This window comes from Streptomyces sp. PH9007, assembly GCF_059813725.1.
The window spans coordinates 5967155-6079441 of record NZ_CM187440.1; the positions used below are offsets into that span (position 1 = coordinate 5967155).

Annotated in this window: 106 protein-coding genes and 1 pseudogene (1 of these 107 running past the window's edge); 55 read left to right on the forward strand and 52 right to left on the reverse strand. The window is 72.0% G+C overall.

Annotated features, from left to right (window positions below; genetic code table 11):
* From ACTFAP_RS27220 to ACTFAP_RS27240, 5 genes are all read left to right on the forward strand, one after another.
* Window positions 1-82, forward strand: the 3' portion of a protein-coding gene (locus ACTFAP_RS27220; RefSeq protein WP_495682769.1) for an IclR family transcriptional regulator domain-containing protein. The gene continues 710 nt to the left of window position 1, outside the view; only the last 82 of its 792 coding nucleotides appear in the window; its start codon lies off the left edge, out of view; its stop codon occupies window positions 80-82.
* A gap of 23 nt (window positions 83-105) precedes the next feature.
* Window positions 106-687 (forward strand): RraA family protein, encoded by a 582-nt coding sequence (locus tag ACTFAP_RS27225; RefSeq protein ID WP_364241286.1) that lies wholly within the window; start codon window positions 106-108, stop codon window positions 685-687.
* Window positions 680-1597, forward strand: a complete 918-nt coding sequence (locus ACTFAP_RS27230; RefSeq protein ID WP_451750598.1) for an NAD(P)-dependent oxidoreductase — start codon at window positions 680-682, stop codon at window positions 1595-1597. Before ACTFAP_RS27225 ends, ACTFAP_RS27230 begins: the two co-directional genes overlap by 8 nt.
* Before the next feature lie 231 nt (window positions 1598-1828).
* Window positions 1829-2758 (forward strand): ABC-2 membrane transporter-related protein, encoded by a 930-nt coding sequence (locus tag ACTFAP_RS27235; RefSeq protein ID WP_500467672.1) that lies wholly within the window; start codon window positions 1829-1831, stop codon window positions 2756-2758.
* Window positions 2759-2871: 113 nt separating this feature from the next.
* Window positions 2872-3564 (forward strand): aspartate/glutamate racemase family protein, encoded by a 693-nt coding sequence (locus ACTFAP_RS27240; RefSeq protein ID WP_500467673.1) that lies wholly within the window; start codon window positions 2872-2874, stop codon window positions 3562-3564.
* Between the two features lie 182 nt (window positions 3565-3746).
* On the opposite strand, the gene ACTFAP_RS27245 is transcribed toward ACTFAP_RS27240, so the two are convergent.
* Window positions 3747-5144: a CLIPPER-2 domain-containing protein gene (locus tag ACTFAP_RS27245; protein ID WP_500467674.1), complete on the reverse strand. Its 1398-nt coding sequence runs from the start codon at window positions 5142-5144 to the stop codon at window positions 3747-3749.
* Between the two features lie 644 nt (window positions 5145-5788).
* Here ACTFAP_RS27245 and ACTFAP_RS27250 point away from each other — a divergent pair.
* The 9 genes from ACTFAP_RS27250 to ACTFAP_RS27290 all read left to right on the forward strand — a co-directional run bounded on the left by ACTFAP_RS27250 (window position 5789) and on the right by ACTFAP_RS27290 (window position 25266).
* Complete coding sequence (locus ACTFAP_RS27250; protein ID WP_500467675.1) at window positions 5789-6451, forward strand: helix-turn-helix transcriptional regulator; 663 nt, start codon at window positions 5789-5791, stop codon at window positions 6449-6451.
* Window positions 6452-6887: 436 nt separating this feature from the next.
* A complete protein-coding gene (locus ACTFAP_RS27255; RefSeq protein ID WP_500467676.1) occupies window positions 6888-8165 on the forward strand; it encodes an MFS transporter in 1278 nt (425 codons plus the stop codon).
* Entirely contained in the window at window positions 8162-11425 is a 3264-nt protein-coding gene (locus ACTFAP_RS27260) for a type I polyketide synthase (protein WP_500467677.1), read from the forward strand. Before ACTFAP_RS27255 ends, ACTFAP_RS27260 begins: the two co-directional genes overlap by 4 nt.
* Window positions 11422-18819, forward strand: coding sequence for a MupA/Atu3671 family FMN-dependent luciferase-like monooxygenase (locus tag ACTFAP_RS27265; RefSeq protein WP_500467678.1), 7398 nt, complete (start codon window positions 11422-11424; stop codon window positions 18817-18819). The genes ACTFAP_RS27260 and ACTFAP_RS27265 overlap by 4 nt, the downstream gene beginning before the upstream one ends.
* An 80-nt stretch (window positions 18820-18899) precedes the next feature.
* On the forward strand, window positions 18900-19775 hold the full coding sequence (locus tag ACTFAP_RS27270; RefSeq protein WP_500467679.1) for a helix-turn-helix domain-containing protein: 876 nt from the start codon (window positions 18900-18902) through the stop codon (window positions 19773-19775).
* Window positions 19776-19942: 167 nt separating this feature from the next.
* Window positions 19943-20806: an ABC transporter ATP-binding protein gene (locus ACTFAP_RS27275; RefSeq protein WP_500467680.1), complete on the forward strand. Its 864-nt coding sequence runs from the start codon at window positions 19943-19945 to the stop codon at window positions 20804-20806.
* 95 nt (window positions 20807-20901) lie between these two features.
* A complete protein-coding gene (locus tag ACTFAP_RS27280) occupies window positions 20902-21978 on the forward strand; it encodes an iron-siderophore ABC transporter substrate-binding protein (RefSeq protein WP_500467681.1) in 1077 nt (358 codons plus the stop codon).
* Window positions 21975-24077 carry an iron ABC transporter permease gene (locus ACTFAP_RS27285; RefSeq protein WP_436977667.1) on the forward strand — a complete coding sequence of 701 codons (2103 nt, stop codon included), beginning with the start codon at window positions 21975-21977 and terminating at the stop codon, window positions 24075-24077. The genes ACTFAP_RS27280 and ACTFAP_RS27285 overlap by 4 nt, the downstream gene beginning before the upstream one ends.
* A gap of 76 nt (window positions 24078-24153) precedes the next feature.
* Window positions 24154-25266, forward strand: coding sequence for a peptidase C39 family protein (locus ACTFAP_RS27290; RefSeq protein WP_500467682.1), 1113 nt, complete (start codon window positions 24154-24156; stop codon window positions 25264-25266).
* A gap of 34 nt (window positions 25267-25300) precedes the next feature.
* Here ACTFAP_RS27290 and ACTFAP_RS27295 read toward each other — a convergent pair whose 3' ends face one another.
* From ACTFAP_RS27295 to ACTFAP_RS27335, 9 genes are all read right to left on the reverse strand, one after another.
* On the reverse strand, window positions 25301-26491 hold the full coding sequence (locus tag ACTFAP_RS27295; protein ID WP_495682780.1) for an MFS transporter: 1191 nt from the start codon (window positions 26489-26491) through the stop codon (window positions 25301-25303).
* Window positions 26488-27552, reverse strand: coding sequence for a 4-oxalomesaconate tautomerase (locus ACTFAP_RS27300; protein ID WP_500467683.1), 1065 nt, complete (start codon window positions 27550-27552; stop codon window positions 26488-26490). The genes ACTFAP_RS27295 and ACTFAP_RS27300 overlap by 4 nt, the downstream gene beginning before the upstream one ends.
* On the reverse strand, window positions 27549-28190 hold the full coding sequence (locus ACTFAP_RS27305; RefSeq protein WP_030732035.1) for a GntR family transcriptional regulator: 642 nt from the start codon (window positions 28188-28190) through the stop codon (window positions 27549-27551). Before ACTFAP_RS27305 ends, ACTFAP_RS27300 begins: the two co-directional genes overlap by 4 nt.
* Window positions 28191-28274: 84 nt before the next feature.
* Window positions 28275-29369 carry an ABC transporter substrate-binding protein gene (locus tag ACTFAP_RS27310; protein ID WP_500467684.1) on the reverse strand — a complete coding sequence of 365 codons (1095 nt, stop codon included), beginning with the start codon at window positions 29367-29369 and terminating at the stop codon, window positions 28275-28277.
* Window positions 29366-31135: an ABC transporter permease gene (locus tag ACTFAP_RS27315; RefSeq protein WP_500467685.1), complete on the reverse strand. Its 1770-nt coding sequence runs from the start codon at window positions 31133-31135 to the stop codon at window positions 29366-29368. Before ACTFAP_RS27315 ends, ACTFAP_RS27310 begins: the two co-directional genes overlap by 4 nt.
* Window positions 31132-32211: an ABC transporter ATP-binding protein gene (locus ACTFAP_RS27320; RefSeq protein ID WP_500467686.1), complete on the reverse strand. Its 1080-nt coding sequence runs from the start codon at window positions 32209-32211 to the stop codon at window positions 31132-31134. Before ACTFAP_RS27320 ends, ACTFAP_RS27315 begins: the two co-directional genes overlap by 4 nt.
* A gap of 2 nt (window positions 32212-32213) precedes the next feature.
* On the reverse strand, window positions 32214-32849 hold the full coding sequence (locus tag ACTFAP_RS27325) for an RraA family protein (RefSeq protein WP_500467687.1): 636 nt from the start codon (window positions 32847-32849) through the stop codon (window positions 32214-32216).
* Window positions 32846-33562 carry a PIG-L deacetylase family protein gene (locus tag ACTFAP_RS27330; RefSeq protein ID WP_030732045.1) on the reverse strand — a complete coding sequence of 239 codons (717 nt, stop codon included), beginning with the start codon at window positions 33560-33562 and terminating at the stop codon, window positions 32846-32848. Before ACTFAP_RS27330 ends, ACTFAP_RS27325 begins: the two co-directional genes overlap by 4 nt.
* A 35-nt stretch (window positions 33563-33597) precedes the next feature.
* Complete coding sequence (locus tag ACTFAP_RS27335; protein WP_500467688.1) at window positions 33598-34374, reverse strand: NAD(P)-dependent oxidoreductase; 777 nt, start codon at window positions 34372-34374, stop codon at window positions 33598-33600.
* Between the two features lie 351 nt (window positions 34375-34725).
* Between ACTFAP_RS27335 and ACTFAP_RS27340 the strand changes: the two genes are divergently transcribed.
* Entirely contained in the window at window positions 34726-35484 is a 759-nt protein-coding gene (locus ACTFAP_RS27340; RefSeq protein ID WP_500467689.1) for a class I SAM-dependent DNA methyltransferase, read from the forward strand.
* A 10-nt stretch (window positions 35485-35494) separates the two neighbouring features.
* Here ACTFAP_RS27340 and ACTFAP_RS27345 read toward each other — a convergent pair whose 3' ends face one another.
* The 3 genes from ACTFAP_RS27345 to ACTFAP_RS27355 all read right to left on the reverse strand — a co-directional run bounded on the left by ACTFAP_RS27345 (window position 35495) and on the right by ACTFAP_RS27355 (window position 38317).
* Window positions 35495-36727 (reverse strand): MFS transporter, encoded by a 1233-nt coding sequence (locus ACTFAP_RS27345; protein ID WP_500467690.1) that lies wholly within the window; start codon window positions 36725-36727, stop codon window positions 35495-35497.
* Between the two features lie 265 nt (window positions 36728-36992).
* The gene (locus ACTFAP_RS27350; RefSeq protein ID WP_495682789.1) at window positions 36993-37637 is read right to left on the reverse strand and encodes a sigma-70 family RNA polymerase sigma factor; all 645 of its coding nucleotides are present in this window, start codon (window positions 37635-37637) and stop codon (window positions 36993-36995) included.
* A gap of 152 nt (window positions 37638-37789) precedes the next feature.
* Window positions 37790-38317: a hypothetical protein gene (locus ACTFAP_RS27355; protein WP_500467691.1), complete on the reverse strand. Its 528-nt coding sequence runs from the start codon at window positions 38315-38317 to the stop codon at window positions 37790-37792.
* Window positions 38318-38752: 435 nt separating this feature from the next.
* Here ACTFAP_RS27355 and ACTFAP_RS27360 point away from each other — a divergent pair, with 435 nt between their 5' ends.
* From ACTFAP_RS27360 to ACTFAP_RS27370, 3 genes are read left to right on the forward strand one after another with little or no spacing between them, the layout of a single operon-like run.
* Entirely contained in the window at window positions 38753-39499 is a 747-nt protein-coding gene (locus tag ACTFAP_RS27360) for a class I SAM-dependent methyltransferase (protein WP_500467692.1), read from the forward strand.
* A 5-nt stretch (window positions 39500-39504) separates the two neighbouring features.
* Window positions 39505-40566, forward strand: coding sequence for a pyridoxal-phosphate dependent enzyme (locus ACTFAP_RS27365; protein WP_500467693.1), 1062 nt, complete (start codon window positions 39505-39507; stop codon window positions 40564-40566).
* On the forward strand, window positions 40563-41813 hold the full coding sequence (locus tag ACTFAP_RS27370; protein ID WP_500467694.1) for an ATP-grasp domain-containing protein: 1251 nt from the start codon (window positions 40563-40565) through the stop codon (window positions 41811-41813). Before ACTFAP_RS27365 ends, ACTFAP_RS27370 begins: the two co-directional genes overlap by 4 nt.
* A 45-nt stretch (window positions 41814-41858) precedes the next feature.
* Here the strand turns inward: ACTFAP_RS27370 and ACTFAP_RS27375 are convergent, their stop codons facing one another.
* On the reverse strand, window positions 41859-42830 hold the full coding sequence (locus ACTFAP_RS27375) for an NAD(P)-dependent alcohol dehydrogenase (protein ID WP_500467695.1): 972 nt from the start codon (window positions 42828-42830) through the stop codon (window positions 41859-41861).
* A gap of 105 nt (window positions 42831-42935) precedes the next feature.
* Here ACTFAP_RS27375 and ACTFAP_RS27380 point away from each other — a divergent pair, with 105 nt between their 5' ends.
* A complete protein-coding gene (locus ACTFAP_RS27380; protein WP_500467696.1) occupies window positions 42936-43622 on the forward strand; it encodes a TetR/AcrR family transcriptional regulator in 687 nt (228 codons plus the stop codon).
* 151 nt (window positions 43623-43773) lie between these two features.
* Window positions 43774-44316 (forward strand): nuclear transport factor 2 family protein, encoded by a 543-nt coding sequence (locus tag ACTFAP_RS27385; protein WP_500467697.1) that lies wholly within the window; start codon window positions 43774-43776, stop codon window positions 44314-44316.
* A gap of 88 nt (window positions 44317-44404) precedes the next feature.
* On the opposite strand, the gene ACTFAP_RS27390 is transcribed toward ACTFAP_RS27385, so the two are convergent.
* Window positions 44405-45409 carry an NAD(P)/FAD-dependent oxidoreductase gene (locus tag ACTFAP_RS27390; protein ID WP_500467698.1) on the reverse strand — a complete coding sequence of 335 codons (1005 nt, stop codon included), beginning with the start codon at window positions 45407-45409 and terminating at the stop codon, window positions 44405-44407.
* Window positions 45410-45502: 93 nt separating this feature from the next.
* Here ACTFAP_RS27390 and ACTFAP_RS27395 point away from each other — a divergent pair, with 93 nt between their 5' ends.
* From ACTFAP_RS27395 to ACTFAP_RS27405, 3 genes are all read left to right on the forward strand, one after another.
* On the forward strand, window positions 45503-46111 hold the full coding sequence (locus ACTFAP_RS27395; RefSeq protein ID WP_436977647.1) for a helix-turn-helix domain-containing protein: 609 nt from the start codon (window positions 45503-45505) through the stop codon (window positions 46109-46111).
* A gap of 128 nt (window positions 46112-46239) precedes the next feature.
* A complete protein-coding gene (locus tag ACTFAP_RS27400; RefSeq protein WP_500467699.1) occupies window positions 46240-47121 on the forward strand; it encodes a class I SAM-dependent methyltransferase in 882 nt (293 codons plus the stop codon).
* A gap of 137 nt (window positions 47122-47258) precedes the next feature.
* Window positions 47259-47750 carry a hypothetical protein gene (locus ACTFAP_RS27405; RefSeq protein WP_500467700.1) on the forward strand — a complete coding sequence of 164 codons (492 nt, stop codon included), beginning with the start codon at window positions 47259-47261 and terminating at the stop codon, window positions 47748-47750.
* Window positions 47751-47822: 72 nt separating this feature from the next.
* Here the strand turns inward: ACTFAP_RS27405 and ACTFAP_RS27410 are convergent, their stop codons facing one another.
* Both ACTFAP_RS27410 and ACTFAP_RS27415 read right to left on the reverse strand, forming a co-directional pair.
* Window positions 47823-48104, reverse strand: coding sequence for a hypothetical protein (locus tag ACTFAP_RS27410; RefSeq protein ID WP_495685025.1), 282 nt, complete (start codon window positions 48102-48104; stop codon window positions 47823-47825).
* 56 nt (window positions 48105-48160) lie between these two features.
* Window positions 48161-48976 (reverse strand): phytanoyl-CoA dioxygenase family protein, encoded by an 816-nt coding sequence (locus ACTFAP_RS27415; RefSeq protein ID WP_500467701.1) that lies wholly within the window; start codon window positions 48974-48976, stop codon window positions 48161-48163.
* 130 nt (window positions 48977-49106) lie between these two features.
* Here ACTFAP_RS27415 and ACTFAP_RS27420 point away from each other — a divergent pair, with 130 nt between their 5' ends.
* Window positions 49107-49997, forward strand: coding sequence for a helix-turn-helix domain-containing protein (locus tag ACTFAP_RS27420; protein ID WP_500467702.1), 891 nt, complete (start codon window positions 49107-49109; stop codon window positions 49995-49997).
* A 77-nt stretch (window positions 49998-50074) separates the two neighbouring features.
* On the opposite strand, the gene ACTFAP_RS27425 is transcribed toward ACTFAP_RS27420, so the two are convergent.
* On the reverse strand, window positions 50075-50659 hold the full coding sequence (locus ACTFAP_RS27425; RefSeq protein WP_500467703.1) for a TetR/AcrR family transcriptional regulator: 585 nt from the start codon (window positions 50657-50659) through the stop codon (window positions 50075-50077).
* Between the two features lie 133 nt (window positions 50660-50792).
* On the opposite strand from ACTFAP_RS27425, the gene ACTFAP_RS27430 reads away from it, so the two are divergent.
* A complete protein-coding gene (locus ACTFAP_RS27430) occupies window positions 50793-51410 on the forward strand; it encodes a hypothetical protein (protein ID WP_500467704.1) in 618 nt (205 codons plus the stop codon).
* Window positions 51411-51502: 92 nt separating this feature from the next.
* On the opposite strand, the gene ACTFAP_RS27435 is transcribed toward ACTFAP_RS27430, so the two are convergent.
* Entirely contained in the window at window positions 51503-51943 is a 441-nt protein-coding gene (locus ACTFAP_RS27435; RefSeq protein WP_500467705.1) for a hypothetical protein, read from the reverse strand.
* A gap of 625 nt (window positions 51944-52568) precedes the next feature.
* Here ACTFAP_RS27435 and ACTFAP_RS27440 point away from each other — a divergent pair.
* The 11 genes from ACTFAP_RS27440 (at window position 52569) to ACTFAP_RS27490 (ending at window position 62569) form a co-directional block, all read left to right on the forward strand.
* Entirely contained in the window at window positions 52569-52895 is a 327-nt protein-coding gene (locus tag ACTFAP_RS27440) for a plasmid stabilization protein (RefSeq protein ID WP_495682806.1), read from the forward strand.
* A 55-nt stretch (window positions 52896-52950) separates the two neighbouring features.
* Window positions 52951-53451 carry a DUF5709 domain-containing protein gene (locus ACTFAP_RS27445; protein ID WP_495682807.1) on the forward strand — a complete coding sequence of 167 codons (501 nt, stop codon included), beginning with the start codon at window positions 52951-52953 and terminating at the stop codon, window positions 53449-53451.
* A gap of 61 nt (window positions 53452-53512) precedes the next feature.
* Window positions 53513-53992: a DUF4231 domain-containing protein gene (locus ACTFAP_RS27450; RefSeq protein ID WP_500467706.1), complete on the forward strand. Its 480-nt coding sequence runs from the start codon at window positions 53513-53515 to the stop codon at window positions 53990-53992.
* A gap of 64 nt (window positions 53993-54056) precedes the next feature.
* Window positions 54057-54842, forward strand: coding sequence for an FCD domain-containing protein (locus ACTFAP_RS27455; protein WP_495682809.1), 786 nt, complete (start codon window positions 54057-54059; stop codon window positions 54840-54842).
* 202 nt (window positions 54843-55044) lie between these two features.
* On the forward strand, window positions 55045-56367 hold the full coding sequence (locus ACTFAP_RS27460) for an extracellular solute-binding protein (RefSeq protein WP_495682810.1): 1323 nt from the start codon (window positions 55045-55047) through the stop codon (window positions 56365-56367).
* Window positions 56367-57317 carry a carbohydrate ABC transporter permease gene (locus ACTFAP_RS27465; RefSeq protein ID WP_436977626.1) on the forward strand — a complete coding sequence of 317 codons (951 nt, stop codon included), beginning with the start codon at window positions 56367-56369 and terminating at the stop codon, window positions 57315-57317. The genes ACTFAP_RS27460 and ACTFAP_RS27465 overlap by 1 nt, the downstream gene beginning before the upstream one ends.
* The gene (locus ACTFAP_RS27470) at window positions 57314-58147 is read left to right on the forward strand and encodes a carbohydrate ABC transporter permease (RefSeq protein ID WP_390121131.1); all 834 of its coding nucleotides are present in this window, start codon (window positions 57314-57316) and stop codon (window positions 58145-58147) included. Before ACTFAP_RS27465 ends, ACTFAP_RS27470 begins: the two co-directional genes overlap by 4 nt.
* 36 nt (window positions 58148-58183) lie before the next feature.
* A complete protein-coding gene (gene manD, locus ACTFAP_RS27475; RefSeq protein ID WP_500467707.1) occupies window positions 58184-59386 on the forward strand; it encodes a D-mannonate dehydratase ManD in 1203 nt (400 codons plus the stop codon).
* 101 nt (window positions 59387-59487) lie between these two features.
* Window positions 59488-60123 (forward strand): bifunctional 4-hydroxy-2-oxoglutarate aldolase/2-dehydro-3-deoxy-phosphogluconate aldolase, encoded by a 636-nt coding sequence (locus ACTFAP_RS27480; protein ID WP_500467708.1) that lies wholly within the window; start codon window positions 59488-59490, stop codon window positions 60121-60123.
* Complete coding sequence (locus tag ACTFAP_RS27485; RefSeq protein ID WP_500467709.1) at window positions 60120-61073, forward strand: PfkB family carbohydrate kinase; 954 nt, start codon at window positions 60120-60122, stop codon at window positions 61071-61073. Before ACTFAP_RS27480 ends, ACTFAP_RS27485 begins: the two co-directional genes overlap by 4 nt.
* Before the next feature lie 158 nt (window positions 61074-61231).
* Window positions 61232-62569: a cytochrome P450 gene (locus ACTFAP_RS27490; RefSeq protein WP_500467710.1), complete on the forward strand. Its 1338-nt coding sequence runs from the start codon at window positions 61232-61234 to the stop codon at window positions 62567-62569.
* A gap of 160 nt (window positions 62570-62729) precedes the next feature.
* On the opposite strand, the gene ACTFAP_RS27495 is transcribed toward ACTFAP_RS27490, so the two are convergent.
* The 10 genes from ACTFAP_RS27495 to ACTFAP_RS27540 all read right to left on the reverse strand — a co-directional run bounded on the left by ACTFAP_RS27495 (window position 62730) and on the right by ACTFAP_RS27540 (window position 71835).
* Window positions 62730-63683 (reverse strand): PfkB family carbohydrate kinase, encoded by a 954-nt coding sequence (locus ACTFAP_RS27495; protein ID WP_495682815.1) that lies wholly within the window; start codon window positions 63681-63683, stop codon window positions 62730-62732.
* A complete protein-coding gene (locus ACTFAP_RS27500) occupies window positions 63680-64330 on the reverse strand; it encodes a bifunctional 4-hydroxy-2-oxoglutarate aldolase/2-dehydro-3-deoxy-phosphogluconate aldolase (RefSeq protein WP_495682816.1) in 651 nt (216 codons plus the stop codon). The genes ACTFAP_RS27495 and ACTFAP_RS27500 overlap by 4 nt, the downstream gene beginning before the upstream one ends.
* A complete protein-coding gene (locus tag ACTFAP_RS27505; RefSeq protein ID WP_495682817.1) occupies window positions 64327-65346 on the reverse strand; it encodes a Gfo/Idh/MocA family protein in 1020 nt (339 codons plus the stop codon). The genes ACTFAP_RS27500 and ACTFAP_RS27505 overlap by 4 nt, the downstream gene beginning before the upstream one ends.
* Window positions 65347-65369: 23 nt before the next feature.
* Complete coding sequence (locus ACTFAP_RS27510; RefSeq protein WP_500467711.1) at window positions 65370-66320, reverse strand: aldo/keto reductase; 951 nt, start codon at window positions 66318-66320, stop codon at window positions 65370-65372.
* Window positions 66321-66323: 3 nt separating this feature from the next.
* Window positions 66324-67535 carry an enolase C-terminal domain-like protein gene (locus tag ACTFAP_RS27515; RefSeq protein ID WP_495682819.1) on the reverse strand — a complete coding sequence of 404 codons (1212 nt, stop codon included), beginning with the start codon at window positions 67533-67535 and terminating at the stop codon, window positions 66324-66326.
* The gene (locus ACTFAP_RS27520; protein WP_495682820.1) at window positions 67532-68371 is read right to left on the reverse strand and encodes an ABC transporter permease subunit; all 840 of its coding nucleotides are present in this window, start codon (window positions 68369-68371) and stop codon (window positions 67532-67534) included. The genes ACTFAP_RS27515 and ACTFAP_RS27520 overlap by 4 nt, the downstream gene beginning before the upstream one ends.
* On the reverse strand, window positions 68368-69249 hold the full coding sequence (locus ACTFAP_RS27525) for an ABC transporter permease subunit (protein ID WP_495682821.1): 882 nt from the start codon (window positions 69247-69249) through the stop codon (window positions 68368-68370). Before ACTFAP_RS27525 ends, ACTFAP_RS27520 begins: the two co-directional genes overlap by 4 nt.
* 6 nt (window positions 69250-69255) lie before the next feature.
* Window positions 69256-70497 (reverse strand): extracellular solute-binding protein, encoded by a 1242-nt coding sequence (locus ACTFAP_RS27530; RefSeq protein WP_495682822.1) that lies wholly within the window; start codon window positions 70495-70497, stop codon window positions 69256-69258.
* A gap of 73 nt (window positions 70498-70570) precedes the next feature.
* A complete protein-coding gene (locus tag ACTFAP_RS27535) occupies window positions 70571-71326 on the reverse strand; it encodes a UTRA domain-containing protein (RefSeq protein ID WP_495682823.1) in 756 nt (251 codons plus the stop codon).
* Entirely contained in the window at window positions 71326-71835 is a 510-nt protein-coding gene (locus tag ACTFAP_RS27540; protein WP_495682824.1) for a heme-binding protein, read from the reverse strand. The genes ACTFAP_RS27535 and ACTFAP_RS27540 overlap by 1 nt, the downstream gene beginning before the upstream one ends.
* Window positions 71836-72156: 321 nt before the next feature.
* Here ACTFAP_RS27540 and ACTFAP_RS27545 point away from each other — a divergent pair, with 321 nt between their 5' ends.
* The 5 genes from ACTFAP_RS27545 (at window position 72157) to ACTFAP_RS27565 (ending at window position 77651) form a co-directional block, all read left to right on the forward strand.
* Window positions 72157-72777 (forward strand): hypothetical protein, encoded by a 621-nt coding sequence (locus tag ACTFAP_RS27545; RefSeq protein ID WP_495682825.1) that lies wholly within the window; start codon window positions 72157-72159, stop codon window positions 72775-72777.
* A gap of 181 nt (window positions 72778-72958) precedes the next feature.
* Complete coding sequence (locus ACTFAP_RS27550; RefSeq protein ID WP_500467712.1) at window positions 72959-73729, forward strand: aminoglycoside phosphotransferase family protein; 771 nt, start codon at window positions 72959-72961, stop codon at window positions 73727-73729.
* Window positions 73730-73973: 244 nt separating this feature from the next.
* Window positions 73974-74519, forward strand: a complete 546-nt coding sequence (locus ACTFAP_RS27555; protein WP_390121157.1) for a TetR/AcrR family transcriptional regulator — start codon at window positions 73974-73976, stop codon at window positions 74517-74519.
* Window positions 74520-74545: 26 nt separating this feature from the next.
* Window positions 74546-76708 (forward strand): MMPL family transporter, encoded by a 2163-nt coding sequence (locus tag ACTFAP_RS27560; RefSeq protein ID WP_495682827.1) that lies wholly within the window; start codon window positions 74546-74548, stop codon window positions 76706-76708.
* A 694-nt stretch (window positions 76709-77402) separates the two neighbouring features.
* Window positions 77403-77651, forward strand: a complete 249-nt coding sequence (locus tag ACTFAP_RS27565; RefSeq protein WP_390121164.1) for a hypothetical protein — start codon at window positions 77403-77405, stop codon at window positions 77649-77651.
* Window positions 77652-77766: 115 nt separating this feature from the next.
* Here ACTFAP_RS27565 and ACTFAP_RS27570 read toward each other — a convergent pair whose 3' ends face one another.
* Window positions 77767-78501 (reverse strand): SDR family NAD(P)-dependent oxidoreductase, encoded by a 735-nt coding sequence (locus ACTFAP_RS27570; RefSeq protein WP_500467713.1) that lies wholly within the window; start codon window positions 78499-78501, stop codon window positions 77767-77769.
* 200 nt (window positions 78502-78701) lie between these two features.
* Here ACTFAP_RS27570 and ACTFAP_RS27575 point away from each other — a divergent pair, with 200 nt between their 5' ends.
* Complete coding sequence (locus ACTFAP_RS27575; protein WP_400008906.1) at window positions 78702-79334, forward strand: TetR/AcrR family transcriptional regulator; 633 nt, start codon at window positions 78702-78704, stop codon at window positions 79332-79334.
* A gap of 4 nt (window positions 79335-79338) precedes the next feature.
* On the opposite strand, the gene ACTFAP_RS27580 is transcribed toward ACTFAP_RS27575, so the two are convergent.
* Entirely contained in the window at window positions 79339-79677 is a 339-nt protein-coding gene (locus tag ACTFAP_RS27580) for an SDR family oxidoreductase (protein WP_500467714.1), read from the reverse strand.
* Between the two features lie 514 nt (window positions 79678-80191).
* Between ACTFAP_RS27580 and ACTFAP_RS27585 the strand changes: the two genes are divergently transcribed.
* Together ACTFAP_RS27585 and map are read left to right on the forward strand one after the other, a co-directional pair.
* A complete protein-coding gene (locus ACTFAP_RS27585) occupies window positions 80192-80716 on the forward strand; it encodes a nucleoside/nucleotide kinase family protein (RefSeq protein ID WP_500467715.1) in 525 nt (174 codons plus the stop codon).
* A 240-nt stretch (window positions 80717-80956) separates the two neighbouring features.
* Window positions 80957-81727, forward strand: coding sequence for a type I methionyl aminopeptidase (map, locus tag ACTFAP_RS27590; RefSeq protein ID WP_500467716.1), 771 nt, complete (start codon window positions 80957-80959; stop codon window positions 81725-81727).
* A gap of 72 nt (window positions 81728-81799) precedes the next feature.
* On the opposite strand, the gene ACTFAP_RS27595 is transcribed toward map, so the two are convergent.
* The 3 genes from ACTFAP_RS27595 to ACTFAP_RS27605 form a co-directional block, all read right to left on the reverse strand.
* Window positions 81800-82807 (reverse strand): hydroxyacid dehydrogenase, encoded by a 1008-nt coding sequence (locus tag ACTFAP_RS27595; protein WP_500467717.1) that lies wholly within the window; start codon window positions 82805-82807, stop codon window positions 81800-81802.
* A gap of 194 nt (window positions 82808-83001) precedes the next feature.
* Window positions 83002-84117, reverse strand: a complete 1116-nt coding sequence (locus ACTFAP_RS27600) for a LacI family DNA-binding transcriptional regulator (protein WP_500469580.1) — start codon at window positions 84115-84117, stop codon at window positions 83002-83004.
* Window positions 84118-84439: 322 nt separating this feature from the next.
* Window positions 84440-84589 (reverse strand): hypothetical protein, encoded by a 150-nt coding sequence (locus ACTFAP_RS27605; RefSeq protein ID WP_500467718.1) that lies wholly within the window; start codon window positions 84587-84589, stop codon window positions 84440-84442.
* A 189-nt stretch (window positions 84590-84778) separates the two neighbouring features.
* Here ACTFAP_RS27605 and ACTFAP_RS27610 point away from each other — a divergent pair, with 189 nt between their 5' ends.
* Together ACTFAP_RS27610 and ACTFAP_RS27615 are read left to right on the forward strand one after the other, a co-directional pair.
* The gene (locus ACTFAP_RS27610) at window positions 84779-87517 is read left to right on the forward strand and encodes an exo-rhamnogalacturonan lyase family protein (protein ID WP_500467719.1); all 2739 of its coding nucleotides are present in this window, start codon (window positions 84779-84781) and stop codon (window positions 87515-87517) included.
* Window positions 87518-87581: 64 nt separating this feature from the next.
* The gene (locus ACTFAP_RS27615) at window positions 87582-89477 is read left to right on the forward strand and encodes a rhamnogalacturonan lyase family protein (protein ID WP_500467720.1); all 1896 of its coding nucleotides are present in this window, start codon (window positions 87582-87584) and stop codon (window positions 89475-89477) included.
* Window positions 89478-89908: 431 nt separating this feature from the next.
* On the opposite strand, the gene ACTFAP_RS27620 is transcribed toward ACTFAP_RS27615, so the two are convergent.
* From ACTFAP_RS27620 to ACTFAP_RS27640, 5 genes are all read right to left on the reverse strand, one after another.
* Window positions 89909-92035, reverse strand: a complete 2127-nt coding sequence (locus ACTFAP_RS27620; RefSeq protein ID WP_500467721.1) for a xanthine dehydrogenase family protein molybdopterin-binding subunit — start codon at window positions 92033-92035, stop codon at window positions 89909-89911.
* Entirely contained in the window at window positions 92032-93036 is a 1005-nt protein-coding gene (locus ACTFAP_RS27625; RefSeq protein ID WP_500467722.1) for an FAD binding domain-containing protein, read from the reverse strand. The genes ACTFAP_RS27620 and ACTFAP_RS27625 overlap by 4 nt, the downstream gene beginning before the upstream one ends.
* Window positions 93033-93626 (reverse strand): (2Fe-2S)-binding protein, encoded by a 594-nt coding sequence (locus ACTFAP_RS27630; protein ID WP_500467723.1) that lies wholly within the window; start codon window positions 93624-93626, stop codon window positions 93033-93035. Before ACTFAP_RS27630 ends, ACTFAP_RS27625 begins: the two co-directional genes overlap by 4 nt.
* 205 nt (window positions 93627-93831) lie before the next feature.
* Window positions 93832-95259: a GntT/GntP/DsdX family permease gene (locus ACTFAP_RS27635; RefSeq protein WP_495682841.1), complete on the reverse strand. Its 1428-nt coding sequence runs from the start codon at window positions 95257-95259 to the stop codon at window positions 93832-93834.
* 200 nt (window positions 95260-95459) lie between these two features.
* Window positions 95460-95993, reverse strand: a complete 534-nt coding sequence (locus ACTFAP_RS27640; protein WP_500467724.1) for a GNAT family N-acetyltransferase — start codon at window positions 95991-95993, stop codon at window positions 95460-95462.
* Between the two features lie 129 nt (window positions 95994-96122).
* Here ACTFAP_RS27640 and ACTFAP_RS27645 point away from each other — a divergent pair, with 129 nt between their 5' ends.
* From ACTFAP_RS27645 to ACTFAP_RS27655, 3 genes are read left to right on the forward strand one after another with little or no spacing between them, the layout of a single operon-like run.
* Complete coding sequence (locus tag ACTFAP_RS27645; protein WP_500467725.1) at window positions 96123-96461, forward strand: LodA/GoxA family CTQ-dependent oxidase; 339 nt, start codon at window positions 96123-96125, stop codon at window positions 96459-96461.
* A complete protein-coding gene (locus tag ACTFAP_RS27650) occupies window positions 96377-96658 on the forward strand; it encodes a hypothetical protein (RefSeq protein WP_495682844.1) in 282 nt (93 codons plus the stop codon). The genes ACTFAP_RS27645 and ACTFAP_RS27650 overlap by 85 nt, the downstream gene beginning before the upstream one ends.
* Window positions 96655-96837: a LodA/GoxA family CTQ-dependent oxidase gene (locus tag ACTFAP_RS27655; protein ID WP_495682845.1), complete on the forward strand. Its 183-nt coding sequence runs from the start codon at window positions 96655-96657 to the stop codon at window positions 96835-96837. The genes ACTFAP_RS27650 and ACTFAP_RS27655 overlap by 4 nt, the downstream gene beginning before the upstream one ends.
* On the opposite strand, the gene ACTFAP_RS27660 is transcribed toward ACTFAP_RS27655, so the two are convergent.
* The 4 genes from ACTFAP_RS27660 to ACTFAP_RS27675 all read right to left on the reverse strand — a co-directional run bounded on the left by ACTFAP_RS27660 (window position 96789) and on the right by ACTFAP_RS27675 (window position 99937).
* The gene (locus tag ACTFAP_RS27660; RefSeq protein WP_500467726.1) at window positions 96789-97349 is read right to left on the reverse strand and encodes a pyridoxal-phosphate dependent enzyme; all 561 of its coding nucleotides are present in this window, start codon (window positions 97347-97349) and stop codon (window positions 96789-96791) included. The genes ACTFAP_RS27655 and ACTFAP_RS27660 overlap by 49 nt on opposite strands.
* Window positions 97350-97528: 179 nt before the next feature.
* Window positions 97529-98095 carry an ion channel gene (locus ACTFAP_RS27665; RefSeq protein ID WP_495682847.1) on the reverse strand — a complete coding sequence of 189 codons (567 nt, stop codon included), beginning with the start codon at window positions 98093-98095 and terminating at the stop codon, window positions 97529-97531.
* Window positions 98096-98560: 465 nt separating this feature from the next.
* A complete protein-coding gene (locus ACTFAP_RS27670; protein WP_495682848.1) occupies window positions 98561-99415 on the reverse strand; it encodes a hypothetical protein in 855 nt (284 codons plus the stop codon).
* A gap of 27 nt (window positions 99416-99442) precedes the next feature.
* A complete protein-coding gene (locus tag ACTFAP_RS27675) occupies window positions 99443-99937 on the reverse strand; it encodes a SigE family RNA polymerase sigma factor (RefSeq protein ID WP_436977575.1) in 495 nt (164 codons plus the stop codon).
* A gap of 757 nt (window positions 99938-100694) precedes the next feature.
* Here ACTFAP_RS27675 and ACTFAP_RS27680 point away from each other — a divergent pair.
* Together ACTFAP_RS27680 and ACTFAP_RS27685 are read left to right on the forward strand one after the other, a co-directional pair.
* Complete coding sequence (locus tag ACTFAP_RS27680; RefSeq protein ID WP_400008931.1) at window positions 100695-101303, forward strand: hypothetical protein; 609 nt, start codon at window positions 100695-100697, stop codon at window positions 101301-101303.
* Between the two features lie 281 nt (window positions 101304-101584).
* Entirely contained in the window at window positions 101585-101707 is a 123-nt protein-coding gene (locus ACTFAP_RS27685) for a hypothetical protein (RefSeq protein ID WP_495682849.1), read from the forward strand.
* 355 nt (window positions 101708-102062) lie between these two features.
* Here ACTFAP_RS27685 and ACTFAP_RS27690 read toward each other — a convergent pair whose 3' ends face one another.
* From ACTFAP_RS27690 to ACTFAP_RS27700, 3 genes are all read right to left on the reverse strand, one after another.
* Entirely contained in the window at window positions 102063-103367 is a 1305-nt protein-coding gene (locus ACTFAP_RS27690; RefSeq protein ID WP_500467727.1) for a replication-associated recombination protein A, read from the reverse strand.
* 90 nt (window positions 103368-103457) lie between these two features.
* The gene (locus ACTFAP_RS27695; protein WP_495682851.1) at window positions 103458-103826 is read right to left on the reverse strand and encodes an MmcQ/YjbR family DNA-binding protein; all 369 of its coding nucleotides are present in this window, start codon (window positions 103824-103826) and stop codon (window positions 103458-103460) included.
* Window positions 103823-104218 carry an MmcQ/YjbR family DNA-binding protein gene (locus ACTFAP_RS27700; RefSeq protein WP_500467728.1) on the reverse strand — a complete coding sequence of 132 codons (396 nt, stop codon included), beginning with the start codon at window positions 104216-104218 and terminating at the stop codon, window positions 103823-103825. The genes ACTFAP_RS27695 and ACTFAP_RS27700 overlap by 4 nt, the downstream gene beginning before the upstream one ends.
* Window positions 104219-104347: 129 nt before the next feature.
* On the opposite strand from ACTFAP_RS27700, the gene ACTFAP_RS27705 reads away from it, so the two are divergent.
* Window positions 104348-105301: a helix-turn-helix domain-containing protein gene (locus ACTFAP_RS27705; protein WP_500467729.1), complete on the forward strand. Its 954-nt coding sequence runs from the start codon at window positions 104348-104350 to the stop codon at window positions 105299-105301.
* 8 nt (window positions 105302-105309) lie between these two features.
* On the opposite strand, the gene ACTFAP_RS27710 is transcribed toward ACTFAP_RS27705, so the two are convergent.
* From ACTFAP_RS27710 to ACTFAP_RS27725, 4 genes and pseudogenes are all read right to left on the reverse strand, one after another.
* On the reverse strand, window positions 105310-106332 hold the full coding sequence (locus ACTFAP_RS27710; protein ID WP_500467730.1) for an alcohol dehydrogenase catalytic domain-containing protein: 1023 nt from the start codon (window positions 106330-106332) through the stop codon (window positions 105310-105312).
* A 114-nt stretch (window positions 106333-106446) separates the two neighbouring features.
* Window positions 106447-106731 carry a hypothetical protein gene (locus tag ACTFAP_RS27715; protein WP_495682854.1) on the reverse strand — a complete coding sequence of 95 codons (285 nt, stop codon included), beginning with the start codon at window positions 106729-106731 and terminating at the stop codon, window positions 106447-106449.
* Between the two features lie 72 nt (window positions 106732-106803).
* Entirely contained in the window at window positions 106804-107478 is a 675-nt protein-coding gene (locus ACTFAP_RS27720) for a nitroreductase (protein WP_500467731.1), read from the reverse strand.
* Window positions 107479-107640: 162 nt separating this feature from the next.
* Window positions 107641-108372, reverse strand: a pseudogene (locus ACTFAP_RS27725) (NADPH-dependent F420 reductase); the annotation flags it as partial.
* Window positions 108373-108570: 198 nt separating this feature from the next.
* Here ACTFAP_RS27725 and ACTFAP_RS27730 point away from each other — a divergent pair.
* Together ACTFAP_RS27730 and ACTFAP_RS27735 are read left to right on the forward strand one after the other, a co-directional pair.
* Window positions 108571-109209: a TetR family transcriptional regulator gene (locus ACTFAP_RS27730; RefSeq protein WP_495682856.1), complete on the forward strand. Its 639-nt coding sequence runs from the start codon at window positions 108571-108573 to the stop codon at window positions 109207-109209.
* A gap of 333 nt (window positions 109210-109542) precedes the next feature.
* A complete protein-coding gene (locus tag ACTFAP_RS27735) occupies window positions 109543-109761 on the forward strand; it encodes a hypothetical protein (protein WP_500467732.1) in 219 nt (72 codons plus the stop codon).
* 439 nt (window positions 109762-110200) lie between these two features.
* On the opposite strand, the gene ACTFAP_RS27740 is transcribed toward ACTFAP_RS27735, so the two are convergent.
* Complete coding sequence (locus tag ACTFAP_RS27740) at window positions 110201-111052, reverse strand: enoyl-CoA hydratase/isomerase family protein (protein WP_500467733.1); 852 nt, start codon at window positions 111050-111052, stop codon at window positions 110201-110203.
* Window positions 111053-111158: 106 nt separating this feature from the next.
* Between ACTFAP_RS27740 and ACTFAP_RS27745 the strand changes: the two genes are divergently transcribed.
* Complete coding sequence (locus tag ACTFAP_RS27745) at window positions 111159-111566, forward strand: winged helix-turn-helix transcriptional regulator (RefSeq protein ID WP_495682859.1); 408 nt, start codon at window positions 111159-111161, stop codon at window positions 111564-111566.
* Window positions 111567-111965: 399 nt separating this feature from the next.
* Here the strand turns inward: ACTFAP_RS27745 and ACTFAP_RS27750 are convergent, their stop codons facing one another.
* Window positions 111966-112277, reverse strand: coding sequence for an SDR family oxidoreductase (locus ACTFAP_RS27750; RefSeq protein WP_495682860.1), 312 nt, complete (start codon window positions 112275-112277; stop codon window positions 111966-111968).
* Between the last annotated feature and the right edge of the window lie 10 nt (window positions 112278-112287).

The following is a 112287-nucleotide window of genomic DNA, read 5'->3' on the forward strand; positions in this document are numbered from 1 at the left end:
CAAGATCCCCGAGTTCGTCCACGCCATCCACCGCTGCGCCGAGGACATCGCGCGCATCGGACTCCCGCCCGCCCTGTACTGAGGGACCACCACCCAAGGAGAACCGTGCACGACTACCCGCCCCCCGGCGCGCTCCCCGTCGCCACCGTCTCCGACGCGATGGAACGTTTCGGCGTCGCCGACGGCATACGCCCCCTGTGGCCGGGCGCCACCTTCTCCGGGCCGGCCTTCACCGTCTGGACCCGCCCCGGCGACAACAAGGGACTGCACGCCGCCTTCGAGACCATCCGGCGCGGCGAGATCCTCGTCGTCAACGGCGGCGGCGATACCACCCGGGCCCTGATCGGCGAACTCGTCGTGCAGAAGGCCAAGGCCCTGGAGATCGGCGGCATCGTCCTGGACGGCGCCGCCCGCGACCTCGCCGAACTGCCGGAGCTGGGCATTCCCGTCTTCGCCCGGGCCGTCACCCCCGCCGGCCCCTGGAAGACCGGCCCGTACCGCACCGGCGTCACCGTCGCCGTCGGCGGTGTCCCCGTCAGCCCCGGCGACTGGGTGCTCGGCGACCACGACGGTGTCGCCGTCGTCCCCCGGGCGGACATCGGCGAGGTCATCGACACCGCCCACCGGCTCATCGCGGGCGAGGCCGAACGCCGTGCCGCCAACCAGCGGCTGGTGCCACGTGACTGACGCCCCCGCGCCCCTGGTCTGGATCCCGCGCCCCGTGCACCCCGACGCGGTGGAGCGCCTCGCGCGGCACGCCGAGGTGCGCCTGGGTTACGGCGCCGATCCCGTCCCCTTCGACGCGGTCTGCCACCGCGTGGCCGGGATCCTGCTGCGGACCGAACGAGTCGACGGAGCCATGATGCGCCGGGCGCCCCGGCTGCGGATCATCGCCCGGCACGGTGTCGGCCTCGACACGGTCGACCTCGACCGGGCCCGCGCTCAGGGCATCACCGTCACCACCACGCCGACCGCCAACACCCAGTCGGTGGCCGAGCACACCATCGCCCTGCTGCTCGCCGTGCGGCGCGGTATCGGTCTCGCGGTGCGCGGCGAGGGCGACACCCGGACCGCCATCCGCGGACGTGAACTCAACGGCGCCACCCTCGGCCTGGTCGGATTCGGCCGCATCGCCCGCCGGGTGGCGGCCATCGCCGCCCTCGGCTTCGGCATGCGCGTCCTGGCCCACGACCCCATGGTCCCGGACGCGGACATCACCGCCGCCGGCGCCGAACCCGCCGCGCTGCCCGTCCTGCTGGCGGCGGCGGACCATCTCAGCCTGCACGTGCCGCTCACCCCCGGCACCCGCGGGCTGATCGGGGCGCCCGAACTGGCGGCGCTGCCGGCCGGCGCCGTCGTCGTCAACACCTCGCGCGGCGGCATCCTGGACGAGGAGGCGCTGTTGGCCTCCGTCCGCGCGGGCCACCTGGCGGGGGCCGGCCTGGACGTCACCACCGTCGAGCCGCTGCCGCAGGATCATCCGCTGCGTGCCGAGCCGGCCGTGGTCATCACCCCGCACACCGGGGCACAGACCGAGGAGGCCCTGTACCGGATGGCGGCCGAGGCCGCCGACCATCTCATCCGGCACCTGGGCTGACATTCTGGCAGCACCCGGGCACCTGGCCCCCGAGCGGCGCACCCGCACTCGGGGGCCGCGGTGTTCGCGGCACCGCGGGCGGGGCCCGGTCACGGCCCACCGAACGAGGCGTCCCGCCGTGCGCCCGCGCCGCGCCCTCTCGCGCCGGCCCCGGGGCGCGGCGGCTGCGAAACGGCTCGCGCCCCGCCCGCTCCCCGGCCGGCACCGGCCCGCCGGTTCGGGCCGCGCGGAATGCCCTGGCTGGTGTGGCGCCAGCACCGCGTCGCGTTCCTGCTGCTGTCCGCCGGCGCCGCCGCCATGACGGCGTATCTGCTGTGGCGGGCCGGCTCCGTCCACGACGCGATGCGCGCGCTGGAGGCCGGCACCGCGACCCCGCGGCAGAACGCGCTGATCGACGAGGCCTACCGCGACCTCGGCGGTCTCGGCAGCACGCTGTCCTTCCTCCCGCTGCTCATCGGTGTGTTCATCGGTGCCCCGCTCTTCGCCGGGGACCTGGAGAGCGGCACCGCGAAGCTGGTCGGAGTGCAGTCGCACAGCAGGGCAAGCTGGGTCATCTCGAAACTGGGCATGGCCGCCGTCTTCACCGCCGCCGCCGCGGTGTCCACCGGCCTCGCCCTGCGCGGCATGTGGTCCCCGCCGGCCGACCACTGGGCCGCCAACGCCGACTTCACCAGCGCGGAGGGCTTCGACACCACCGGGCCCACGGCCGTCGTCATGGGACTGCTGGGGCTCCTGATCGGCGCCACGGCCGGGCTGCTCGCCAAGCGCACCCTGCCCGCGATGGTGATCACCCTGCTCGGCGTACTGGCGGTGCAGCAGACCTGGGCATCGGTGCGGATGGAGTTCGCCGACACGGTCGTGAAGACGACCTCCGGAGGCGCGTTCACCTCGGACGACCTGCCGGAGGTCCCGAGCAGCGCGCTGGAGATCGACCACTCCTACCTCACCGCCGACGGCTCCCTCCTCGGCTGGAGCACCTGCTCGGACGCCACCGACGCGGACGCCTGCCTCGGCGAGCGCGGGGTGGTGGGCTGGGCCGTGGAGATCTTTCCGCACTCCCACCTGACGGGCATGCAGTGGTCGGCGGCCGCGGCCCTGTGCGCCGTGCTCGCGCTCACTGCCGCGGTGACGGTGTTCGCCGCCCGGCGGGCACTGCGCTGACACCGCCGACAGCCGGGGGCCCGTGGCCCTGCCAGCGCCCTGCCCGCAGGGCCGCAGGGCATGACGCGCCCCCGGTACGATCGGCGCATGCGGGGGAGCACAGGGAGGCGAACGTGAAGGTCATCGGCCTGATCGGCGGAATGAGCTGGGAATCCACGGCCGAGTACTACCGGCTGCTCAACGCGTCGACACGCGACCGGCTCGGAGGTCTGCACTCCGCCCGCTGCGTGCTGTACTCGGTGGACTTCGCGGAGATCGAGCAACTCCAGGTCCAGGGACGCTGGGAGGAGGCCGGGGAGATCCTGGCCGATGCGGCCCGCGCCCTGGAGAGGGCCGGCGCCGAGATGGTGCTGATCTGTACCAACACGATGCACAAGGTGGCGGATCAGGTGGCGGCGGCGGTGTCGGTCCCGCTGCTGCACCTGGCCGATGCCACGGCGGTCACCGTGCGGGCCGCGGGGGTGCGCACGGTCGGCCTGCTCGGAACGGCGTTCACCATGGAGCAGGATTTCTACCGCGGGCGCCTGGAAGCGGGTGGGCTGGAGGTGTGCGTGCCGAGCGCCGACGAGCGCGCCGCGGTGCACCGGATCATCTACGAGGAGCTGTGCCTCGGTGTGGTGCGGGACGCGTCGCGCGAGGAATTCCAGCGGGTGATCGGGCGGCTTGTCGAACGGGGCGCCGAGGGCGTCATCCTGGGCTGCACCGAGATCGAGCTGCTCATCGGGGAGCGGGACAGCCCCGTCCCGGTCTTCCCCACGGCACGGCTGCACGTGGAAGCGGCCCTCCAGGAGGCCCTGGCCCCGTGACGCCCTCGGCCCGGGGCGACCGCGATCAGCCGGTCGCCCCGCGTCCGCTCACGAAGCCGTCGTGCCGGCGGTGTTCTCCGGACAGGCGGCGGGTGCGTGGCCCACGGGCAGCGGCGTCGCCCCGTGATCGGCGGCGCCGCTCCCGTCATCGCCCTGCGCCCCTCGCCCCGGGGCCGGGCAGGCTACGTCTCGGAGGAACAGGGATCGCAGCAGGAGGGCGCCCGTTCGACGCAGAGGGTGACGGAATCCGTGTTGTCGCCCGTGTCGGGATCCGTTTCGTTGCCCAGGACCGTCGCCGTGTTGCGGATCCGGCCCGCCACGGTGGCCTTGGCCCGCAGGACGAGGGCGGCGGTGGCGGCGACGGCCAGGTCGCCCACCGACCAGAGGCCGGTGTCCGGGTCGTAATCCCCGGTGCCCTCGGCGGACAGGAAGACGAGACCGTCGGGGAGCCGGTCGGTGACCCGCACGCCGGTGGCGTCGTTCGGGCCGGCATTGCGCACGGTGATGCGGTAGGTGACGGTCTGGCCGACCGTGACGGTCGTCGCGTCGGCGGCCTTCACCACCGACAGGTCGGCGGCCGGTCTGACCTCGGTGACCGCCTCGTTGGAGAGGGCTGTCAGGGACTCGGGGGTCTCGCCGAGCCGGTTCTCATAGGAGGCGGTCGCGGTGTTGCTGATCAGCCCTCCCGCCGCGGCCCGTTCGATGCGAACCCGGTACTCCGCCGTCGTCCCGCCCGGCAGGGTCTCGGTGTTGAGCAGCGTGCCCCCGCCGGCGGCGGAGGCCCCGGCTCCGAGATGGAAGACGACCCGATCAGCGCCGGCGTCGTAGAAGCCCTGGTCATCGCCCGGCGCGTCGCTCTTCTCCCCGGTGTTCGGCCCGTCCACGATCCGCAGGGACCCCGGCACGTACGTCGTTCCCGGTGGGACGACATCGGTCAGGACGAGGGCCTCCGCCGCGCCGCCGCCCTCGTTCCTGGCGGTGACGCGGTACGTGATGACCTCGCCCACCTCCAGTGGTCCGGCCGGAATCGCCTCCTTGTGGAGCGTCACGTGGGGGGCCGTGCCGAAGAAGATGCCGTCCAGGAAGTTGCCGATGCCGCGGTTGCCGCCGGCGGCGGAGATGGAGCGGAAGGCGAAACGCGTCAGCGTCTGTCCCGCCGGAACGACGTAGGTTCCCCGGTACTGGCCCCAGGCGTCCTTGCCGTCGGAGAAGCGTCCCTGCTCCACCGTTGACCCGGGCGCGCCGATGTCCAGCGCCATGGTGTCCTCGCCCAGCCGGCCCCGGTGCTGGAGCCGCCAGTAGAGCGTGGTGCCCGGGGTGGTCGGCAGGTCCTGGTAGAGCGTGGACACCTCGTTGGCGTTCAGCTCGGCGAACTGGGCGCCGTCGGCGGACGGCACACCGAGAAAGCCGGTGTGCCACAGCTCCACCATGTGGTCGGAGGCGGTGGTGAGCCAGCCGGGGACCCGCTTGGGGGCCTGGGTCTGGGAGGCGTCGGGCAGGATCTCGTAGTCGGTGACGGTGGGTTCTTCGAAGCTGCCGTTGACGAGGGTGACCCGGAGCGGGGCGGGAGGTGTGGACATGCTGCATCCCCTCGGAGTTGACGCTGCTGGACGGCGTGCCGGCCGGCTCCGCGAGGGCTGCCGGGGCGTGACCGTGACGCTCAGTAGGGGAGCGCAGGGCGGGGGTTACGTACAGGGGCACGTCCCCGGGTCCGGCCAACCTGGCACCGCGGGTTTGCGCTCCCGTCGGCCGGGGCGGGGCCCCACCGCACCTCATCGCGACCCGGCCGGGGCGCCGCGGCCACCTCAGGTGTCCCCATGGCGTCTTCCGCCACCCCCGGTATGACCGGAAATGCCTCACACTCCGTGAAAACAGGACCCCCGAAAGGGTGAATGTACTGCCCTTGAGTTGACGTGCCGCGTGCGCAGTCGCGGGCCGTCGCGGGCACGACCGAGGGCCGGAACGGGCGCCCCTGGGGGCGCAGAGGGAAAGGCTTACTGTCACACGATTACCGTGGGGCGCGCGAGGAACTCTTCTGAACAGAGGCACCAGCGAACCGTGGCGCCCACGTGCGTCCGTGGCCCGGGGTGGAGGACCGGGCGGCTCCGACGACACGGGCGCGCCACGGTACGCGAGCCGCGCGGGCGTGAAGTGCTGTCCGCCGGAGCACGAGGAGGCCGTTCTTCCGTGCCGTCACGGCTTCCCAGGAACAAAGGAAACGATTGTGGAGAGCTCTCACCAACTCACGGACGACGTGCCGCTCGACGTCACCCTTCTCGTGGAGTCCGAAGTGCTCCGGCGGGGCGTCGGCTCCCTCCTCACGCAGATCCCGTGGGTGACACTCGTCGACCGGCCGGCGGGAAGGACCGAATCTCCCGACAGCGGGCCCGGCCGCGCCTCGTTAATCCTCGCCACGCTGCCCGAGTGGAGACAGCTGACGGGCGAGAACCTGCTGGGCCCCGGGACCCGGCCCTTCGTCCTGCTCATCGGCGACGACATCCACGCCAGGGACCTCTCGCTCCCCGTGGAGGTGCCCTGCGACGGCGTCATCTCGCTCCGCGAGGCGACGGTGCCACTCCTGGACACCACCTTGCGCCGCGTCGTCGAGGGCGACATGCCGCTGCCCGCGCCACTGGCACGCGAACTGCTCGCCGGCAGCAGGGGACCGGTGCGGCGTCACACCGGCCGACGCGCGGTCTCCTTCACCGACCGGGAGAGGGAGACGCTCGGCCTGCTGGCCCAGGGGTACAGCAACAAGCAGATCGCGAAGGCGCTCGGCATCTCGGCCCACGGGGTGAAACGCCTGGTGGGCGCCATACTGCTGAAGCTGGGCGCCCCCAACCGCACCACGGCGGCCGTCATGGCGATGAACGAGAGACTCCTCTAGCACACGGATCGGACCTCTCTCCCCGGATCGCGGACGTACCGGCGGTGGTCGGTACGGAGGTGACCGCAGCGCTGCCCCAACCCCTCCACCGAGCACCGTCGTTGCCGTCGGCGCAGGTGAACGGCCCGCCACCGCCATCCTCTCCCGCGCGTGGCGGCGAACCAGCCCCGACCGGGCGGCCGAAGGACATGGACCGACGGGCATACCCGATCGGGCAGATCCCCTCCCGTCTGACCTGCGGCTATGTTGACGGGCCATGGGTGAGGAAACGATCAACCAGCCGTGCGGCGCACCGGTGGCCGGGCGGCACCTGAGGCGGGCAGCGGGCAGCTCGACATGACGGCCGGCACCGGTCGTACCCGGAGAATCTGAGGGCCCTACTTCCTTCCCCGCAAGACCGCTCGGGCTGGTGACAGCCACTCAGGAGGCCGTGAAAGTGCGTTACTTCCGTCTGCTCGTCCTCAGCAACGGGGTCTCGGCATACGGCAGCTACCTCAACCTGGTGGCGCTGAACGTCTTCGTGTACCAGGTGACCGGCAGCCCCATGGCGGCGGGCATCTTCATGGCGGTGCGGCTGCTGACCAGCGTGGGCAGCGGCTTCGTCAGCGGGCGCCTGGTGTCGCGCTTCGACCGCAAATGGCTGATGGTCGGCTCCGACCTGGTCCGGGCCGTGATGCTGCTGGCGCTGCTGCCGCTCTCGGACGACAACCGCCTGCCCCTGCTGTTCGTGCTCGCGTTCACGACGGGTGCCTGTACGACGCTGCACCAGGTGGCCCTGCGCACCAGCGTCCCCGAGATCGTCGGGGCCGAACTGCGGGTCAAGGCGAACGGCCTGCTGGTCACCGGCCGTTCCCTCGCCATGATCGCCGGCTTCGCCTCCTCCGGCCTGGTCATCGCCCAGTTCGGCTACACGACGGCGTTCGCCCTGAACGCGGTGACCTTCCTGGTGTCCGCCCTGATCCTGTCCTCGCTGCCGATCCGGACCCGGGCGGCGGCCACCGAGGGGGACGGGGCGAGCGAGGACAGCGGGCGGGCGAGCCGGTGGGTGTCGTGGGTGCTGCTGCGGGCCGCGCCGGTGATGGCGGCCATGCTGGCCATCCGGGGCGCCGACGCGCTGGGCTCGTCCTCCCACAACGTCGCGCTGCCCATTTACTCCAGCGAGCTGGACCCCACCCATCCGGCGACCTTCATCAGCCAGTTCTGGGCCACCTGGGCCATCGGGCACATCATCGCGCTCCAACTGTGCTCGCGCTACGGCAAGACGGGGCGGACCTTCGGGGAGAAGGCCTTCGCGGCCGGCTCCGCCCTGATGTCGGTGGGCTTCATCCTCGTCTTCGTCGGACTGCCCACCGTCCCCGCCGTCATCGCCGCGCTGATCGCCGGGATGGCGGACGGATTCACCGAGATCGCCTACGTCAGCAAGCTCCAGGAAGCCCCCGACGAGCAGCGCGGCCGGCTGTTCGGCCTCGCTGCCGCCGTCGAGAACGGCGGATTCGGGCTCGGGATGCTCGTCAGCTCCGCCCTGCTGGAGGTCTACGCCCCGATCGTGGTGGTGGGCCTCTTCCACGGGCTCACGTTCCTCCTGTGCCTCGGCTTCCTCGTCGCGCTGGTGAGACGGGGCAGAAGACGCACCGGGCCTCCGCCGGAGGAGGGCGACACCGCCGGCACACCGGAGCCGGACGTGAAAACCTCCCACCAGGGCGGCGGTTCGTGACCCGCCCGCCGGAGGGCACGGCGGTGGCCGTCGTCGGGATGGCCTTCCGCTTCCCGGGAGCGGACAGCCCCGAGGCGTTCTGGCGGATCATCCACGCCGGCCAGGACCGCATCACCCGGTTCACCGAAGCGGAACTGCGGGCCGCCGGCGTCCCCGCCTCCCGGTACCGCGCGCCCGATTTCGTCGGCGCGAGCGGATTGCTGGAGGACATCGCCGGATTCGACGCCGAGTTCTTCGGCATGAGCGGCAGGGAAGCTGAGGGCACCGACCCGCAGCAGCGGATGTTCCTCGAATGCGCCCACCACGCGCTGGAGAACTCCGGCTACGGGCGGGAGCGGCGCGGCACCCGGGTGGGCGTGTTCGCCAGCACCGGCAACCATCTGTACTCGCTCCAGAACTATCTGCTCAACAACGTGCTGGCGAACGGCGTCGGCGACGACTGGCTCTCCCGCTTCCAGGCACTCATCGGCAACTACGCCGATTTCACCGCCACCCGCGCCGCCTTCCGGCTCGGCCTGACCGGGCCCGCCGTCGGTGTCCAGACCGCCTGCTCCTCCTCGCTGGTCGCCGTGCAACTCGCGGCCCAGTCGGTGCTGGTCGGGGACTGCGACATCGCCCTGGCGGGCGCCACCGCCGTCCACGTACCCCAAGTGCTCGGCTACCGCTATGTGAAGGGATCCATCCTCTCCAAGAGCGGGTATCTGCGGGCCTTCGACGCCGGCGCGGACGGAACGGTCGGCGGCGACGGTGTCGCCGCGATCGTCCTCAAACCCCTGGCCCGGGCGGTCGCCGACGGGGACACCGTCCACGGTGTCATCCGGGGCTGGGGGGTGACCAACGACGGGGCGAGCAAGACGATGTACACCGCCCCGAGCGCGCTCGGCCAGCGCCGTGCCATCCGGCAGGCCCTGGAACGCGCGCGGGTCGGCGCGGACTCCATCGGCTATCTGGAGACCCACGGCACCGGCACCTTCAAGGGAGACCCTATCGAGTTCGCGGGCGCGACCGCCGCGTTCCGGCACGATACCGACCGCACCGGGTACTGCGCACTCGGGTCGACGAAGGCCAACATCGGGCATCTCGACGTCTGTTCGGGCCTGGCGGGGCTGCTGAAGACGCTGCTCGTGCTGCGGCACGGAATCATCCCCCCGCTGGCGAACTTCACCCGCCCCAACCCGGCCCTCGACCTGGACCGCAGCCCCTTCTACATCCCGCGCACCGCCCGCCCCTGGCCGGCGGGCGACACCCCGCGCCGGGCCGGGCTCACCTCCCTGGGAGTCGGCGGCACCAATGTCCACCTCGTCCTGGAGGAGCCACCCCCCGTCGCTCCCCGCGGACCGAGGAGAAAACCACCGGGAGTGCTCGCGCTGTCCGGCCACACCGAGGCCGCCCTGTCCGCGAACGTCCGGGCCTTCCGCGACCATCTGCGCCGTCACCCCGACACCGACCCGGCCGACCTCCTCACGTCCACGGCCGGCCGGGTGGTCAGGCGGCACCGCATGGTCGCCCGGGGCGAGACGGCCACCGAACTGGCCGGCTCCCTGGAGCACTGGCTGACCGGTGGCCGGGACGGCGCCCCCACCGGACCGCCCCCGGACGCACGGCACGGCGACCCGCACACCGCCTTCCTTTTCACCGGCCAGGGCAGCGCCCGCCCCGGCGCCGCCCGGGCCCTGTACGAACGCCACGCGACCGTCCGCGAGGTCCTCGACCGGTGCGAGCGCCACTACCGGGAGCTGCACGGCGGTTCACTGCTGGGCCCGCTCCTCGACGAGCCGCCGGGGCCGCGCCGGGAATCCGCGCCGTGGCCCACCAGCACCGCCCAACCGGCCCTGTACGCGGTGCAGTGCGCGCTCGTCCAGCTGTGGCGGCAACTGGGCGTCGCACCGGACACCGTCGCCGGACACAGTGTCGGCGAGTACGCGGCGCTGACGGCGGCGGGCGCGCTGTCGGTCGAGGACGGTCTGCTGCTCACCGCGGAACGGGGGCGGCTCATGGAACATCTCAGCGCCCCCGGCGGCATGGTCGCCGTCCTGGCCGACCGGGCGACCGCGCTCTCGTTCACGGCGGAGCTGCCCGGCATCGAACTGGCCGCGGTCAACGGTGAGCATCACCACGTCCTCGCCGGGCCGCGGGCCGAGGTGGACAAGCTGAGCGCGCTGCTGGAGGAGCGCGGGGTCCGGGCGCGGGAGCTGCCGGTGGCCCGGGCCTTCCACACCGCGCTGGTCGACCCGGTCCTGGACGGCCTCGCGCAGGCGCTGGCCCGGGTGTCCTTCCGGCCCGTCACCGTGCCCTTCGTCTCCGGCCTGGACGGCACGACCCGGCCGCTGGGCTGGACCCCCGACCCCGGATACCTCCTGCGGCAGGCGCGCCGGCCCGTACTGTTCCACGAGGCTCTGCGCTCGGTCGCCGGCCGGGGCGCCACCGCCCTGGTCGAGATCGGCGCGGGCGCCGCCCTCGCCGGGCTCGCCCGGCGGGCCCTGCCCGAGGTGCCGGCCGTGCCGAGCCTGCGCGGCGGCACCGGAGCGGAAGCACTGTGGCACGCCGCCGCCGAGCTGTACCGAGGTGGCGCGCACATCGACTGGCAGGCACTGGCCGAGGACTGCGGAGGCCGGCGGATTCCGCTGCCCGGCTACCGCTTCCAGCACAGCACCTACTGGACGGGGCCGGCACTGACCGCCCCGCGAGCGGTGGACAACCCGAGGGAAGGAATGGACATGACGGCACGGACCGCGGTCGAGGAAGTGCTGACCAACGTCATCGAGGTGACCTCACAGGCGCTGGGCAACAGGTCGGGCGCGGTGGCCGAGGACGCCTCGTTCCTGGAACTCGGCGCGGACTCACTGCTGATGATCAACGTGCTGCGCGAACTGGAGCAGACGCACCGCGTCAAGGTGTCCATGCGCGAGCTGTTCGACGAGGCCGTCACCCCCCGTCAGCTGGCGGAACTCATAGCCGGCCGCAAGACCCCCGCCCCCGTGGACGCCCCGGCCCCGCCCGTGGCGCCGGCCCCGCCCGTGGCACCGGCCCCGGCCCCGCCCGCCCCCTCCCTCGCCCCGCCCCGCACCGAACCGCCGGCGTCCTCCGCCGCCCCTGTGCCACCACCGTCGGCCCCGTACGCCACCCGGGACGAAGTGGAGGAACTCGCCCGCCAGATCAAGCAGCTCTCCGGCATCCAGCTCCAGCTGATGTCACAGCTGTCCGAGCTGCTCTCCCGGCAGAGCCTGACCGCGGCCGGCGGCGGCAAGGAGGGACAGTGACCCGACCCGGTACGGAACTGAGCAGCCTCTCCGCCTCCACCGACGCCGATCTCGCGGCGATGGCCGGTCTGTCGGAGCGGATCGCCCGGCACATCGAGGGCCGGGCCCCCGCCCCGCAGCAGCCGGCCGACGCGGGTGGCGCCGCCGGGCGTGAGCCGGCTCCCGTCCACGGCCCACGGGTGAGCGTCTCCCGTTCCTCCGGCATGGTCCGGCGACCGGCCGGCGCGAGCGGCGCGGCCGTGAGCACCCAGGAGGCCCATCTCGATGACCTCGTGGACCGCTACACCCGCAGGACCCGCCGGTCCAAGGAGGCCGCGGCCCGCCATCGCCCGGTGCTGGCCGACAGCCGTGCCGTGGTCGGCTTCCGCAGCAGCACCAAGGAGATGCTGTACCCCATAGCGGGCCGGCGGGCCAAGGGCTCCGTGCTGGAGGACATCGACGGCAACCGGTACATCGACATCACCATGGGCTTCGGCGTCCTCCTGTTCGGCCACGAACCGGCGTTCGTGACCGAGGCCGTCGCCGAACATCTCTCCCGGGGCGTTCTGCTGGGGCCGCGCGACCTCGCCACGGGCGAGGCCGCCGAACTGCTGACCGGACTCACCGGCATGGACCGGGTCGCGTTCGCCTGCTCGGGCACGGAGGCGAACGCCGGCGCGATCCGTCTCGCCCGCGCCGCCACCGGGCGCGGCACGATCGTCACCTTCCACGGCGCCTACCACGGCCACGCCGACAGCGTCCTCGGCCGTTCCTCCGGCTCCGGCGCCGACCGGGTCACGGTGCCGGTCTCGCCCGGCATCCCGCCGAGCGCGGTCCAGGACCTGCTGGTGCTCGACTACGGCGACCCGGCGGCCCTGGAGACGATCGAGCACTTCGCGGACCGGATCGCCGCGGTGATCATCGAGCCCGTGCAGAGCCGGCACCCGTCCCTGCGCCCGGTCGAGTTCGTCCGCGCCCTGCGTGAGCTGACCCGCCGCCACGGCATCGTCCTGATGTTCGACGAGATGCTCACGGGGTTCCGGCCGGCACCGCGCGGCGCGCAGGAGTTGTACGGGGTCGCGCCCGATCTCGCGACGTACGGAAAGGTCCTCGGCGGGGGCTTCCCAGTGGGGGCCATCGCAGGCCGCTCCGACCTCATGGGCGGAGTCGACGGCGGCCTGTGGACGTACGGCGACGACAGCCACCCGCAGAGCGACACCACGTTCTTCGGCGGCACCTACCTCCAGCACCCGGTGTCGATGGTCGCGGCGCGGGCCGTGCTGTCCCACCTGAGCGAGCACAGCCCCGTCCTGCAGCAGCGCCTCAACGCCCGCACCGACGCGTTCGCTGCGACGCTGAACGACTTCTTCGAGAATGAGGAATTCCCGCTGCGGGTGAGCCACTTCGGCTCCCAGTTCCGCTTCGAGCACCGCGCCGACATGGAACTCCTGTACCACCATTTGATGCTGCGCGGGATCCATGTCTGGGAGTGGCGCAACTTCTTCCTGTCCACCGCGCACAGCGACGGTGACATCGAACGGATCATCGACGCGGTCAAGGAATCACTGCGAGAACTGCGCGGCGCGGGCTTCTTCCCGCGCACCGCCGCGCCCGGATCCGCTCCCGTGAGCACCCCCGCCCGGGCCACCGCCACCGCCCCGGTCACCGCCCCCGTACCGGCGGACGATCCCGTACCCGCCCCCGAGCCCGTGGCGCAGGACGCTCCGCCGCCGACCGTACCCGCCCTGGCCTGGAACACCCGGGCCACGCAGGCCACACGCCCCGCCGCGACGCCCCCGGCGACCCAACCCGCCGGCCGGCGACCCGACTTCAGCATCTACTTCTTCGGCGACTACCCCCAGGTCGACAACGGCTACGAACTCATCGCCGAGACCGCCCGGTTCGCCGACCAGCACGGATTCCACGCCCTGTGGATGCCCGAGCGGCACTTCCACTCCTTCGGCGGCCTCTTCCCCAACCCCGCCGTACTCGCCGCCGCCCTGGCCCGGGAGACCAGCCGAATCCGCCTCAACGCCGGCTCGGTCGTCCTCCCGCTCCACGACCCGGTCCGGGTCGCCGAGGAGTGGTCGATGGCCGACAACCTCTCCGGCGGACGGATCGGGATCGGCTGCGCCAGTGGCTGGCACGCCAACGACTTCGTCTTCTTCCCCGAACGCTTCGGCCGGCACAAGGAGCTGATGTACGAACAGCTCGCGGACATCCGGCGACTGTGGCGCGGGGAAGCGCTGACCCGCGCCGGCGGCGACGGTGAGGCCGCGATCCGGCTGTTCCCCCGCCCCGTCCAGCAGGACCCGCCGATGTTCACGGCCGTGGTCGGCAACCCCGCGTCCTACGAACGGGCCGCCCGGCACGACCTGGGCATCGTCACCAACCTCATGTCCCAGAGCGTCGGGGAACTCGCCGCGAACATCGCCCGCTACCGCCGCGCCCGGGCCGAGCACGGCCTGGACCCCGACGCGGGCCGGGTCGCCGTCCTGCTGCACACCTACCTCGCGGCCGACCACGACCGGGCCCGGGCCGACGCCTACGAACCGCTGGCCCGGTACATGCGGTCCTCCCTGTCGCTCTTCGGCGGCGTCGCCAACAGCCTCGGGTACCAGGTCGACCTGACGGGGCTCGACGAGGACGACCTGGACGCCCTGTTCCGCCGGGCGTACGACCGCTACTGCGACCAGCGCGCCCTGATCGGCACCGCCGAGAGCGTCTCACCGGTGGTGGAGGCGGTGAGCGCGGCCGGAGCGGACGAGATCGTCTCGCTCGTCGACTTCGGCGTGCCGCCCCAGGCGTTGCGATCGGGACTCGTGCATCTCGACGCCCTGCGCCGGGGCCCTCGCGGCACCGGGCCACACCGGCCGCAGACGCCGCAGGACCCCGGCACCCCGCTGTCACCCGGGCAGCAGCGCGTGTGGATGCTGCACCAGCTCTTCCCGGACAGCACCGCCTACAACGAGGTCAAGGCCATCCGGTTCGACGGCGCGCTGGACGCGGACGCCCTGCGGACGGCACTGCACGGCCTGGTGGCCCGGCACCCGGCCCTGCGCACCGTCTTCCGCGAAACGGACGGCGAGCCCCGCCAGTTCGTGCTGCCCACCGGCCGCCTCGATCACGAGCTGATCGACCGCGAGGCGGCCTCCGAAGCGGAACGGGAAGCCGCCGTGCGTGAGGTGCTGGCGGCCGAGAGCGCCCGGCACTTCGACCTGGAGAACGGCCCCCTGCTGGTCAGCCGGCTCATCAGGACCGGCCCCGAGCGCCACGTGCTGGTCCTGTCGCTGCACCACATCGTCTCGGACGCCGCGTCCGCCACGATCATGGCGCGGGACCTGTCCGAGCTCTACCGGGCCGCACGCGCCGGCACCGCTCCGCAACTGCCCGCGCTGGAACGGACCCCGCTCGACGCGGCCCGAGAACAACGGGACGCGCCGGACGGCGACACGGCGCGGCAGGACCTCGCGTACTGGCGCGAGAACCTCCGCGGCGAACTGCCCGTCTCCAGCCTCCCCCCGGACCGGCCGCGTGGCGCGGCCATGACCTCCCGAGGCCGCGCGGAGTTCCGCACCCTGGACCCCGAACTGTCGGACGCGCTGCGGCGGCTGAGCCGCGAGAACCGCACCACCCTGTTCATGACGCTGCTCACCGGGTACGCCGCCGCGCTGCACCGGATGACCGGCGAGCGGGACATCATCATCGGCACCCCGACGTCCAACCGCCCCCCGGAGTACCGGGATGTCATCGGGTTCTTCCTCAACACGGTCGCCCTGCGCGTCGACGTGTCCGGAGACCCGGCCTTCGACACCCTGCTGCGGGACGTCCGCTCCGTGGCGCTGGACGCCTACGACCACGCCACGGTCCCCTTCGACTCCGTGGTGCACGCCCTCGCGCCGCCGCGCACCACCGCGCACACCCCCGTCTTCCAGGTCATCGCCGAGTACGAGTCCGGCGAGCCGTTCCGCTTCGACCTGCCCGGCCTGCGGGCGGAACCGCTGGAAGCCGGACCGGACAAGTCCCTCACGGACCTGAGCGTGTACTTCACGGACCGGCCGACGGGCATCCTGTGCCAACTGGAGTACAACACCGACCTCTTCGACGCGGAAACCGTCGACCGGTTCTACGCCACCCTGCACCAGATCCTGCGCGGCGCCGTCCGCGACCCCGCACGGCCCCTGTCCGCCCTCGATGATCCACCCGCCGCGGCGGCCCACGACACGCCCGTACCGCAGGCGTGGCAGCACGGCGAGCAACACCCGGTGGAAGCCGTCACGGTGCACGAACGGGTGGCACGCCAGGCAGCGCTCGCCCCCCACCGCACCGCCGTGATCTGCGGCGACCGCGCACTGACCTACGGCGAACTGGACCGGCGCGCCGACCGCTTGGCGGCCACGATCCGCCGGCGGGACCCCGGCGCCGACCCCGCCGCCCCCGTCGCCGTCTGGCTTCCCCGTGGCCCCGACCTCGTCGTCGCCCTGCTGGCGGTCCTGAAGGCCGGACGCCCCTACCTCCCCCTGGACCCCTCGCTCGGCCGGCCGCGCGCCGGTACCGTGATCGCCCACTCCGGGGCCCCGATCCTGCTCGCCGCCCGCACGGACGCGGAGGACCTGCCACCCCTGCCGGCGGACACCAGGGTCGTGGGACTCGCCGATCCCCCCGGTGACGCCGCGCCCCCGCCCGCAGCCGCCGTGAGCCGGCCGCAGGACCCCTGCTACGTGATCTACACCTCAGGCAGCACCGGCGGTCCCAAGGGCGTGGTGGTGCCGCACCGGGCCGTGGTCAACCTCTGCCAGTGGCACCACCGCCGGTTCTCCTTCACCCCGGCCGACCGCAGCGCCCTGCTGTGCAGCCAGAGCTTCGACGCCTCGGTCCTGGAGATCTGGCCGGCGCTCACCGCCGGCGCCTCCCTCGCCGTCGCGGACGACACCGACCGGCGGGACGCCCGGGCACTGGCGCGCTGGTACGCCGACCGGCACGTCACCTTCAGCATCCTGCCCACCGCCCTCGCCGAGACCGTTCTCGAACTGCCGGCCCACGAACAGCCGCCACTGCGCCACCTCGCGGTGGGCGGAGACATCCTGCGCACCCGGCCCGGGCCCGGGAGCCGCTACGAGGTCGTCAACCTGTACGGCCCCACCGAGGTCACCGTGCTGTGCACCGCGTACGGCGTCACACCCGCCGGGCCCGGCGAGGACCCCGCCCCGATCCCGATCGGCCGGCCCATCGACAACGTCCGCCTCGCGGTCCTGGACGAGCACGGTGCCCCGGTCCCGGTGGGCACCGCGGGGGAGCTGTCCGTGGGCGGGCCGGGCATCGCCGACGGCTATCTGCACGAGCCCGCCCTGACCACGGACCGCTTCCGGCACGGGCCCCACCCGGACGGCGGGACCGGGCGGATGTACCGCACCGGCGACCTGGTGCGCTGGACGGCGGAGGGCGTCCTGGAGTTCCTCGGCCGCGGCGACGACCAGGTGAAGATCCGTGGCTTCCGGGTGGACCCCGAAGAGGTCTCCCGGGTCCTGGCCGGCCTTCCCGAGGTGCGGGAGGCCATCGTGCTGCCCCGCCCAGGCCCACGGGACGAGCCACGCCTGGTCGCCTTCGTGGCCCCCGCCCACCCCCTCACGGACGCGGGGGAGGGCGCGCGGGAGTTCGCCGACCGGCTGACGCGGCAACTCGCCGACCGGCTGCCGGAGTACCTCGTGCCACGGGCGTGGTCGGTCCTGGACCGGCTCCCGCTCTCCGGCACCGGCAAGGTGGACCGCGCGGCGCTGCCCGAGCCCGCGTACACCACGCGGCTGCCGGCTCCGGCGCGCGGCCCGGAGCCCGCCGCCCCCGCTCCCTCTCCCGGGACGGGCGGTTCGCCCGAGGAGTGGGAGGCGCGGCTGCGCCCGCTGTGGGCCGCCGAGTTCGGCCTGGAGCCGGACGCCGTCGACCCCGAGGTGTCCTTCTTCGACCTGGGCGGTCACTCCATCACCGCGATCCGGCTGGCCAACCGGATCCGCGCGGAGTTCGCCACCGACTTCTCCATGACCCGCTTCTACCAGGAGCCGACCCCACGGGCGGTGGCCCGCCATCTGGCCGGGCGGAATTCCAGCCCCGCCCGGGAGCCGGCGCACCGTGCGACGCCGACGCTCCAGCAGCAGGGCTTCATCACCGGACATCTCGAGCACCCGCTGCCCCAGGTGTACAACGTCGCCATGCGGATCACGCTCACCGGTGAGCTGGACCCGGAGGCACTGCGCACGGCACTCGGCCGGCTCGTCGCCCGCCACGAGTCACTGCGGCTGCGCTTCGTCGAGGAGAACGGCGCCTGGGCGCAGGAGGTGCTCCGGCCCCGGCCGGTCGACCTGCCCGTGGAGGATCTCGGCGCCCACCCGGCGGACGTGCGCGACGCCGAGGTCGATCGCGTCAGCGCCGAGCTGGCGCAGACCCCCTTCGACCTCACCGCCGGGGTGCAGCCGAGGTTCCGGCTGCTGCGCACCGGCCCCTCCACCTGGGTGCTGCTGTTCGTGCTGCACCACGCCTCGTGCGACGGGTGGGCGGTGAGTGTCCTGCTGCACGACTGGGCCGCCCTGTACGCGGCGGCCGTCAGTGGCATCCCCGATCAGCTCCCGGAGCCGCTCCAGTCCACGGACTACGCCCGGTGGCAGCAGCGCCATGCCCTGCCGGAGCGGGAGGCGGCGCGCAGGGCGGCGTACTGGGTGCCCCAGCTGACCGGTGCGCCCTTCCGCATGGAGCTGCCGCTGGACCGCCCGCGCCCGCCGAAGCCGAGCGGGAAGGGCCGGGCCGTGCTGTTCACGGTCCCGGCGGAGGTGCGCCGCGACGTGGAGCGCCTGGCCAGGGCGCGCGGCACGACGGCCTTCGCCGTCACCGGTGCCGCCCTGGGACTCCTGCTGTCCGGGCTCTCCGGGCAGCCCGACGTCCTGCTCAGCGTGCCCTACGCCAACCGGGACCGCGCCGAGTTCGAGTCGCTGGTCGCGTGCACGGCCGCGACGTACGTGCTGCGGGTACGGGCGGGGGAGGCCAGGGACTTCGGCGCGCTCGTGGACGGGGTGACCCGCGCGGCGACCGAGGGGGTCGATCACGTCCTGCCGATACGGAAGGTCGTCGCGGCGCTCCGGGAGGAACACGGACCGGAGGGCATACCGGACCGCGTCACCATCGGGTTCCAGTACCAGAGCTCGCTGCGTACGGACATCAAGCTCCCCGGTCTCGACACGGCCGTCGAGGACCTGATCGTGCCGGCCGCCCGTGCGGAGTCGGCGTTCGGGCTGGTCCCCGCCGGGGACGTACTGACCGGGTACATCGCGTACGCCACCGATCTGTGGGACCACGGCACGGTCCAGGGCTGGGCCGACGCCTATGTCCGGCTGCTCACCGAGAAGGTCCGGGAGGAGTTGCACAAGTGAACCCACCGGCCGTCCCCGGGGCACCGGGGACGGCCGGGGCGGCACCGGTGCCGGTGCGGGCCCCGGATAGACTCCGGCGCATGGTCAGGTCCTCCCGTGGTGAAGCGAACCCCGGGATGTGGCGGCGTGAGGCGGGCACCGCGGTACGCGCGACGGTGGCGCTCCCGGAGCGCGCGGTGGCCTCGATGGCCATCATCGCCGGGTTCCGGATCCCCCGGGTGCCCACGGAGTGGGCGCCGCACTCGCATGCCTTGCACGAGCTGGTCTGGGTGCGCGGGGGCACGCTGACCTCCCGGGTGGAGGACCGCGTCTTCACCGTGTCCGAGGGGCACGGGCTGTGGATGCCCGCCGGAACGGTGCACGGCGGCCGGGCGACGGCGGGCGCGGAGTTCCACGACGCCTTCTTCGCACCGGACCGTACACCGTTCGCGTTCGCGGAACCGAAGACCATCGCCATGACCCCGCTGCTGGAGTCGCTGCTGGCCCATCTGTCCCGTGCGGATCTCGACGCGGCGGCGCGTGCGCGGGCGGAATCGGTCGTGTTCGACGTGCTCCGGCCCGCGGAACGCCAGTTCGCGTTGCAGTTGCCCGGCGACCCCCGGATCGACGCGATCGCCGAGGCGCTGCTGGAGGACCCCGCCGACGGCCGTTCGCTGGAGGAGTGGGCGCGGTCGCTGGGGATCAGCGACCGCACGATCACCCGGGCGTTCCGGCACGCGACGGGTCTGTCCTTCGCGCAGTGGCGGCAGATGCTGCGCGCGCACCGGGCGCTGGCCCTGCTGTCCGAGGGATGCGATGTGATGTCGGTCTCCGAGGCGCTCGGCTACGCGCAGCCCAGCTCCTTCATCGCGGCCTTCCGGCGGGTCATGGGTACCACCCCGGGCGCCTTCTTCGACCAGGCCGGGGACGCTCCGCGCGATGTCCGGAATCCCGCATCGGGTGTCCGGGCCTCCTGATTGTCGACATGGCGAGGGGAATATAACCTTCTCGGAGTTAGGTAACCCTTAGTTGTTGCTCGCCGTGAACGGTTCCCGCTGTGCGTGGGAGAGTTCGCGGCCCGGCCGGTGAGAACCGGTCGGAGGGTGCCCGCGCTCCTTGCCCCTCCGACCACCCGGACCCCTCGATGTTCACAAGCCCCTTCCGGCGCGCCGCACGCCCCGCGGCCGGCCCCGCCGCGCCGGCGGCCGCCCTCCACGGGCACGACCTGGTGCTGCGGTACGGCGGCACCCCGGTCGTCCACGGCGTCTCGGTGGCTCTGGAACCCGGCCGCGCGACCGCCCTGGTGGGGCCGAACGGCAGTGGGAAGTCCACCCTGCTGCGCGCGCTCTCCCGGCTGCACCGGGTGGACGGCGGCCGGGTCACCCTCAGCACGCCCGGCGAGCAGACCGCGCGCGACACCGCCCTGCTCAGCGCCCGCCAGTTCGCCCGCGAGGTGACGCTCTTCTCCCAGTCCAGGCCCGCACCCCAGGGGCTGACGGTCGCCGAGGTCGTGGCCTTCGGGCGCCACCCGTACCGGGGCAGCTTCGCCGGGCCCACCGCCGGGGACCACGAGGCGATCGACCGCGCCATGGGCGTCACCGGCGTGCGCGACATGGCCGGGCGGCCCGTCGGCGAACTCTCCGGCGGCGAGATGCAACGGGTCTGGCTCGCGGCCTGCCTCGCCCAGGACACCGGTGTCGTGCTGCTGGACGAACCGACCAACCACCTGGACCTGCGCTACCAGATCGAGACGCTCGACCTGGTGCGCGACCTCGTCGAGGAGCACGGCATCGCCGTCGGCGTCGTGCTGCACGACCTCGACCAGGCGTCCCGCGTCGCCGACACCCTGGTCCTGATGCGCTCCGGCCGCGTACACGCGGCCGGAGCGCCCGCCGACGTCCTCACCGCCCGGAACATCTCCGAGGTCTACGACATCCGCGTCGAGGTCGCCGTCGACCCGCGCACCGGCCGCCTCCGCATCGACCCGCTGGGACGGCACCCCGCCTGAAGCGGCACCCCGCCGCCCCGTCCCGCCGCCCCGTCCCCCCGCGCCGCACGGCACCTCCGCCGCGCCGCGTCGCACCGCAGGAAAGAGGATTTTTCATGAACCGTGCCCGTCGCCTGGTGGCGTCGACCGCCACCGGGCTCATCGTGCTCGCCGCAACGGCCTGCGGCACGACGGACGTCGACAAGCCCGCGAAGGACACCACCGCCGACGCCTCCACCGACGCGTCGCCCGCGTCGCAGAGCTGCGCCGAGGACACCACGACCACCTCCACTGAGCCGGTCTCCTTCACGGACGGCGTCGGCCGGCAGGTGGAGCTCGACAAGCCCGCGCAGCGGATCGCCGTCCTGGAGTGGCAGCAGATCGAGGACGCGCTGACCCTGTGCGTCACCCCCGTTGCCGTCTCCGACGCCGACGGGTACCGCACCTGGGTGAGCGCCGAGGAACTGCCCGAAGGGGTGACCGACATCGGCACCCGCGAGGAGCCCGACCTCGACACCCTCTACGCGGCCGACCCCGACCTCATCGTCGTGGAGGCGTACGACGCCGACGATGAGACCATCGCGCGGCTGGAGAGCCGGGGCGTCCCCGTCCTGGCCACCCGCGGTGCCAACCCGCAGGACCCGATCGGGAACATGCGGGAGGTCTTCAGCATGATCGGGGAGGCCACCGGACGCACCGAGCGCGCCGACCAGGTCCTCCAGGAGTTCGACGAGCACCTCGCCACGGCGAAGCAGCAGGTCATCGACGCGGATCTGCCGACCAACGACTTCCTGTTCTTCGACGGATGGGTGCAGGGCGGCAACCTCACCATCCGCCCCTACGGCGACGGCGCCCTGTTCACCGAGATCGGCAAGGAACTCGGCCTGAACCCCGTGTGGGACGACGCCATCAACGAGGCCCACGGGAACGGCGGAGTCGACCCCTCCTACGGCCTCGCCCAGACCGACGTCGAGGGGCTCGTCGCGGTGGGGAACGCCAACCTCTTCTACGCCAACGACGAAGGCGTCGGCGGGTACGTCTCCGCGCTGGAGGAGAACCCCCTGTGGACGACCCTGCCGGCCGTCCAGGAAGGCCGCGCGCACGCCTTCCCCGCGCGGGTGTGGGGCGCCGGCGGTCCGCGCTCCTGCGCGCAGGCGATCGACGCCTACGTCGACGTCCTCGACCAGAAGTGAGCATCACACGCACCCCGGTACCCCGGCAGGACACGCCGCCGCGCCCCGTGCGCGGCGGCGGTCCCGCCGGGGCCGCCGTCCTGGCGTCGCTGCTCGTGGTGACCGCCCTGGTCGGCATGTGGCACCTCACCCAGGGCACCTCGGGCGTCGGCGCAGGTGACCTGTGGCGGTACCTGACCGGCGACCGGGACACCACCGGCGGGGCACCGGTCGGCGAGATCATCATCGGCTCGCGGCTGCCGCGCCTGCTGGCGGGCGTCGCGGTGGGCTTCGCCCTCGGCTGCGCCGGCGCGCTGCTGCAGTCCGTCACGCACAACGCCCTGGCGTCCCCCGACACCCTGGCGGTCACGGCCGGCGCCTACTTCACGCTCTCGTTCGTCGCGGCCCTGGGTCTCACCGTCCCGTTCTGGGCCTCGGGCGCCGTCGCCTTCGCGGGCGGCCTCGCGGCGGCGGCACTCGTGCTGCTCCTGGCCGGACGGGCCGCGGGCACCACGGGCACCCGCCTCATCCTCGCCGGCTCGGCGACGGCGATGGCTCTCCAAGCGGCCACCGCCATGCTCCTCATCCTGTTCAAGCAGAACACCACCGGCCTCTTCGCCTGGGGCAGCGGCTCCCTCGCCCAGCTCAACATCGACGCCTCGACACGCGCCTTCCCCCTGGTCGCCGTCGTGCTGATCGCCGCCCTGGCGCTGTCCCGGCGGCTGGACGTGATGAACCTGGGCGACGACGCCGCCGCCACCCTCGGCGTGCCGATCCGGGCCACCCGCGTCATCGCCGTCCTCTGCGCGGTGCTCCTCACCAGCACGGCGGTGACCCTCGCCGGCCCGATCGCCTTCGTCGGCCTGGGCGCCCCCGTCCTGGCCCGCCTGATCGCGGGACGGGTCACCGCGCTGCGCCGCCACCTCCTGCTGATCCCCGCCGCCGGGCTGCTCGGCGCGCTGCTCATCCTGCTCGCCGACGCGACGCTGCGCGCGGTGCAGGGCGCGAGCGGTGCCGCCTCCATCCCCACCGGGGTACCGACCGCGCTGCTGGGCTCCGTGGTGATCGTGGTCCTCGCGCTCCGCCTGCGGGACACGGGCGGGCTGCGGCAACCCCCGCACGTACGGGTCGCCGCACGGTCGCGCCGCGCGTTCCTCCTCGTCGTGCTCGGCGCGGTGGCCCTCCTGGTGACGGCCGCCCTGGTGGCGCTGCTGGCCGGCAGCCTGTGGCTGCGGACCGGCGACCTCATGCTGTGGGCCCAGGGCAACGCCCCCGTCCTGGTCGGGCAGGCGCTCGATGACCGGGTCCCGCGCGTGCTCGCCGCGATCCTCGCCGGCGCGGCACTGGGCCTGGCCGGATGCGTCGTGCAGAGCGCGGTGCGCAACCCGCTGGCGGAGCCGGGCGTCCTCGGCATCACCGCGGGCGCCGGGCTGGGCGCGGCGGCCGTCGTCACCTCGGGCCTGTCCGGCGGACGGCCGCTGCTCATCGCGGCGGCGGTCGCGATGGGGCTGGCCACGTTCGCGCTGATCGCCCTGCTGTCCTGGCGCGGCGGCTTCCTGCCGGACCGGTTCGTCCTGATCGGCATCGGCTGCGGGTACGGCCTGAGCTCCGTCACCACCTTCCTGCTGCTGCGTGCCGACCCCTACAACACCCCCCGCATCTTCACCTGGCTCTCCGGCACCACCTACGGGCGCACCCTGCCCGACGTCGTACCGGTCGCGGTGGCCCTGGCCGTCGCGCTCCCGGTGCTGCTGGCCATGCGCAGCCGGCTCGACCTGCTCGCCGTCGACGAGGACACCCCGCGCATCGTGGGGGTGAGGCCGGAGCGCACCCGCTTCGCCGCCCTGTCGATCGCCGCGGTGCTGGCGGCGGTCAGTGTGATCGCCATCGGCGTCGTCGGGTTCGTGGGGCTGGTCGCCCCGCACCTGGCCCGGTCGCTGGTGGGCGCCCGGCACGGCCGCGCCATCCCCGTCGCGATGCTGCTCGGCGCGCTGCTGGTCTGCGTGGCGGACGCACTCGGCCGCACGGTCGTCGCGCCCGCCCAGGTGCCGGCCGGGCTGATGATCGCCCTGGTCGGCGGTCCGTACTTCATCTGGGTGCTCCGGCAGTCCCGTGCCTGACCCCGGCCCCGGGCCCGCACCGCACACCGGTGCGGGCCCCGTCCCTCGTCCCCTCCGATCCGCCAGGAACGCCGCCATGACATCCCAGCAGGACACGTCCGAGCAGAGCATCGTCGTGCCGTTCGATCCCGACGCCCCGCCGGGTCCGCTGGGGCGGCTCCTGCCCGCCGAGGTGGGGGAGCGCTGGCGGGCGGTCGACCGCTCCGCCCATACCCCGCACCTCGTGGCCGTTCCGGGCGACACGGCTGAGCACTGGGTGGGCGCGGCGCTTGTTTCGGCCCGCCCGCACACCGCGTACCTGAAGATCGTCGACGCCGTCGGCGACGTGCCGGCGGCGGCCCTGGCCGTCGTCGAGCACGCACGCCGCCGCGGACTCGCCCAGGTCAAGTGGGAAGGCTGGACGGCCGGTCCGGAGGACGCCGCCGCCGCCGGTTTCGCCCCGCTGTGCCCCCCGCTCGCTCAGCTGGACAACACGGCCGGGCCGCCCTCCGGGTACGTCCGCTGGTTGCGGGACGGCGCGGGGCGCGCACCCGCGTACTACGGACAGACCACGCACTTCACCTGCGGCGCCGTCACCGCCCTGGTCGCCCGGGAACACGCGGGCGAGCTGCCACGGGAGGCACTGGACCGCACCGCCGAGCTGACCCTGTGGCGCGACGCGACCAACTTCCCCGCCTGTGAGCCCGTCGGACTGGGCGTGGCCGTGCGCCGGGCGTGGCCCTCGCTCCACGTCACCATCCACATTGACGTGGACCGGCCCGTCCTGATCGACCACCACCCGGAGAGCGAACAGGGCTGGCGCGCCCACCTCCAGCGCGTGTCCCGTACGGACGCCGAACGGCTCGGCGTCCCGATCGACCCGCGACGCCTGCCCGCCGCCGCGATCCGCGCCGCCATCGACCGGCGCGAGCATGTGCTGCTCCTGCTCTCGCTCGCCGCCATGCAGGGGTTCGACGTGCCGCACTGGGTGCTGTGCCACGGCACCGTGCCCGGCGCCGTCGTCATCGAGGACCCCTGGGCCAACGCCGCGACGGGGGACACCTGGGTCGACGCGCACCTGCTGCCCGTCCCCGACACGGCGCTGGAGACGATGTCGGCCGTCTCCGCCGACCCCTTCCACGGCGCGGTCACCCTCGGCCGCGCGGCCCGGCGGCCCGACACGCCCACGTCCGAGCCGGTGGGGGAGTAGCCCCACTCCCCTAAGGCGACGCCACGGCCCGGCGTCAGTCGGGGGCCCGGCGGGCGGAGGGGACCGTGGCCAGCAGCAGCATCCCGGTCACCCCGAACACCACCCCGGCGCCGCCGAACAGCGACAGCGGTGCCACCAGCAGCGGTACGGCGTTCTGGCCCAGCCGGTTGCCCACCAGCCGCAGGGAGGCGGCGAGGCCGCGCTGCCCGGGCGGGGTGATCAGCGTGACCCAGGACATGGTGAGGGGCTGCACCATCCCGGCCGTGAAGCCGTAACAGGTGGCGAGGGCCGCGACCACCCACGGGCTGACCGGGAGCCACAGCAGGATCAGGCCCCCCGCGGCCAGCGCGCAGCCGGACATCAGGACCCGCACCCGGCCGAACCGGGTGGTCAGCCGGCCCAGCAGGATCCGGGAGACCATGCTCCCCACGGCACGGACGACCAGGAACAGAGTGATCCAGCCGGGCACCAGCCCGCGTTCCTGCGCCAGCAGCGGGAGATAGGCGACCAGGATGTCGACCGAGCTGAGGATCATGCTGCTCGCGAACAGCGCCGACCCCATGCCCGGCACCCGCAGCAGGTCCCGCACCCGCCCTCCCGCCCGGCGCTCACCGGCAGCGGCACCGGGGGCGGGCGCGGCGGCGGGAGGCCGCGGGGCCGAGGGAACGGCGAGCGAGAGCAGCACCGTGAGCACCGCGACGCCCAGAACGGCCACCGCGATGAGCCGGGTCGGGGGCGCGGCGGCACCGTCGCGCGGCAGCAGCAACAGCAGCGGACCGAGCAACTGCCCCACGGAGGTGGCGAAGGTCAGCACGCCGAAGCTGTGGTCCAGCCGGGAGGGGGACGCCTGGTTCATGACCCAGGCCTGTTCGCCCAGCGCCGCCAGCAGCACCCCGATGCCCAGCAGCCCGGTGGCCGCCAGCACCGCCGCCAGCGACGCGGGAGCGGCCAGCGCCACCAGGGCGGACAGCACCAGCGCGATGCCGCCGCCCACCAGAGCGGGCCGCTCCCCGTACCGGTCGCAGTACCGCCCGGCCGGCAGCGCCAGCAGGAACGGCGGCGCGGCGAACATCGCGGTGGCGACGCCCAGCCACACCGCCTGATGCCCCTGTTCGAGGAGCGCGTAGGACATCGCCGGGCGCAGGCCGTAGCTGATCGCGTGCGCGCAGACCGCGTGCAGCAGCAGACAGGCCCAGACGAACCGCGCCCCGCTCGCCCGCGTCATCGCACGGGTCGGGGAAAGACGGTCCCGTCGAACAGCTTGCGCGCCGTGCGGACGACGGAGGTGCGCACCACCCGGCGGCCCGCCAGCTCGATCTCCACATCCGCGTGGCCGGTGGGATGCTCCACCCGGTGCCGCGCGCCCTCGGCCGGCGCCGCCAGGGGAGCCGCGACACTGCCGGGCAGGGCCGCGGCCACCGCCACCCCGGCCGCGCCCAGCACCCCGATGGAGGTGTGGCAGCGGTGCGGGATGAAGGTGCGGGTGGCGATGGTGCCGCCGGCCCGGGGCGCGGAGACGAGGGTGAGTTTGGGCACCGTCGTCCCGCTCACCTCGCCGAGGTTCATCAGCGGCCCGGCCTCGCGGCGGATGTCCTCCAGCAGGGCCCGCAGCCGGGTGTCCGCCTCCAGTTCGGCGGGGCTCTCGGTGCCGGTGACCCCCACGTCCGCCGCCGCCATGACCACCACCGGCATGCCGTTGTCGACACAGGTCACGGGCGTGCCCGCGACGAAGTCGCGGACGTTGCCGGTGGGCAGCAGCGCCCCGCAGCTGGACCCGGCGGTGTCCTCGAAGTCGATGACGACGGGGCTGGCCGTGCCCGGCACGCCGTCGATGGCGGCGTCCCCCCGGTAGCTGACGGCGCCGTCCGGGGTCCGTACGTGGGCCCGTGCGGTGCCCCCGGTGTTCACCATGCCGATGCGGACGGTGGACAGTTCCCCGGTGGCCGGGACCAGCCCGCGTTCGAGCGCGAACGGCCCCACCCCGGCGAGGATGTTGCCGCAGTTCTGCCGGTCGGAGACCACACCCTCGTCCACCGCGACCTGGAGGAACAGGTAGTCCACGGCGTCCGGCCCCCGGGGCGTGACGACGGCCACCTTGCTCGTCAGCGGGTGGCCGCCGCCGATGCCGTCGATCTGCCGGGCGTGCGGGGAACCCATGATCCGCAGCAGCAGTTCGTCCCGCTCCGCGGGATCCTGGGGCAGGTCATCGGCGAGGAAGAACGCCCCCTTGGACGTTCCGCCCCGCATCATCAGGCAGGGTATGCCCGCCCGGTCCCGCTTGCTCATGTCCGCTTCTCCCCTTGTACGGTCGCGTCGAATTCCCGCAGGGCGTCGATGACACTGCTCAGATGGGCGCGCATCGCCTCCGCCGCCGCCCGCGGATCGCGGCGGGTGATGGCGTCGATGATCGCCAGATGCTCGGGCAGCGAGACGGCGGGCCGTCCCGGCTTGAGCGCCAGCCGGTACTGGTGACGCACGCTCTGCCCGTTGAGGCGCTCCAGCAGCTCCATCACCACGTCCTGGCGGCTGATCTGGTTGACCCGGGTGTGCAGCTCCCGGTTGCCCAGGGAGTAACGGCCCAGGTCGCCCTCCTGGACGGCCCCGCTCATGTCCGCGCCGATCCGGCGCAGTTCGGCGATCTCCTCGTCGGTGATGAGCAGGGCCGCCTTCTCGGCACACAGCGATTCCAGCGCGCTGCGCGCCTCGGTGATCTGGATGGCGGCCTCCAGCGTGATGGTGCGGACCCGGGCGCCCCTGTTCTGGATGCGCTCCACGAGCCCTTCGCTCACCAGCTCACTGAGGGCCTCCCGGACGGCGGCACGAGAGACCTGGAACTGTTCGACCAGGTCGGCTTCCACCAGACGCTGGTTGGGTACCAGTTCACCGGCGAGAATAAGCTCCCGGATCCCTCGTGTGACGTCCATCGGTCAACCTCTTCCTTCTGTGTACGTCTCCCGGGGGACACGCCGTGGGGTCGTGGGCGTGGCCGCCGGGCGGGCGGCGGACTGTCAGCCGGTGTAGTCGAAGACGCGGCGCCAGGTGTCCGCGTCGCTTTCCATGTGCTCAAGGGCGGTCTCCATGTCGGACCGGTGCAGGAAACCGTCGTCCAGGCCGGGAAGTTGCAGGTCACCGATGGTGGGCGGCGGCACATCCGTGCGGACAGGGTAATCTCCCATTTCGGCGGCGGCCGACTGGCCGTCGGCCGACATCAGCCAGTTCACGAAGACGGCGCCGGCGTTGGGCCGCGAGGTGGAGGAGCCGATACCCACGTAGAACGGGTAGGCGGCGGCGCCCTCGCCGGGGACGGCGACCGTCAGGGGAGCGCCCTGCTGGATGGCCCCGTAGGCGGTGGCGATGGGCACCGAACCAATGAGGATCTCACCCCGCGCCAGCGAGTCGATCATACCGGCCACCGAGTCGAAGACCCGGGGCGAGGTGGCGGCGTACCCCCGGAGCCACTCCTCGCCGAGCACGTCGAGCTGGAAGCGGGTGAGCGCGGCGGTGCTGCCCCCGGCCCCGACCTGGGTGATGGCGGTCTTGTCCTTCCACCGCCCGTCGATCAGATCGGCCCAGTCCTGCGGGGCCTCCGCCTCGTCCACGACGGTGTTGTTGTAGGCGAAGGAGTACACGCGGTCGAAGCTGTTGATGTACGTGCCGCCCTCGCGGACGGCGTCGCCGACGGCCGCACCGATCTCCTGCGGCAGCTCGTGCGGGGCGAAGGCACCCGCCTCGGCGATGGAGCGGGTGAGGTCCTCACCCGATATCCGGATCACGTCCGCGCCGAGCTGTCCCGCGGCGGTCTCGCTCAGAACCCGCTCGGTCAGCCGGTTGGGTGCCAGCCGCACGATCTCGGCCTTGATGCCGGTGGCCTCGGTGAAGTGTTCGACGATGGCGGCCTCGGACTGCTCGCTGCCGCCGGTGTAGAACACCAGGGTGCCCTCGGTCTGCGCCTGCTCGTAGACCTCGGCGGCGGCGATCAGTTCACCGTCGATGATCAGGTCCCCCTCGGTGATCGCCCGTTCCCCGTCACCGGAGCAGGCGCTGAGCGCGAGGGCGGACACCAGGACGGCGCCGGTACATCTGAGGATGAGGGTGCTTTTCATCGCGGGTCTCTCCTGTGGGAACGGGCGTGCTTCCTGGCTCTGGGCGAGTCGGCGCCGAAGCGCTGCGCCACGAAGGCCAGGACGAGGATGACGGCGCAGTAGAGCAGGCTGGTCACCGCGCTGCGCTGCATGATGCCGTTGTCGAAGTCGTCGAAGATGACGATCGACAACAGCCGGGTGTCGGTGGTGAACAGGAACAGCGGGACGGTCAGCTCGCGCATGGACAGCATCAGCAGGAGCAGGAACGTCGAGGTCAGCGGAACGCGTAGCAGGGGGAGGGTGATCCGGGCGATGGCCCGCAGCCGGCTCGCGCCGTGCATGACCGCGCTGTCCTCCAGGTCGCGGTCCACCTGGAGGATGGAGGAGCTCGCCCCCTGGTAGCCCTGCGGCATCTGCGCCGCCACGAAGGCGATGACCATCAGCAGCAGCGTCCCGTACACCGGGAACGGCAGCATCAGCCAGGCCCACAGCAGCCCCAGGCCCATGACGATGGCGGGGACCGCGAGCGGCAGCATCGAGATGTACCCCAGGCCGGCCCGGCCCGGCGTCTTCGAGCGGTTGACGACGTAGGAGACCGTGAAGGCCAGCAAGGTTCCCACGACAGCGGCCGATACGGCGACCACCACCGAGTTCACGGTGGCCCGGTGGATCAGGTCCGAGCCCAGCGCGTCGCCGAAGGCGTCGAAGGACAGCCGGCCTTCGCCGAAGGCGCCGGTGACCGTGCTGATGTAGGGCGTCTTGTGCAGGGCGACGAACAGCAGGGCCAGCAGCGGGAGGACGGTGGCCAGCAGGAAGTAGCCGCAGCCGATGAGCAGCGCCGGGAGGCGGAAGGCCCCCAGGTCGAACCGTCCGGGCTTCATCCCCTTGCCGGAGACCGTGGTGTAGGTCCGCTTCGCCAGGATCCTGCGCTGCAGGGCGGTGACCACCAGCACCACGAGCACCAGGGTGATCGCCACCGCGGCCGCCTCGTTCCCCCGGGACGGGGAGCTGTTCATCAGGCGGTAGATGTACGTCGGCAGGGTGTCGATGCCGGCCGCGCCGCCGATGATCTGGGAGACGGGGAAGTTCTCGATGGTGAGAACGAAGATCAGGATGGCGGACCCCAGGATCGCCGGGGTGGCCAGGGGCAGCGTGACCCTGCGCAGCGTCTGCAGCGGACGCGCCCCGTGCACGTTCGCCGCCTCCTCCAGGTCCGGGTTCATCAGGCTGAAGGAGCTGTGGATGAGCAGGAAGGCGTAGGGCGCGTAGTAGATCCCCAGGACGAAGATCAGACCGCCCATGTTGTAGATGTTGACGAAGGACGAACCGCCCAGATCGTTCGCCAGGACGTTCAGCAGGCCCGCGTTCGGCCCCCCGAGCAGCCCCCAGGCGAGCGCCCCCACGTACGAGGGCAGGAACATCGGCACGATGCCCGCCAGATAGAGGAAGCCGCGCCAGTACACATTGGAACGCGCCGTGCAGAACGCCAGGAACCCGCCGAAGAACAGCGCCACCAGCGAGGCGCCGGCCCCCACGATCAGCGAGTTCAGCGCGGCCCTGCGGGGCCCGGCACCGAAGACCGTGGAGAAGTTGTCCAGGGTCAGGCCGCTGAGGGAGATGTTTCCCGGGCGCGGGGTCGTCGAGGTGAAGGCGGACAGGACCACCAGCGCGATCGGCAGCAGGATGAGGATCGCCAGCACCGCGTACAGCACGGCCGGGAACATCAGGCGGCGGACGCCGGACCTGAGTGGCGCCGTGCCCCGGCGCTTCCCGGCGACGCCGCTCACCGGGGCACCTCGTGCGGCAGCACCTGGATGGCGGCCGGCGGCACGGTCAGGGTGACCCGGTCGCCGACGCCGTACCGGGACTCCTCGTGTTTGGAGCCGACGATCTCGGCCTCCGGGCCGCCCTCGACGCGCACCCGGTAGGTGACCGTCCCGCCCTGGAAGACCTTGGTGGTGATCACCCCGGGGAGCAGATTCGGGCCGGCGGCGTCCGCTGCGGCGAATCGCAGGTCCTCGGCACGGACACAGGCGCGCAGCTGCTCGCCCTTCGCACAGGACTCCACGGCCAGCCGGATCCCGGTGCCGTCCAGCCGCACGGTGCCGGCGTCCTCGGGCGTGACCCCGAAGATGTTGGCCACCCCGAGGAACTCGGCGATCGAGGCACTGCGCGGGCGGGCGTACAGCTCGGCGGGCGGCGCCGTCTGCACGATCCTCCCGGCCTGCATCATCGAGATCCGGTCGGCCAGCGCGAGCGCCTCGTCCTGGTCATGGGTGACATAGATCGAGGTGAGGCCGATCTTCTGCTGGAGTTCGCGCAGTTCGGTGCGCAGGCGGTGGCGCAGCCGGGCGTCGAGGTTGGACAGCGGCTCGTCCAGCAGCAGGACCGAGGGCTCCATGACCAGGCTGCGGGCCAGGGCGACCCGCTGCATCTGGCCGCCGGAGAGCATGCTCGCCCCGCGCTGCGCGAGATGGCCCAGGCCCACCAGGTCCAGGGTCTCGCCGACCCGCCGGGCCGTGTCCGCCCGGCCGGTCTTCTTCATGACGAGCGGAAAGGCCACGTTCTGGAAGACTGTCAGGTGCGGCCAGATCGCGTAGGACTGGAACACCATGCCGATGTTGCGTTTGTGCGGCGGACGGTTGATGCCCCGCTCGCCGTCGAACATCACCGTCTCGCCCACCGATATCCGCCCGGCGGACGGCGACTCCAGACCCGCGACGCACCGCATGGTGCTGGTCTTGCCGCACCCGGACTGGCCCAGCAGCACCAGGGCCTCGCCGTCCGCGATGGTCAGATCGAGATCGTCCACGGCCACGGACTCGCCGTACCGCAGCGTCAGATTCCGGACACTGATCTCCACGGCTACTCCTCACCCTGGTCCTGGGCACGGAACCCGTACAGGTCGTAGGAGATCGCCCCCGTCAGATAAGTACGGCGCGACGCCTCCTCCTTGCGCTCCCTGGCCTGGGCCAGCGGCACCGCCGCGGCGACCTCCTCCGCCTCCACGACCACCACGCAGTCGCCGTCGAGCACCACGACGTCACCGGTACGGATCGTCGCCCCGCCCACCCGGACGGGCACGTCCACCGTGCCGCGCCGGTCCTTGGCCGCGCCGCGCGCGTGCACCCAGCGGGCCCAGATCGGCACACCCATGCCGACCAGCTCGTCCAGGTCGCGCACCGCGCCGTCGACCAGCACCCCGGCGGCCCCGCGCTCCTTCAGCTGGGTGACCAGCAGATCCCCGATCAGCGCGACCGGCTCGGGCTCGGGCATCGTCAGCACCGCGATCTCCCCCGGCTGCAACCGGGAAACCAGCTCGTGCACGCCGCGGTTGTCGTTCTGCGCGCACAGCACGGTGCGCGCGGGACCGGCGACCCGCGATCCGGGCAGCAGCCGCTGGAAGCGCTGCTCCACCAGCCCGCGGCGGCCCCGCGCCTCGTACACAGTGGACGATCCCAGGCGTGCCAGCTCCGCGATGTCCCGGGCGGCGGCGCTCACAGGGCACCCACCACGTTCGGCACGATCCGCTGGAAGGCCTCGGCCTGCCGGATCTCCTTGTCGCCGGTCACCTTGCGGGCGTGGTTGCCGCGGTGCTCGGCGCGCTCGGTGTAGTACTGCTGGAGGTAGACCTGGGCCCGCATCGCGGCCATGGCCTCCTTCTTCGCCTCGAACACCTCGGTGATGTCCACGAAGACGGAGGGCACGAAGCCGCACAGCTCCGGCTGGTGCGGCTCGAACACCAGGAACTCGGTGGGCGGGGCAGTGCGGAAACCGGCCTCCACCACGGCGCCCGAGGTCAGCAGGCGGGCCTGCGACACCACCTCGTGGGCGACCGGGTGATCCGGGTTGAAGGGGTCCTTGTCCGGGTGGGTCAGCACGATGTGCGGCTGCCAGTCACGGATGATCTCGGCCAGGGTGTCGATGGCCTCCCGCCCGCCGATGAGCGGGTAGTCGCCCAGGTCCAGGCTCTCGAAGGAGGCGCCCACGGCCGCCGCCGCCTCGGACGCCTCGGCGTGCCGGGCCTTCTTCACGTTCTCGATCGTCTGTCCGGGGACCTTCCACAGCTCGCCGGACTCACCGCGCTCGCCGTAGGACAGCGAGATGACGCGCGCTTCGCCGCCCGCCCGGGTGTGCTTGGCGATGACCCCGGCGGCACGCCAGACGAAGTCGGCGCTGTGGGCACCGACGACCAGAAGACGCTTGGCAGACATGTGTGTTCTCTTTCTCTGGGGATGGTGAGGTGGCGTCAGGAGGCGGTGCGCGGCTCGTCCGCCAGCCGCTGAAGCCACTGTCGGGAGGCCCGGGCGACCCAGGACGGCTGCCCGAGCGCGTCGAGATGGTCGATGGCGTCGCTCATCTCATGGACCCGGCGCCCGGCGTGCGCGCGGCTGCCCTCGGCCAGCCGGCTGATGAGGGCCTCGCCGCCGTCGCCGAACTCGGCGGCCATCTGCGCGGTGATCCACGCCGTACTGCCGTCCGTCTCGGCGGCGTTGAGCGTTTCCAGGACGACCCCGGCGAGGCCCTTCATGAAGACGCTGCGCAGCAGCTTGCGCGCCGCGGCGGCACCGGCCGGCGCGTCGATGGTCTCCACCGGCACCCCGGCGGGTTCCAGCGCACGCGCCACGTGCGGCGCTCCGGTGCCGCTGACCAGCAGCGGGGTGCGCAGCCCGGCCCGGGGGACCGGCGCCAGCACCGCGACATCCGCGAACAGCGAGCCACCGGCGACGACACGCTCCTCCAGCGAGCGCTTGAGGCCGGGGGAGGCGGTGTTGAGATCGGCGTAGACCGTCCCGGGCCGCAGCCGGGGTGCCGCCTGCTCCAGTACCTCCGCCGCGGCCCGGGCCCCGACCAGGCTGAGCACCAGCGTGGCCCCGTCCAGGGCCTCACCCAGCACGTCGTACTGGGTGATTCCCGGCTCGTCGATCCTGGTGAACGGGTCGTACCCGCGCACCGTGAAGCCGGCGTCGCGCAGACCGCCCGCATAGAGCCGGCCGGCCTCGCCGAGCCCGATTACCGCACACACCGTCATGGGGTCTCCTCGGTTGCCAGGAGCGTGATGGCGGCTGAGCCTACAATATTGTTGACAATCTAGTAACCAGTAACGCAGACCTTTTTGACGACACCCTGGGCGGCACTCTCCACCCCCGGTAAACGTGCAGGTCGGAGCGGTGTTCGCAGCCTCACGCCGTGGCGCTTCGGAGCGGGATGCGATGGGGGAAGGCTCCTCCGTGTGACAACTGACGCCCCATCAGTGATGCGGAGCGGCACGGCCACGTCCCGGCCACGGTCCCGGCGGCCGGGAACTTTCCCGACCGGCCGGCCGACCTGAAAGGTGCTGGATCGCCGATCGACCGACCTTCGGGGAGGACGCCTCATGGAGCACCAGGGACCGGAGACCTACGGCGAGCTGAACGCCGACGTCTATGACGAGTGGCACGCCGCACTCGACCCCACCGACGCGGTGGACCGGCTGGCCGAGCTGATCGAGGAAGGGCCGCCGGGACCGGTGCTGGAGCTGGCGGTGGGCACCGGCCGGGTGACGATCCCGCTGGCCGCGCGGGGGGTGGATCTGCGGGGCATCGACGCCTCGGTGGCCATGGTGGAGCGGATGCGGGCCAAGCCGGGCGGCGAGCGGATCCCGGTCACCATCGGCGACATGGCGGACGTCGACCCGGAGGGCGACGACCGGTTCGCCATGGTGTTCGTCGTGTTCTCCACCCTGTTCTTCCTGCTGACGCAGGAGGAACAGGTGCGCTGCTTCACCAACGCCGCCCGGCGCCTCGTCCCCGGCGGCCGCTTCGTTCTCGAATGCCCCATGCCGGACGTCGCCCGCTACCGGCACGATCAGAACCTGGAGGTGCACCAGGTGGGCCTGGACCGGGTACGGCTCGTCGCCGTCCGCCACGACCCGGTCGAACAGCGCTTCGACGGCCACCATGTACTCATCACCAACAACGGGATCCGGCTGGCCCCGGCCTCCATGCGCTACGCCTGGCCCAGCGAACTCGACCTGATGGCACGCCTGGCCGGGCTCGAACGCCGCCACCGGTGGGGCGGCTGGCGACGGGAACCGTTCACCGCCGAGGGCACCTACGTCACCGTGTACGAGAAGCCGGCGACGTCCGTGTCCTGAGCGGCCCCGCTCACCGCCGGCCGGGCCGGCGCGGCCCCCGGACCGCGACCAGGAGCAGCGCCGGAAGCAGCACGCACTGGACGGCGACCGCCAGCCAGAACCCGGGCAGCAACTCGGCCCGTTCGAACACGCCGTACAACCGGCCGCCGAGCACACCGCTCAGCAGCGCACCCACGCCCACGGCCAGCCGCTGCTGGCCGAAGGTGACCGTCGCCGACCGCCGCGAACGGGCCAGCGCCTCCAGGTCGTTCTTGAGGAAGAGCACCGCGGTGCCGGCGCTCATCGCCAGGGCGCCGGCGGCGACCCCCACCGGCCCTCCGGTGGCGAACGCCGTCATGCCCAGCGCCATGCAGCCGAAGCCGATGACCATCGCGGTGGGGTGCCGGATGGCTCCGATCCAGCCGGCGAGCAGCGGTTGCAGCACCACCAGGCCGAGCGCGTACCCCATCATGATCAGGCCGTAGCCCGCGGTGGCCAGCCGGCCCTCCGCGTACACCGAAAGGTACTGGTAGAACTGCATGTACAGGTAGTGCGTGAGCACGGTCGCCGCGAAGGGGAGCGCCGCCAGCCCGTGCAGCACCCGGCGGAACGGCTCGACGCCGGGCCCGGCCCCGGCCGGTCCCGCGGGCTCGGGCCGCAGGAACAGGTGACCGATCGCCAGCACGGCGTAGAGCACCGTGTTCGCGGTGAACAGCCGGCCCGGCTCGTGCAGGAACAACGCCCCGGCCACCGGCCCCACGGCGATGCCGAGATGACCGGCGGCATTGCCGGCGGACACCAGCCGAGGCCGTCGCGCGGGCGGTGCCGCGTGGACGAGGTAGCCGCGGAACGCGGGGGAGTAGAGCGCGCCCGCGCCGCAGCTGAGGAAGAGGGCGAGCACCGTCAGCGCCGGGCTGCCGGCCCCGTACAGATACGTCACCGCGCCCAGGAGATAGAGGGAGGTGGCGAGCAGCAGGGACCGTTTCAGCCCGGCGCGCTCGGCGAAGGCGGCGGTGAACGGCGCGCTCGCGAACTGCACCAGGGTGGCGGCCCCGAGCACCATCCCGACCTGCGCCATTCCGGCGTCCAGCCGGTCGCGCAGCAGCACCGCCAGGTACGGGTAGACGGCGAAGGTGCCGAGATTGACGAGGAAACCGCCCGCCAGCAGGGCGAGTTGCGCTCCCGTGAAGACCTGCCACCCCCGGCCGGTACGGCGCGGGCGCCGCGCGGTGCCGTCCCCGGCCGACGGCCGCCCGCCCGTCAAACGGCCCGCCCTTGTGCCCCGGTGCCGTCACCGGCCGCCGCGCACCCGCCCATGGCTGACCTCCGACACATCCTCGTGAGACGGCTGAGCCCCTGCCCGGGGCCTGTCCGCGCGTGGCCGGCCCCGCACTACGGGTCGGCCCCGGCCGCCGGGAAGTTCCCGGAACCGGGCGGGGCGTGGGACGGCGGGGTGGGCACGGTGCGCGGGCACCGCCGCACGGGGGCGCCGGACGGGAGCCCGGCGTTCCCGTGGCAACGGTCCGCCCTCAGCGGTCGTCCGGCGCATCCGTTCTCCGGCGGGCCTGCCGTTCGGCCTCGATGAGCACGGCGAGCAGGCAGGCCCTGGCCCGCGCCACCCGGGAACGCACCGTGCCGATCGGGCAGCCCAGGATGCGGGCCGCCTCCTCGTAGGGCACGCCGAACAGTTGGGTCAGCACGAAGGCGTGGCGGCGCTCGTAGGGGAGGGCCGCCAGCAACTGGGTCAGCGCGATGCCGTCCTCGAAGCCCGGCAGGCCGCGCGGCTGGGTGCGCTCGATCACGGTCTGCCAGTCCTCCCAGTCGGAGAGCCGGGGGCGGGCCGAGGCGCTCCGCAGACTGTCCGCCACCGTGTGGCGGGCGATGGACAGCATCCAGGTGCGGGCGGAGGAGCGGCCCTCGAACCGGTGCAGGCTGCGCAGCGCCCGCAGAAACGTTTCCTGGACGAGGTCGTCGGCCAGCCGCGGGTCGCCCGAGAGATGGGCCACGAAGCGCCGCATGTCCCGGTAGAGAGCCCGGACGAAGGCGTCCACCGCGACCGGGTCGCCCGAGCGGGCGGCCAGGGCGAGCCGGGTGACGGCGTCGTCGACGGCGGCGGGCCGGTGCCGGGCGGGCAGCCGGGGGCGTCGGAAGGTCACAGCCGTGGCAGGTGTCATCGGTACACCAAGTCCTTCGTGTCACCGGACGCGGACGCACGAAGGACGTACGAAGGACGCGCGGGGGGACCGCGCCCGTGGGAGGTCCGGCCCGTGGGGTGGCGGGCCGAGTGCCGCTGCCGGAGTGGGAGTTCGGCGGCGGGAACCGGCTGTCAGAGGACAGCGGAACCGGCCGGCGGCCCCCGTGTGGTCACGATGCGCGGGGCGGCGCGGCGCCGCCACCGACGGGCCCGGGGGACTCCCGCCGGACAGCGCCGCCGGGCGGCGAACGGCGCGCGGCGCAGCAGGCGCAGCGGGGCCAGCAGCCACGCGCCCGCGGCCCGGGTGAGGCGGAAGACGGCGCGTTCCCCGTGCGCCAGCCACAGGCCGGACGCCAGTGCGGCGGCGAGGTGCGCGAGGGCCATGCCGGGCCCGGCAGACGCGGGGTCCTGGTGCCCGGCGTGCGCCGTGCCGTGGGCGCCGCCCGCCGCCGTGGTCAGGGAGAACGCCTGGTGCAGCGCCAGTTGTGCGGCCACCGTGGCCGACAGCACCACCGGGACACCGCGTTCGCGTCCGGTGAGGAACCAGGTCGCGCCGCCGGTCGCGGGCAGCGCGAGGGCGAGCGCCCACCACGGCAACGGCTGCCCCGAGGCGTGGACGTGGCCGGCCGCGGCGAGCAGCACGCACAGGGCCGCGAACATCGCGGCCCTCAACACCCTGCTCGGTCGGCTCCCGGCTCTGCCCATGGCGGCTCATCCTCGCATCGGTACGGGGATTGAGGGAGGCCCGCGAACGGACGAATTTCCGCGCGGCCGGCGTCATTCACGAAAGACCGCAGGCAGACGGTGGCACACCGCGGATCCCCTGCGGAACTGACGGAACCTCAGGGCTCCGGAAAAGAAAAGGACAACGGTTTCCCGCTGATGAGTCGGCTGCGGAGCCCATCTGGTTCCCCGCCCGGGCCAATTGATGGAGCTGATTTCTGAGCGTTTTGCCGAACGAAGCCATGGGCACCATGCAGATGCTTATCGGGTCGCATTCTCATGGAATCCGGGGGTGGGCGCCCCCTCTCCCCGCACGGTGCCGAGCGGCCATCCATCCCATCCCGTACCGCTCTCCGGAGAGGTAGCGACGACATGCAATGGTACGAGGACGAGGCGTTCTGGTCGGATTTCTCCAGCACCATGTTCTCGGAGCGAAGACGGGACGAGATGGCCCGCCTGGTGGCCACCTCACCCCTTCTCCGGTTCGGGGAACACGAGCGTCTGCTCGACCTGTGCTGCGGGCCCGGGATATTCCTCGTCCCGCTCGCCGCCCGGGGATATTCGGTGACCGGCGTCGATTTGAGCGCGCTCATGCTGGAACGGGCGAGGGAGGCCGCCGCCGGCGCCGGCGTACGGGCCCGGCTGATCCAGGGCGACATGCTGACCCACCGCGAGCCCGGCACCTACGACGCGGTGCTCAATCTCTTCACCTCCTTCGGCTATTTCGAGCGGCACGAGGACAACACCCGCGTGCTGCGCAACGCCTTCGACTCGCTGCTGCCCGGCGGACGGCTGCTGATCGACGTCATGGGCAAGGAAGTGCTCGCCGGATGGATCGGCCGGCCCCAACTCGTCCCACTCGACGACGGGTACGTGATCCAGCGCGACACGATCCTCGACGACTGGCGGCGGCTGCGCACCGACTGGACCCTGGTCCGGGCAGGCACGGCCCGGGAGGCGTCGATCAGTTGCTGGCTCTACAGCGCGGCCGAACTGTCGGCCATGTTCGAGGCGGCCGGCTTCACGGACGTCGAGTGCTTCGGCGGCTTCGACGCCACCCCGTACGACCAGCGCGCCCAACGGCTCATCGTGCGCGGCGTCCGGCCCACGGACCGGTGACCGTCATGCGCCCGCACCCGCGCCCGCAGCCGGAAGCGGCCCCCGCCCCCGCCCCCGTTCACGAGCACGTCACCGACGCCGTCAAGGCCCCCGACCTGATCCGGCTCGCCCCGCACACCGTGCTGGCCCGCTTCGAGACCCTCAAGGTGTACGCGGCGCTGGGCGCCGTCCGCACCCTGCTGGAACGCGGCACGATCACCCCCGGACAGACCCTGATCGACAGCTCCAGCGGCATCTACGCGCTGGCCCTGGCCATGGCCTGCCACCGCTACGGGCTGCGCTGCCACATCGTCGCCTCCACGACCGTCGACGCCACCCTGCGCACCCAGTTGGAGATCCTGGGCGTCACCGTCGACCAGATGCCGCCCTCCCAGGACCTGCGCCTGGACCAGGAACGCCGGGTGCGCCGGGTACGCGAACTCCTCATCGGCCACCCGGACATGCACTGGATGCGCCAGTACCACGACGCCATCCACTACGCCGGCTACCGCGAGTTCGCGGATCTGGTCAGCTCCGCGCTGCCCGGCCCCGAACTGACCGTCGTGGGCGCGGTGGGCACCGGGGCCTCCACCGCCGGACTCGTCCTGCCGCTGCGCCGGCGCGGCGTCTCCGTACGGCTGGTCGGCCTCCAGCCCTTCGGCAGCGTCACCTTCGGCAGCGACCGCTTCCAGGACCCGGAGGCGATCATCGCCGGGATCGGCAGCGCCATCCCGTTCGGCAACGTACGGCACGAGCTGTACGACACGCTGCACTGGATCGACTTCCGGCACGCCACCGCCGGCGCCGTCGCCCTGCTGCGCGACCACGCGGTCTTCGCCGGCCTGTCCACCGGCGCCGCCTACCTCACCGCCACCTGGGAGGCCGGGCGCCACCCCGAGCAGACCTACCTGGTCATCGGCCCCGACACCGGCCACCGCTACACCGAGCGGGCCTTCGCCCGCCACCGGGAGATCCCGGAGGCCCGCACCCTCAAACCCCACCAGATCACCGATCTGGCCGACCTCGTACCGCCCTGGTCGGTCATGGAGTGGCGGCGCCGACGCCACGACGAGGAGAACCCGTCATGACCATCGCCGCACTCGAACTGCTCACCTTCGGCCTCGGCGGACTGGTCCGGGCCGCCGGGAACGCAGGACACCGGCTGTTTCTGCTCACCCGGGACCGCACCGTCTACCGGCACGAACTCGCCCGGCTGCCGGCGGACGCGCTGGACATCGTGGACATCGACACGCTCGACACCGCCGCCTGCACCGCCGTCCTGCGCGGCGTCCCCGACCTCGGGGGGCTGATCAACGCGACCGACACCTTCGGTGTCCCCGGGGCCGACATCGCCGCCGCGCTCGGACTGCCCGGCCCCGACCCGGCCGCCGTCCGCCTGGTCCGTGACAAGCACCGGGTGCGTACGGTCCTGAGCGAACGGGGCCTGAGCCGGGTGCGGGCCGTACGGGTCGCTGCCGATCCGTCCGCCGCGCCGGAGGTCCTGCGGGAGGTCGGACTGCCGGCCGTGCTCAAGGACACCGCCGGCACCTCCTCGCGGGGTGTATGGCCGGTACGCGACGCACCGGCGCTCCACGCCGCCCTCACCGCGGCGTCCCGCACCCCGCTCAAGGGGGGCCTGCTGGCCGAGACGCTGCTGGCGGGTCCGGTCTACAGCGCCGAAACGCTCAGCTGGGACGGGCACACCCGACTGCTGGGGGTGTGCAGCCGGCAGATGTCGCCCGAACCCGCCGTCCGTGAGGAGGCCGCCGCCTTTCCCGTCGCCCTCCCCGCCGGCGGCCACGCGCGGATCGAGACCTGGGTGGGCGGACTGCTGGCCGCCGTGGGCCACGACCGCGGCTTCGCGCACGTGGAGTTCGTCCTCACCGGCGACGGGCCCGAACTCGTCGAGATCAACCGCCGCATCGGCGGCGCGCTGGTCGGCGAGGCCCTGAGCCGCCGGCTGGGCACCAACGTCCAGGAGGCGGAGATCGACACCGCCCTCGGCCGCCGCCCGCGGCTGCTGGACACCGCCCCCGGCTCCGCCCCCGGCTCCGCCCCTGGCTCCGCCCCTGGCTCCGGCCCCGCCTCCGGGTTCGTCCTCGTCTACGCCCCGCGCGCCGGAACGCTCGCCGGCTGGGCCGGGCTCGACGGCCTCGACACCTTCCCCGGCGCCCCGCGCTGGTACCCGACCATGGCGCCGGGGGATCGCGTGGAGCACCTGAACGACCAGCGCGCCTGTACCGGGATCCTGCTGACCGAGGGCGCCACCGCCGAGCTGGCCCTCCACCGGGCCCACAGCGCGGCCGGAAGCGTGCACCCGATCGTCGAACCGTAACGCCGGACTCGTGGCCGTGGACCCGGCCGCGCCCGGCGGCCGGGATCAGCCCTCGACGACCCGGACCACGTACTTCCCCCGCACGCCCCCCGCCTCCAGCGCGCGGTGAGCCGCCGCCGTCTCCTCCAGCGGGAAGACGGTGTCCACGGCCGGGCTGAGTTTCCCCTCGGCCACCAGGCGGGCCACGGTGTCGAAATCCTCGCGCCGGGGGTTGCCGCTGAAGGCACGCACCCGGCGGCGCCCGTGGACGGTACTGGCGGCGATGTAGCCGACCGAGGCGAGCAGGCGCTTCGGATCGGGGGTGATCGTCACCATGCGCCCCCCGGGCTTCAGCAGGCGCCGGAAGGCCCGCAGTTCGGTGCCCGCCGTGTCGAGGACCACGTCGTAGGAGCCCAGGTCCACCGGTGCGACGCTCCGGTGGTGCAGGGCGTGCCGGGCCCCGAGCGTGCGGACGAAGTCCAGGTTGGCGGCGCGGGCCAGGCCCGTGACCTCGGCCCCGTACGCCGTGCCGAGCTGGACGGCGGTGCTGCCGACGCCGCCCGCAGCCCCGCGCACGAGCAGCCGTTCGCCAGGACGCAGCGCGGCCTTGTCGCGCAGCGCGGTGACGGCGGTGGTGGCGATCGGCAGCGCGGCGGCGGCGACCAGGTCCAGTCCCTCCGGCACCCGGCCGACCCGGTCGGCCGGCACCGCCACGTACTCGGCGGCGCTGCCGAACCCGGAGGCCCGGCCCACGATGCCCCACACCCGGTCGCCGACCGCGACCCCCGTCGCGCCGGTGCCGAGTGCGGCGACCTCACCGGTGAAATCGAGCCCGACGCGCTGCGGGAACCTCCTGCCGGTGAGGAGCCGGTACGTTCCCGAACGGGTCGCCGGATCCGCACCGTTGACGCTGAACGCGTGCACCCGCACCAGCACCTCGCCGGGTGCCGCCTCGGGGCGTGGCACCCGGCCCACGTACAACACCTCGGGACCGCCGAAGCGGTCGAACAGCACTGCTTTCATCGTGCGGTCGTTCATCGTCGCTCTCACCTTCGCCAGTCAGCGGCCGTCCGGGGATCGGCACCGACGGTAGGCTCACAAACGGACGACATCGTCCGTTTACCCCGGAGGTGAGAGACAGCGATGGGGGATTCCTCTCGGATGACGGGCCCGGGTCCGGGCGCGCTGCGGGCCGACGCGCGGCGCAACCGCGAGCGTGTCCTCGCCGCGGCCCGCGCGGTCTTCGCGGAGCACGGGATCGACGCGCCGATGGCAACCGTCGCCCGACGGGCCGGGGTCGGGGTGGCGACGCTGTACCGGCGCTTCCCGACCCGTGACGCCCTGGTGCGCGCCGCGTTCGCGCGGCAGATGGAGACCTGCGCCGGGGCACTCACCGAGGCGATGGCCGACCCCGACCCGTGGCGCGGTTTCCAGCGGCTGGTGGAGACGGTCTGCGCGCTTCAGCGGGAGGAGAAGGGGTTCCCGGCCGCGTTCCTTGCGGCCTTCCCGGACAGCGCCGGGGCACACCTGCGGGCCCGCGAACAGGCCGAGCGGGACGTCGTCGCACTGATCCGCAGGGCCCAGGCGGCGGGCGCGCTCCGGGCCGACTTCCACCCGTCCGACCTCGTCCTGGCCCTGATGTCCCACTGCGCTCTGGTGACGGCCCTGCCGCACGACCGTTCGGCGTCCCGGCGCCTGGTGGCGTATCTGCTCCAGTCCTTCCGCGCCGAGTCGGCCCACGCCCAGCTGCCCCGGCCGGCTTCGCTGTCCCTGCGCGACCTCCCGATCACCGCCGCCCGCCCCGGGGAACGGCGGACCGCGCCCTCGTGATCCGGTGGCCGGGCGCCGCGCGCCGCTCCCGGACGTCGGGAACCCGGGTGCGCCCCGTCCAGGGAGAACGTGTCCTGGCTGCTCGCCCGCCGCCGCCGGAAGGTGGTGCACAGCACGGCACGAGCGGTGGACCACACGGAGGAGCGAGCACATGGAACGGAAGAGTCGGCGCGGATTCGTTTCCCTCGCGGCGGTCACAGGTGGCCTGTTGCTCACCGGCCCACCGGCCGCGGCGAGCCCGCGCCCCGACGAAGCACCGGACGGCTCCCGCACGTCGGGCCGTGAACGCGTGAACAAGGCGCTGGTGCTCAGGGCGTTCGCGCGACAGAACAACGGCGGCAGCTTCTACGAGATCCTGGACGAGAGCGTTCTGTGGACGGTGGTGAACGGACGGACCTACCGTGGCAAGCGGGAGTTCCTGGACGAGGGGTCGGCGCCCATCCTGACGCGACTGGCGACGTACCTGCACATGACGCCCCAGAACCTGTGGGCCGACGGCGACACGGTCATCGCCCGCTTCGAAGGAAACGCGACGGCCCTCGACGGGCTGCCGTACCGCAACGAGTACTGCTGGGTGCTGACCCTGCGCGGGAACGCGGTGGTGCGGGCGTACGCGTACCTGGACATGGTCGCCGTCGGGGAACTCATCGACCGGGTCCCGGAACCGGGCCCGACCGCGCGCGGGCAGAACTGAGGACCGCCACCGCCAGGGCATCAGCCGGTCCTGCGGGCCGCCCCGGCGGGCCCACCCCCGACGGGTGACCGCGCACGCGGTCCGGCCGTCAGGCGGCCCGGCGCGCGGTGGCGAGTGCCGCGTCCGTGTCCGCCGTGGCCAGCAGGGCGTTGATGTGCGCGCCGGCGAGGGCGCCGGCCGCCGCGGCGGCACCGACCTGGGCGGTGAGGTCGGTGGCGTTGCCGGCTACCCACACCCCCGGCACGTCGGTGGCGCCGGCTGTGCCGGAGGCGAAGCGGCGGCCCGTACCGCCCGGCAGGTCCTCCAGCGGCAGCCCCAGCCCGTCAAGTCCCTCCGTCCTGGCCCACGTCCGGCTCGCGACGGCGAGGATCTCGCGGGCCACGAACGTTCCGTCCGCCGTGCGCACCCCCGCGATGCCGCCGTCGTCGCCGGTGACGACCTCCCGCACCGGGGCGTCGACGACACGGATGCGGCGGGCGGCGAAGCGCGCACGCGTGTCCTCCTCCAGCGGCAGACCGCGGGTGAAGTAGGTCAGGTCTGCGGTCAGCTGACGGAACAGCAGCGCGTGGTGGACCGAGGCAGGACCGGTGGCGAGGACACCGATGGGCCGGTCGCGCACCTCCCAGCCGTGGCAGTAGGGGCAGTGCACCACGTCGTGTCCCCAGTGCCGGGCGAGGCCGGGCACCTCGGGCAGCTCGTCCCGCAGACCGGTGGCCACCAGCAGGCGGCGTGCCGTCACCCGCCGGCCGTCGGCCAGGGTGACGGTGAAGCGCGGATCGCCGGTGCTCGACGGGGCGGCGGGCGCGGCCGAGGCCACCTCGCCGCGGACGACCAGACCGCCGTAGTGGCGCACCTGCTCCCGGCCCCGTTCCAGGATGTCCCCCGGCGCCATGCCGTCGAGGACGAGGAAGCCGTGCATCGCCTCGGCGGGGGCGTTGCGGGGGGTGCCGCTGTCGATCACGACGACCGTTCGGCGGGACCGGGCGAGCATGAGCGCGCCGTTCAGCCCCGCCGCTCCGCCGCCGATCACCACGACATCGACGGACTCGGCGGGCAGCGCGTCGCTCACAAAGGCGTCGGTCGCGAGAGGCATGGCTCGTCACCCTTCTGTGGGGTGGGCCGGGCGTTCCGGGCCACCGCACCCGACGCTACGCACAGTTTGCTGTCTCCGCATAACATGTTGCCCATGACGCAAGAAGATGGCGACTTGGACGGCCTCGTACGCAAGCGGATCCGCGCCCTGCGGGTCGCGCAGGGCTGGTCACTGGAGGAGCTGGCCACCCGCGCGAACATCAGCCAGTCGTCGTTGAGCCGCATCGAGAACGGCCGGCGCCGTCTCGCCCTGGATCAGCTGGTCACGCTGGCCCGCGCGCTGGACACCACGCTCGACCAGCTCGTCGAGAACGCGGCCGACGATGTCGTCATCAGCCCGATGATCGATGGCACCCACGGTCTCATGCGCTGGCCCATCAGGGGCGTGCCCGACATGAGTGTCGTACGCCAGCGGCTGACCGAACCGCCCCCCGACAATCCCGCCCGGATGCGCGCCCACCCCGGCCGTGAGTGGCTCGTCGTGCTGTCCGGCACGGCGATTCTCATGCTCGGTCACCGGCGCTTCCGCGTCGAGACCCATCAGGCGGCGGAGTTTCCGACGATGATGCCGCACGCGATCGGCACCGAGGGGAAACCCTCCGAGATCCTGGGCATCTTCGACCGGGACGCCCGCCGCGGTCATCAGGGCGGCGGGCATCAGGCGGACGGGGGCGAGGGCGCCGGCCCGCGGCCCCGCGCGTGACTCCCGGGTCACCGCCGAGGGCCCGCCGAGGCTGACACCTTGCGTTCCGGGCCACGATCCCGCCCCGGATCTTGCGTTATACGCAAGCGTTCGTGCTGACCGCGCATGGCGCCCCTAGCGTGGGTGCCATGACCCCAACACACCCGCATCCTTCCCACGGCGCCGAGCACCACGCCCACCACGCCCACCACGGCACCGATGGCAACGACGGCCAGGCGGAGATCCTCGACCTCGACGCCGAGGTGCTGTCCGGGCACACCGCCTCGGTGATCGCCCGGCTCCCGCTGACGTCCGCCCCGGACCGGATCGTGGATCTGGGCTGCGGCACCGGAGCCGGCACTTTCGCGCTCCTGGACCGCTTCCCCGGGGCGCGGGTGACCGCCGTCGACGCGTCGGCCGGCCATCTCCAGCAGCTGCGCGAGCGGGCGGACGCCCTCGGAACCGGCGGGCGCGTCCGCACCGTACGGGCCGACCTCGACGCCCCCGACCCGCCGGACCTCGGCACCCCCGACCTGGTGTGGGCTTCGGCCTCCCTGCACCACTTGGCCCATCCGGACGCCGTCCTGCGCACCGTTCACCGGACGCTCGCCCCCGGCGGCCTGCTCGCCGTCGTCGAGCCGGCCGGCTTCCCGCGTTTCCTGCCCGTGGACGCGCCCGCGGACCGCCCCGGCCTGGAGGAGCGCCTCCACGCCCTCGCCGACGGACTCCACGCCGAGCGGGTGCCACACCGCGGCGCCGACTGGGGGCCGCTGCTCACCACCGCCGGGTTCACCGTCGAGGACACCCGCACGATCGCCCTCGATGTCCCGGCCGCCCCCGGCGACGCGATCGGCCGTTACGCCCTCGCCGCGCTGCGGCGCGTGCGCGCCACCGTCGCCGGAACGCTCGGCGCCGAGGACCTCGACGCGCTCGACCGGCTGCTCGACCTCACCGGCCCGCAGAGCATTCTCCGGCGCGCGGACCTGGCGCTGCGCACCGAACGGACGATCTGGGCCGCCCGCCGTCCCTGAACCCGGCGCCCGGGCCACGCGCGCCGAGAGCCACACCTGCGCGCGGGCACGTACCCCCGAACCCGCAGCCGCACCCACGCCACCGTGACCCGCCACCCCGCGATGACGCACGGCACCACCACCGAAGGAGCATCCCCATGGCCGAACCCCCGATCCGCTCCGGCCGGAGCACACCCGCCGACCACGGCGTCTGGCGCCGGGAGCGCTGGGAGGAGATCGCCGGAACCCACGGCAAGGCCCAGGTCGTCGCCAACGCCGGCATCACCGGCCACGCCCCCCACACGCTCCCGGGCGTGCCCGGCACGTGGCGTACCGGCGGGAGCGGAGCGCTGACCGTGACGGCGACCGCCACCGTCTGGCACCACGACGGGAAGGGCGAGGAGACCATCGAGGAGAACGTCGAGGGGATGCGGCGCCGCATCGGCTCCATCGCGTCGATGCGCTACGAGATCACCCGCCAGCTCTCCGCGCCCGGCGAGGTCCTCCAGCAGCACCTCGTGCACGTCGCCACCACGGACGGCGCGCACGGTCAGGTGCACGCCGCCGTCCACTTCGGGTTCGACGACGCCGGACTGATCACCCGCATCGAGGAGTACGCGCACTTCGTTCCCGCCGGCCGGGAGGAGTGAGACGGGGCGCGGGTGCGCGCGGCTCCTCCCGGAACCGCGCGTACCCGCACCGGCGTTCCGTCCGCCCCGGGCTCAGGGAGTCCGCGCCCCGATGTCCACGATCCGCTCGAAGAAGAACTCGTGCTTGAGGAAAGAGACGTCGTACTCGTGCCCCGGGTACGGCGGGATCAACTGCGCCGCCTGGATCAGCCGCCAGCCGTCCCGCAGGGCCGCCAGCCCCGTCCCGTACGGTGGCTCGTCGCTGTCGCCGGTGGTCGGCGACGTCCGGCCGGTGCCGTCGTACAGCGACCAGCCGATGACGTCCGAGTCCAGGGCCGAGGTGGCCAGATAGAGCACGAGAACCTTCTGCCGCAGTCCCGCGGCCGATGCGGCCGACGTGGCCGTATCGGCCTCCCGGGTCGTTTCCTGTGTCATGCCGACTCCCTCCGGGGGCGGTTGGAGACCCTGGTCACCCAGTGGTCGAGATCGAACCCGTCGTCGCCCGTCAACGCGCGCCACAGCAGGATGCGGTTGTACCGCTCCAGACGGCCGGTCGCCGGTTCGTACCAGGGGAAGACGGCGTCCAGTTCGGTGGCCACCCGCGGATCGTCCAGGTCCGAGGTGTCCCACAGCCGCCGCTGCCGTACGGTCGGGTTGAAGCGGATCTTGAACATGTAGCGCGCCGTGTCACTGTCGTTGCGCCGGCCGCCGTGCCACAGGCCGTGGTGCAGAAACACCACCGTGCCGGCCGGGCAGACGAGCCGGTCCTGCCCGCGCAGGTTCTGGTAGCGGCCGGTGTCGGACTCGTTGATCCGGCGCAGATGACTGCCCGGCACGCTGAGCGTGCCGCCCATCTCCAGCGACACGGCCTGCGGGAAGTACATCAACTGCACGTCGAAGGCGTCGGGACGGACGTCGATGATGGCGTCTCCGTGCAGGGGCTGGGCCTGCCCGCCGTGCGGCTCGCGGATGTGGACGAAGTGGTGGTCCACCGTGGGCTCCGGCCCCACCAGGCTGTGCAGGGCCCCGGCGATCAGGGGCAGTTCCAGCAGCTTGCGGGCGAAGGAGTCGGCGGCGTAGGCGGTGGACAGCGGCGTGCCGTAGGGCACCGGGGGTATGTCGGCGGCCAGCGCCGCCAGTCCCTCGGTGTTCATCTCCGGTGGAACCACGGCGTCGAGCCGCAGTGATCCGCGCGCGACGAAGCGCGCCATCTGGACCGAGCTGAGCAGTCCCTCTCTGTTCCCCATGACGGCCACGCTAGGCGCGAGGGGCCCGCCCCGCGTGGGCCGCGTTCACCCTCCGCTGGTCCATTCTCACCACTGACCGAGCACGGTCGCGACCTGGCCGGTTGGGGGATCGCGTGCTGGAATCGGTGCCATGCGTACGGCCTTCGCCCATCTCGCCGAGCCTCCGGCTCTCGCCGCCGTCGGCATCGGGGTGCACGGCCCGGCCGGCCGGGTGGACGAGTTCCTGCTGCCGGATCTGTGGCAGCTCCATCTGTACGGCTACGCGGCGGACCTGACCGTCAACGGTACGGCGCACGTGATCCGGCCCGGACGGGTGAGTCTGGTGCCGCCGGGGACGCAGGTCCGGTACCGCTACCGGGGCCGCTCCGAGCACCTGTACGCGCACCTCCGGCTGGGCACCGCCGGCGCGCCCCGGGAGGTGCCGGTGATCCAGGACACGGGGGCCGAACTCGCGGCCCTCACGGCACAACTGCGCCAGGCCGTGGCCGCCTGGCCGGACACTCCGCAGCGGGCGGCGGCGGAAGTGTGGTCCGCGCTGTGGCGGGTGGCCGAGCTGGTTCCGCCCCGGGACGGGGCCCCGCGCTCCGCCCACCCGGCGGTGAGCGCGGCGGTGCGGCTGATCGAGGCAGGGCTGGCCGGCCCGTTGGCGGTGCCCGCGATCGCGCGGGCGGTGGGTGTCTCGCACAACCACCTGACCCGTTTGTTCCGCGCCGCCACCGGCACGACGGTCGTCGGCTACATCCGCGCCCGCCGCATGGCACGCGCCCGTCACTTCCTGCAAGCCACCACGATGTCGATCTCCGCCGTCGCGCCCTCCGTCGGCATCCCGGACCTCCAGGCGTTCAACAAGGCCTGCCGCCGCGAACTCGGCGCCGGGCCGCGCGACATCCGGGCCGGACGGTCCAGCCCCCGCACGCCCGCCGCCCGGAGCACCGCCCGCGCCGGCCTCAGCGCACCCGGGCGGGCGGCGCCTCCCGCTCCTGCCGCGCCCAGCGGCCCGGAGTGCGGCCGGACTCCTTGACGAACGCGGCCACGAGCACCGGGGGAGGGGCCGCTGGTGCCCCACATCGGCGCGTCCCCGGGGGCGACGGCGACGGATCAGGCGCCGCGCGCCCGCAGAATGCCCTCGACGCCCCGCAGGAAGGTCTCGCAGAGCAGCTTCGTGTCGAAGAGGCAGCCGGCGGCCATGGCACCGTCCCGGAGCATGACCAGATGCCGGCCGTCCTCCTCGGCGGGTGCGTCACCGACCTGTGCCAGCAGGCCCGTGACGGTGTCCAGGAACCACTGGCGATGCGCCAGAACCGCCTGATGGATGGGGTGGGCGGGGTCGGGATACTCGGCCACCGCGTTGAGGAACGCGCAGCCGCGGAACGCCGGGCCCTGGATGCCGTCGGTGATGGACCGGCACACCGCGCGGACCGCGTCGGCCGGTGACGGCTCGCCCGTCCGGGCGGTCTCCACCTCTGCCCGGATGCCCCGGTCGGCCAGGTCGAGGTAGGCGAGGACGAGTTCTTCCTTGCCGGCGAAGTGCCGGTAGAGCGTGGCGCGCGTGACCTGGGCTTCCGCGATGATCCGGTCGACGCCGACGGCGTGGATCCCCTCGGCGTAGAAGATCCTGGTCGCCGTGCCGAGCAGCCGGGCCCGCGCCGCCGACGTGCTGCCGCCTCCTGTGCCCTCCCTCATGCGGCCACACTATCCCATCGCTGAGGGAGAACGTTCGGTCTTGACAGAAGTCGCCGGCGCCCTCTTGGATGGCGCGAGACCGAACGTTCTCCCTCAGCGCTCATTTCTCCGCAGACAGGGACAGGAACCCCCGATGACTCAGGCGACCGACACCCACCCGCTCCCGCTGGACCGCCCGTCCACGGACACCTCCGCCAGCACCGCGACCGCCGCGACCACCGGCGTTTCCACGGCCCTGCGCAAGCTGTACTTCCTGCGGTTCGCGTTCGCCGCCGCGTGGGCCGCGCTGCTGTTCGCGACCGCCGACACACTCGGCGCCCTCACCGCCACCCTGCTGGTGATCTACCCCCTGTTCGACGTCGCGTGCGCCGTCGTCGACATCAGGTCGGCCCGCGCGAACGGCCAACCCCTGCGGGCCCTCTACGTGAACGTCGGGCTCAGCGCCGTCACCACGGCCGGCCTCGCCGTCGCCGCCACCTCCGGCATCCCCGCCGTCCTGCGGGTCTGGGGGGCCTGGGCGATCACCGCGGGCCTCGTCCAGCTCATCGTGGGCGCCGTCCGCCGCGGGATGGGCGGGCAGTGGGCCATGATCGCCAGCGGGGGAATCTCCACCCTCGCGGGCACCTCGTTCATCCTCCAGGCGGGCCAGGACAGCGCTTCCCTGACCAGCCTGGCCGGCTACGCCTTCCTCGGCGGCGTCTTCTTCCTCGTTTCCGCCCTCCGTCTGGGGCGCGCCCGTACGACGGCGTGACCCGCGCCTTCCGGCACCGCAGGTGGCACGGCTCGCATCCTCACGAAGACCGCGGGCCGGGCCGCGCGTGCGGTTCCCGCCCGGGCAGCCCGTCAGCTGAGGGCGGGTCGCGTGAGGTCGAGGGGGAGCAGGTTCCGCCAGTCGTTGACACACACGGCGGTCATGCCGTCGAAGCGCACCTCGATGAACGGGTTCGAACTCCACATCACGGCCACCCACCGCAACGAGCGGTCGGCGTCGAGACGAGCGAGGTAACCGACGTTGCCCATCCCGCTGCCGCCGCCGGACAGCCACCCCGATCCGTCCGGCAGCGGGCTCTCGAAACAGGGGTCCGCCTCGGTCGTCCCCTCCTCCTCGACGATCCGGGCGACGTCGACCGGGCCGCCCAGCCGGAAGGGGATCGGCCGACCGGCATCCGGGTGGTACGCCCCGGGCCCCTCCACCCGGACGGCCAGGCCGGTGTCGTCGGGCCGGTACAGCGCGTCCCCGTACGGCATCTCACCGGCGCCCCACAACCGCAGGACCAGCCCCATACCGCGCACCTCCGAGTGAGGGGACGGCTGCGTCGCGCCGCCACAGGTGATCAGAGGGTACGAGAGCCGACCCGGCACGGGCCGGTCGGTGACCGTGTCACGCCGGGAGGCAGGTCTGCTAACAGGCTGTTTCCCGTCCGATCGCACGGAGTACGTCGGCAAGCCACACCAGGTGGTGGGCCACCGCCCGGGGGCGGACTGATGGCCGGCCATGTCGGCAGTGCCCACTCTCGCCGCCCCGGCGCCGAAGACCATCACGCCGAGACCGCCGCCACCGTACGCAGGCGTTACGCTCCCCGCCCGTCGATCTTGCAGCGGGCCCGACCGGGACCTGGTCCGGCCGGACGGGGCCGCACCGCCGTCCCGGTTCACACCGCCCGTGGACGTTCCCCGACCGGGGCCGGGCCGGGGGCCGCCGACCCGGCTCGGCGCGCCGCCAGGCCGAAGGCCGACCCGGCGGCACAGGAACAGGCCGCCCAGCACGAGCCATCGCGTGGCGCCCCGTCCCCCGGGCGCCCCGTCCCCCTGGGCCGCGGAGGTTTCGGACACCGCTCACGGGTTACCCGGCGCGGCGCAACGGCGGCCCGTGGGGGCCGCTGCCCGGAGCGGTGAGAGGAGCGACGCGGTGCCAGCCGGTTCGAACGCGAAAGAGGAACGTCAGTACGAGCACATCAGGAAGGGCCAGCGGAAGCGCGGCGCCTCCGAAGGGCGTGCCGAGGAGATCGCCGCCCGGACCGTCAACAAACAGCGCGCCCGGGCCGGTGAGACGAGGACGGCGAGCAAGACGTCCACACGTGACCCCAAGTCCGCCTACCGGCGCGGGGGAGAGCGGTCGCACGAGGGGGCGCAGGGGCCGACCAGGGATCAGCTCTACGCCGAGGCCCGCAAGAAGAACATCGACGGCCGCTCGACCATGAACAAAGCGGAACTGCGCAAGGCCCTGGGCCGCTGACCCTCCACCCGTGCGGGCGGGGGCCGGACACCGAGCCGACGCGAAGGAGCATCCCATGGCTGACAAGTCACGCGGTGACGACGTGTATCAGCCGCCGGAGGACGACGGCCGGTTGCCGCCGAACGAGCAGCCCGACATGGAGAACACCCTCGATGAGCGGGACCTCGACGACCAGATGGCCGAGGGATACTCCCCTCCCGAACGGCCCCTGGCGGTCGACGCGTTCGGGACCACGGACGAGGAGGAGCACGAGGGGGAGTCCCTGGACCGGCGGCTCGCCCGCGAGAGGCCCGAGGTGACGCCGGGCGACGACAACGGCATCGGTGACGTTCCGCAGGGCGAGGGGGAGCCCCGGGAGGAGATCCGCGGTGAGGAGCGCGCCGGCCGGCTCGTGGCGGTGGACGACACCACCGGGCGGCAGACCGATGTCTTCGGCGAGGACGTCGGGATCGACGGCGGCGCGGCCTCGGCGGAGGAGGCGTCCGTGCACATCACGCACGAATCCGTCGGCGGCTCGGAGGAGGAGGCGCGGGACGAGGCCGAGCCGGACATCTGACCGGCTGCCGAGGACGAGCGCAACTGCCCTGCGGCGGACCGGCGTCGGGCAGCATGGTGGGGTGCTGATACGCAGAGGAACACCCCTCGCGCCCCTGGGGCCGGGGGCGGGCGAGGACCCCGTACTGGAGTACGCCCTGAACGAGCTGGACTGGTACGCGCGGGTACGGGACCGGGCCCGCGTCCGGCACCGCGGCACCGAGCTGAGCGCCCTGGTCACCGGCGCCGCCACCGTGGTCGCGGCGGGTGTGCAGGCGCCGGCGGCGGTCACCGCCACCCTCGCCGGGCTGACGCTCTTCATCGGCGGCTTCCGCCAGCTCTTCAACGACCTGGAGCGCTACGTCCTGGCCGCCGAGGCGTGGACCAGGCTGCGGCTGGCCACCCAGCGCTACCGGCTGCTCCCGGAGGCGGAACGGGACGAGGCCGCCCGCCGGCTGCTGCTGGAACAGGTCGAGACGGTGGCGACCGCCGAACTCCAGGGCTGGGCCGGCGCCCACCGCGCGGCACCGCCCGCGCTCCGGGCCCCGGACCAAGCCCCGTGACGTGGGGTGTTGCGGGTCTTCGGGGCGCGGAGCGCCGTCCCGGTCTGCTGTTAAGCTCCTGACCATGCCCGCCCCGCCTTCCTCACCATCGGGTCGTGCCGCGCCCTCGTCCCAGCGAGGGCTGCTGACCGAGCGCATCGCACGGCAGCTTGAGCACGAGATCCGGTCCGGGGAGATCGCCGCCGGGGTGAAACTGCCGTCGGAGCGCGAACTCGCCGAGCAGTTCGCCGCCAGCCGCAACGTGGTGCGCGAGGCGCTGCGGCGTCTTGAGGCGCAGCATCTGATCGAGGTGGCGCCGGGCCGGGGCTCGTTCGTCAGTGAGCAGAACGCCGGGCAGGCCAGCAGCTACGACGCCCTGTACCGGGCGGGCCGCCCCACCGCGCGGCACCTCATCGAGGCGCGCATCCCGCTGGAGGTCGAGATCGTGGGTCTCGCCGTGGAGCGGGCCACCGCGGCCGACCTGGACGCGATGCGCCGGGCCAACGAGAAGCTGCTGCGGGCGACCGACGTCGTGCACAAGGCGCGGGCCGACCTCGACTTCCACGACGCGATCGCGGCCGCCAGCGGCAACCCCGTCCTGCGCATCATGCTGTCGTCGATCGGCGGGATGATGTTCGAGATGATGCTGCGCTCGAACTCCGATCCGTCGATCGGGGAGCCCGGTGTGCCGCACCACCCCGAGATCTTCGAGGCGATCGAGGCCGGGGACGTCGAGCTGGCCCGGTCGCGGATGCGGGAGCACCTCACGCTGGGGCTGCGCACCTACGGCGCGGACCTCGATGTCAGCCTGGACGTCATGGCGCGCCAGCACATCGAGACACTCATGCGGCAGTCCCGGGACGCCCCCTAGCTCCGACGCGGGACCCCGTGCGCGTGCCGTCCGGCCGTTCCCCGGTTGCCCGGCGACGGACAGCGGAGGGCCGGTCAGCGGAGCGTGATGCGGTGCTCCAGGGCTGGTCAGGGGGCCGTCGGCCTGTTACGGTCCAACTGGTCCTACCAGTTGGACCACATACGGGACGAGACATAGTACGCAAAGAGAGTCGAGGACGAGGATGTCCACGAGCAGCCAGCCGGTCAGCCGGCGCTCCTTCGGGAAGCTCGCCGCCGTCGCCGCCGCGGCGGTCGCGGGCGGGGCGGCGCTCAGCTCCTGTTCGGCCCGGGGCGGCTCCGCGTCGCCCAACGCGCCGCTGCGCGTCATGGCCATCAACCACGTCTGGTCGCAGGCGATCAGCGGCCGGGTCGCCGAGCTGGAGGAGCGGATCGGGCGCCGGGTGTCGATCACGATGCTCACCGCCGACCAGCTCGCCAGCAGTTACAACGTGAAACTCAACGCCTCCGCCACGGACGTCGACGTCATGATGGTCCGCGCGCTCCAGGAACAGCTGCTGTTCGCGCACAACGGCTGGCTGACCGACCTCACCGACCGCGCCACGGGCGACGCGGCGTACGACTGGTCCGATTTCCAGGACGCCCCGCGCGAACGCTCGGTCACCGACGGCCGGGTGCTGAGCGTCCCGGTGGTGACGGAGCGCCCCGCCCTGTACTACCGCAAGGACCTAGTGGAGCGGTTCGGCGGGCCACCCGGCACCCTGGACGACCTGCTGGAGATGTCGCTCGAACTGGCCGACCGGGGCAAGGGCCTCTTCGGCTACGTCGGACGGGGACAGCGCAGCGGCGCCGTCAGCCAGTGGTCCAGCTTCCTGTACTCCTACGGCGGCGACTTCACCGTCGACGGCCGCTCCGCCATCGCCACACCGCAGGCCATCGCCGCCTACGAGCTGTACGGCGGGCTGCTGGAACGGACCGGGCCGCCCGGAGCCACCAACATGAGCCTGGAACAGGCCATGCCGATCTTCGCCCAGGGCAAGGCCGCCTTCTACATCGACGCGGACGCCATCTACACCAACTTCCTCGACCCGAAGATCTCCACCGTCCAGGACACCGTCGGCTTCGCCCCGTTCCCGGCCGGCCCGGCGGGCTCCCGGCCGCACAACATCCCCTCCTGGAGCCTGGCCGTCAACGAGTTCTCCCTGCTGCGGGACGACGCCTGGGAGTTCATCCGCTGGGCCTCCAGCCCCGAGATGGTCGCCTCCCTCCAGGCCGACGGGATCCCCGGCGCCCGCAGCTCCGCCTGGTCCGACGCGCGGACGCTCACCTCCTTCCCCGCCGACCTCGCCGAGGCGATGCGGATCAACGCCGAGAACGGGATCGGCCACGACCGCCCCGAGGTGCTGCAGGTCGGCCGCGCCCGGGACATCGTCGGCCAGCCGCTGGTGGCCGGAATCCTCGGCAAGTCCGTGCCCGGAGTCGCCCGCGACGCGAACGCCGAGTTCGACGACTTCCTCGTCCGCGACAACCGCCACCGGGAGCCCTGATGTCCACCACCCAGACCCGGCCCCGGCCCACCGCCGCCCGGCGCCCGCCCGGCTCCCGGCCCCCGCGCACGTTCGAGCAGGCCAACCGCCGCCTCAAGTGGGCGATGCTGGCCCCGGCGCTCGGCTTCGTCGGACTGATGATCGTCTTTCCGCTGCTGTTCACGCTCAACCTCGGCTTCACCGACGCCTTCGGCGCCGTCAACGCCGACAAGAGCTGGATCGGCCTGCAGAACTTCCAGGACGCGCTCGCCGACTCCCGCCGCTTCTGGCCCGCCGCCCAGCGCACCGTCATCTTCACCGTCGGCGCCGTGCTGATCGAGACCGTGCTCGGCCTGGCACTGGCCATGCTGATGCGCAAGGCGTTCCGCGGCATGCGGTGGGTGCGCACCATCCTCATCATCCCGCTGCTCACCACCCCGGTCGCCATCGGCATCCTGTGGCTGCTGATCCTCGACCCGACCAACGGCATCGCCAACCACCTGCTGGAATCCATCGGCCTGCCGCCCCAGGAGTTCCTCGGCTCGGTCAGCCAGTCCCTGCCCACCCTCATGTTCATCGACGTGTGGCAGTGGACGCCGATGATGACCCTGCTGCTGCTCGCCGGCCTGTCCACCCTGCCCGAGGAGCCCGAGGAAGCGGCGAAGGTCGACGGCGCGGACGCCTGGCAGCGGTTCCGGCACGTCGTGCTGCCGATGCTCCTGCCGACGCTGATGACCGCGCTCGTCCTGCGCTCCGTGGACGCGCTGAAGACGTTCGACATCCTCTACGCCACCAAGGGCCCCGGCGGCGGCTCGGACTTCGAGGCCGAGACCCTCAACGTCTACGCCTACGGCCTCACCTTCGACTACCAGGAGTACGGGCTCGCCTCGGCGGTGCTGGTGCTCTTCACGCTCTTCATCATCGGCGTCGTGGTCCTCCTGCGCCGCCGCGCCGGAAAGAAGGAAGCATGAGTACCCACTCCGCCGGCGCGGTCCGCAGCCGTCTGGGCCTGCTGCGGGGCATCGCGGTCATCGCCGTCTCGCTGATCTTCGCCCTGCCCATCGTGTGGATGTTCGCCGCCGCCTTCAAGACCAATGTGCAGGTCACCGACCCCGGCGTCGGGCTGATCTTCTCGCCGACCTTCGAGAACTTCCGCAACGTCCTGGAGGACGGCGAGATCCTGCGCTCGCTGCGCAACTCGCTGATCGTGGGCGGCGTCTCCACCGCGCTGTCCGCACTGATCGCGGTACCGGCCGCCTGGGCCGTCGGCCGGTTCCGGATGCACCGCACCGGCTCGCTGGTCCTGGTCGCCCGCATCGTCCCGGCCGTCTCCCTGCTGGTGCCCTGGTACTACCTGTTCGCCCAGGCCGGGCTGGTCGGCAGCTACACCGTCCTGATCCTCAGCCACATGTTCGTCTCGGTCCCGCTGATCCTGTGGATCATGATCGGCTTCTTCGAGGGCCTTCCGGTGGAGCTGGAGGAGGCCGCCCGGACCGACGGGCTCACGGCCTTCGGCGCGTTCTGGCGCATCGCGCTGCCGCTGGCCGCGCCCGGCACCGCGACGGCCTCGCTGCTCGCGTTCGTCTCCAGCTGGAACAACTTCATGTTCGCGCTGATCTTCGCCGACGAGACCACCCAGACGGCGCCGGTCACCCTGTTCAACTTCATCTCCTACGCCAGCACCGACTGGGGCGGCCTGATGGCCGTGGCCACCTTGATGACCGTCCCGGTCGTCATCGCCGCCCTCATCGGACAGAAATACCTCGTGGCCGGCCTCACCGCCGGCGCCACCAAGGGCTGACCAGCCACACCCCACACACCCCAGGAAGACCACTTCATGAAGATCGTCGACGCGAAGGTCGTCGTCACCAGCCCGGGCCGCAACTTCGTGACGCTGCGCATCACGACCGACGAAGGCCTCACCGGTCTCGGAGACGCCACCCTCAACGGGCGCGAACTCTCGGTGGCCAGCTACCTCACCGACCATGTGGTGCCGCTGCTGATCGGCACGGACCCGCACCGGATCGAGGACACCTGGCAGTACCTGTACCGGGGCGCGTACTGGCGCCGCGGGCCGGTGACGATGGCCGCGATCGCCGCCGTCGACGTCGCGCTGTGGGACATCAAGGCCAAGGCCGCCGGGCTCCCGCTCTACCAGCTGCTGGGCGGCGCAAGCCGGGAGCGGGTACGCGCCTACGGGCACGCCAGCGGCCGGGACATCCCCGAACTGCTGGACTCCGTCCGCGCCCGGCAGGCCCAGGGCTACCAGGCGATCCGCGTGCAGACCGGAGTGCCGGGGCTGAAGAACGTCTACGGCGTCCGCCCGGACCTGTCGGTCTCCGACCAGCTGCCGCGCCCGGTGGTCGAGGACTGGGACACCCCCGCCTACCTGCGGCACCTGCCCCGCGTCCTGGAGGCGGTCCGCGCGGAGTTCGGCCCCGACCTGCCGCTGCTGCACGACGCGCACCACCGGCTCACCCCGATCCAGGCGGCGCGGCTGGGCAAGGAGGTGGAGCCCTACGACCTGTTCTGGCTGGAGGACTGCACCCCGGCCGAGAACCAGGAGGCGCTGCGGCTGGTGCGCCGGCACACCACGACGCCGCTGGCGATCGGCGAGGTGTTCAACACCGTCTTCGACTACCAGACGCTGGTGAACGAACAGCTCATCGACTACGTGCGCTCCGCGGTGACGCACTTCGGCGGCGTCACCCCGCTGAGGAAGCTGTTCGACTACGCGGCGCAGTACCAGATCAAGAGCGCCATCCACGGACCCGAGGACATCTCACCGGTCGGCATGGCCGCCGCGATCCACCTCGACCTGGCGATCCACAACTTCGGCATCCAGGAGTACTCGGGGCACTCCGCGCTCACCGAGCAGGTGTTCCGGCACGCCTACACCTTCGCCGACGGGCACCTGCACCCGGGAGAGGAGCCGGGCATCGGCGTCGAACTCGACGAGGAGCTGGCGGCCGCCCATCCGTACCGGGCCGCCTACCTGCCGGTCAACCGGCTGGCCGACGGCTCCGTCCACGACTGGTGAACGGCACCGGCACCCGGCTCCCGCACGGCCGGGACGGCGCGCGCCCCCCGGTCGCGCCGACGACCGCCCGATGACCGCCCCGAGAAGACAAGGAGACCGTCGTGCCCGACGGAACTGAAACGACGCCACCGTCCGCGCTGCTCGCCGCACTGGGTGCCCAGCGCCTCCTGCCGGTGCTGCGCTCGCCGGACGTCCCCGCCGCCGTGGCGGCGGTGACCGCCCTGGTCGACGCGGGCTGCCGCGTCGTCGAGCTGACCACCTCGACCCCCGATTGGGAGCGCGCCCTGGCCGAGTGCCGGGACCGGCACCGCCGGCCGGCGGGGGAGGGCGGTGCTCCGCCGCTGCTGGGCGTGGGTACGGTGACCACCGCCGAGCAGGCGGCGGCGGCGATCGGCGCCGGCGCGGACTTCCTGGTCTCGCCCTTTCCGGCACCGGCCGTGCGGGCCGTGGCGGCCCGGGCCGGAACGGCGTTCGTCGAGGGCGGCTTCACCCCGGCCGAGGTCGCCGACGCGGCCGGGCGCGGACCGGCGAAGATCTTCCCCGCGCACGTCGGCGGACCGCGGTTCGTCGCCTCGCTGCGGGCCGTGCTGCCGCAGGCGTCCCTCATCCCGACCGGCGGCATAGCGATCGAGGAGGCCCCGGCCTATCTGGCGGCCGGCGCCCTGGCCGTCGGCGTCGGCTCGGGCCTGCCCGAGGACCCGGCCGCCCTCGCCCGGCTGTTCGGAGGAGCACGGTGAGCGACTACGACGTCGTCCTGATCGGCGAGATCCTCGTCGAGTTCTACTGCGAGGGCCCGCCCGTCGACCAGGCGCAGCTGCGGCTCGGCTTCTCCGGTGACGTGCTGAACGCCGCAGCGGCGGCCTCCGCCGCCGGCGCGCGCACCGCCATCCTGACCGCCGTGGCCGACGACCAGCTCGGCGACGCCCTCGTCGAGCGGGTCCGGGCTCTGGGGGTGGACACCGCGCTGATCCGGCGCGTCCCGGCCGGCAACGGTGCCTATCTGCTGCACGGAGACCTCAGCGGCGAACGCGAGTTCACCTACTGGCGTACCGCGAGCGCCGCCTCCGGGCTCGGCGTCGCCGACATCGAACGCGAACGCGCGGCGCTGGCCGGCACCCGGGCCCTGGTCGCCTCGGGCGTCGGCAGCGCGCTGTCGGACAGCTGCCGGGACGCCATCCTGGCCGCTGCCCGGATCGCGGCGGCGGGGGGCGCCGCCGTGGTGTACGACCCCAACTTCCGTGCCCGGCTGACGACTCCGGAGCGGGCCCGGGCGGCCCTGGCCGAACTGGCCCCGCACTGCGCGCTCATCACCCCATCCTGCCCCTCGGACGCGCGGGCGCTGCTCGGCACGGCGGATCCGCTCACCGCCGCCGAGGCCGTCCTCGCCCTCGGGGCGCGCGCCGCCGCGGTCACCTCGGGCGCCGACCAGGTGATCGTCGCGGGCGTGGGCGCGGGGGAGCCGCTCACCCTGCCGGTCCCGACGGTGGCCGACGCCGTCGACGCCACCGGCGCGGGCGATGTCCTCACCGGAACGACGGCCGCACGTCTGGCCCTGGGCGACCCGCTGCCGACGGCGGTGAGCCTGGGTATCGGCGCCGCCTCGCTGTCGGTCACCGGCTGGGGCGGCACGGGCCGCATCCCCAGCCTGACGGAGTCCCGGGCCGCCGCCCCCGCCGTCCGGGCCTGAGGACGCGGCCGGCGCCGGAGTTCCGGCACCATTTCTCACACTCCGCAGCCGAGATGGCGCTGTCCGTGAGACAGTTGACCGTCCGTCCCACAGGAGCGGACCGGATCGGACGGCGAACGGACAGGCCGACCGGCGACCGGTGAGAAGGGCTGCGGAGCATGCTGGACGACGCGTTCGGTCAGGAGCCGCGGTGGGACCCGCGCCTCTTTCCCCCCGCCTCCCGCGCGCCACGCGCCGTACAGACCGCCCACATGCTCCGCGACCCGCGCGGATTCGGGCTCTCGCTGCGGCGGCGGTTCGGGCCGGTCTTCTCCGCACGCGTGCACCCCTACCGCGCGGCGCTGGTGTGTGCCACGGACGCCGCGACCAACCGTGCCGTGCTCACCGACCACGAGCGGTTCGTCGGCGGCCGGGCGACCGCCCTGCTGCGACCGGCGCTGGGGGAGGGCTCACTGATCTGCACACCCCCGCCGCGCCATCTGCCGCACCGCAGACTGCTGTTGCCCCCCTTCCAGGGAAAGCAACTGGCCGGCTGGGAAGACCGCGTCCGCGACGTCGTCCGCACCGCGCTGCCGGGCCTGCTGACCGGCGGAGACCGCCCGACACGGCCCTGGGCACAACGGCTGACCCTGGAGGTGGTGCTGCGGGTCGTCTTCGGCCTGCGGGATCCGGCACGGGTCGCGGTATTCCGGGACGCGTTGACGGCGTTCGCCGGGACCGGCAACGTCTCCACCCTCTTCCTGCCCGCGCCGCTGCGCCGCGATCTGGGACGCTTGTCCCCGGGCGGCCGTTTCGGACGACTCCTGTCGCACGTACGGGAGTTGATTCGGGAGGAGATCGCCGCCCGCCGCGAGGTGGCCGATCGCAAAAGCCGCGACGACGTCCTGTCCACGCTGCTGGACCGTTACGACGCCGGCCCCGGCGACCGGCGGCTGCTGGATGAGCTGACCGGGCTGGTCCTGGCCGGCTACGAGACCACGGCGACCACCATCGCCTGGACCCTCCACCTCCTCGCCCACCACGGCACCGCGCGGGATGACCTGGTGGCCGATCTCGACGCGGGCTCGGACCGGTTGCTCAAGGCGGTCATCAAGGAGTCCGGCCGACTCCGGCCCGCCGTCTACAACGCCATGCGCACCGCCGCCCAGGACACCTCCCTGGGCGGACACCCGGTTCCGCGGCACGCGTTCGTCGCGGCGCTGTTCCCGATCACGCACCTCGACCCCGAACTGTGGCCGCGGCCCCACGCCTTCCGGCCCGAACGCCACCTCGGCGCCGACCCTCCGCCGTACGCGCTCACCCCCTTCGGCGGCGGCCTGCGGCGCTGTATCGGGGTACCGCTGGCCCAGCTGGAGACCGAGATCGTGGTCACCGAGGTGCTGGCCCGGGCCGTGCCCGAACCGGCCGGCCCGCCGGAACCGGCACGGCTGGCCGCGGTCACCCTGGTCCCCGCGCGCGGAGGACGCGTCCGGTTCCGCCGCAGGGGGGCGTTGTGACGGAGCGGCGAAGGGCGCGGCCGGTGGAGGGACCCGCGTCCGCCACCTGACACCGGGCCGGCCTGCCGGGCGCCGCCGGTGCGCGTACCCGCCCCGACGGCGCGCCCGGCCCGGCGAACCGCTCGGGTGATCCCGTGCGTTGGGATACCGGACCACCGGACTACCGGACCACGGGATCCCCCTCGACCCGGTCAAGGTCCGCCCTGCGCAGCGCCCCCTCCCAATCGCCCGGGTGGCGACAGGCGGCGGCCCCGGTGCGCACGGCACGTCCGAGGGCGTCGCCCACGGCCCGGCCCTCCAGCCGCGCGGAGATGTAGCCCGCGACGAACGCGTCCCCCGCCCCGACGGTGTCCGCGACGGTGACGGGTACGGCGTCGCGCCATTCCCAGCCCGCCGATGTCGCGGCGCCGGCGCCCAGGGAACCGCACTTGACCACGGACTCGCCCGGACCGAGGGCGAGTACGGCGCGGGCGAGCGCCTCGGCACCGCCGGGACCGCCGGAACGGCCCACCACGGCGCCCAGTTCGTCGTCACCGCCGAAGACCACGTCCGCGAGGGAGATCACCTCCCGGTAGCGGGGGATGGCGGCCGGGTAGTCCCACAGGCGTGCGCGGTGGTTGATGTCGAAGGAGACGGTGGTGCCGGCGGCGCGCGCGATGCCGACCGCGTGGCGGATCGCGTCCGCCGCCGTGGCGGACAGCGCGAGCGGGATCCCCGTGACGTGGAGCCAGGCGGCCCCGGCGACCCCGAGCCGGTCGATGTCCCGCGGGCACAGGCGGCTCCCGGCGCTTGCCGCCCGGTAGAAGCGCACGACGGTGCGCCCGGGGTCGGAGGCGTCCTTGAGCATCAGCCCGGTGGGGGCCGACGGGTCGGTGATCGCCAGCGTGTCCACGCCCTCGGCCCGCAGCTCGCGGCGGATGCGCGCCCCGAGTTCGTCGTCGCCGACCCGGCCCAGCCACGCGACGTCGTGGCCGAGCCGCGCGAGCCCGATCGCGACGTTCGCCTCCGCGCCACCGGTGCTGATCCGGGCGGACGCCGCGCGTTCGAAACCGTCCGGACCCGCGGTACGGATCATCCCCAGTGATTCGCCGAGGGTGACGACACGTCCGCTCACCGCGCGGACCTCCTCGCCGCCGCCACCTGCCCGATCGCGCGGCGGGCGCGCTCGCGCAGCGCGCCGGTGTCGCCGCCGCGCAGCGCGTCCCCCAGGAGGGGCCCGCCCAGGCTGACGGCGCCCGCTCCGGCCCGGATCCACGCGGGGATGTCGTCGAGGCCGACCCCTCCGGAGGGCATCGTCGACAGCCCGGGGAAGGGCCCGGAGAGCTGCCGCAGGTAGTCGGGGCCGACGGTCGCGGCCGGGAAGATCTTGACCGCCGCGGCCCCCGCCGCCCACACCGTGTGCACCTCGGTGGGGGTCAGCGCGCCAGGAACGATGGGCGTCCCTTCCCGGACGGCGGCCTCGACGAGGCCCGGGTCGGCGACCGGAGTGACCAGGAACGCGGCCCCCGCGCCGACGGACGCCCGCAGGTCGCGCTCCGTCAGGACCGTGCCCACCCCGATGTGTGCCTCGGGCAGCGCGGCGCGCAGCGCGGGCAGCGCGTCGAGGGTGCCCGGCGTCGTCAGGGTGACTTCGAGGGCGGTGACGCCCCCGGCGACCAGGGCCCGGCAGACCGGCAGATACCGGTCGGCGTCCTCCGCGCGCAGCACCGCGACGACGCCGCCGCGCACCACGGCGTCCGGAAGTGCGGGGCGTGCCGTCATGCGGGCCTCCTGGCTGCCTCGATGATCTCCAGCCCGCGTACGCAGTCCCGGGGATCCACCGGGAGCGGCGCTCCGGAGGTGAGCGCGTCGCCCAGGGCCCGGTAGAAGGCCAGGTGCTCGCCGGGCAGCAGCGGGGTGGGGCGCTCGCCGTCGGGTGTCGCGAGCAGCGCGGTGCGGCCGTCCGCGTGGACGCCGAAGCCCGGGTCCAGCGGACGCAGCCCGGCCTTCGACTGCGGCTCCTGGGGGTCGAGGCCGTGCGAGGTGAGGACACCGCGCGAGCCGAGCACCCGGAAACGGGGCCTGTTGGCGGGGGCCGTCGCGCTCATCCAGAGCCGTGAGCGCACGCCGCTCGCGTGGGTGAGCGCGAGGAACGCGTCGTCGTCGGCCGCGGCGCCGGGGCGGCGCCGGTCCAGCTCGGCGTGGACGCCGACGACGTCCCCGAACAGCAGGAGCGCCTGGTCGATGAGATGGGGACCCAGATCGAAGAGGATGCCGCCCCCCTCCCCGGGGGTCGCGATGTCCTTCCAGCGCCGGGTGAGAGTGGGCGCCCACCACTCGAAGGCGGACTCGAACTGGTGGACCTCACCGATGTCCCCCGCTGCCAGGGCCCGGCGGAGGGTGAGGAAGTCACCGTCCCAGCGCCGGTTCTGGAAGACGGTGAGCGGAACTCCGGCCGCCTCGGCCTCCTCGACGAGGGAGTGCGCCTCCGTGCTGGATATCCCCAGGGGCTTGTCGATCACGATCGGGATTCCGGCGGCGATGGCGCGCCGCGCCAGCGGGGCGTGGGTGCTGTTGGGGCTCGTGATCACGATGAGGTCGAGATCGTCACGGGCGAACACCTCGTCCGGGCCGGAGAGGATGTCGGCCCGCGGGTACGCGCCGGCCGCGGCGGCGACCCGCCCCGGGTCGGTGGTCACGATCGCGGAGACGGTGAAGCGCGGCTCGGCGGTGAGCAGCGGCGCGTGGAAGACGCGTCCGCCGGTGCCGAAGCCGATGATCGCGGTACGGATGGTCATGGGGGTTCTCCTGGCGGGGGCGGTCAGCGGGGGCCGATGTCGGTGGGCAGGGTGCCGGCGATGCGGTCGATCTCATCGAACAGGCCGTCCGGGATGTCCCGTTCGATGGCGGCGACGCTCGCGGCGATGCGCTCGGGCCGGGAGACGCCGACGATGGTGGTGGCGATCCGGGGGTCGCGGGCGGAGAACTGCAGGGCCGCGGCGGCCAGCGGCACACCGGCCTCCGCGCACAGCGCCTCGATCGCGCGGATCGCGTCCAGGAGCACCCGCGGCGCCTCCCGGTACCCGTAGCGGGTGGACGCCGCGGTACCGGTGGCGAGGATCCCGCCGCCCAGCACGGCCGCGTTGACGACGCCCATGCCGCGCTCCACCGCCCTGTCGATCAGTGGTCCGGCGGTCCGGTTGACGAGCGTCCACCGGTTGTGGGTCAGCAGGACGTCGAAGTGCCCGGTGTCCACGTATTCGGAGATGATCGCCGTGTCGCCGCCCGCGACGCCGATGGCGCCGGCGATCCCCTCGTCCTTGAGCGCCCGCACCACGTCCACCGGCCCGCCGGGTGCTGTCGCCTCGGCGAAGGTCGTGTTCTCCGGGTCGTGGAGGTACAGGAGCGGGACCCGGTCGACGCCGAGGCGCTCCAGGCTTCCCTCGATCGCGCGGCGCAGCTGCGCTCCGGAGAAGTCACCGGTCTCCAGGTCCCGGGTGACCTTCGTGGCCAGGACGTAGTCCTCGGGCAGTCCGCCGACCCGCCGCAGCGCGGCGCCGATGCGCCGCTCCGATTCACCGTCGCTGTAGGCGCACGAGGTGTCGATCGAGCGGATCGGCCCGGTGAGGGCCGCGACGGCGGTGGCGATGCCGTCCTCGGCGCTCACCTCGTAGCCGAAGTTCTTCGGCATGGAGCCCAGCGGGGCACCGCCGACGCTCAGCGGGGTCGGCGCCAGGCCGGTGCTCCCGAGGGGGCGTGGTGTCCACTCCATGGGTCAGTCCTCCGGGGTGTTCCAGTCGAAGAAGGTGTGCGCGCCGGGTTCCAGGTGGGCGGCCGCGGCCTCCCGGTCGATCTCGACGCCGAGGCCGGGGCCGTCCCCGACGGTGACGTGTCCGTCGACGACGATCGGCGAGCCGAGGCCGTGGACGATGTCGTACCACCAGGGGTCGGCGGCGGTCGGGTACTCGAAGGCGATGAGGTTGTCGGGCAGGGTCGCGGACACCTGGATGAGCGCGGCCAGGCCGAGCAGGCCGCCGCTGACGCCGTGCGGCGCGATGCCGATCCCGTACAGGTCGGCGAACTCGGCGATCCACTTCAGTTCGGCGAGCCCGCCCACGTCCCCCGGGTCGGGCCCGATGATCCGCACGGCGCGCTGTTCGATGAGCTCGCGGAAGTTCTGCCGCAGGTAGAGCTGTTCCCCGGTGTGTGTCGGGACCGAGGCCGCGGTGGTCACCTCGCGGTACCCGGCGACGTCGTTCCAGGGGACGAAGTCACCGGTGAGCAGGTCCTCCGCCCAGGCGATGTCGAACGGTTCCAGCGCGCGGAGCACGGCGATCGCGTCGGGGACCGTCCAGCCGGGGCCCATGTCGAGCGCGAGCCTGCGGTGCGGTCCGACGACCTCCTTCATGGCCGCGACGGTGTCGATGATGTGGCTGATCCCACTGGGCGTGAGGGAGCCGCGGTTGGGGTGCAGCGGGCCCTCGCGGAGTTCCCCGTACAGGAAGCCGGGGGTGTGCTGGGCCATGAACCCGTGCAGCCCCACGCCCTCCTTGAAGATCGAGAAACCCTCCGGCGACTCGGTCATGTACCGCATCGACGCCGCGTAGTCCTCCGGCGTGTGATTGCCCAAAGTGGTACGGATGCCGCCGTTGTACACGCGGACGCGATCGCGGACCTTGCCGCCCAGCAGACGGTGCACCGGCACACCGAGCGCGCGCCCCGCCACGTCCCACAGGGCGATCTCGATGGCCGAGACGACCGCGCCCCAGGGCTTGGCCGCGCCCATGCGGCGGATGCGCAGCATGCACCGCTCGACCTCCGTCGGGTCCGCGCCCAGCAGCAGGGGCCGGTACACCTCCAGGGTGCGGGCGACGGCGAGCGGCTTGGAGAACTCGATCTCCGCGAAGCCGTCGACGCCCTCGTCCGTGACGATCCGTACGATCGGGCTGCGGCCGATCCGCGCACACCGGATGTCGGTGATCCTCATCCCTTGACCGCTCCACTTGTCAGGCCGCCGACGAAGTACCGCTGCATCACGACGAACAGCACCACGATCGGCAGGGTCAGCACGACGGAGGCGGCCATCGTGGCACCCCAGTCGACGTTGAACTCGTTCGCGAACTCCGTCAGCGCCACCGGCGCGGTGCGGGCGCGGGAGGAACTGGTCATCACCGAGGCGAACAGGAACTCGTGCCAGGACTGGAGGAAGGCGAACATGCCGGCCGCGGCGAGCCCCGGCGCGCAGATCGGCAGCGTCACATAGGTGACGGCGTCCAGCCGGTTCCCGCCGTCGATCCGCGCGGCTTCCTCCAGCTCGATGGGGATCGCGGCGATCTGGTTGCGCACCATCCACGTCACGAGCGGCACCGTGATCGCCAGGTGCGCGAAGGCGAGCCCGACCGTCGTGTCCAGCAGCTGCGCCGAGGACACGAACCGGTACAGCGGCAGCAGCACCACGGTCAGCGGCACGACCTGCCCGAGCAGAATGATCAGCGCGAGCGGCCGGGAGCCGCGGAACCGGAAGCGCGCGAGGGCGTAGCCGGCGCTGAAGCAGAAGATCAGCGTGGCGAGCGCGACGAGCCCTCCGACGACGATCGAGTTGAACAGCGCCCGCGGCATGCTGGAGTCCGTGAAGACGGTGCTGTAGTTGTCCCACGTCCAGCTCTGCGGAAGCAGCGTGGCCGGTACGGCGAAGATGTCCGAGCGCGGCTTGAACGAGGTGAAGACCATGACCGCCACGGGGGCGAGGCTCCAGAACAGGAGCATCGCGAGCAGAATCCAGATGCCGGCGCCCGGGGCGCTCCGGCGTATGAACCGGTTCACGACTGCTCCTGAAGGTCGGTGCGCATGGTGCGGGCGAACAGGACGGCGAACAGCGCGCCGATGATCAGCTGGACGAGAGCCACGGCGTACACCAGGGTCTCGTCCCCGTTCTGGAACGCCTGGTAGAGCAGGATGGGCAGAATCGTGGACGCGCCGGCCGGGCCGCCGCTGGTGGTGACGTAGATGATCGTGAACGAGTTCAGCGCCCAGATCGCCAGGGTCAGCACACAGATGCCGGTGGTGGTGCGGATGGCGGGCAGAACGATGTTCCACAGGATCGCGGGGCCGCCCGCGCCGTCCAGCCGGGCCGCCTCGTAGCGTTCCTCGGGGATGCCGCCGAGCGCCGCCGACACCATGAGCATCACGAAGGGCGCGGTCACCCAGATCTGGATGAGGGCGACCGCCCCCAGCACGACATCGGGGTTGGACAGCCAGCGGATGGGCTCGCCGATGACGCCCAGGTCCAGGAGTGTCTGGTTGAGGATTCCGTAGTCGGTGGACAGCGTCCAGCGCCACACCGTGGCCGCGACGACACCGGGGATGATCCACGGAATCATGACCAGCGCCCGCCACAGGGCCACCCCGCGCAGTCGCCTGGACTGCAGGACCAGCGCCCCGAAGCACCCGACGACCATGCCGCCGGCGACGGAGGCGGCCGTCCACACGAAGGTGTTGAGGAAGACACCGCCGATGTCGGGCATGTCGAACAGGCGGATGAGTCCTTGGCCGCCGTCGCTGATCACCCGGGCCACGGTGGTGACGATCGGCACGATCATCAGGGCGGCGGTGAGCAGCAGGGCGGGCACCATGAGCGCCACCGGGTGGCCCGCTCCGCGGCGTCTGCCGGAGGGGCGCACAGCTGTGTTCCGTGTGTTCATGGCCGCCTACTCCGCGAATGCCTGGTCGACGATCCGCTGGATGCCGGCCGCCGCGTCGGCGGCGCTCTCCCGGCCCAGCGCGACTTTCTGGATCCGGTCGTGGACCGCCTGCAGGGGGACGCTCCAGCGCGGGTCGGTGGGAGCGGGGACGGAGTGTTCCGCCAGCTGCTCGGCGTAGGCCACGCGCTCCGGCGTCCGGAACCGGGGGTCCTCGGCGGCGCTGGTGCGGGCCGGGAAGGTCAGGGTGAGGTCCGCCATGTTCCCGGGCTCGGCGAGGAAGGCGACCAGGCTTTCCGCGTTGGCCCTGTGCGGGGACTTCTCCGGTACGACGTGCGCCCACCCCACGCCCAGAGCGGTGCCGGGGCCGTCGGGTCCCGGCAGGAGCGCCGTCGCGATGGGGGCGCCCTGCGACTGGGCCTCGGCGACGTCGAACACGCCGCCGGGGTACATCGCGACGCGGCCCTGGAGGAACAGCTCACGGATGCCGGTGTTGTCCAGTTCGAAGGAGCTGGGGCTGGCCCAGCCCTCCGCGATCCCGCCGCCGATGATCTCGACGGCGGCCTGCGTGGACTCCGGGGTCAGCTCCGGCCGGCCGTCGGTGATCGAGGCGCCCCCGGAGACGGCGAACTCCAGGAAGCGCAGGGTCAGGTCGCTGGGGTCGCCCTGGACCGGCCACGCGGTGCCCACCACGTTTCCCGAGGTGAGGGCGCGGGCGTCCGCCTCGAACTCTTCCCAGGTCGTCGGCGGCCCGTCGAGGCCGGCCGCCGCGAACAGCTCCGGGTTGTAGATGAGGGCGTTGGTGGCCCAGCGGTAGGGGACCGCGTAGGTGGACCCGTCGATGGTCAGGGCGTCGATGAGCCCCGGGGCGAAGTCGTCGGCCGGCAGGCCGGCACCGAACAGACCGCTCAGGTCGGCGAGCTGCCCCTTGCCGGCGTATCCGCGGATCCGGGAGACGGACTCGGTGATCACATCCGGGACGTTTCCGGACTCCAGGGCGACGGAGGTGCGGTTGGCGACCGTGTCCCCGGTGGTCTGGATCAGCTCGACCGTGACGCCTGGGTGCCGGTCCTCGAACTTCTCGACCAGGCCGACAGCCGCCTGGTAGTCCCAGTCCGGCACCCACCACGTCACGACATCCGCGTCCCGCGTCGAGTTCTGGACCACGTTGAGGACAACGGTGCCCGCGAGCGCGACCACCGCCAGCCCCACCGCACCGAGGAATACCCCGGTTCGCGCCTTGACCGCCATTTTCTGCTCCATGCTCGAAAACCCGTCGTTCAACGGGGGCGGAGGCAATGGTGCAACCTGTCATTACAGGATGTCAAGAAGGTGCGTGCTGCACCTCCACGTCCAGCCGGCTGCGATCGCCCCGGTGAAAGCCGGTGAACCGCTCGATCGCCCGCCCGGAACGGTCGAAGGAGACGCTGCGCATGACGAGCACCGGCGCCCCGGGGCTCATCTCCAGCGCCCGCGCGACCTGGTCGGGCGCCTGCTCGGCGACGATGCTCCGGCGGGCCCGCTCGAACCGCACCCCGTACTCGCGCTCCAGAATCCCGAACAGCGACACGTCCTCGATCTGGGCCCGCAGCAGCGGCTCACCGATGTCGCGCGGAAGCTGGGTACGGGTGAACGCCCAGGGCGCGCCGTCGATCTCCCGCACGCGTTCGATCTCGACGACCTCGTCCCCCTCCTCGACGCCGAGATCCGCGGCCACCCGGGCACCGGCGGGCACGAACCCGCGCCGCACGACCCGCGAGTGCTGCGTCCCGGCGCCGCCCTGAATGTCCTCGAAGGACCCGACCAGCGCCCCGCCGAACCCGCGCGAGGTGCGCGGATCGTCGACGAACGTCCCGCGGCCCTTCTCGCGCCGGACCACGCCCTCGTGCTCGAGCTCCTGAAGGGCCTGCCGCACGACCGTCCGCGAGACCTCGTACCGCTCGCACAGCTCGTGGTCCCCGGGCAGCTTGTCGCCCGCCTCCAGGCCCCGGGCGGCGATGTCCGCGAGGATGATCTCCTTGAGCTGGGAGTAGAACGGGAGGGGAGATTGCCGGTCGATGCTCGTGACCGCGGGGACCATCAGCTGCCCTCCTTCGTCGCGGCCGTGGCGCCGCCGGCGGCGCGCAGGGCCCGCACCGCCGCCATCGCCAGATCGTGGTCCTCGCGCACGGAGCCGACCAGGCCCGACACCGCCAGCACGCCGGCGATCCCGCCGGCGACCACGAGGGGCACCGCGCCGCCCGCTACCGCGTACTCCCGGGGGTCCAGCCAGTCGGCCACCCGCCCGCTCACGCGCTGCCGCAGGACGAGTTCGAGTGTCGGGATCTCGTGCAGACGAGCCGAGTTGATCTTGCGGCGGACCCAGTCGTCGTGCTCCGCTGTCGTTCCCTCGCGTGCCGCGTGAAAGACGATCTGGTCGCCACGGGTCACCCGGACCACGACCGGGAGACCGCCGCTCTCGGCCAGCGCGAGCGCCGCCCGGCCCAGCGCGAGGGCGTCGGCGCGCGAGAACCGTTCCAGCTGGCGCTCCCCGGCCTGGGACCGCACCTCCTCAAGGAGACGCGCGTCATCATCCACCTCAACTGCCACCGAATTTCGCTCCCCTCTTGATGTCACGACAGGATATCAATTCCCTCTTGCGCTGATCGGCACTCGCACAGCCCGGGAAACCCGCCCCCGGCGCCGCGCCCGGTCCCCGGAATGACGGGCGATCAGATCGCGCCCCCGCCCCGCTTTTCGCCGCACGCTCTCCCCGTCCACCCCGGGCCGCCCGGTGGTCCTCCGCCCGTGGACAACCTGGTCGCAGATTCCGGAGAATGTTGGCCCCGCGGGGGCGGCCCGGAGCGCCCCTTCCGGCGCTCGTGCGCCGGCCGGGGCCGAGGAGCGGTCCGGGCCTGGAGGAGGTGCCCCGTGCCGGAGGCGAACCGACTGCCGCACAACTGGCTCCACACGCTGGCGATCCTGTTGATGGGGGTAGCGGGCTTCGCGGCGGTCCAGGGGTGGTGGCTGGTCGTCGGTCTGTGGTTCCTGCTCCCGGCCGCACTCGCCCGCCGGCGCCGCGTCCTGGTCCGCCACCAATACGACATCCAGCACATTCGAGGGGATCTCGTCCGCTTCGCCGCGGCGCGCGTCCCGGCCGGGCGCACGGCCCACCTCCACAACTCCGGCGGAAAGCGGGGCGTCATCGTCTGGGGCGGCGTGAACCCCCTGTTCGTCCGAGTCGTCCTGGAGGGCGAAAAGGCCGGCCCCCTCCGGGCGCTGATCACCGCGTACACCATCGACGAAGGCACGGGTACCGTCCTGGCCGAGAACATGACGGTGCCGGTGGTGCCCGATCCCGGCAGCCCCGGAGGCGCCCGGCTCCCCAGGCCGTCCGCACCCTCGCAGGATCGCTCTCTCGCCGGGCAGTGGGGGGTCCGCGCCCGCCGTGCTCTCGCCGGCCCGGCCGAACTTCAGGACCTGTACGCCTTCCTGAAAACCGCCGACACCGTCGAGGTCAGCACGGATCCCGGAAAACCCGACCACCCCTGACCCCGCCGCCCGGCGTGCCCGGGCGGTGGGCCAGAGCGGCTTCGGCTTTTGCCGACTCCCGGAAACACGGGGCGGTTCTCGTCGGTACGGAAACACTGTGGCGGTCCTGGGAACGACCGGCCATGCTCGGGAAGGTGTGGGAGAAGCCGACGGCAGGCAGCCACGAGGAGGCGCTTCCGGCATGGCCGATGAGTACGTGCTGCAAGATGACGATCACCGCAGGGTGGTGCGCATCGGCGACACCGTCCGGCGCCCAGCGCAGCCGTGGACCCCGGCGGTGCACGCATTGCTCCGGTACCTCGAGGAGGTCGGCTTTCCGTACTCCCCACGGGTGCGGGGCATGGACGACGAGGGGCGCGAGATCCTCACCTATCTGGACGGCGAGTCGGGGCCGGCGGGTTGGGCCGGGGTGGTCGACGACCGTGGGCTGATCGCCTTCGCCCGCCTTCTGCGCGCCTACCACGACGCTGTCGCCGGGTTCCGTCTGCCCGAGGGGCTGAGCTGGTGCACCGGAGAGAGCGGCCTCTCTGATGGCGATGTGGTCTGCCACGGCGACTTCGGACCATGGAACGTCGTGTGGCGAGACGCGGACCCCGTGGGGATCCTGGACTGGGACTACGCCCGCCCGGCGGAGCGCCTCCACGACATCGCCTACGCCCTGGAGTACGTGGCCCCGTTCCGCGACGACGTCGAATGCCTGCGATGGCTGCGCTACCCCCGGCCACCCGACCGCCGGCGCCGGATGGAACTCTTCGCCGCCGCCTACGGCCTCACCTCCACCGCCGGATTGGCCCAGGCGGTCATCGACGTGCAGGAACGGACCATCCAGCAGGTTCGCCAACTGGCCGAGCAGGGAATCCAGCCCCAGGCTCTCTGGGTCGCCGCTGGTCATCTCGACGACCTGACGCGACGGGTCACCTGGAGCCGGGCCCACCGTCACCTCTTCGTGTGACCGTCGCACCATCTGATATTCAGAATCCCTTCCTCGGGCGAGCGGTGGCCGTTGTTCCCGTCGGCGGCGGTGACCGGACGGTGAAGCCTCGCCCCGCGCGGTCGGACCGTGGGCTACGCCCCGTGGCCCGCGCGATGCCCGCCCGCGCCCCCGTCCGGCCGGCGCCTATGAGAGGTGACACGGCTCACAGCCTCGTCCTGTCCGATCGGTCAGCTCTGACCGATCGGACAGTTATGGTGGACGCATGGCACGCCCCGCTTCCGCCCTGCGCGGTCACATCCTGGAGTCGGCACTGCGGCTGTTCGCCGCGGACGGCTTCCGCGGCACCTCGCTGCAGGACATCGCGACCGACGCCGGGTGCTCGAAGGCCTCGCTCCTCTACCACTTCACCACCAAGGACGCCATCCTCACCGAGCTGCTGACCCCGGCGGCTGAGGGTGTCGCCGCGCTGCTCGCCCGCCTGGAGGCGCTGGAGGGCGCGCCGCTGGTGGACGAGGCCGTCACCGGTTTTGTGGAGATCACCCTGCGTTTCCGGCAGGAGATGCGGCTGCTCTTCGCCGAGATCGAGCGGGCGAGTGACGAACCCGGCCTCGGGGTCACGGATCTCCTCGAAGGACTGCTCGACGCGTTCACCGCGCGGTCCCCGGATCCCCGCGACCGGGTGGCCGCCTGGATGGCGATCGGCGCCGTCTTCGTCACCAGCACCGGCAACGACGAAGCGCCTCACGAGGTCCTGCGCACCGAGTTGATCCTCGGCGTGCGGCGCCTCCTCGACCACACCCCCAGCTGAATTCCCACGGAAAGGTGCGTCCTTCGATGGCGACCCTGCTGTACCGGCTCGGCCGGTTCTCCTTCCGCGCGCGAGGCCGAATAGCCGCGGTCTGGCTCGTCCTGCTCGCCCTGCTGGGCCTCGCGGCGGCCACGCTGATGAGCCCGACGACCGACGAATTCTCCATGCCGGGCACCGAGTCGCAGCAGGCGCTGGACGATCTCGGCCGCCAGTTCCCCGAGGCCAGCGGTGCGACCGGCACGATCGTCATCGCCGCGCCCGAGGGCGGCGGCCTCGACCCGGCCGCCGTGGCCCCCGTGGTGGAGGAAGCCGCCGGGATCGACGGCGTCATCGCCGTCATGGACCCGTTCGAGACCGGCGCCGTCTCCCCGGACGGCCGTTACGCCCTCGTCCAGCTGCAGTTCGACACGAGCATCGACAAGATCACCGACGGGCAGCGGTCGGCCTATGAGGCGGTCGGAGCCGGCATCGAGGACCTGCGGGTCGAGCACGGCGGCGAGATCATGGGCGGCGAGGTGGAGATCGGCTCCACCGAGATCCTGGGCGTCCTGGTCGCGGCGGTGGTCCTGGTCATCACCTTCGGCTCGCTCGTCGCCGCCGGTATGACCCTGCTGAACGCGCTCATCGGCGTCGCCATCGGCATGGCCGGCCTGTTCTCCCTCACCAGCGTCATCGAACTGACCTCCACCGCGCCGATCCTGGCACTGATGCTGGGCCTGGCCGTCGGCATCGACTACTCCCTGTTCATCACCTCCCGCTACCGCCAGTACCTCGCGGAAGGCGTCGCACCCGAGGAAGCGGCCGGCCGCGCGACCGGCACCGCCGGCTCCGCCGTGGTCTTCGCGGGGGCCACCGTCATCATCGCGCTCACCGGGCTCTCCGTCGTCGGCATCCCCTTCCTGACCTTCATGGGCCTCGCCGCCGCCGGAACCGTCGCCGTCGCCGTCCTGGTCGCGCTCACCCTGCTGCCCGCCTTCCTCTCCTTCGCCGGGCCGAAGATCCTGCCCCGCAAGCAGCGCGCGGAGAGCGGCAAGGCCGAGGCTCCCACCGAGGGCTTCGGCTTCACCTGGGGGCGGCTCGTCACCCACAAGCTCCGGATCCCGATCCTGCTGCTGGCCACGGCCGGGCTCGTCGCGCTCACCCTCCCCGCCCAGAACATGCGCCTCGCCCTGCCCGACGCGGGCACCGCGGCCGAGGGGTCGCCCGCCCGTGAGGCCTACGACCTGACCGCCGAAGGCTTCGGCGAGGGCTTCAACGGCCGCCTGATCGCGGTGGTCAACGGCGCGGACCCGCAGTCCACCGGCGCGGCCGTCGAGGAGGCCGCCGGGCTCATCATGGCGACCGACGGCATCCTCGCCGTCACCCCGCCGCAGCTGAACGCACAGGGCACCACCGCCCTCCTCACCGTCATCCCCGAAGCCGGACCCACCGACACCGCCACCGAGGACGCGGTCCACGCGATCAGGGACCAGGTCGGCGGCATCGAGGGAGCGGACATCGCGCTGACCGGCGTCACCGCTCTGGGCATCGATGTCTCCGAGAAGCTCGCCGACGCCATGCCGATCTATCTGCTCCTGGTGGTGGGGCTGTCCATCCTGCTGCTGATGCTGGTCTTCCGGTCCGTCCTGGTCCCGCTGAAGGCCGCGCTGGGCTTCCTGCTCACCGTGGGCGCGACCTTCGGCATCACGGTGGCGATCTTCCAGGAGGGCCACCTGGCGGAACTGGTCGGAGTCGACGCCCCCGGTCCGCTCGTGAGCTTCCTGCCGATCCTGCTCATCGGCATCCTGTTCGGTCTGGCCATGGACTACGAGGTCTTCCTCGTCTCCCGGATGCGCGAGGACTTCGTGCACGGCGCCGACCCGCGGGCGGCCACCGTCAGCGGCATGGGGCACAACGCCCGGGTCGTCACGGCCGCCGCGCTCATCATGACCTCGGTGTTCGGCGGGTTCGTGTTCATGGACGACCCGATCATCAAGTCCATCGGGTTCGCCCTCGCCATCGGTGTCGTCATCGATGCCTTCGTCGTGCGCATGGCGCTGGTCCCGGCCGTGATGTCGCTGCTCGGCCGGGCCGCCTGGTGGCTGCCGGCGCCCGTGGACAAGGTGCTGCCCGACCTCGACATCGAGGGCGAGAAGCTGAACAAGCAACTCGCCGCGGAGCAGCGCGAGCAGGAGTCCGTCCCGGCCTGACCCGCACCGGCCTGGGCCCTCCCACCGGTCGGCCACGCCGCCGCTCGTGCTCCCGCCGGTCACTTCCGAGGAAGTGCCCGGCGGGAGCATCCGGCCCCGGACCAACGGCCGTTGGTCCGGGGCCGACCTGGTCGTGCGCGTCCGGCTCCGTCGGGTACGGATGTCCGGTCGAGGAACCGGCGCAGACCGGTCCGTACGCCGCCCGTGGGGACGGTGGCGGCGAAGCACGCTGCCACCGTCGCCGCGGCCCCCGACCGGCAGACCGACGCCGCACGCCGGGCCGTTGTCCGCGACGATCACCGGCCGGGGGAACCCTTCGATGCGCCGGGTCATCGGCTGGCGCCGGTGGACGGTCTCGCGCAGCGTCCCGAGCACGGCGACCGGCACTGGCCACGCCCTGGACGAGCTCGGCGCCGTGTCGCGCCGCCAGAGGGACGCCCTCGACGCAACCCCCCCGCGGACCCGTCCGGTAGGTCATGGGCCTCCCGGCCGCGCGGTCGTGCCTGCCGGGCGGACCCGCAGGCGTGCGGCCGGGGCTGCTGCTGGAGGCACGGCCCGCCGCGCCGTTGAGCGAACATTCAGTGGATACTTATCGGCTTCATCCACGCTTATTCCGTTCTTTTCCGCACGTACCGCAGCGCAAGGGGGATCTGACGTGAGGAAAGCAAGGAAGGTGTCCGGAATCGTCCCGGCCGTGAGCCTGGTGCTGGCCGCGCTGGTGGCCGGCCCGGTGGTGGCGGCCACCCCGGCCCAGGCCGCGGCCTCCGACTGCGTCAAGGTGCTGGAGAACCACGGTTACCCGTCCAGCACCGCGCGCGTGAAAGCCTGTGCGATCGGCGTGAAGGGAACCGCGGCGGCGCGGGAGAAGTGCACCATCAAGCTCGTGCAAAGCGCTGTTCGCGAGGACCTGGCCGCCAAGGTCTGCGATCTGGCCGCCACGTAAGGACGGGCCGCGCGCATCCGGTGGCCGTCGCCCCTCCACGAGCTCCCCCGTCGGCAGCCCGCCCTCCCACGGGCCGCCCTCCCGGTGGCCACCGGCGGCGCAGCCGTACCGGGCGTCACACCGCGGCGGGCGGAGCCGGTGCGGCCGGGTGGAACTGCTCGACGCGGTCCCGCTTGGTGTACATGTCCCAGTAGTGCTCGGCGAGATCGTCGGGGTCCACCACGGTGGGCCGGGGCCCGTCCACGGAGTCGAACGCGGCACCGGCCTTGGCGGTCGCCTCGCTGCGGGCGATCAGGGAGGCGATGGTCAGGGCACCGGCGTAGATGCCCCGGTCGGCGAGTTCGGTGTGGAGTGAGTAGAGGTAGTTGCGGGTGGCCGCCATCACGGGGCCCAGGCCACTGAGGTGGGGCATCGGCTGCGCGGCCGAGTGGCCCTGGGCCAGCAGGAAGGCGCCGTCGCCGCGCTCGGTCCACTCGGGCAGCAGCGCCCGGACGACCTCGACCGGGGTGAGGAGCAGCAGCGGGACCAGCCCCTCCAGGGTGGCCGCGTCCAGCGCGGCGGCCGGGGTGAAGCCCTGGTCGCCGCTGATCGGGCCGTAGGCGACGACGTCGATCCGGCCCAGGCGGTCCCGGATGCCGCTGACGAGGGCGGGCACTTCGGTGGGCTGGGAGAGGTCGGCGGTGAAGCCGACCGCCTCGATGCCCTCACCGGCGAGCTCCCCCACGAGGGCGTCGAGGCGGTCCCTGCGGCGGGCCACCAGGGCGACGCGGAACCCCTCACGCCCGAAACGGCGGGCCACGGAGATACCGAGACCGGTACCGGCTCCGAAGACGGCGATCACTTTGGGCATGGGGCTGCTCCTCGCGACGATGGTGACCAGATTTGTTGACCCCTGGGTCAACTTAAGACCGACGGTAGCACGCTTCTTGACCTGCGGGTCAAGTTGAGGCGCCGGGCGGCATGACCGAGGGATGCCGTCAGCGGCCGGACCGTTGACGGTGCGACCATGGAGCGGCAGCCCTCGCTGCCGGGACCGGGAGGAACGACGAGATGCGGGCCGACGCCCAGAGGAACGCGGAGAAGCTCCGGACGGCCGCCGCCGAACTCTTCAGGGAGCGCGGCCTCAACGTGCCCCTGAAGGAGATCGCGCGCCGCGCGGGCGTGAGCCACGGAACGCTCTACAACCTCTTCGGCACCCGCGAGGCACTCATCGACGAAGTGGTGACCGAGCTGGCCGCGGGCCGCCTCGGCAGGGCGGCCGAGGAGGCCCTTTCCCACGAGGACGCCTGGGACGGATTCGCGTTCTACGTCGAGACGGTGTGCGCGCTGCAGAACTCCGATCCCGCGGTCGCGGACGTGGTCAGCGGTCGCTATCCGGGCGCGGAACGGCTGATGGCCGTCTGCGGCCAGGCGCTGGACGCGACCACGCGGATCGTCGAACGCGCCCGCAGGGCGGGGGCCCTGCGCCCCGACTTCACCGCCGAGGATCTCCTGCTGGTTTTCGCCACCCACGCCCTGCTGGCCCGCGCGGCAGCGGACGCCGCTCCCGACGCCTGGCGCCGGCACATCGCCTTCGTGCTGGACGGATTGCGTACGGAGGGAGCGCGCGGGCCTCTTCCCGTCGCTCCGCTGACCCCGGAGCAGGCGTTCGGCGTGATGGGCGGACTCGCCGGCAGGCCGTGATCCGCTACCGGCCGTGGGGGTGCGGATGGATGCGCTCCACCCGGTCGCGCCGGGTGTACATGTCCCAGTAGATGCCGGCGAGTTCGTCGGGGTCCACGACCGGTACGGTGCCGGCCGCGGCGTGGAGTTCGTGCAACTCGCTGCGCGCGATCGATGCCCCGACGGAGAGGGTTCCCGCGTAGATCCCCCGGTCGGCGAGTTCGGCGTGCAGGGAGTAGAGGTAGTTGCGGGCGGCGGCTCCCACGGGAGCCAGGCCGCTGAGCCCGGGCACGGGGTGAACCGCTGTGCTGCCGGTGGTCATGAGGAAGGCGCCGTCGCCCCGGTCCGTCCACTCGTCGAGCACCGCCCGGACCACCTCGACGGGGGTGAGCAGGAATACCGGAAGGCTCCTCTCCAGTACGCCGAGTCCACCCGGGCTGCCGGGGTGAAGCTCTGCTCGGTGCCCAGCGGGCCGTACTCGATCACGTCGATCCGGCCGAAGCGGTCACGGATGTCCGCGATCAGCGCCGGCACCCCTGCGGGGCGGGACAGATCGGCGGTGAAGCCGGCCGCCTCGATGCCCTCGGCCGCGAGCCGGTCGACGAGGGCGTCCAGGCGTTCCCTGCGGCGCGCCCCAGCGCGACCCGGAACCCCTCACGGCCGAAATGCCGGGCGACAGAGGCGCCGAGGCCCATGCCCGCTCCGAAGACGGCGATCACCTGGGACACGTCATGCTCCTTGTGCGGTACGTTCAAGCTTTCTTGACACGGGGGTCAACTTTCATTTCGACGGTAACACGTAAGTTGACCATCGGGTCAAGGTAACCGGGCCGGGCAAACCGTTCGCCGCTCCCGTACGGGCTCTGCCAGGCTCGGGCCGTGACCGGATACGAGTTGTTGCTCATCGGCGGTGGCGCGGGTGTCGGGAAGACAACCGTGGGGTGGGAGGTCTCCGCCCTTCTGCGGGCGAAGGAAACGGCGCACTGCCTGGTGGAGGGGGACTTCATGGATCAGATTCATCCCGCCCCGGCCGGAGACCCGCACCGCTCGGCGATCACGGAGCGGAACACCGCCGCGATCTGGGCGAATTACGCCGCTCTCGGTCAGCGTCGCCTCATCTACACGAACACGGTGAGCGTTCTGGAGGAGCCGATGCTCAGGCGCGCCATGGGCGGGGGCGAGATCAGGGTCACCCGGGTCCTGCTCACGGCCGGGGAAGCCACTGTCCGGGAGCGGCTGGCCGGGAGGGAGATCGGGTCCCAGCTCGACGCGCACATCGAGTCGAGCCTGCGGAACGCACGGCACCTCGACGAGAAAGCGCCGCCGGGAACCCTCCGTATCCCGACGGACGGTCGCTCGGTCCACGCCATCGCCCTCGACATCCTGCGGAGAACTGGCTGGTAGAGGCGTTCCGGTCCTGCCGTCGGCCTTGATCACCCGCGTCGGGCGTGCCGCCGGCGCGGGGGCCCGCCGCCACGGGCCAACGATGCCGTGGCCGGTCACTCGGCGAGTGCGAAGGACGCCCGTTCCCGCCGTGCGGCACCGTGCCGCCGTGGGAGGGGTGGCCACCCGGCCACGACCTCCGCACCGATACCGGTATAGTAATGACGGTATAGTTATTGGGCTGCGCACGAAGGGCGCCACATGATCGAGATTCTCAACCCCACCCTGCTGGCACGGGCAAGAACCACCGGCGCCGTCGTCGCTGACATCCTGCAGACCCTGAAGGGCCGGAGCACGGTCGGCACGAACCTGCTGGACATCGACCAATGGACCAAGGAGATGATCGCCGGGGCGGGAGCCTCCTCCTGCTACGTCGACTACGCGCCGTCCTTCGGACGCGGACCGTTCGGCCACTACATCTGCACGGCCGTCAACGACGCCGTGCTGCACGGGCGGCCCCATGACTACACGCTCGCCGACGGCGATCTGCTGACCCTCGATCTCGCGGTCTCCAAGGGCGGAATCGCCGCGGACGCCGCCATCAGCTTCATCGTGGGCACCGAAAAGCCCCCGGAGAGCGTCGCGATGATCGACGCGACCGAACGCGCGCTGGCCGCGGGAATCTCCGCCGCTGGCCCCGGAGCGCGGATCGGCGACATCTCCCACGCCATCGGCACGGTCCTCAGCGAGGCCGGTTACCCGGTCAACACCGAGTTCGGAGGCCACGGCATCGGATCGACGATGCACCAGGACCCCCACGTCCCGAACACCGGACGACCCGGCCGCGGTTACACGCTGCGCCCCGGGCTGCTGCTCGCCCTGGAGCCCTGGGTCATGGCGGACACCGCACGACTCGTCACCGACGCCGACGGCTGGACGCTCCGCAGCGCGACCGGCTGCCGGACGGCACACACCGAGCACACGATCGCCGTCACCGATGACGGAGCCGAAATCCTCACTCTCCCGAAGTGAACGCAGCCGCCAGGTCGCGGCCACGCCGTCAAGGACGCCGAGGGGCGAGCGCGCCGGAACGCTGTCCGTGCCTCACGCGCTGCGCGGCAGTGCGGCGAGATCGACGCGGTGAGCCATCGGCTCGCCTCTGACCGCCCGCTCGACCTCGCTCAACGCGGACCGGCCCAGCCGGCTCAGCTCGTTTCCCTGCGAGCCGGCGACATGCGGGGTGAGGAAGACGTTCGGGAGCCGGAACAGCGGTGAATGCGCGGGCAGCGGCTCCGGGTCGGTCACGTCGAGCACCGCGTTGATTCTGCCGGTGGTCAGGTGCCGGGTCAGCGCCTCGGTGTCCACCAGGCTCCCCCGGGCGGTGTTCACCAGTGTCGCGCCGTCGGGCATCATCCTGAGCCGGTCGGTGTCGATGAGATGCCGGGTGGCCGGGGTCGCCGGTGCGTGCAGGGTCGTGATGGAGCTGGTCATCAGGAGTTCGTCGAGGCTCGTGGCGTGTGCCCCGAGCCGTACGGCCTCCGCGGCGTCCACGTACGGGTCGTGCAGGAGGACGTCGAAATCGAAGGGACGCAACAGCTCCATCACGCGTCGCCCGATCCGCGACGCCCCGATCACGCCGACCCGGCGCCCGACGTTGCCGACATCCCTGCTCAGCAGATCCGCCGGGGGTGCCAGCGCCGTGCGGTAGTCCTCGCGCAGGGCGAAGATGCCCTTGCCCAGCAAGAGGATCATGCCGAGGGTGTACTCCGCGACCGGCAGGGCGTTGGCATCGGCGGCCGAGGAAACCGCCACCCGGCGGCTGAAGACCGCGGGATCGAGCAGACTCTTCACGGTGCCGCCGGTGTGCACCACCGTGCGCAGGCGCGGCAGTCCGTCCAGGATCTGCGGCGTGATCGGAGGGCATCCCCACCCGGTGATGAGCATCTCGACCTCGGGCAGCAGGGCACGTACGCGCTCGTCGCCGAAGTCCCGCACCGCCAGGTCGGGATCGATGTCCACCGTTGCGCGGAGCGCCTTGAGCAGGTCCGGGGGGAAGAGCAGCGGCAGGTGCGCGTCGTCGAGAGCGAACAGGGCAGCGGGGCGTGCGGACATGGCGATACACACCTTCGATTCCGGCCGTGGTGGTGACGGGGCGATGGCCGCTCGGGTCTGTGCACGGACGGGCTTGTCTCGCACCGCCGGGCGATCACCTGCCAAGAGAATGCTTCATCGTGCGCACTCTTGGCAATCTTGAAGCAAAGATGAGCGGAATCGCGATCCGTGGGAAGTGACACGTCCCGGACGGGTCAGGCGGCCGACGCTCCGCAGGACGCGCGGACGATCAGCCGCGGCTGAATGAGCAGCTGCCGCACGGAGATGTCCTCGGGCGCCGGTGCTTCCAGGCGGTCCAGCAGCAGGCGGGCGGCCAGCTCACCGAGTTCGTGCTTGGCCGGGGCGACCGCAGTGAGCGGGACCTCGGCCAGCGCGGCGATCTCGTCGTCGTAGGCGATGAGAGCGATGTCGTCGGGGGTGCGCAGCCCGGCCGAGCGCATCCTGCGGACCAGCTCGATCGCGTCGTGGTCGGAGTGCACGAGCGCGGCCCTGGTGCCGCTGTCCCGACACTCCTTGATGAACAGGTCGTACTGACGGGCGGCTTCGGCGGCCCCCAGGGTCGGGCTTCCGCTGTCCACGACAGGAGCCGAGGGCTTCAGCCGCAGCGCCTGGACGGCCGTGGCGTGCCCTTCGGCCACCAGCGGTGCGGTGGGGCTCCCGTTGGTGAAGAGGCCGACCCGGTCGTGGCCGAGGCCCACCAGGTGACGCACCGCGGCGTAGGCACCCTGCCGATGGTCGGACGCGACGAACTCACAGGACTCGAACGGGTTCTCCGGCTGCCGCTCCATGAGGACGAACGGCAGGCCGCCGGCCCGCAGGTGATCCAGCGTCTCCGGGGACAGCAGATGGCCACCGGAGGGAGCGACCAGCAGCCCGTGCACGCCCGAGGCGGCCAACTCCTGTATCCGCTCCCGATCCCTGGACTGCCCGTAATCCGTGAACCCGATCATCACCCGGGCGTTGTGCCGGGCGGCGACCTCCCGCACCCCGGCAACCACCCGCGGGTAGTAGTAGTTGGCGGAGGGAACCATGAGCCCCAGGGACAACTCCGGCGCGACCGCACCGGCACCCGCCGACGCATCGGTCGCCCGAGGCGTCGTCGGCTGCGCGGAAGAGGACCCGCCCCGGGGCGTCGCCAGCAGAGCGCCGCCCCTGACCCGGGAGACGCGACCCTCGCCCTCCAGATCCATCAGATCCCGCCGGATCGTGGCACGGGAGACCCGGAGCCGGGACGCCAGTTCGGTGACCTTGAGAATGCCGGATCTCTCCAGCTCCTGGACCAGCAACTCATGACGTTGGGCGACGAGCATGTCGGCCACGAGCCCTCCCGAGCAACAGAATGACGCACATCGTAAACCAGGCTGAATGGTGTGCACCGTTTGGCGGGCAACGAGCACGGCGATCGGAGCCTTCGCACCTCGGAGCGCCGTATCAGCTGAACCGGCGTGCACCGCGCCGTGTCGTGCCTGGTCCAGGCTTCCGCACCACTCCAGGGTGCGACCGCAAGCTCACTCACGGGCCACGTGCGCATACCTGTGAACGTGGATGCGAGGAACTGGAGCAAAAAGCATCAACATGCTTGTTGACGGCCCGGAGGGGGGCTGATCAACCGGTGTTTACGGGCAAGACCACTCAAGACGAAGCGCACCACACGCCTCCGTCGTTGCGCCGGTGCCCGTAGTCGGCGAAGAACAGCAGCTCAGTACGGTGCACGCACAGGGCTTCCGCGACGCGCTGGTGCAGCCCCGTTGAAATATCTGAAGCAATCTGATCGCTTTCCATTGACGGCCGACTGTCGTTGCGTCAAGGTGCGGGCATCCCCACCGCAGGAGCCGCCGCCATGCCGCCTCAACTCCCAGCGACAGTCATGGATGTCTCCCCACCACGCCCTCTCGCCGGACCCGCCCGCAGCGCACACCACCTCAGCAGGGCCGCCGAGTAGCAGCCTTTCCCCACAAGGAGTTGGACATCGTGGTCCGCATCACCCGACGCAACGTTCTGGCCTCGGCCGCTGCCGCCGGCGCCACCGCGCTGCTCACCTCCCGTGCCACCACCGCAGCCGCTGCCCCCGGCACCCAACCCGTCCCCGATCCCGCCGAACTGACGGGGCACGACCCGGTCACCGTGCGATGGCTGGAGGGCGGCACACCGGCGGAGCTGGCCGCCGGGACGACCTTCGGCGTGCCGTGGCCCCGCGGCGCACTCGCCCCCGGGCAGGAGTTCTCCCTGGTCGCCGACTCCGGGGGCGCCGTCCCCGTGCAGTCCTGGCCGACCGGCTGGTGGCCGGACGGCTCGGTCAAGTGGACCGCTCACGCCGTCAGTGGCGCCGATCCACGCTCGGAAAGCTACCGCCTTGAGCCCGGTGACGCCGCGCCGCCCGCCACACCCCTCACCGTGCACAGCGACAGACAGCGCATCACGGTCCGCACGGGCGTCATGACCGTCACCTTCCGCCGCAACGGCGACCGCCTCGTGGAGTCCATCAAGCGGGGCACGACCGTCATAGCGCAGGGCGGACGCCTCATCGCCTCCCGCCAGGACAAACCCGCCACCGAACAGCACGAGGTCGTGCGCAGCGAGTCCTTCACCGGCGAACTCGACGACGTCACGGTCGAACAGGACGGCCCCGTCCGTGCCGTGGTCAAGGTCACGGGCAAGCACAAGAAGGGACGGCGCACCTGGCTGCCGTTCGTCGTCCGCTTCTACCTGTACGCCGGCTCCGAGGCCCTCCGCGTCGTGCACACGTTCATGTACGACGGTGACGCGTCCCGGGACTTCATCAACGGCCTCGGCGTGCGCTTCGACGTCCTCATGCGGGACGAGCCCCACGACCGCCACATCCGCTTCGCCGGTCCGGAACAAGGCGTGCTGTCCGAGGCCGTGCGGGGCATCACCGGGCTGCGCCGCGACCCGGGCGAGGACGTCCGGCAGGCGCAGGTGGCCGGCCGGCCCACCCCTGACCCGGCCACCTGGGACCAGCGTGTCACCACCCGGCTGCAGTACATCCCCACCTTCGGCGACTACAGCCTCAGCCAGCTCACCGCGAACGCCTTCGAGGTGCACAAACGAACCAGGACGGGCCACACCTGGCTCCGGGTCGACGGCGGCCGGCGTGCCCGCGGCCTGGCGTACGTCGGCTCACCGTCCGGCGGCCTCGCCTTCGGCATGCGGAACTTCTGGCAACTGCACCCGACCGAACTGGAGATCACCGGCGCGGCCACGGACACCGCTGAGGCCACCGTGTGGCTGTGGTCACCGCGCGCGGGCGCCATGGACCTGCGCTTCTACCACGACGGTCTCGGCCAGGACACCTACCCCGAGCAGTTGGAGGGCCTGGAGATCACCTACGAGGACTACGAGCCCGAGTTCGGCACTCCGTACGGCGTCGCCCGCACCACCGAGCTCACCTTCTGGGCGCTGGAGGCCACCCCGACGGCCGAGCGCTTCTCCGCCCTCGCCGACGCCAACGCCACTCCGCCACTGCTCGTCGCCCCGCCCGAACACAACCACTCCGCAGGGGTGTTCGGATCCTGGACGCCGGTGGACCGCTCCAGCCCCGCCAGGGACGAACTGGAGGAGAACCTGGCGCTGATGCACCGTTACTACGTCGACTCGGTCGACCAGCGGCACTGGTACGGCTTCTGGGACTACGGCGACGTCATGCACTCCTACGACGGTGACCGGCACGCCTGGCGCTACGACATCGGCGGCTACGCGTGGGACAACTCCGAGCTGTCCACGGACATGTGGCTGTGGTACCACTACCTGCGCACGGGGGAGGCCCAGGCGTTCCGCCTCGCCGAGGCGATGACCCGCCACACCGGCGAGGTGGACATGTACCACCTCGGCGAGTGGAAGGGCCTGGGGACCCGACACGGAGTCCTGCACTGGGCCGACAGCGCCAAGCAGGTCCGCATCAGCAACGCCGGATACAAGCGCTTCCTGTACTTCCTCACGGCGGACGAACGGATCGGCGATGTGCTGCACGAACTGGTCGACGCGGACCGGAGCTTCCTCGTCCTGGACCCTGGCCGCAAGCTGAGGGACGAACCCTACGAGCCGGACCCCGCGGCCCTGGAGGTCGTCGGCGTCTCCACCGACTGGGGCGCACTCGCCCTGGCATGGCTCACCGAGTGGGAACGCCGGGGCGACGACACGGCCCGGACCAAGCTCCTCAACAGCGCCGCCAGCATCGCGGCCCTGCCGAACGCCTGGGCACAGGGCGGCCCCATCACGTACGACCTCGCCACCGGCGTCTACAGCGGCCCCGCCGAGCAGCGGGTCAGCATCGGCAGCCTCAGCTCCGTCTTCGGGCTCATCGAGGTGATGACGGAACTGCTGGAGCTCATCGACGACGAGCAGGTCACCGCCCAGTGGGTCAGATTCTGCCGGCTCTACAACTCCAGTGCCGACCAGCAACGGGAGGAGACCGGCGCGTCCTGGGGCAGCCTCAATCTGCGTCAGGCGTACTCCCGGGCCACGGCGTACGCCGCCGTGCGGCTGGAGGACGACGCGCTCGCCCGCCGCGCCTGGCAGGAACTGCGCACGGGCCACGCCGGTTACCCCGAGACCCACGACTTCACGGCGAGACGTATCGAGGGTCCTGCCGTCCTGAACCCCGTGGACGAGGCGTCCCTCAGCACCAACGCGAGTGCGCAGTACGGCCTGGCCGTCATCCAGTGCCTCGCCCTCGTCGGCGACCACATCTAGCACGCCCCTCCGCCCGCCGACCGCACCCCGAACCCGCCACACCGCAGAAGTCGAGGAGGCCTTCATGCGCAACAACCACCGGTGGAAGAGAGCGAGAAGGGCGGCCGCCATCGCGTCGGCCTTCGTCGTCATGAGCGTGTCCGCCGTATCGGGTGCCACATCCGGGCAGGCGCCGCCGGGCGGGCCGGCCACCGTGACGGCGGGGAACGGCGCGACGACGGCGGCGCCCGCGCGCGTCATGGAGAACCTCGGCCGTGGCGTGGTGGCCGTACGCTCCAGCAGTACCGATGTCCTGGTCTCCTGGCGCCTGCTGGGCCTGGATCCGGAGGGCATCGGATTCAACGTCCACCGGTCCGCGGACGGCGGCCCGTGGGTGAAGCTGAACGCCTCCCCTCTTCTCGGCGGCACCAACTTCACCGACTCCACGGCGGACATGTCGGTCCCCAACCGCTATCGGGTCGCGCCGGTCCTGGACGGCGACGAGCAGGAGGCCGGCACCGCCTTCACCCTCACCGCCGACCACGCCGTCGAGCCGGTGGTCCGGGTACCGCTGCGGGACGGCGGCCCCGTGAAATTCGTGTGGGTCGGAGATCTGGACGGGGACGGCGAGTACGACTACGTACTCGACCGCCAGACCTCCCCGCAGACGCTGGAGGCGTACACCTCGCACGGAGAGTTCCTCTGGGAGGTCGACCTGGGGCCCAACAGCGTCAACCAGAACAACATCTCACCGGGATCCTCGGCCATCGACGTGGGTCACTGGGACGGCGTCACCGTCTACGACTTCAACAGTGACGGACGCGCGGAGGTGGCCCTGCGCATCGCCAACGGAGTCACCTTCGGCGACGGAAGCACCTGGACCCACGCGGACGACAACCGCCAGTTCATGGCCATCCTCGACGGCCGGACCGGCGCGCTGCTCAACTACTCGCCGGTGCCCACCGACTACATCGCCGACGGCCCCATGGGCGCGCGCCTCGGCGTGGCCTACCTCAACGGCACCACACCGAGCCTCGTCGCCTACATGAAGAACCGCCGGGACGACCTGGGCTTCAACCTCATGATCGCCGCCTGGCGCTGGAGCGGACAGAACCTCAGCCTGCAGTGGAAGTGGCTGCGCGAGGACCGGAACGCCCCGGACGGGCACAACACCCGGGCCATCGATGTGGACGGGGACGGGACGGACGAGATCGCCGAGATCGGCTTCGTGCTCAACGGCGACGGAACGCTGCGCTACTCGCTGGGGGACCAGGGCATCGTCCACGGCGACCGCTTCCACATCGCGGACATGGACCCGGAGCGGCCGGGCCTGGAGGGCTACGGCGTGCAGCAGAGCCACCCCGAGGGCCTGCGGGAGTACTACTACGACGCCGACGACGGCACCATGATCTGGCAGCACGTCGAGGAAGGCACCGCGGACGTGGGCCGCGGCATGGCCGGCGACATCGACCCACGCTTCCCCGGCATGGAGGTCTGGTCCTTCTCCGGCCTCTACAACGCGTCCACGAACGAACTCACCACCCCTGACACCTCGCACCGTCCGTGGCCACACCTGGGCCTGTGGTGGGACGGCGACCTGTCGATGGAACTGCTGAACGACGGAAAGTTCGAGAAATGGGACCCCGAGAACCCGGGGCCCACGAACAGCCTGCGCCGGCTCGTCACCACGTGGAACCACGGTGCCGTCAACGCTCACGGAGGCCGGAACCCCACGCTCGTCGGCGACATCCTCGGTGACTGGCGCGAGGAAGCCGTCTACACCAACGCCGACCACAACGAGCTGATCATCTTCACGACCGACCAGCCCACGGATGTCCGGCTCTACACCCTCGCCCACAACCCGGCCTACCGGAACGGCATGACGTACAAGGGGTACCTGCAGTCCCACCACACCGACTACTACCTCGGCAGCGGCATGGCGACGCCCCCGCGGCCGAACATCGTCTACGCGGGAGGCTGACAGCCCGGCGGCGGCTGTCGCTCGGTCATCGCGGCGAGCGCCCGGGACACCCATGGAACGCGGGCCAGACCCGCCGCCTCGCAGGCCCGCCGGGCGGCCGACGACGCCACCCGGCGCTGGACATCGGGAGGTGAGGCATCCGGCGAGTGCACCAGATCGCTGTCGAAGCGGACGAGGCCGCGAACCTGGCCGGCGAGGCCGCGCAGCCTCTCGCTGGGCGGCCGGCCGCCCCACTACCAGCGCTCCTGGTGCAGCCGCCGCTCCTCTGCGGCCCGCTCCTGCGCCGGCCGGGCACGGCGATCCGTCACCCGCCGGGCATCATGCCGCAGGCCACTGACAACACCGACGACAAGACGGCACGGGCCCGCCCGAGCAGGAGCGCGCGCACCACAGGACGGCCAGGGGCGCCGGTCGCGCCTGGGGAGCACCGCTCACCGCTTCGGCTCGTCCTCCCCTTTCTCCCTTTCCTCCAGCGCGGGCAGCACCTTGTCCAGAGTGATCGGCAGGTCCCGTACGCGTACGCCGCACGCGTGCCACACCGCGTTCGACACCGCCGCGGCCGTGCCGACGATGCCGATCTCGCCGATGCCCTTCGACCCCATGGCGTTGACGTGGGGGTCGTGTTCGGGCAGCCAGTGCGCCTCGATCTCGCGGACGTCCGCGTTGGCCGTGATGTGATATTCGGCGAAGTCGTGGTTGACGACATGACCGGAGCGGGGGTCGAGCACGCTGTTCTCGTGCAGCGCCATCGAGAGCCCCATGGTCATCCCGCCGATGAACTGCGACCGCGCCGTACGCGGGTTGATGATCCGGCCCGCCGCGAACACGCCGAGCAGGCGCGGCACCCGTACCTCTCCCGTGTCGGTGTTGATGTGCGCCTCGGCGAACTGCGCGCCGAAGGCGTGCATCGCGTACCGGTCGTTGGGCCGGCCGACGGAGCCGGACGCCTCGGCACCGTCCGGCGGCTCGTTCCCGTACCGCTCACGCAGGGCACGCGCGGCCTCGACCACGGCGGAGCCCCACGTCGTCATCCCGGAGGACCCTCCGGCCACGGACGCCGTAGGACAGTCGGTGTCACCGATCCGGACGTCCACCCGGGAGACCGGCACCCCGAGCGCGTCCGCAGCGATCTGCGGCAACGTCGTCCATGTCCCGGTGCCGAGGTCGGAGGCGCCGATCGCGGCGACGTAGCGGTCCCCTTCCCGCCGGATCACCGCCGTTGAGTACGGCATGCGGTTGACCGGGTACGTGGAGGCCGCGACGCCCGTGCCGACCAGCCACGCGCCGCGCCGGCGCGTGCCGGGCCGGGGGTCGCGCTGCGACCAGCCGAACCGCGTGGCTCCCTCCCGCAGGCAACCGACGAGGTTCCGGCTGGAGAAGGGCTTCCCCGAACCCGGCTCGACGGCCGGCTCGTTGCGGACCCGCAGATCGATCGGGTCCATGCCGAGGCGTTCGGCCAGCTCGTCCATCGCCACCTCGGGGCCGAACATCCCGGGACACTCACCGGGAGCGCGCATCCAGGACGGTACCGGGACATCGAGGGCCGCGAGCCGGTGTGTGGTCCGGCGGTTCGCGGTGGCGTACATGATCCGCGCGGGCACGCCGGTCTGCTCGGCGAACTCCTTGATCCGCGAGGTCTGCTCGACGACGTCGAGCGCGAGGGCGGTGAGCGTGCCGTCACGGTCGGCGCCCAGGGAGCACCGCTGAATCGTGGGGGTGCGGTAGCCGACGAGGCTGAACATCTGTTGGCGGGTCAGGGCCAGCCGCACCGGCCGGCCGGGAAGCGCCCGCGCCGCCAGCGCGGCGAGCACCACGTTGACGTGCGGTTGCCCCTTGGAACCGAAGCCTCCCCCGACGTACGGGCACACGACCCGGATCTGCGCCTCGTCGAGACCGAACACGCCGGCCACGGCGCTGCGCGTCGGGTGGACGCCCTGCGTGGAGTCCCACAGGGTGAGGAGGCCGTCGCCGGCCGGGTCCCACAGGGCCGTTGTCGCGTGCGGTTCCATCGGGTTGTTGTGGTTCATCGCCGTGGTGTACGTCTGCTCGACGGTCACCTCCGCGGCGGCCATCGCCGCCTCGACGTCGCCCTCGGTCGTGTCGGTGGGAAAGGAAGGATTCACCTGCTCGGGCGCGTACAGGTCCTCGCGGTCGGCCCGCAGTTCGGTGTCGTGCGGCTCCTGCGCGTAGGTCACCCGGATCAGGGCGGCGGCGTGCCGGGCGGTCTCGGAGGTGCCGGCGATGACGGCGGCCACGACCTGGCCTCGGAAGGCCACTTCGTCATCCTGCAGCGCCGCCAGCTCCCGGTCATCGGTGGAGGCCAGCCGCTCGACGGTCCCGGGGGTGAGCACCGCTGCCACGCCGTCGAGCGCCTCGGCCTCGGTGGTGTCCAGCTCCGCGACCCGGCCACGGGCGATCGCGGCCTGGACGGGATACACGTACGCGGGGTTCTCCGCAGCGGTCTCGTAGGCGTAGACGGCGGTGCCCAGAACCTTGGCCCTCCCGTCCCGGCGGGGCAGGTCGCGGCCGATGGCGTCCGGCGCGTTCAGGAAGGTCATGATGCGTCCTCTCGGACCAGGTCGCGCAGAGTGGCGGCGAGTGTGCGGCGCAGCAGGGGGATCTTGAACGCGTTGCCGCCGTCCAGCCCCTCGGCCGGGCGGGCGTCGGCGAGTTCGGCGTCGGCGGCGGCGAGGTAGCTCCGGTCCGATGCCTCGGAGCCCCGCAGCACGTCCTCGGCCCGGCGGGCGCGCCACGGCGCGTGCGCCACGCCGCCGAGCGCGATGCGCGCGTCGACGATCACACCGTCCCGCACGTCGACGGCCGCGGCGACGCTGACCAGGGCGAAGGCGTACGAGGCGCGGTCGCGCACCTTGCGGTAGGCGGAGCGACGGGCCAGGGGCTGCGCCGGCAGGTCGATCGCGGTGATCAGTTCGCCGTGTTCGAGCACGGTGTCGCGCTCCGGCGTGTCGCCGGGCAGCCGGTGCAGGTCCACGAAGGGAAGGGTGCGCTCGCCGTCCGGGCCGAGCACTTGCACTCGCGCGTCGAGCGCCGTCATCGCGACGGCCATGTCGGAGGGGTGCACCGCGATGCAGTGCTCGGAGGCCCCGAGGATCGCGTGGTTGCGGGTCCAGCCGCCGAGGGCGGAGCAGCCCGACCCGGGGTCCCGCTTGTTGCACGGCGTGGTGACGTCCTGGAAGTACACGCAGCGGGTCCGCTGCAGCGGGTTGCCGCCGGTGGTGGCCATGTTGCGCAGTTGTCCCGACGCGCCCGACAGCAGTGCCTGGGACAGCACGGGGAACCGGTCGCGCACGCGGTGGTCCGCGGCCAGTTCGCTGTTGCTGACGCCCGCGCCGACCCGCAAGGCCCCCGAGCCCAGTTCCTCGATCTCGGTGGACAGCAGGCCGGCGACACCGACGACCAGGCCGGGCGCGACGACGCCCAGCTTGAGGTGGTCCACCAGGTTGGTGCCGCCGCCGAGGAAGACCGCGGTCGGGTCCCCGGCGACACTGCGTACGGCTTCCGCCGCGTCCGTGGGGCTCCGGTAGTCGAACGGCCTCACCCGGCCACCTCCGTACCGTCCGCCCGCCCGGTGGCCGCCGCGGCCTGCTGGATGGCCGGCACGATGTTGACGTAGGCCGCGCACCGGCACAGGTTGCCGCTCATCCGCTCGGCGATCTCCGCATGGTCCAGGCGGGGTTCGCGCGTGCTCCCGGTGGCGGCGCTCGGCCAGCCCCGCGCGAACTCCTGGAGCATGCCGACCGCGGAGACGACCTGCCCCGGGGTGCAGTAGCCGCACTGGAACGCGTCGCAGTCGATGAAGGCCTGCTGCACCGGATGCAGGGCGCCGTCGGCTCCGTCGGGTGACCGCCCGTCGTCGGAGCGGTGCCCGCCGGGGGCGCTGTCCTCGGCGGCGAGCCCTTCGGCGGTGGTCACCCGGGCGCCGTCCTGGGTGACGGCGAGGGTGAGGCAGCTCAGCACGCGCTGCCCGCCGGACAGCACCGTGCACGCGCCGCACTGCCCGTGGTCGCAGCCCTTCTTGGGACTTCTCACTCCCAGCCGTTCGCGCAGCGCGTCCAGCAGTGTCGTGCGCGTATCGACGGTCAGCCGCCGCGCGGCCCCGTCGACGTGCACGGTGATCTCGGTATCCATCGCGGCTGGGTACCCCGACCGTTACCGCTCACACGGGGCGCGGCGCAGCCTCACACGAGTGGCGGCAGGAACGGTGCGCCTCCGACGTCAGGGCGTACTGGTGGCCGGCGGGACGGCGGAAGAAGTACGGGGATCCCTTCGACACGCGTTCCGCGTGCGGATAGTGGAGGAGGCACCGTGCCGGCCTCACCACCGGGCGGGCGCCCTACAGCACCACCAGCCCGAGCAGCACGATGGCCGACAGGGCGGTGAGCCCCTGGACGAGAGTGGCCGCGGTCTGGGCACGGTAGGCGGTCTTCACATCCATCCCGGAGAACTGGGCGACCACCCAGAAGTACGAGTCGTTGACATGGCTGACCACCATCGACCCGGCGCCGATGGCGAGCACCGCCATGACCTGGCCCATCGGTATGGAGCCGATCGTGCCGTCCAGCCCGAGGGCCGGCAGCAGCGGTTGGGCGAGCGTGGAGGTGATGATCAGCGCGGCGGTGGTGCTGCCCTGCGCGGTCTTCAGCAGGGCGGCGAGCCCGAAGAGGACCAGCAGAGCCGGGATGCCGCTCACCGCCGAGCCGTCCCCGATGAGGTCGCCGATGTAGTCGGCGATCGGCGTGCCCTTGATGACCTGCCCGAAGGCGCCGCCGGCCCCGGTGATGACCAGGATGGGCGCGGCGTCGACCAGACCCTCGGCGACCCAGGTGGTCAGCGCCTTGGCGTCCCGCCGGGGCGGCAGCAGGGCCAGCGCGAGCAGGACACCGATGAGCAGCGCGTTCACCGGGCTGCCGAGGTCGGTGAGGAAGGCTCCGAAGGCGCCGTCGACGAGGGTGCCGTCGCCGGAGGGGAACGCGGCGACCGAGCCGATCGCCATCAGGACGATGGGACCCAGGATCGGGGCCAGGGCGCGGCCCGTCGAGGGAAGACGCTCGAACTGCGCCTTGTACTCCTCGAAGGTCTGGCGCGCGTCGGGCAGGTGGCTCTCCAGGTCACCGGTGCGGCGCAGCGCCCAGGCGAGCCCGGCGACGGCGGCGACGAGGGAGACGGGTATGCCGAAGAGGATGACCCAGATCAGCCCGTCGGAGGCGATGCCGACGTTGCCGGCGGCGGCGATCGGGCCCGGGGTCGGCGGGACGAAGGTGTGCGAGGCGTACAGGCCGGTGGCCAGGGCGGTACCGAGGACGACGGGATTCTTGCCCGTCCTGCGGGCTATGGACCGCTGCAGGGGGGAGAGTACGACGTAGCCGGAGTCGCAGAAGACCGGGACCGAGACGACCCAGCCCATGAGGGACATGGCGAGGGCGGGGTGGCGTTTGCCGATGACCTTCAGCACCCCCTCGGCGAGGGTGACCGCCGCGCCGGTCCGTTCCAGGACCTTGCCGATGATCGTCCCGAAGAGAATCACCAGGCCGATGCTCATCAGGATGGAGCCGAACCCCTCGGCCACGGTCCCGGCGAGATCGTCGACGAACCGTTCCTCCGCGCCGGTCGCGGCGCCGATCCCCATCGCCAGGAAGCCGAAGGCGTAGGTGGACAGAACGATGGCGAGGAAGGGATGCAGACGGAACCGTCCGCACAGGACGATGATCAACCCGATGCTCACGGCGAGGGCGGTGAGCAGGGCGGGGCCTGCTGTGTTCATGCGGCTGACTCCTTGCGGGGACACGACACTTCCGGGCCGTGACGGTGGTTCAGTGGTGGGGGAGGGGAGGCCTGCGCGGGGGAGCGGCGGATCAGCCCCGCGGCAGGCCGGGGCGCCGGGGAGGACGACTCACGGCGAGCCGTCCCGGCACTCTAGGCACGCGGTCGGCATTCCGAATACGGGTGCGACATGCGGAATATTCAGCCGCAGTCGGCGGCTGACGGGGCCTCGCGGATCATCGGCAGGGTGGGCAGCCTCCCTCGCCAGAGGTAACGCTCACCCGCGACCTGAAAGCCGTGGCGCCGATAGAAGCGGATCGCCCGGTCGTTGTAGTCGACGACCCCCAGACGGACGGGCGCAGGTCCTGCCCAGGTGAAGAAGGCGGTCATCATCTGACCGCCGAGTCCGTGCCCCTGAGCGTGGTCCAGCAGATACATCGGTCCGAGGGTGACCGGTTCCGACGCGTTCCGGTGGCCGCAGAGATAGCCGACGATCTCCGTCCCGGAACGGACCACCCGGCAGAAGTGCGGAGCGGGATCTCCGTTGGCCGACTCGATGAACTCCCGCCACTGCGCGATGCCTTCCGCGGTGGCGGACGCACCACGGTGCGCGCGGATCCAGGGTTCATCGATCCCCGCCTCGGGGTTGGGGTAGTTCAGCAGCCAGTTGCGCAGGTGCAAGGGCCCCAATGCCGCCGCGTCCTCAGGACGAGCGGGGGTGATCACGTAGGTCATGCCAGACCATACCGGCGCCCGACCGGGCCGCCGCGTCGGCTGCCCCCGGCTTCCCGGCCGGGATCTCGCGGAATTCTCCCCTCGGTTCGACATGCGCTGTTGAGGTGAGGAGGAAACCATTCCGCAGCGGTGGCGAGAGTCGGCAACAGCACCGACGACCAGGGGTTCTTCTACGGACCCGAGACCCCCGACGAGCTGTCGCAGCCGTCGGGCACCTACAAGGACGGCAAGGGCGCCATCAAGCGGCAGGCGGCCCGATTCCGTGTCCACGGATATGACAAGAACGACACGGTATTGGGGGAGAGCACCCACGGGGGTGACTGCACGATCGACCTTGAGGTGCATCTCGCGAACAAGAAGGCGCGTCCTGGTTCCAGTTCCACATGGCGCTGGACATTCCGGAGGCGGAGGGCCTTTCGGCGGATCAGTTCGAGCGCCGCAACAAAGGGATCGACCGCAACGACCTGATCATCGACCCGGGAGCGAAATCGGTCAGCGGCAACAGCCAGCAGGGCCAGGAATTCAAAGGGGAAGATCGGGTCGGGCACCGACCAGAAGGAGGTCTACCTGGGCGAGTGGTCCTGGGCGGGCGCGGGAACTGGGAGATGTTTCTCACGGGGCCGGACCACAAGCGCCCGACGACACCGCGAACACGTACGCGTTGACGGCCTTCGTGAACAACGACGGCTGGCACGACGATGTCTCACACGGTCCGGTGACCGCGACGGTCAAGGCCAAGGACGGGACGTCCGTGCCCTTGAAGGGGGCCTCGTGGGTGCTGGTCGGCCCGCCGAACTACGCGCCCGACGTCAAGGCGAGCCCTTCCTCGCCGCGTTCGGCGTAGGTGAACTGGTCCATGAAGTGGCCGTCATACCGCTCGGCGACGCGTCGGGCGTAGGTAACGATGTCCCCGGAGACGGGAACGACGATCTCCTCCAGGTCGGTGATCGCCTGCCGCTTCTCCTCCGCCGTGGTGTCGGGCACGACGGCGTAGAACGGAATGCCGAGCTTGCGGCAGTACCACGCCTCCGAGATGGCCGTTGAGCCGCTCGACGCCTCCACCACGGGACGGCCTTCGGTGAGCCGGCCGCTGGCGAGAGCGTGGATGAGCAAAGCTGCCGCCAGGCGGTGTTTGTGGCTGCCGGACGGCTGGTCGGCCTCCCGCTTGACGAACAACTGCAGCCCATGGAGCCGCGATGCCAGCGGGATCTGCGTCAACTCCGTTTCCTGCGGCTTGAGCTCGCCACGGATGAGCTGGATGCAGTCGATCACCCACTGCCGGTCGTCCGGGTTGACGTCCGACTCGTCCTCGCCCTCCATCTGGGGCTTCGTTGCGGTGCGCTCCACGACGGTCATCGGCGGCCTCCAGCCGACCGCACCGCCCGACCGGCCGGCGCCCGACCATGATGATCGGCACGCCCCCTCTCTCCGGCGCGCGCCACACCGGGCCGAGCCGATTCACCGCTACAGCGCAACCCGTCGGCCGCGGCATCGGCGGCATCGCCGGCGCCGGAACACGGTGGGCCGTGCCGGGGTCAGGGCTCCTTCGGGGGCGTCCCCGACGTCATGCGCTGGAGGTTGATCTGCACCGCGCTCACGATCATCCTGGCCACCACCCCCACGAGCGCGAGACCGGCGACCATCTGAACGGTGACCAGGATCCGGGAGGGAGCGGTCGTCGCCGTGATGTCGCCGAAACCGACGGTGACGAACACGGTGACGGTGAAGTACAGCGCGTCGGTGCGGGTCAGCGGCACCGTGAAGGATCCCGGCCGATCGGTTTCCATGAGGTAGTACGTGCCGGCGAACATCAGCAGGAACACCGGGACGACGACGCTGAACGCCTCGATGGCGCGCAGGCGCGGATACGGGGAGCGGATGATCGCGTACACCTGCCAGGCCACGGCGGCGGCGAAGGCCAGGAAGCCGGTGAAGAACCACAGAGCGTTGAGCCGGTCGAGGGGACGATCGAGAGGCAGGGTGTAGTAGAGGATCAACAGGACGGTGACCGAAACAGCCGCTCGCAGCGTGGTGAGCAGGAGCAGCCGGCGGCGCTGTCGTGGCTCCAGTTCCCGGTAGTGGGGGGCGGCGTCGATGCTCATGACAACCAGGTCCTCCATTCGTTGGCCGGCGACACCGACCTTCCAACGGCGCTCCCGGCGCGCCAAGGACTGCCACTCGTCATAGGACCACGTCCGGCGGACGCTCCCGTGTACGGTGCGCCCCCGCCCCGGCGGCGCGTCGGGGGGCCGGTGTCCCCGCACCTGGAGGATGAGCCGGGGGTGACCCCACCGGCGGGGCGAGGGGTGTGATGGGCCGTACGACTGGACGGGCGGACTGTCCGCGCCCGCGGCCCGTGGGTCGTACCGGGGCGGTCCACGCGCCGTCACAGAATGCGGTGCGGGAGCGGAACCCCCGGTGACACCTCGCGACGGCCGCTGACCTCGCGGCTCTGCTCGCCCGACGCACCGCCACGGAGGAGGCAGAACAACCCTTCTGAACGTCTGCCCCGGTCCGGCCTTCGCCCGCGGGGGCCGGTGCGCGGGCCCCCGCGGACGTCTCGCCGGCTACGCGTCCGGGTACAGCGGGTCCTCGTCCGCCTCGTGCAGCAGCTCCACGACGTCCGGTTCGCCGGCCCAGGCCAGCAGATCGTCGGGCGTGACGGGCGGCGGCGTGTGGGTCGGGCCGTCGGGCCCCACCGAGAGGCCGACGTAGCTGGCGCCGAAGTAGAACTGGGCGCTCGCCCCGGCGACCTGGCGCATGTCGGGCGTCAGGCCGCGCAGGGAGACCGTCTCGCCGGTGGCGAGCTGTGCGACCCGGCAGGTCTGCGGGTCCTCCTCCGCCCGGCAGTCGCCGATGTGGCTGAGGTCGATGTCCCCAGCGCCGGCGAGGGGCCGCACGTTGAACAGGATGTCGAAGGACAGGCCGTCCTCGGTCAGGCCGCGGTAGACGTTCCCTCCTCCCTGGACGATCTGGACGGTCGTGATCTGCTCGGGCAGCAGACCGTCGAGGACGGCGGCCACACGCTGCCGGTAGTCGGTGACCCTGGCCAGTTCGTCGGCCGACAGCCCGGGATAGTCGGGTGAGGTGCCGTCATCCGGCGGTACGACGTCGTAGGTCTGTCCCGCACGGCCCTCGGTGTCCGGCGAGCCGTCGGGAGAGGGCTCGGCGGCCGGAGGGGTCGTGGGCTGCGTTTCTCCGCCCGGCGTGAGCAGGTTGAGCGGCCCGAACACCGCCGCCGCCACGGCGGCGGCCGCGCACAGGACGCCGCCGGTACGGAGGGCCCTGGCACGCGCCCGCCGTCTGGGGCCCAGGACCAGGGCGTTGGGCAGCACGTGTGCGTCCGTGTGCAGGTCCGCCACAGCGTGCTCCATGGCCGCCCGCAGCCGGGCGGCATCGTTCGTTTCGGACGCTTCTTTCATGTCCATGAGACTCCTCACGTGCTCGGCTCAGTACTCGGCGGTGATGTGCTCGGCGTCCTTCAGGCCCTCGCGCAGGCGCGTGAGCCCGCGCGTGCACTGGCTCTTGACCGTGCCGGGACGGCAGCCGAGCAGCGAGGCGACGGTGTCGACGCTCAGGTCCTCCCAGTAGCGCAGGACGACCATGGCCCGCTGCCTGGGCGGCAGTTCCCGCAGCGCGGCGAGCAGTGTCACCCGCAGCGCGGGATCGCCTGTGGGGCTCGGGTTCGCCTCCACGGTCTGCAGCCGCCGGCCGAGCAGGCGCCGCCGCTGCTCGGACAGGAACGTGCGGGTCAGCACCGTGCGCGCGTAGGCGTCGACGCTGTCCGCCCGCCCTGCCCGCTCCCAGTGCTGGAACAGCTTGACCAGGGTGGTCTGGGTCAGGTCCTGGGCGCGATACCGGTCGCCGCACAGGAGTACCGCAGTGCGGTACAGCCAGTCCTGTCTCGCTCTCGCATAGTCTTCGAACTCTTCTCTTTCGTTCATCTGCTCCCCGCCACGACGTGCCCGCGTCTCTCAACCTGTTCTGAGCAACGGGGCGGCCGAAGGGTTCAATCACGTTTCGGCAACGCCGGTGCGGGGCGTGGCGTCGGCCACCCCGGCACAACGTCAGCGGCCGGGAGGGGAAGGCCAGGAGTCACATCCAAGGTCAGCCGGAGAGCGCGCTGCCCTTGAGCTCAAGGCCACTCCGGCGTTTGCTTCTCGCAGGGCGGTGCTCTCACCGGTGCTGGTGCCTTCCGGGAAAGTCCGGCCGACCCATCGGGTCAGTTGGTTCACCACGGACTTGTGTTCCCGGCCGGTGAACTCCGACCCGGCCCGGCGTCACCCGGGCTGCGTGTGCGGACAGAAAGGAGATCGCTTCTTGAGGGTGACAGGCGGCGCGTCCAGACGGCCATGACGCGAAGTGCCGAGCCGATCCGGAGGATTGCTCCCGGACGCTTCCGGGTGGATCGCCTTACCGCGCCGCCACTCCCCGGAGGTGATATGGGTGATATCTACCGCAAGCTCTCTTTTGGTTCCTCCGCGCTACCCAACGCACCGAAATGCAACCGTCAGTTGTTCCCCAACGCCATGACGGGGACACCGCCCGTCGGTGTGTGTTCCCGATCGAGTGGCACGCGCTTCGGTATCCTCCCGTGCGGGTCATCGGAGGTCATTTACCCAAAGATTGCTGGTCAGTTGACCTCAGGGTTTCGTGATAGCGTCCTTGTTCGGAGGGACTGTACAACCTGAAAGGGAAAACGTGAACACGGAGAAGATCGCCGCTCGCCGCCTCTCGCTGGAAGAGGTGACGAAGCTCGGCGTGAAGGACAGGATCTTCGTTTCCGCCGACACGGCAGAACTCAAGCTTCCCGACTGCTATGTCCCTGCTTTTCTGACGAAGTCCGGTGAGGATTTCGAGGGCGGCTCGATCACGGCGCGAACCGTATTCCAGGAAGAGGTCTCCTGCCTTCCTGACGACGAGAATGAAGCCGGAATCTACGTGGCCGACGAGAACGGCTCGGCGACCATCGAGGTTCTCCAGTCCGCCGGTGTCGTGCTGGATCTGGCACTTTTCGTCCCCGGTGGGGACAAGGGGGCCATCACGGCCCTTTACGCAGCTGCCCGGCAGGCGTTCGGCGCCGACGTCGTGCAGATCTGGCGCCAGGGCCTCAAGGAGGTTCCCGACGTGAAGGTCGACATCTTCGAGGAGCAGATTCCCCGAGGGCGCAAGGGGGGCGACAGCACCAAGCGTGACCGTCGCGCGATCGACACCTACCCGACCCGTGCGGACTTCATCGAGTTCTCCGCGGGGTGGAAGCCGGTCGTTGAGGTGCACCGGCCGGTTGTTGACGACACCCCGACCATCTGAGGCGGCGTCGCCTCCCGGTCTCGGCCTGAGGACGTAGTCGACCGACGTCCACTTCGTCCTCGGGCGAGACCGAGGAGCGTCGGTGCTCCGCGGCGTCACGCGCATCGCGGCGACGCCCGGAGGCCCCGGGCTGTGGCCGCGGAGCACCGTGGATCCCCAGGCCGGATGGGCGGATGGCCTGGGGGAGTGCTCCGCGAAGCATTCGCCCCCCGCCCGATCTGCCGCGATCCCGACCACCTCGGGGGCCTCTCTCCCGCGCCGTGCCGGGGGCGGAGATCTGTGTGACCACCGTAAGCGGCGACTTCGGCCTGGTTACGGTCCAGAAGTACTCGTCGGCCGACTCGCCCAGCGCGTATGTGACGGTCGATCTGACCGTGTGGCGCGGCGGCGCGCAGACCGGCTGACCGGGGCACCACCGAGAGTGCCCGGAGCTCACCCTCGGGTGATGGCCGTACACCGAGTATGCCTCGCGCAGCAGGCCCGGGTCGGCCTGCCCGTGGCGGACCACGGTGACCAGGGTGTCCGCCAGTTCCAGTGGCTGGCCGCGGTGCCGGGCCAGGGCCACCGCCTCCGCCGCGGCGGCCGGGTTGCGGTGCGCCATGGAGGTGGCGATCAGATGGCACAGCCGGCTGCGTTCGGTGCCGGTCAGCTCCGCGACCCGGGCAACCTCCCGCGCACAGCGCCTGGCCGCCGCCGGGTCGCCCGTGTTCAGCCCCACCTCGGTCCTGCGCAGCCACAGTTCGTCGGCGGGTTCTTCGGTCAGTCGCGTTGTCCGCGAGCGCGCAGTGCTGCCCAGTGGCGTAGGCGCTCGGTGATCTGGGCTTCGTAGCCGTTGCGGGTGGGCTCGTAGTACGTCTCGTGGTCCATGCCGTCGGGGAAGTAGTCGGCGCCGGAGAATCCGTCGGTGGTGTCGGGGTCGTACTGGTAGTCCTTGCCATAGCCGAGGTCCTTCATCAGCCGGGTGGGGGCGTTGAGGATGTGGGCAGGCGGCATGAGGGATCCGGTGCGGCGGGCGGCTCTGTGTGCGGCGTTGAAGCCGCGGTGGACGGCGATGGATTTGGGTGCGGTGGCGAGGTAGACGACGGCTTGGCCGATCGCCAGCTCACCTTCGGGGGAGCCGAGCCGTTCGTAGACGTCCCAGGCGGTGAGGGCCTGCTGGACGGCGTGCGGGTCGGCGATGCCGATGTCCTCGTTCGCGAAGCGGACCAGGCGGCGGGCGACGAACAGGGGGTCCTCGCCGCCGTCGAGCATGCGGACGAGCCAGTACAGGGCCGCGTCCGGGTCGGAGCCGCGCATCGACTTGTGGAGCGCCGAGATCAGGTTGTAGTGGCCCTCCTGCGATTTGTCGTACAGCGGGGCGCGCTGCTGGATGTGATGGGCGAGCCCGGCCGCGTCCAGGGTGATCTCGGAGTCGGGGAGGGACTGGAGCTGCTCGGCCATGTTGAGGAGGTAGCGACCGTCGCCGTCGGCCATCGCGATCAGGGCGCGGCGGGCGTCGTCGTCGAGGGGCAGGCGGTGGCCGGTGAGGTGTTCGGCGCGGTCGAGGAGTGTGGACAGGGCGGCTTCGTCGAGGCGTTTGAGGAGGAGGACCTGGGTGCGGGAGAGGAGGGCGCCGTTGAGTTCGAAGCTCGGGTTCTCCGTGGTGGCGCCGATCAGGGTGATCGTGCCGTCCTCGACGTAGGGGAGGAAGCTGTCCTGCTGGGCGCGGTTGAAGCGGTGGATCTCGTCGACGAACAGCAGGGTGCCCTGGCCGATGCCGCGCCGGCGTTGCGCGGCGGCGAAGACCTTACGCAGGTCGGCCACGCCGGAGAAGGTGGCCGACACCGGTTCGAAGGCCAGGCTGCCGGCGTGGGCGAGGAGCCGGGCAATGGTTGTCTTCCCGACACCGGGCGGGCCCCACAGGATGGCGGAGGAGAGGCGCTGCTGGGCGACCATGCGGCCCAGCGGGGCGTCCGGGGCCAGGAGGTGGTCCTGGCCGACAATGTCTTCCAGCCGGGTGGGGCGCAGGCGGTCGGCGAGCGGCCGGGCGGGCTCCTGGTCGAAGAGCGGCAAGGTCGGTTCCATCGGTCTCTCAGCTGGTGGGAGGCGGGCGGGTGCCTGGTACGGGATCCTGGCGAGCGAGGGCTCAGTCGCGGGCGGGGACGTTCTGGGCGCTCATCGCGCGCGGGGGCGGGCGTGTCGCGGCAGCCGCTCGACGACCAGGTCGTAGGAGTCCTCGACCGCGTCGGCGACCAGCCGTTCGGTGATGCCGGGCCCCGGCCCGAGCGAAATCCAGTGCCGTTTGTCGAGATAACGGCCCGGGGTGATCGAGGCATGGCCGTGCACACGGGCCCGGGCGTGTTCGGGTTCGCACTTGACCGTGATGATCTGCTCGTCCGGGTCGTCGGTGACGATCAGGAACACCTTGCCCGCGACCTTGTACACGTCGAGTCCGGGGGTGAAGGGGCGGCCGTGGCTGACGCCGGGCAGGGAGTGGGCCGTCTGTCGGGCGGTGTCCTGGAGCCGGTCGCCGGCCGCGCTCACCGGGATGCCCGCGTGGCGCCGGCGTAGGTGTTCGGGTCGACGGGCTGCTCGGCCTTGGGCAGGTGGGCGACGACCAGCAGATAGGAGTCGGTGACGAGTTCCCCGACGAGCTTCTTGTCGACGCCGTCCCCGCCTTCCAGAGTGATCCAGTGCTTCTTGTTCATGTGGTAGCCGGGGGTGATGTGTCTGTACTGATCCCTGAGGGCGAGAGCCTCGCCGGGGTCCGCCTTGAGGATCACGACGGGACGCCCGGGGACCTCGGTCATCAGCATGAACACCTTTCCGCGCACCTTGAAGACCTCCCAATCGGGGCCGAAGGGATGCACCAGCTGGGCGCCGGGAAGTTCCTCCGCGCAGTCGGCGGCGGTTTTCTGCAGGGTCGGTCCGTTCATGGGCGGTGGGCCTCCTCGGGGATGACGGCTCAGCGGCGTCGGCAGACTCGGTGGGCAGCCGCGTGGTCGCTGCGGCACACCCCATCCTCTCCCCGGAAGCCGACAAAAAGGACAGTAGGCTGCGGACATATGATGGTCGATAAACGACACCCCAGGCAGGGCGGACAGCCCGGGCCGGCTGCGGTCCCGCTGTACGGTTTCCAGCCCCCGGTCGGCACCCCGAACGGGCTGGAGGTGAGTACGGTCGAGGACTTCTTCGCCCAGCACGACGACTGGCCGTGGAACCCGCCACGCCCGGGCCGCGCCACTTTCCACTACCTCATCGCGGTCACCGAGGGCGTACTGCGGCACGATGTCGACCACCTCACGCGAACCGTCGCCCCGGGCCAGTGGCTGTGGGTGCGCCCTGGGCACACGCAGTGCTGGCATCCGCCCGGCACCGCCCGCGGCCCGTTCGTCCTGTTCGAGCCGGGGGTGCTGACGGCCGGCACCGCCCGCCTGCTGGCCCCGCTCGCCTCGCACCAGGCCCCCGCCGTCCTCAGCCCTCACCCCGATGACGCCCCCTGGCTCCACCGGACCGCGCTCCAGCTCCTCGATGAACACCGGGCCCTCGGGCGCCGTCCCCTCGACGTCCACCACGCCCTGCGGCGCAGCCTCCTCGAATCGCTGCTGCTGCGCCTCGCCAACGCCCCCGGCACCACTTCCACCGGCGCGGCGACGGCCGGCCCGGGCCGCCGTGACACCTACGGGCGGTTCGCAGACGCCCTGGAGCTGCACTTCCACGAACTGCACCGGGCCGCCGACTACGCCGAACTGCTCGGCTGTTCGGTCCGCACCCTCAGCCGCGCCGCCGGGGAGGCCACCGGCAAGGGAGTGCGTGAGCTCATCGACGAGCGGCGCCTGCTCGAAGCCAGACGCTTGCTGGGGGAGGCCCGGTGGGATGCCCGTTCCGTGGCCGCCCACCTCGGCTTCACCGATCCCGCGAACTTCGGCCGCTTCTTCCGCGACCGCACCGGTCTCACCCCAGGAGCGTTCGCGGCCCGCGACGCCACGACCGGCCCGGGAGCGGAGCGCGGCGCCTGAGTACGCGCTCAGTCCTCCAGGACGACGACGTGCTTGCCCGGGGTGGCGCCCGACTCGGTGCCGGCCTGGGCGTCGCTCACCTGTTCCAGACCGTGGAAGACCTTGGCGACCGGGACCCTGAGGCGCCCTTTGGCGATGGCCTGGAGCTGGCGGGCGAAGACATCGGTCGGCAGATCGGTGGCCTCACCCGCGTAACTGGTCAGCCGCACCCCGACGGGGATCATGAACGGCGTGAAGTCGGGGATCGACCACTGCCCCGCCAGAGCGCCGGTGAAGCAGACGGTGCCGTGGCGGCGGACGGCCTGGAGGGTGTCGGCGAGGACCGAGCAGCCCACCAGTTCCAGTGCGGCGTCGACGCCGTCCGGCATCAGTGCGCGCACCTGGTCGGCGAGAGTGCCGTCGTCGACCAGGGGGTGGTCGACGCCCGCGTCCCGCAGCCGGCCGGCCCGGTCCGGTCTGCGGGTGGTGGACAGCACGGTGGCTCCGAGGTCCTTCGCGATCGTGGCCGCGCTCAGCCCGACCGTGGAGGTGCCGCCGCGAATCAGCAGCGTCTGCCCGGCCCGCAGGCCGAGGCCGGTGGTCAAGGAGCCGTACGCGGTCTGGAACATTTCCGGCAGAGCGCCCACCACGTCCCACGGCAGGCTCGTCTGGAACGGGATGACCTGCCCGGCCGGGACGGTCACGTACTGGGCGTAGGCACCGTCGTAGGAGCGGCCCATGCCGCCCATCATGGTCGCGACCGGCTGTCCCAGGTGCAGCCCGCTCTCCTCGTCGGCCTCGTCGACCACGCCGACGCCCTCGATGCCGGGGATGCGCGGGTAGGTGACCTCCGGGTCCGACTCTCCCTTGCGGGTGGTGACCTCGGACTCGTTGACACCGAACGCCTTCACTCTGATCCGCACCCAGCCGGGCTTGCGGACGGGGACCGGTACGTCCCTGATCTCCAGGGCCTCCAGGCTGCCGTGCCGGGTGACGACGACGGCGCGCATCGTCGCGGGTGTGGCGCCGTCGGCTGTTGTGGGGTGGTTCATGCCACGCTCCTTGTCGTGTTCGTTCGCCCCCCCGCGTGTGAAGGTGGAGCCGGGTGGGGCTCCTGGCGCAGACACCGGCTGCCCACGTCGGTCCTGACCGGCGACCGGCGACTGTCAGGGGCGGTCGATGCCCTCGAAGAGGTCAAGGACAGCCTGGTAGTGCTCGGTGGCATCGAGAGAAAGGTTGCCGACGCTTCCCGAGTAGGAGGCGCGGACCTCGGCCGGGGTTCGGGCATCCCTGTCGTAGGTGTCGACGATCTGCTGGGCGCGGCCACGGGGGATGCGCCATCCGGCGATTTCGTCGACGACGGCCTCGATGGTGTGCGGGTCGAACCGGTCGAGGTCGTTCGTCACCCACCAGCCCATCTCGTCGCCGGCCACGCTCAGCAGGATGTCCACTCCCCGATGTGTATGTGATACCACGTCCGACACCAGCATCGCGCTGTTCCCGCACTCATCCTGTGTGGAGGATTACTGCCCTTCGAGGATGCCGGGTGTGTCGTGCAGAACGACGCTCTGTTCCAGCGGGACCCGTCCCATGCGGAAGTTGTTGGCCGGTGCGGCCCGGTCGGCGGTGCCGAAGGAGATGCCGAACAGCAGCTGGAGTTCCGAGGGAACGCCCAGGAACGCGCGGACGGTGTCGGCGTAGAACCCGAGCATGGTCTGCGGGATGCCGTCAAGGCCGCGGGACGTCAGGGAGAGCAGGAAGTTCTGGGCGTACATGCCGATGTCCCCGGCTGCCCGGACTCCGTCGCCGAAGGCCGGCATGAACAGGAAGGCGGCGTGCGGGGCGCCGAAGAACCGCAGGTTCTCGCGGGCCGCTGCTTTCCTGGCGTCCCGGTCCGAGCGCGGGATGCCCACGGCCTGGTACAGGGTCGCGGCATGGTGGTGGGCCCGGTCGAGATAGGTGCCTTCACCGAAGTCGGCGTAGTCGAAGGTGAAGTCGTAGGAGAACCGCTCCTCCTCATCGGCCCGCAGCAGTTCCTTGCTCAGCGCGTCGCGTGCCGCGCCCGAGACGACGTGCACCTTCCACGGCTGGGTGTTGCAGTTCGACGGTGCGGTCTGTGCGTCCTCCAGCACTCCGCGGAGGTCCGCGGGTGAGAGCGGGGTGGGCAGGAACGCTCGGGGGGAGCCCCGGGAGCGCACGAGGTCGGTAAAAGGTATGGCTGGGGTGGTGGGCAAGGTGAGTCCTTCCGGATTCCTCGTTGAGGTTGCGCCGCGTGGGGGTGCCGCGCCGGGGGACGGGATGGGGGAAGGGCGCGGGCATGGCCGAGCGGCGTGTCGGCTTTCCGGTGTGGCGGTGGGGGTTCAGAAGGTGCGCTCGGCGACCGTCACCCGCTTGGCCGCTTGCAGTGCGGTGCGCAGTGCGTCGGCGGACAGGGGCGCGGCGGGGCTCTGGAGCATGGCCTCCGGGGCGGTGGCGGGGTCGGCGAGGTAGATCTGGGTGTAAGCGCCGGATTCGGGTTCGAAGCGCCAGGAATCGGCGAGAGTCCCGGCGTCGACCGTGTCGAAGCCGAGCCGGTGGATCAGCTGTGCTGCCTCGGTCTTCGCGGCGGGGTCGTCGCCGGCGACGGGCAGGGTGGTGCGCCCGGTGACGCCGGCGGGCCGGGCGAGCTGGGGGATGTGGTGGGCCATGATGTTGTTGAAGGCTTTCACCAGCCGGGCGCCGGGCAGCCACTGCTGGGCCAGTTCGCTCGTGGTCATCTCCGCGGAGTCGAGTTCGGGCAGGCGGCCGTCGCGGTGGGGGTAGTAGTTGCCGGTGTCCAGCACAAGCCGGCCTTGCAGCAGCCCGGCGGGCAGCTGCGGATACGCGGTGAGCGGGATGCTGAGCAGGGTCGTCTTCCCGGCCCGGGCGGCCTGCTCCACGGTGCCGGCGGTCGCTCGCGGCCCGAGTTCCTCGACGAGACCCGCCAGGCTCTGCGGGCCGCGAGAGTTGGCGATCACCACATCGATGCCCGCTGCGGTCGCCAGTCGTGCGACGGCACTGCCGATATTTCCGCTTCCGATGATTCCCAGAGTCGACATCGCTGTTCTGGCCTTTCTGTGTCGGGGTGGTCGCCCGGGGGCGGAGCCGGGCGAACGGTCGTGGCGTGCCGGAGCGGCTGCCGTCCGCCGTGCTTCGGGCTGAAGAGGTCACGGTCGGTGGAGAGACGGATTCGATGTGGCACGCAGTCAATGGACGAAACAGTAACTCAATATGGTACTCCGTTCCAGTTCAAGTCTGTGTACACTCGTGGCATGGCCGACCCCGCGAAGAACTCACCCGCCGCGCCGCCCGAGCGCGCCTCGCTGCGTGAGCGGACGCGTGCCGCGATGCGCGCGGAGGTCAGCGAGGTCGCCTTCCGGCTCTTCGCCGAGCAGGGCTTCGAGAACACCACCGTGGAGCAGATCGCCGGTGAGGCCGGCCTGTCGCGCACCACGTTCTTCCGCTACTTCGGCACCAAGGAAGAAGTCGTGCTCGGCAGGGTCGGCGAGTACGGCCGGCAGGTTGCCGACGCCCTCGCCGCCCGTCCCGCCGAGGAACGCCCTTGGGACGCGCTGCGCCGCGCCTTCGACGTGATCACCGAGGCTGGGCCCGGCAGGCCCGGAACGCCCACGGACGTGATCCGCCTGCTCGGTGACGCCTGCGCGTTGATGACGCGGCACTGGGAGAAGACCCAGGGCTGGCAGAGCATGATCGCCCCGGAAGTCTCCCGCCGGCTCGGCGGCCCTGCCCCGGTCATCGACATGCGGGCGAACGCGCTCACCGCGGCGGCGATCTCCTGCCTGGACGCGGCCACCGACGCCTGGACGGCCACCGGCGGTACCGCGTCCCTGTCGGACCTCGCGGATCAGGCGATGGGAGTCCTGCGCGAACCGGGCGACGCGAGCGGATAGCTCCACCAGGCGCCCGGCGGCCCCGCGCGCCGCACACCTGCCGCCACAGTGCACTGCCCCAAGGGGGCAGCCGTCCGTCGGATTCCACAGGCTTGGCGGTAGCTGGTCGAGGGCCTGGCCGAGCTGGTGACCGGAGCTCTCCGGGGTCGCCGCGTGGGGCCACACCGCTGAAGTCTGGGGCCCGTTACGTCGGCCACCGCGACCAGGCTCTCATGCTGAGGTCGGCGGCGCGCCGCCGCGTATCCGGGAAAAAAATTGGTCCTGCCCTATGTCATTGGAACGATGATGACACGGCCCATCCCAGCACCCATTGATGTCCGCCAAGCCCGCACGATGACTCGCCTCGTGATCAAGGCAGCCATGTGCGACGCCGTCATACTCGCGATCGGAATCCAGCTCGGCTACGCCAACCTGCAGATGTATGCCGTGCTGTTCGCCGAGATGCTCATGCTCGGAGGCGGCATCGCCGGGCTGCTCCTCGGCAGTCCGGTTCTCACCTTCACCGCAGCCGCCACGAGCCTCATGCTGATCGGAGCCCACTGGCTCAACTGATCCGCCGCGGCAGCCCACACCCGTCCGGCCCCGCCCCCGGGAGGGGCAGTCGTGCGCAGCCATGGGAACCCGGCCGACAGCCCGCCGCGGCTCGGATGAGCGTCAGCAGGCCGTGCGTGCTGCCGCTGAAGCATGGCCTCGCTCAGGGACTCCGGGAAGCGGTGCGGCGCCATGACCGTAGTGTCGGCACACAGGGTTGTTCCTAGCCGCCGCTTGAGTTGCGCCCTCCTTGAGGCCCGCTGCGCGGCAGGCCTGGCAGGGGCCCCTTGTTTCACAGCGGTGGCCGCGGCCGGATCACGGTCGTCCGCCGCCTACGTCGCCGAGCCGAGGGCTGCGGCGGTGAGGGCTTCGACGGCACCTTCGCCGGTACCCACCTGTGAGACACCGCTCTGCAGTCGCCGGCTCCCTGAATCGGTCAGGTGCAGGGAGCCGCGAGGTGTCATGACCTGTCCGGCTGGCAGCGCGCGACGCTGCGCATCAGTCCCTCAAGGTCGCGTTCGCCGGCCGGTGTTTGTGCCCCGTCCTGCAGGCCCCCGCTGATCAGGTGCTGGGCGGCCGGCAGACTGAACGTAGAGGACCAAGCGTCGTTCTCGCGGAGGAGTCCTTCCGTGAAGTCGTCGGCGGGCAGCGCGTGCTTGGCTGCTTCGATGACCCCGTCGGGCAGCGCGGCGATGTTGTGGGCGATACGGTCGACGTACTCGTCGAGCTCGTCGCCCGGCAGGGCCCGGTTGATCCATCCGTAGGACGCTGCGGTCTCGGCATCGAACAAGTCGGCGGTGAGGATCACTTCCAGTGCCCGGTTGCGACCCACGCGGTCCCGGAGGTACTGCGTTCCGCCTCCGCCGGGGACGATGCCCATGAGTGCTTCGATCTGACCGAGGCCAGCGGTCTCGATGGCGGCGAATGTCATGTCCGCTGCGGCCACGAATTCCGCTCCACCCCCGCGGGCCTTCCCGGCGAGCTTCACGATGGTCACCTGGGGCTGATGGCGGATCAGCTCACCGATCGCCTGGAACACGTTGACGTCGGCCGGCGCGGATGCGGCGAGCTCCTGGAGGACGTCCATCTCTTCTGCGACATGCATGTCGACGTGAGCAATGAAGAATTCCGGGTCGGCGCTCGAGAAGACGATCACGCGGACGGAAGTATCGTCCTTGAGGTCCGTCAGTACCGTCCGCAGCTCGCGCATCATCGTCGTTCCGAGCGCGTTCACCGGGGGATTGTCGAGGACGATCCGGGCGACGCCGTGTTCGCTGCTCACGCGCAGGGTTGAGTAGGCATCGTTCGTCATGAGGTTCTCCATCGGTTACCGCTGGGCATGTAGGTTTGCAATGCATACCTACCGTCGGCGACGGCGCCCAGATGGTCAAGAACGCACTTTGGGAGCACCTAGGATCATGAAGGACACCGGTCTGCATGGCGTTGACGCTGAAACACGGACGGTTTTCCGGGCGGACTGCCCCAGTCGGCCGATCCTCGACCAGATAGCGGACAAGTGGTCGATGATGGTGATGGCGCTGCTGGAGCGGCCCACCCGGTTCAATGAACTGAAGCGTGGTCTGGAAGGCATCACGCAACGTGTCCTCACCCAGACACTGCGCCGTCTTGAGCGCAACGGCATGATTCGGCGCACGGTGCTGGCGACCTCGCCGGTCGGCGTCGAGTACTCGCTCACGCCCCTGGGCGAGTCCCTGCGCGAGCCGTTCGGCCAGCTCTACGACTGGACCGTCGAGCACAGCGGAGAGATCCAGAACTGCCAGCGGGCGTACGACACCAGGGCTGGCGCTCAACCGCCTGTTCCATGATGTCGATGTGCAGGTGGAGCGTAGTGGCATGGACGAGCAGGGCTCAGCTGGCCTGTGCCGGCTTTCTTGTCCAGCCGGGGTGGCGCCCTTCCGGGCGAGGCGCCTGGTCATGAGGGTGATGGCAGCCCAGGTGATCAGCGTCTCGGAGGCTGGACGGGCCGTTCATAGTCCCCGGCATGGCGACGCGCGCATCATCCACGCGAGGCTGCGTTCGACGACCCACCGACGGATGGCAGTACGACGCCCTCGCCGCCGGCCTCGACCTCCATGCCCCCCGGGGCCGGACGCCTCCTCATCATCTCCAACTTCCTTCACCGCCTCACCTCCCGGCCACGCATCTGTCGCCGGCGCGGTCCTGCACGAAACGCATGTGACCGGACTCCAGGCATCGTTCCTCAGCTACCTCAGGACCTGCCGTTGCCCAGTAGGGCCGGACGGGGGGATCGCCTGGGTGGTCAGACGCGTGGGCCGAGGAACAGGCCACCGCTCGCGTCGATGAACCTGACCGGTGATCCACCGGGCGGCGTCGGAGGCGAGGAAGGCGATCACGTCGGCTACGTCGTCGGGTCCGCCCAGCCGGTCGAGCGCCGTTATACCGGTGATCTTTTCGGCGAGGCCCGGCACCTCGAAGACGGCTCCGTTGGCCGCCGTCCTGGTGGCTCCGGGGGCGACCGCGTTCTCGATGATGACGTACGGCGCCCCCACGTTCACCGCGAAGAGG

Bases quoted from the DNA above. Each gene is read 5' to 3' on its own strand.
- ACTFAP_RS27275 (WP_500467680.1), top strand. From the start codon at position 19,943: ATGTTCACAAGCCCCTTCCGGCGCGCCGCACGCCCCGCGGCCGGCCCC.
- ACTFAP_RS27595 (WP_500467717.1), bottom strand. From the start codon at position 82,807: ATGTCCGCACGCCCCGCTGCCCTGTTCGCTCTCGACGACGCGCACCTG.
- ACTFAP_RS27605 (WP_500467718.1), bottom strand. From the start codon at position 84,589: ATGGAAAGCGATCAGATTGCTTCAGATATTTCAACGGGGCTGCACCAG.
- ACTFAP_RS27630 (WP_500467723.1), bottom strand. From the start codon at position 93,626: ATGGATACCGAGATCACCGTGCACGTCGACGGGGCCGCGCGGCGGCTG.
- ACTFAP_RS27570 (WP_500467713.1), bottom strand. From the start codon at position 78,501: ATGCCCAAAGTGATCGCCGTCTTCGGAGCCGGTACCGGTCTCGGTATC.
- ACTFAP_RS27390 (WP_500467698.1), bottom strand. From the start codon at position 45,409: ATGCCTCTCGCGACCGACGCCTTTGTGAGCGACGCGCTGCCCGCCGAG.
- ACTFAP_RS27505 (WP_495682817.1), bottom strand. From the start codon at position 65,346: ATGACCATCCGTACCGCGATCATCGGCTTCGGCACCGGCGGACGCGTC.
- ACTFAP_RS27560 (WP_495682827.1), top strand. From the start codon at position 74,546: ATGGCGACCCTGCTGTACCGGCTCGGCCGGTTCTCCTTCCGCGCGCGA.
- ACTFAP_RS27370 (WP_500467694.1), top strand. From the start codon at position 40,563: ATGACCATCGCCGCACTCGAACTGCTCACCTTCGGCCTCGGCGGACTG.
- ACTFAP_RS27550 (WP_500467712.1), top strand. From the start codon at position 72,959: ATGGCCGATGAGTACGTGCTGCAAGATGACGATCACCGCAGGGTGGTG.
- ACTFAP_RS27395 (WP_436977647.1), top strand. From the start codon at position 45,503: ATGACGCAAGAAGATGGCGACTTGGACGGCCTCGTACGCAAGCGGATC.
- ACTFAP_RS27400 (WP_500467699.1), top strand. From the start codon at position 46,240: ATGACCCCAACACACCCGCATCCTTCCCACGGCGCCGAGCACCACGCC.
- ACTFAP_RS27455 (WP_495682809.1), top strand. From the start codon at position 54,057: ATGCCCGCCCCGCCTTCCTCACCATCGGGTCGTGCCGCGCCCTCGTCC.
- ACTFAP_RS27365 (WP_500467693.1), top strand. From the start codon at position 39,505: ATGCGCCCGCACCCGCGCCCGCAGCCGGAAGCGGCCCCCGCCCCCGCC.
- ACTFAP_RS27340 (WP_500467689.1), top strand. From the start codon at position 34,726: ATGGAGCACCAGGGACCGGAGACCTACGGCGAGCTGAACGCCGACGTC.
- ACTFAP_RS27305 (WP_030732035.1), bottom strand. From the start codon at position 28,190: ATGGACGTCACACGAGGGATCCGGGAGCTTATTCTCGCCGGTGAACTG.
- ACTFAP_RS27445 (WP_495682807.1), top strand. From the start codon at position 52,951: ATGGCTGACAAGTCACGCGGTGACGACGTGTATCAGCCGCCGGAGGAC.
- ACTFAP_RS27435 (WP_500467705.1), bottom strand. From the start codon at position 51,943: ATGGGGCTGGTCCTGCGGTTGTGGGGCGCCGGTGAGATGCCGTACGGG.
- ACTFAP_RS27700 (WP_500467728.1), bottom strand. From the start codon at position 104,218: ATGAACGGACCGACCCTGCAGAAAACCGCCGCCGACTGCGCGGAGGAA.
- ACTFAP_RS27555 (WP_390121157.1), top strand. From the start codon at position 73,974: ATGGCACGCCCCGCTTCCGCCCTGCGCGGTCACATCCTGGAGTCGGCA.
- ACTFAP_RS27510 (WP_500467711.1), bottom strand. From the start codon at position 66,320: ATGGAGTGGACACCACGCCCCCTCGGGAGCACCGGCCTGGCGCCGACC.
- ACTFAP_RS27465 (WP_436977626.1), top strand. From the start codon at position 56,367: ATGTCCACCACCCAGACCCGGCCCCGGCCCACCGCCGCCCGGCGCCCG.
- ACTFAP_RS27650 (WP_495682844.1), top strand. From the start codon at position 96,377: ATGGCGCTGGACATTCCGGAGGCGGAGGGCCTTTCGGCGGATCAGTTC.
- ACTFAP_RS27500 (WP_495682816.1), bottom strand. From the start codon at position 64,330: ATGACGGCACGCCCCGCACTTCCGGACGCCGTGGTGCGCGGCGGCGTC.
- ACTFAP_RS27660 (WP_500467726.1), bottom strand. From the start codon at position 97,349: ATGACCGTCGTGGAGCGCACCGCAACGAAGCCCCAGATGGAGGGCGAG.
- ACTFAP_RS27415 (WP_500467701.1), bottom strand. From the start codon at position 48,976: ATGGGGAACAGAGAGGGACTGCTCAGCTCGGTCCAGATGGCGCGCTTC.
- ACTFAP_RS27430 (WP_500467704.1), top strand. From the start codon at position 50,793: ATGACTCAGGCGACCGACACCCACCCGCTCCCGCTGGACCGCCCGTCC.
- ACTFAP_RS27525 (WP_495682821.1), bottom strand. From the start codon at position 69,249: ATGAACACACGGAACACAGCTGTGCGCCCCTCCGGCAGACGCCGCGGA.
- ACTFAP_RS27710 (WP_500467730.1), bottom strand. From the start codon at position 106,332: ATGAACCACCCCACAACAGCCGACGGCGCCACACCCGCGACGATGCGC.
- ACTFAP_RS27310 (WP_500467684.1), bottom strand. From the start codon at position 29,369: ATGAAAAGCACCCTCATCCTCAGATGTACCGGCGCCGTCCTGGTGTCC.
- ACTFAP_RS27535 (WP_495682823.1), bottom strand. From the start codon at position 71,326: ATGGTCCCCGCGGTCACGAGCATCGACCGGCAATCTCCCCTCCCGTTC.
- ACTFAP_RS27600 (WP_500469580.1), bottom strand. From the start codon at position 84,117: ATGCTCGTCGCCCAACGTCATGAGTTGCTGGTCCAGGAGCTGGAGAGA.
- ACTFAP_RS27665 (WP_495682847.1), bottom strand. From the start codon at position 98,095: ATGAGCATCGACGCCGCCCCCCACTACCGGGAACTGGAGCCACGACAG.
- ACTFAP_RS27575 (WP_400008906.1), top strand. From the start codon at position 78,702: ATGCGGGCCGACGCCCAGAGGAACGCGGAGAAGCTCCGGACGGCCGCC.
- ACTFAP_RS27295 (WP_495682780.1), bottom strand. From the start codon at position 26,491: ATGACGCGGGCGAGCGGGGCGCGGTTCGTCTGGGCCTGTCTGCTGCTG.
- ACTFAP_RS27675 (WP_436977575.1), bottom strand. From the start codon at position 99,937: ATGAACGAAAGAGAAGAGTTCGAAGACTATGCGAGAGCGAGACAGGAC.
- ACTFAP_RS27460 (WP_495682810.1), top strand. From the start codon at position 55,045: ATGTCCACGAGCAGCCAGCCGGTCAGCCGGCGCTCCTTCGGGAAGCTC.
- ACTFAP_RS27690 (WP_500467727.1), bottom strand. From the start codon at position 103,367: ATGGAACCGACCTTGCCGCTCTTCGACCAGGAGCCCGCCCGGCCGCTC.
- ACTFAP_RS27270 (WP_500467679.1), top strand. From the start codon at position 18,900: ATGGTCAGGTCCTCCCGTGGTGAAGCGAACCCCGGGATGTGGCGGCGT.
- ACTFAP_RS27355 (WP_500467691.1), bottom strand. From the start codon at position 38,317: ATGTTCGCGGCCCTGTGCGTGCTGCTCGCCGCGGCCGGCCACGTCCAC.
- ACTFAP_RS27375 (WP_500467695.1), bottom strand. From the start codon at position 42,830: ATGAACGACCGCACGATGAAAGCAGTGCTGTTCGACCGCTTCGGCGGT.
- ACTFAP_RS27245 (WP_500467674.1), bottom strand. From the start codon at position 5,144: ATGTCCACACCTCCCGCCCCGCTCCGGGTCACCCTCGTCAACGGCAGC.
- ACTFAP_RS27635 (WP_495682841.1), bottom strand. From the start codon at position 95,259: ATGAACACAGCAGGCCCCGCCCTGCTCACCGCCCTCGCCGTGAGCATC.
- ACTFAP_RS27420 (WP_500467702.1), top strand. From the start codon at position 49,107: ATGCGTACGGCCTTCGCCCATCTCGCCGAGCCTCCGGCTCTCGCCGCC.
- ACTFAP_RS27745 (WP_495682859.1), top strand. From the start codon at position 111,159: ATGAAGGACACCGGTCTGCATGGCGTTGACGCTGAAACACGGACGGTT.
- ACTFAP_RS27670 (WP_495682848.1), bottom strand. From the start codon at position 99,415: ATGAAAGAAGCGTCCGAAACGAACGATGCCGCCCGGCTGCGGGCGGCC.
- ACTFAP_RS27405 (WP_500467700.1), top strand. From the start codon at position 47,259: ATGGCCGAACCCCCGATCCGCTCCGGCCGGAGCACACCCGCCGACCAC.
- ACTFAP_RS27380 (WP_500467696.1), top strand. From the start codon at position 42,936: ATGGGGGATTCCTCTCGGATGACGGGCCCGGGTCCGGGCGCGCTGCGG.
- ACTFAP_RS27235 (WP_500467672.1), top strand. From the start codon at position 1,829: ATGCCCTGGCTGGTGTGGCGCCAGCACCGCGTCGCGTTCCTGCTGCTG.
- ACTFAP_RS27425 (WP_500467703.1), bottom strand. From the start codon at position 50,659: ATGAGGGAGGGCACAGGAGGCGGCAGCACGTCGGCGGCGCGGGCCCGG.
- ACTFAP_RS27640 (WP_500467724.1), bottom strand. From the start codon at position 95,993: ATGACCTACGTGATCACCCCCGCTCGTCCTGAGGACGCGGCGGCATTG.
- ACTFAP_RS27515 (WP_495682819.1), bottom strand. From the start codon at position 67,535: ATGAGGATCACCGACATCCGGTGTGCGCGGATCGGCCGCAGCCCGATC.
- ACTFAP_RS27350 (WP_495682789.1), bottom strand. From the start codon at position 37,637: ATGACACCTGCCACGGCTGTGACCTTCCGACGCCCCCGGCTGCCCGCC.
- ACTFAP_RS27470 (WP_390121131.1), top strand. From the start codon at position 57,314: ATGAGTACCCACTCCGCCGGCGCGGTCCGCAGCCGTCTGGGCCTGCTG.
- ACTFAP_RS27290 (WP_500467682.1), top strand. From the start codon at position 24,154: ATGACATCCCAGCAGGACACGTCCGAGCAGAGCATCGTCGTGCCGTTC.
- ACTFAP_RS27385 (WP_500467697.1), top strand. From the start codon at position 43,774: ATGGAACGGAAGAGTCGGCGCGGATTCGTTTCCCTCGCGGCGGTCACA.
- ACTFAP_RS27735 (WP_500467732.1), top strand. From the start codon at position 109,543: ATGACTCGCCTCGTGATCAAGGCAGCCATGTGCGACGCCGTCATACTC.
- ACTFAP_RS27360 (WP_500467692.1), top strand. From the start codon at position 38,753: ATGCAATGGTACGAGGACGAGGCGTTCTGGTCGGATTTCTCCAGCACC.
- ACTFAP_RS27620 (WP_500467721.1), bottom strand. From the start codon at position 92,035: ATGACCTTCCTGAACGCGCCGGACGCCATCGGCCGCGACCTGCCCCGC.
- ACTFAP_RS27300 (WP_500467683.1), bottom strand. From the start codon at position 27,552: ATGAGCAAGCGGGACCGGGCGGGCATACCCTGCCTGATGATGCGGGGC.
- ACTFAP_RS27330 (WP_030732045.1), bottom strand. From the start codon at position 33,562: ATGTCTGCCAAGCGTCTTCTGGTCGTCGGTGCCCACAGCGCCGACTTC.
- ACTFAP_RS27730 (WP_495682856.1), top strand. From the start codon at position 108,571: ATGGCCGACCCCGCGAAGAACTCACCCGCCGCGCCGCCCGAGCGCGCC.
- ACTFAP_RS27530 (WP_495682822.1), bottom strand. From the start codon at position 70,497: ATGGCGGTCAAGGCGCGAACCGGGGTATTCCTCGGTGCGGTGGGGCTG.
- ACTFAP_RS27280 (WP_500467681.1), top strand. From the start codon at position 20,902: ATGAACCGTGCCCGTCGCCTGGTGGCGTCGACCGCCACCGGGCTCATC.
- ACTFAP_RS27705 (WP_500467729.1), top strand. From the start codon at position 104,348: ATGATGGTCGATAAACGACACCCCAGGCAGGGCGGACAGCCCGGGCCG.
- ACTFAP_RS27740 (WP_500467733.1), bottom strand. From the start codon at position 111,052: ATGACGAACGATGCCTACTCAACCCTGCGCGTGAGCAGCGAACACGGC.
- ACTFAP_RS27490 (WP_500467710.1), top strand. From the start codon at position 61,232: ATGCTGGACGACGCGTTCGGTCAGGAGCCGCGGTGGGACCCGCGCCTC.
- manD (WP_500467707.1), top strand. From the start codon at position 58,184: ATGAAGATCGTCGACGCGAAGGTCGTCGTCACCAGCCCGGGCCGCAAC.
- map (WP_500467716.1), top strand. From the start codon at position 80,957: ATGATCGAGATTCTCAACCCCACCCTGCTGGCACGGGCAAGAACCACC.
- ACTFAP_RS27615 (WP_500467720.1), top strand. From the start codon at position 87,582: ATGCGCAACAACCACCGGTGGAAGAGAGCGAGAAGGGCGGCCGCCATC.